103 protein-coding genes and 6 tRNA genes (2 of these 109 only partly in view) are annotated in these 113,236 nt (G+C 62.8%); 61 read left to right on the top strand and 48 right to left on the bottom strand.

Annotation, left to right across the window (positions count from 1 at the left end; translation table 11 throughout):
• Positions 1-1,747 carry the 5' portion of an ATP-binding protein gene (locus KO538_RS01085; protein ID WP_219327259.1) on the bottom strand. Its footprint begins 761 nt before the window's first position, so the window shows 1,747 of its 2,508 coding nt (coding positions 1-1,747); the start codon lies at positions 1,745-1,747; its stop codon lies beyond the left edge, outside the window.
• Positions 1,748-2,172: 425 nt separating this feature from the next.
• On the opposite strand from KO538_RS01085, the gene KO538_RS01080 reads away from it, so the two are divergent.
• From KO538_RS01080 to KO538_RS01065, 4 genes are all read left to right on the top strand, one after another.
• A tRNA-Arg gene (locus KO538_RS01080) sits at positions 2,173-2,249 on the top strand.
• 82 nt (positions 2,250-2,331) lie between these two features.
• Positions 2,332-2,408 (top strand) — tRNA-Arg (locus KO538_RS01075).
• Between the two features lie 78 nt (positions 2,409-2,486).
• A tRNA-Arg gene (locus KO538_RS01070) sits at positions 2,487-2,563 on the top strand.
• Between the two features lie 160 nt (positions 2,564-2,723).
• Positions 2,724-2,800 (top strand) — tRNA-Arg (locus tag KO538_RS01065).
• Positions 2,801-2,855: 55 nt separating this feature from the next.
• On the opposite strand, the gene KO538_RS01060 is transcribed toward KO538_RS01065, so the two are convergent.
• Positions 2,856-3,731 carry an AraC family transcriptional regulator gene (locus tag KO538_RS01060; protein WP_219327258.1) on the bottom strand — a complete coding sequence of 292 codons (876 nt, stop codon included), beginning with the start codon at positions 3,729-3,731 and terminating at the stop codon, positions 2,856-2,858.
• Positions 3,732-3,846: 115 nt separating this feature from the next.
• On the opposite strand from KO538_RS01060, the gene KO538_RS01055 reads away from it, so the two are divergent.
• Positions 3,847-4,818, top strand: coding sequence for a phytanoyl-CoA dioxygenase family protein (locus KO538_RS01055; RefSeq protein ID WP_219327257.1), 972 nt, complete (start codon positions 3,847-3,849; stop codon positions 4,816-4,818).
• Positions 4,819-4,900: 82 nt separating this feature from the next.
• Positions 4,901-6,046 carry an alpha-hydroxy acid oxidase gene (locus tag KO538_RS01050; protein ID WP_219327256.1) on the top strand — a complete coding sequence of 382 codons (1,146 nt, stop codon included), beginning with the start codon at positions 4,901-4,903 and terminating at the stop codon, positions 6,044-6,046.
• Between the two features lie 40 nt (positions 6,047-6,086).
• Here KO538_RS01050 and KO538_RS01045 read toward each other — a convergent pair whose 3' ends face one another.
• The 4 genes from KO538_RS01045 to KO538_RS01030 form a co-directional block, all read right to left on the bottom strand.
• Positions 6,087-6,791, bottom strand: a complete 705-nt coding sequence (locus KO538_RS01045; protein ID WP_139143480.1) for a hypothetical protein — start codon at positions 6,789-6,791, stop codon at positions 6,087-6,089.
• Positions 6,792-6,911: 120 nt separating this feature from the next.
• Complete coding sequence (locus KO538_RS01040) at positions 6,912-7,418, bottom strand: ATP-binding protein (RefSeq protein ID WP_219327255.1); 507 nt, start codon at positions 7,416-7,418, stop codon at positions 6,912-6,914.
• 253 nt (positions 7,419-7,671) lie between these two features.
• A complete protein-coding gene (locus tag KO538_RS01035; RefSeq protein ID WP_219327254.1) occupies positions 7,672-8,412 on the bottom strand; it encodes a CPBP family intramembrane glutamic endopeptidase in 741 nt (246 codons plus the stop codon).
• Between the two features lie 35 nt (positions 8,413-8,447).
• Positions 8,448-10,031, bottom strand: a complete 1,584-nt coding sequence (locus tag KO538_RS01030; protein WP_219327253.1) for a sensor domain-containing diguanylate cyclase — start codon at positions 10,029-10,031, stop codon at positions 8,448-8,450.
• A 139-nt stretch (positions 10,032-10,170) separates the two neighbouring features.
• Between KO538_RS01030 and KO538_RS01025 the strand changes: the two genes are divergently transcribed.
• From KO538_RS01025 to KO538_RS00995, 7 genes are all read left to right on the top strand, one after another.
• Positions 10,171-10,734, top strand: a complete 564-nt coding sequence (locus KO538_RS01025) for a GNAT family N-acetyltransferase (RefSeq protein WP_034751971.1) — start codon at positions 10,171-10,173, stop codon at positions 10,732-10,734.
• On the top strand, positions 10,731-11,078 hold the full coding sequence (locus KO538_RS01020) for an SMI1/KNR4 family protein (RefSeq protein ID WP_219327252.1): 348 nt from the start codon (positions 10,731-10,733) through the stop codon (positions 11,076-11,078). The genes KO538_RS01025 and KO538_RS01020 overlap by 4 nt, the downstream gene beginning before the upstream one ends.
• A gap of 15 nt (positions 11,079-11,093) precedes the next feature.
• Positions 11,094-11,633, top strand: a complete 540-nt coding sequence (locus tag KO538_RS01015) for a GNAT family N-acetyltransferase (protein WP_219327251.1) — start codon at positions 11,094-11,096, stop codon at positions 11,631-11,633.
• Positions 11,630-12,331, top strand: coding sequence for a response regulator transcription factor (locus KO538_RS01010; protein ID WP_219327250.1), 702 nt, complete (start codon positions 11,630-11,632; stop codon positions 12,329-12,331). The genes KO538_RS01015 and KO538_RS01010 overlap by 4 nt, the downstream gene beginning before the upstream one ends.
• The gene (locus tag KO538_RS01005; RefSeq protein ID WP_219327249.1) at positions 12,328-13,551 is read left to right on the top strand and encodes a HAMP domain-containing sensor histidine kinase; all 1,224 of its coding nucleotides are present in this window, start codon (positions 12,328-12,330) and stop codon (positions 13,549-13,551) included. Before KO538_RS01010 ends, KO538_RS01005 begins: the two co-directional genes overlap by 4 nt.
• A 72-nt stretch (positions 13,552-13,623) precedes the next feature.
• Positions 13,624-14,505, top strand: coding sequence for a PHB depolymerase family esterase (locus KO538_RS01000; RefSeq protein ID WP_219327248.1), 882 nt, complete (start codon positions 13,624-13,626; stop codon positions 14,503-14,505).
• 60 nt (positions 14,506-14,565) lie between these two features.
• Complete coding sequence (locus KO538_RS00995) at positions 14,566-15,069, top strand: DUF1993 domain-containing protein (protein ID WP_257620111.1); 504 nt, start codon at positions 14,566-14,568, stop codon at positions 15,067-15,069.
• A gap of 3 nt (positions 15,070-15,072) precedes the next feature.
• On the opposite strand, the gene KO538_RS00990 is transcribed toward KO538_RS00995, so the two are convergent.
• From KO538_RS00990 to KO538_RS00980, 3 genes are read right to left on the bottom strand one after another with little or no spacing between them, the layout of a single operon-like run.
• Entirely contained in the window at positions 15,073-15,528 is a 456-nt protein-coding gene (locus KO538_RS00990) for a hypothetical protein (RefSeq protein ID WP_219327247.1), read from the bottom strand.
• On the bottom strand, positions 15,525-16,496 hold the full coding sequence (locus KO538_RS00985; RefSeq protein WP_219327246.1) for a D-2-hydroxyacid dehydrogenase: 972 nt from the start codon (positions 16,494-16,496) through the stop codon (positions 15,525-15,527). Before KO538_RS00985 ends, KO538_RS00990 begins: the two co-directional genes overlap by 4 nt.
• Positions 16,493-17,455 (bottom strand): LysR family transcriptional regulator, encoded by a 963-nt coding sequence (locus tag KO538_RS00980; RefSeq protein WP_034751962.1) that lies wholly within the window; start codon positions 17,453-17,455, stop codon positions 16,493-16,495. Before KO538_RS00980 ends, KO538_RS00985 begins: the two co-directional genes overlap by 4 nt.
• A gap of 148 nt (positions 17,456-17,603) precedes the next feature.
• Between KO538_RS00980 and KO538_RS00975 the strand changes: the two genes are divergently transcribed.
• From KO538_RS00975 to KO538_RS00950, 6 genes are all read left to right on the top strand, one after another.
• Entirely contained in the window at positions 17,604-17,816 is a 213-nt protein-coding gene (locus KO538_RS00975; RefSeq protein WP_139143481.1) for a hypothetical protein, read from the top strand.
• Positions 17,813-18,673, top strand: a complete 861-nt coding sequence (locus tag KO538_RS00970; RefSeq protein ID WP_034751961.1) for an alpha/beta hydrolase — start codon at positions 17,813-17,815, stop codon at positions 18,671-18,673. The genes KO538_RS00975 and KO538_RS00970 overlap by 4 nt, the downstream gene beginning before the upstream one ends.
• 271 nt (positions 18,674-18,944) lie before the next feature.
• Positions 18,945-20,189, top strand: coding sequence for an efflux RND transporter periplasmic adaptor subunit (locus tag KO538_RS00965; protein ID WP_034751960.1), 1,245 nt, complete (start codon positions 18,945-18,947; stop codon positions 20,187-20,189).
• Between the two features lie 2 nt (positions 20,190-20,191).
• Positions 20,192-23,392: an efflux RND transporter permease subunit gene (locus KO538_RS00960; protein ID WP_166446693.1), complete on the top strand. Its 3,201-nt coding sequence runs from the start codon at positions 20,192-20,194 to the stop codon at positions 23,390-23,392.
• 44 nt (positions 23,393-23,436) lie between these two features.
• Entirely contained in the window at positions 23,437-24,882 is a 1,446-nt protein-coding gene (locus tag KO538_RS00955; RefSeq protein WP_128143326.1) for an efflux transporter outer membrane subunit, read from the top strand.
• Between the two features lie 247 nt (positions 24,883-25,129).
• Positions 25,130-25,687, top strand: a complete 558-nt coding sequence (locus KO538_RS00950; protein ID WP_034751957.1) for a fasciclin domain-containing protein — start codon at positions 25,130-25,132, stop codon at positions 25,685-25,687.
• Positions 25,688-25,753: 66 nt separating this feature from the next.
• Here the strand turns inward: KO538_RS00950 and KO538_RS00945 are convergent, their stop codons facing one another.
• The 6 genes from KO538_RS00945 to KO538_RS00920 all read right to left on the bottom strand — a co-directional run bounded on the left by KO538_RS00945 (position 25,754) and on the right by KO538_RS00920 (position 29,039).
• Positions 25,754-26,017, bottom strand: coding sequence for a hypothetical protein (locus KO538_RS00945; RefSeq protein WP_219327245.1), 264 nt, complete (start codon positions 26,015-26,017; stop codon positions 25,754-25,756).
• Between the two features lie 42 nt (positions 26,018-26,059).
• Entirely contained in the window at positions 26,060-26,410 is a 351-nt protein-coding gene (locus KO538_RS00940; protein WP_070304634.1) for a hypothetical protein, read from the bottom strand.
• 115 nt (positions 26,411-26,525) lie between these two features.
• Complete coding sequence (locus KO538_RS00935) at positions 26,526-27,539, bottom strand: serine hydrolase (protein ID WP_219327244.1); 1,014 nt, start codon at positions 27,537-27,539, stop codon at positions 26,526-26,528.
• A gap of 201 nt (positions 27,540-27,740) precedes the next feature.
• On the bottom strand, positions 27,741-28,082 hold the full coding sequence (locus tag KO538_RS00930; RefSeq protein WP_034751953.1) for a hypothetical protein: 342 nt from the start codon (positions 28,080-28,082) through the stop codon (positions 27,741-27,743).
• A gap of 39 nt (positions 28,083-28,121) precedes the next feature.
• Positions 28,122-28,493, bottom strand: coding sequence for a hypothetical protein (locus tag KO538_RS00925; RefSeq protein ID WP_219327243.1), 372 nt, complete (start codon positions 28,491-28,493; stop codon positions 28,122-28,124).
• Positions 28,494-28,715: 222 nt separating this feature from the next.
• Positions 28,716-29,039 (bottom strand): hypothetical protein, encoded by a 324-nt coding sequence (locus KO538_RS00920; protein WP_072453071.1) that lies wholly within the window; start codon positions 29,037-29,039, stop codon positions 28,716-28,718.
• 210 nt (positions 29,040-29,249) lie between these two features.
• Here KO538_RS00920 and ligD point away from each other — a divergent pair, with 210 nt between their 5' ends.
• Positions 29,250-31,739, top strand: a complete 2,490-nt coding sequence (gene ligD / locus KO538_RS00915) for a DNA ligase D (RefSeq protein ID WP_219327242.1) — start codon at positions 29,250-29,252, stop codon at positions 31,737-31,739.
• Here the strand turns inward: ligD and KO538_RS00910 are convergent.
• The 3 genes from KO538_RS00910 to KO538_RS00900 all read right to left on the bottom strand — a co-directional run bounded on the left by KO538_RS00910 (position 31,723) and on the right by KO538_RS00900 (position 36,021).
• A complete protein-coding gene (locus KO538_RS00910; RefSeq protein WP_219327241.1) occupies positions 31,723-34,035 on the bottom strand; it encodes a PAS domain S-box protein in 2,313 nt (770 codons plus the stop codon). The two genes, ligD and KO538_RS00910, sit on opposite strands and share 17 nt — an antisense overlap.
• Before the next feature lie 120 nt (positions 34,036-34,155).
• The gene (locus tag KO538_RS00905) at positions 34,156-35,031 is read right to left on the bottom strand and encodes a Ku protein (RefSeq protein WP_219327240.1); all 876 of its coding nucleotides are present in this window, start codon (positions 35,029-35,031) and stop codon (positions 34,156-34,158) included.
• Between the two features lie 3 nt (positions 35,032-35,034).
• Complete coding sequence (locus KO538_RS00900) at positions 35,035-36,021, bottom strand: SDR family oxidoreductase (RefSeq protein ID WP_219327239.1); 987 nt, start codon at positions 36,019-36,021, stop codon at positions 35,035-35,037.
• 126 nt (positions 36,022-36,147) lie between these two features.
• Here KO538_RS00900 and KO538_RS00895 point away from each other — a divergent pair, with 126 nt between their 5' ends.
• The 3 genes from KO538_RS00895 to KO538_RS00885 all read left to right on the top strand — a co-directional run bounded on the left by KO538_RS00895 (position 36,148) and on the right by KO538_RS00885 (position 38,810).
• Positions 36,148-36,717, top strand: coding sequence for a TetR/AcrR family transcriptional regulator (locus KO538_RS00895; protein WP_219327238.1), 570 nt, complete (start codon positions 36,148-36,150; stop codon positions 36,715-36,717).
• A gap of 66 nt (positions 36,718-36,783) precedes the next feature.
• On the top strand, positions 36,784-38,424 hold the full coding sequence (locus KO538_RS00890) for a SulP family inorganic anion transporter (protein ID WP_219327237.1): 1,641 nt from the start codon (positions 36,784-36,786) through the stop codon (positions 38,422-38,424).
• The gene (locus KO538_RS00885) at positions 38,421-38,810 is read left to right on the top strand and encodes an Imm1 family immunity protein (RefSeq protein WP_219327236.1); all 390 of its coding nucleotides are present in this window, start codon (positions 38,421-38,423) and stop codon (positions 38,808-38,810) included. Before KO538_RS00890 ends, KO538_RS00885 begins: the two co-directional genes overlap by 4 nt.
• A 130-nt stretch (positions 38,811-38,940) precedes the next feature.
• Here KO538_RS00885 and KO538_RS00880 read toward each other — a convergent pair whose 3' ends face one another.
• The 7 genes from KO538_RS00880 to tssF form a co-directional block, all read right to left on the bottom strand.
• Complete coding sequence (locus tag KO538_RS00880; RefSeq protein ID WP_219327235.1) at positions 38,941-39,420, bottom strand: GNAT family N-acetyltransferase; 480 nt, start codon at positions 39,418-39,420, stop codon at positions 38,941-38,943.
• 72 nt (positions 39,421-39,492) lie between these two features.
• On the bottom strand, positions 39,493-40,620 hold the full coding sequence (locus tag KO538_RS00875) for a T6SS immunity protein Tli4 family protein (protein WP_257620110.1): 1,128 nt from the start codon (positions 40,618-40,620) through the stop codon (positions 39,493-39,495).
• Positions 40,617-42,476: a triacylglycerol lipase gene (locus KO538_RS00870; RefSeq protein WP_219327234.1), complete on the bottom strand. Its 1,860-nt coding sequence runs from the start codon at positions 42,474-42,476 to the stop codon at positions 40,617-40,619. The genes KO538_RS00875 and KO538_RS00870 overlap by 4 nt, the downstream gene beginning before the upstream one ends.
• Positions 42,473-45,067: a type VI secretion system Vgr family protein gene (locus KO538_RS00865; protein ID WP_219327233.1), complete on the bottom strand. Its 2,595-nt coding sequence runs from the start codon at positions 45,065-45,067 to the stop codon at positions 42,473-42,475. Before KO538_RS00865 ends, KO538_RS00870 begins: the two co-directional genes overlap by 4 nt.
• A gap of 12 nt (positions 45,068-45,079) precedes the next feature.
• Positions 45,080-45,334 carry a PAAR domain-containing protein gene (locus KO538_RS00860; RefSeq protein ID WP_034751942.1) on the bottom strand — a complete coding sequence of 85 codons (255 nt, stop codon included), beginning with the start codon at positions 45,332-45,334 and terminating at the stop codon, positions 45,080-45,082.
• Positions 45,335-45,363: 29 nt separating this feature from the next.
• On the bottom strand, positions 45,364-46,389 hold the full coding sequence (gene tssG, locus KO538_RS00855; RefSeq protein WP_219327232.1) for a type VI secretion system baseplate subunit TssG: 1,026 nt from the start codon (positions 46,387-46,389) through the stop codon (positions 45,364-45,366).
• On the bottom strand, positions 46,353-48,158 hold the full coding sequence (gene tssF / locus KO538_RS00850; RefSeq protein WP_219327231.1) for a type VI secretion system baseplate subunit TssF: 1,806 nt from the start codon (positions 48,156-48,158) through the stop codon (positions 46,353-46,355). The genes tssG and tssF overlap by 37 nt, the downstream gene beginning before the upstream one ends.
• A 174-nt stretch (positions 48,159-48,332) precedes the next feature.
• Here tssF and tssK point away from each other — a divergent pair, with 174 nt between their 5' ends.
• The 12 genes from tssK to KO538_RS00790 all read left to right on the top strand — a co-directional run bounded on the left by tssK (position 48,333) and on the right by KO538_RS00790 (position 63,240).
• The gene (gene tssK / locus KO538_RS00845; protein WP_219327230.1) at positions 48,333-49,679 is read left to right on the top strand and encodes a type VI secretion system baseplate subunit TssK; all 1,347 of its coding nucleotides are present in this window, start codon (positions 48,333-48,335) and stop codon (positions 49,677-49,679) included.
• Between the two features lie 145 nt (positions 49,680-49,824).
• Entirely contained in the window at positions 49,825-52,875 is a 3,051-nt protein-coding gene (locus tag KO538_RS00840) for a PAS domain-containing hybrid sensor histidine kinase/response regulator (RefSeq protein ID WP_219327229.1), read from the top strand.
• Entirely contained in the window at positions 52,872-55,037 is a 2,166-nt protein-coding gene (locus KO538_RS00835) for a HAMP domain-containing sensor histidine kinase (RefSeq protein WP_219327228.1), read from the top strand. The genes KO538_RS00840 and KO538_RS00835 overlap by 4 nt, the downstream gene beginning before the upstream one ends.
• Positions 55,038-55,211: 174 nt before the next feature.
• Positions 55,212-57,428, top strand: a complete 2,217-nt coding sequence (locus KO538_RS00830; protein ID WP_128142686.1) for a GGDEF domain-containing response regulator — start codon at positions 55,212-55,214, stop codon at positions 57,426-57,428.
• A 130-nt stretch (positions 57,429-57,558) separates the two neighbouring features.
• Positions 57,559-58,425 carry an urease accessory protein UreD gene (locus KO538_RS00825; protein ID WP_219327227.1) on the top strand — a complete coding sequence of 289 codons (867 nt, stop codon included), beginning with the start codon at positions 57,559-57,561 and terminating at the stop codon, positions 58,423-58,425.
• 22 nt (positions 58,426-58,447) lie between these two features.
• The gene (locus KO538_RS00820) at positions 58,448-58,750 is read left to right on the top strand and encodes an urease subunit gamma (protein ID WP_034751936.1); all 303 of its coding nucleotides are present in this window, start codon (positions 58,448-58,450) and stop codon (positions 58,748-58,750) included.
• Between the two features lie 21 nt (positions 58,751-58,771).
• Positions 58,772-59,101 carry an urease subunit beta gene (locus KO538_RS00815; RefSeq protein ID WP_034751935.1) on the top strand — a complete coding sequence of 110 codons (330 nt, stop codon included), beginning with the start codon at positions 58,772-58,774 and terminating at the stop codon, positions 59,099-59,101.
• A 1-nt stretch (position 59,102) separates the two neighbouring features.
• Positions 59,103-60,803, top strand: coding sequence for an urease subunit alpha (gene ureC, locus KO538_RS00810; protein WP_219327226.1), 1,701 nt, complete (start codon positions 59,103-59,105; stop codon positions 60,801-60,803).
• A gap of 13 nt (positions 60,804-60,816) precedes the next feature.
• Positions 60,817-61,341, top strand: a complete 525-nt coding sequence (gene ureE, locus KO538_RS00805) for an urease accessory protein UreE (RefSeq protein WP_219327225.1) — start codon at positions 60,817-60,819, stop codon at positions 61,339-61,341.
• Positions 61,341-62,021 (top strand): urease accessory protein UreF, encoded by a 681-nt coding sequence (locus KO538_RS00800; RefSeq protein ID WP_219327224.1) that lies wholly within the window; start codon positions 61,341-61,343, stop codon positions 62,019-62,021. Before ureE ends, KO538_RS00800 begins: the two co-directional genes overlap by 1 nt.
• A 23-nt stretch (positions 62,022-62,044) precedes the next feature.
• A complete protein-coding gene (gene ureG, locus KO538_RS00795) occupies positions 62,045-62,683 on the top strand; it encodes an urease accessory protein UreG (RefSeq protein ID WP_219327223.1) in 639 nt (212 codons plus the stop codon).
• Positions 62,680-63,240 (top strand): HupE/UreJ family protein, encoded by a 561-nt coding sequence (locus tag KO538_RS00790; protein ID WP_257620109.1) that lies wholly within the window; start codon positions 62,680-62,682, stop codon positions 63,238-63,240. The genes ureG and KO538_RS00790 overlap by 4 nt, the downstream gene beginning before the upstream one ends.
• Here KO538_RS00790 and KO538_RS00785 read toward each other — a convergent pair.
• A complete protein-coding gene (locus KO538_RS00785) occupies positions 63,237-63,848 on the bottom strand; it encodes a 1-acyl-sn-glycerol-3-phosphate acyltransferase (protein WP_070304693.1) in 612 nt (203 codons plus the stop codon). The genes KO538_RS00790 and KO538_RS00785 overlap by 4 nt on opposite strands.
• Positions 63,849-64,098: 250 nt before the next feature.
• Between KO538_RS00785 and KO538_RS00780 the strand changes: the two genes are divergently transcribed.
• Positions 64,099-64,320, top strand: a complete 222-nt coding sequence (locus KO538_RS00780) for a hypothetical protein (RefSeq protein ID WP_034751929.1) — start codon at positions 64,099-64,101, stop codon at positions 64,318-64,320.
• Between the two features lie 117 nt (positions 64,321-64,437).
• On the opposite strand, the gene KO538_RS00775 is transcribed toward KO538_RS00780, so the two are convergent.
• From KO538_RS00775 to KO538_RS00755, 5 genes are all read right to left on the bottom strand, one after another.
• Complete coding sequence (locus KO538_RS00775) at positions 64,438-65,502, bottom strand: alkene reductase (RefSeq protein ID WP_219327222.1); 1,065 nt, start codon at positions 65,500-65,502, stop codon at positions 64,438-64,440.
• Positions 65,503-65,558: 56 nt separating this feature from the next.
• Complete coding sequence (locus tag KO538_RS00770; RefSeq protein ID WP_034751927.1) at positions 65,559-65,855, bottom strand: helix-turn-helix transcriptional regulator; 297 nt, start codon at positions 65,853-65,855, stop codon at positions 65,559-65,561.
• A gap of 139 nt (positions 65,856-65,994) precedes the next feature.
• Entirely contained in the window at positions 65,995-67,167 is a 1,173-nt protein-coding gene (locus KO538_RS00765) for a helix-turn-helix transcriptional regulator (protein WP_034751926.1), read from the bottom strand.
• A gap of 72 nt (positions 67,168-67,239) precedes the next feature.
• A complete protein-coding gene (locus tag KO538_RS00760; RefSeq protein ID WP_139248212.1) occupies positions 67,240-67,821 on the bottom strand; it encodes a hypothetical protein in 582 nt (193 codons plus the stop codon).
• 164 nt (positions 67,822-67,985) lie between these two features.
• Positions 67,986-68,345, bottom strand: coding sequence for a DUF1304 domain-containing protein (locus KO538_RS00755; protein WP_034751924.1), 360 nt, complete (start codon positions 68,343-68,345; stop codon positions 67,986-67,988).
• Positions 68,346-68,557: 212 nt separating this feature from the next.
• Here KO538_RS00755 and sugE point away from each other — a divergent pair, with 212 nt between their 5' ends.
• Entirely contained in the window at positions 68,558-68,878 is a 321-nt protein-coding gene (gene sugE / locus KO538_RS00750; RefSeq protein ID WP_046684095.1) for a quaternary ammonium compound efflux SMR transporter SugE, read from the top strand.
• 23 nt (positions 68,879-68,901) lie between these two features.
• Complete coding sequence (locus tag KO538_RS00745; RefSeq protein ID WP_219327706.1) at positions 68,902-69,231, top strand: SMR family transporter; 330 nt, start codon at positions 68,902-68,904, stop codon at positions 69,229-69,231.
• A gap of 161 nt (positions 69,232-69,392) precedes the next feature.
• Here the strand turns inward: KO538_RS00745 and KO538_RS00740 are convergent, their stop codons facing one another.
• The gene (locus KO538_RS00740) at positions 69,393-70,355 is read right to left on the bottom strand and encodes a succinylglutamate desuccinylase/aspartoacylase family protein (protein ID WP_080698569.1); all 963 of its coding nucleotides are present in this window, start codon (positions 70,353-70,355) and stop codon (positions 69,393-69,395) included.
• A gap of 139 nt (positions 70,356-70,494) precedes the next feature.
• On the opposite strand from KO538_RS00740, the gene KO538_RS00735 reads away from it, so the two are divergent.
• Complete coding sequence (locus KO538_RS00735; RefSeq protein WP_219327221.1) at positions 70,495-71,604, top strand: acyltransferase; 1,110 nt, start codon at positions 70,495-70,497, stop codon at positions 71,602-71,604.
• A 1-nt stretch (position 71,605) separates the two neighbouring features.
• On the opposite strand, the gene KO538_RS00730 is transcribed toward KO538_RS00735, so the two are convergent.
• Positions 71,606-72,070: a hypothetical protein gene (locus KO538_RS00730; protein ID WP_034751919.1), complete on the bottom strand. Its 465-nt coding sequence runs from the start codon at positions 72,068-72,070 to the stop codon at positions 71,606-71,608.
• A gap of 136 nt (positions 72,071-72,206) precedes the next feature.
• Between KO538_RS00730 and KO538_RS00725 the strand changes: the two genes are divergently transcribed.
• The 12 genes from KO538_RS00725 to KO538_RS00670 all read left to right on the top strand — a co-directional run bounded on the left by KO538_RS00725 (position 72,207) and on the right by KO538_RS00670 (position 82,931).
• Positions 72,207-72,283: transfer RNA gene (locus KO538_RS00725), tRNA-Val, on the top strand.
• A 63-nt stretch (positions 72,284-72,346) separates the two neighbouring features.
• Positions 72,347-72,423 (top strand) — tRNA-Val (locus KO538_RS00720).
• Positions 72,424-72,636: 213 nt separating this feature from the next.
• A complete protein-coding gene (gene thrS / locus KO538_RS00715; RefSeq protein WP_034751987.1) occupies positions 72,637-74,544 on the top strand; it encodes a threonine--tRNA ligase in 1,908 nt (635 codons plus the stop codon).
• A gap of 12 nt (positions 74,545-74,556) precedes the next feature.
• The gene (gene infC / locus KO538_RS00710) at positions 74,557-75,117 is read left to right on the top strand and encodes a translation initiation factor IF-3 (RefSeq protein ID WP_205711303.1); all 561 of its coding nucleotides are present in this window, start codon (positions 74,557-74,559) and stop codon (positions 75,115-75,117) included.
• 227 nt (positions 75,118-75,344) lie between these two features.
• Positions 75,345-75,542 (top strand): 50S ribosomal protein L35, encoded by a 198-nt coding sequence (rpmI, locus tag KO538_RS00705; RefSeq protein ID WP_038493025.1) that lies wholly within the window; start codon positions 75,345-75,347, stop codon positions 75,540-75,542.
• A 26-nt stretch (positions 75,543-75,568) separates the two neighbouring features.
• On the top strand, positions 75,569-75,928 hold the full coding sequence (gene rplT, locus KO538_RS00700) for a 50S ribosomal protein L20 (protein WP_010399214.1): 360 nt from the start codon (positions 75,569-75,571) through the stop codon (positions 75,926-75,928).
• A 145-nt stretch (positions 75,929-76,073) separates the two neighbouring features.
• Positions 76,074-77,090: a phenylalanine--tRNA ligase subunit alpha gene (gene pheS / locus KO538_RS00695; protein ID WP_034751917.1), complete on the top strand. Its 1,017-nt coding sequence runs from the start codon at positions 76,074-76,076 to the stop codon at positions 77,088-77,090.
• Positions 77,091-77,168: 78 nt separating this feature from the next.
• The gene (gene pheT, locus KO538_RS00690; RefSeq protein ID WP_219327220.1) at positions 77,169-79,595 is read left to right on the top strand and encodes a phenylalanine--tRNA ligase subunit beta; all 2,427 of its coding nucleotides are present in this window, start codon (positions 77,169-77,171) and stop codon (positions 79,593-79,595) included.
• Positions 79,596-79,765: 170 nt separating this feature from the next.
• Complete coding sequence (locus KO538_RS00685) at positions 79,766-80,113, top strand: integration host factor subunit alpha (protein ID WP_010399205.1); 348 nt, start codon at positions 79,766-79,768, stop codon at positions 80,111-80,113.
• A gap of 10 nt (positions 80,114-80,123) precedes the next feature.
• On the top strand, positions 80,124-80,528 hold the full coding sequence (locus KO538_RS00680; RefSeq protein WP_219327219.1) for a MerR family transcriptional regulator: 405 nt from the start codon (positions 80,124-80,126) through the stop codon (positions 80,526-80,528).
• Positions 80,529-80,738: 210 nt separating this feature from the next.
• On the top strand, positions 80,739-81,371 hold the full coding sequence (locus KO538_RS00675) for a response regulator transcription factor (RefSeq protein ID WP_010399201.1): 633 nt from the start codon (positions 80,739-80,741) through the stop codon (positions 81,369-81,371).
• Between the two features lie 144 nt (positions 81,372-81,515).
• Positions 81,516-82,931, top strand: coding sequence for a CHASE3 domain-containing protein (locus tag KO538_RS00670; RefSeq protein ID WP_034751914.1), 1,416 nt, complete (start codon positions 81,516-81,518; stop codon positions 82,929-82,931).
• Positions 82,932-82,995: 64 nt separating this feature from the next.
• On the opposite strand, the gene KO538_RS00665 is transcribed toward KO538_RS00670, so the two are convergent.
• The gene (locus KO538_RS00665) at positions 82,996-83,805 is read right to left on the bottom strand and encodes a Crp/Fnr family transcriptional regulator (protein ID WP_034751913.1); all 810 of its coding nucleotides are present in this window, start codon (positions 83,803-83,805) and stop codon (positions 82,996-82,998) included.
• A gap of 225 nt (positions 83,806-84,030) precedes the next feature.
• Complete coding sequence (locus tag KO538_RS00660) at positions 84,031-86,088, bottom strand: methyl-accepting chemotaxis protein (protein WP_072453151.1); 2,058 nt, start codon at positions 86,086-86,088, stop codon at positions 84,031-84,033.
• Between the two features lie 186 nt (positions 86,089-86,274).
• Between KO538_RS00660 and KO538_RS00655 the strand changes: the two genes are divergently transcribed.
• Positions 86,275-87,951 carry a peptide chain release factor 3 gene (locus KO538_RS00655; RefSeq protein ID WP_072454090.1) on the top strand — a complete coding sequence of 559 codons (1,677 nt, stop codon included), beginning with the start codon at positions 86,275-86,277 and terminating at the stop codon, positions 87,949-87,951.
• Positions 87,952-88,087: 136 nt separating this feature from the next.
• On the opposite strand, the gene KO538_RS00650 is transcribed toward KO538_RS00655, so the two are convergent.
• On the bottom strand, positions 88,088-89,980 hold the full coding sequence (locus KO538_RS00650) for a bifunctional diguanylate cyclase/phosphodiesterase (protein ID WP_072453153.1): 1,893 nt from the start codon (positions 89,978-89,980) through the stop codon (positions 88,088-88,090).
• A 588-nt stretch (positions 89,981-90,568) separates the two neighbouring features.
• Between KO538_RS00650 and rnk the strand changes: the two genes are divergently transcribed.
• Complete coding sequence (gene rnk / locus KO538_RS00645; protein WP_162835757.1) at positions 90,569-90,976, top strand: nucleoside diphosphate kinase regulator; 408 nt, start codon at positions 90,569-90,571, stop codon at positions 90,974-90,976.
• 60 nt (positions 90,977-91,036) lie between these two features.
• Here the strand turns inward: rnk and KO538_RS00640 are convergent, their stop codons facing one another.
• The 3 genes from KO538_RS00640 to KO538_RS00630 all read right to left on the bottom strand — a co-directional run bounded on the left by KO538_RS00640 (position 91,037) and on the right by KO538_RS00630 (position 93,294).
• Positions 91,037-92,065, bottom strand: coding sequence for a transporter (locus KO538_RS00640; protein WP_175560449.1), 1,029 nt, complete (start codon positions 92,063-92,065; stop codon positions 91,037-91,039).
• Between the two features lie 107 nt (positions 92,066-92,172).
• On the bottom strand, positions 92,173-92,868 hold the full coding sequence (locus tag KO538_RS29610) for a YXWGXW repeat-containing protein (protein ID WP_219327218.1): 696 nt from the start codon (positions 92,866-92,868) through the stop codon (positions 92,173-92,175).
• Between the two features lie 189 nt (positions 92,869-93,057).
• Entirely contained in the window at positions 93,058-93,294 is a 237-nt protein-coding gene (locus KO538_RS00630; protein ID WP_034751908.1) for a hypothetical protein, read from the bottom strand.
• A gap of 343 nt (positions 93,295-93,637) precedes the next feature.
• On the opposite strand from KO538_RS00630, the gene KO538_RS00625 reads away from it, so the two are divergent.
• From KO538_RS00625 to KO538_RS00605, 5 genes are all read left to right on the top strand, one after another.
• Complete coding sequence (locus KO538_RS00625) at positions 93,638-95,956, top strand: hypothetical protein (protein WP_219327217.1); 2,319 nt, start codon at positions 93,638-93,640, stop codon at positions 95,954-95,956.
• A 19-nt stretch (positions 95,957-95,975) separates the two neighbouring features.
• Complete coding sequence (locus KO538_RS00620; protein ID WP_219327216.1) at positions 95,976-98,288, top strand: SUMF1/EgtB/PvdO family nonheme iron enzyme; 2,313 nt, start codon at positions 95,976-95,978, stop codon at positions 98,286-98,288.
• 62 nt (positions 98,289-98,350) lie between these two features.
• A complete protein-coding gene (locus KO538_RS00615; protein ID WP_034751905.1) occupies positions 98,351-99,070 on the top strand; it encodes an SIMPL domain-containing protein in 720 nt (239 codons plus the stop codon).
• Between the two features lie 78 nt (positions 99,071-99,148).
• Positions 99,149-99,547, top strand: coding sequence for an OsmC family protein (locus KO538_RS00610; protein ID WP_034751904.1), 399 nt, complete (start codon positions 99,149-99,151; stop codon positions 99,545-99,547).
• Positions 99,544-100,431 (top strand): pirin family protein, encoded by an 888-nt coding sequence (locus KO538_RS00605; protein ID WP_219327215.1) that lies wholly within the window; start codon positions 99,544-99,546, stop codon positions 100,429-100,431. The genes KO538_RS00610 and KO538_RS00605 overlap by 4 nt, the downstream gene beginning before the upstream one ends.
• Before the next feature lie 9 nt (positions 100,432-100,440).
• Here the strand turns inward: KO538_RS00605 and KO538_RS00600 are convergent, their stop codons facing one another.
• The 6 genes from KO538_RS00600 to KO538_RS00575 all read right to left on the bottom strand — a co-directional run bounded on the left by KO538_RS00600 (position 100,441) and on the right by KO538_RS00575 (position 108,325).
• Complete coding sequence (locus KO538_RS00600; RefSeq protein WP_219327214.1) at positions 100,441-102,921, bottom strand: TonB-dependent receptor; 2,481 nt, start codon at positions 102,919-102,921, stop codon at positions 100,441-100,443.
• A 139-nt stretch (positions 102,922-103,060) separates the two neighbouring features.
• Entirely contained in the window at positions 103,061-104,023 is a 963-nt protein-coding gene (locus KO538_RS00595; protein ID WP_219327213.1) for a FecR domain-containing protein, read from the bottom strand.
• Positions 104,023-104,541 (bottom strand): sigma-70 family RNA polymerase sigma factor, encoded by a 519-nt coding sequence (locus KO538_RS00590; protein ID WP_374106820.1) that lies wholly within the window; start codon positions 104,539-104,541, stop codon positions 104,023-104,025. Before KO538_RS00590 ends, KO538_RS00595 begins: the two co-directional genes overlap by 1 nt.
• 115 nt (positions 104,542-104,656) lie before the next feature.
• Positions 104,657-105,250 carry a metal-dependent hydrolase gene (locus KO538_RS00585; protein WP_070304740.1) on the bottom strand — a complete coding sequence of 198 codons (594 nt, stop codon included), beginning with the start codon at positions 105,248-105,250 and terminating at the stop codon, positions 104,657-104,659.
• A gap of 389 nt (positions 105,251-105,639) precedes the next feature.
• Complete coding sequence (locus KO538_RS00580; RefSeq protein ID WP_257620108.1) at positions 105,640-107,259, bottom strand: FHA domain-containing protein; 1,620 nt, start codon at positions 107,257-107,259, stop codon at positions 105,640-105,642.
• A 217-nt stretch (positions 107,260-107,476) separates the two neighbouring features.
• Entirely contained in the window at positions 107,477-108,325 is an 849-nt protein-coding gene (locus KO538_RS00575; RefSeq protein ID WP_219327211.1) for a class I SAM-dependent methyltransferase, read from the bottom strand.
• Between the two features lie 148 nt (positions 108,326-108,473).
• On the opposite strand from KO538_RS00575, the gene KO538_RS00570 reads away from it, so the two are divergent.
• Positions 108,474-108,893 (top strand): DUF2177 family protein, encoded by a 420-nt coding sequence (locus KO538_RS00570; protein WP_219327210.1) that lies wholly within the window; start codon positions 108,474-108,476, stop codon positions 108,891-108,893.
• Here the strand turns inward: KO538_RS00570 and KO538_RS00565 are convergent.
• From KO538_RS00565 to KO538_RS00555, 3 genes are all read right to left on the bottom strand, one after another.
• Positions 108,874-109,824, bottom strand: a complete 951-nt coding sequence (locus KO538_RS00565; protein ID WP_219327209.1) for a PP2C family serine/threonine-protein phosphatase — start codon at positions 109,822-109,824, stop codon at positions 108,874-108,876. The genes KO538_RS00570 and KO538_RS00565 overlap by 20 nt on opposite strands.
• Positions 109,825-109,972: 148 nt before the next feature.
• Positions 109,973-110,419, bottom strand: coding sequence for a glycine zipper 2TM domain-containing protein (locus KO538_RS00560; protein WP_034751896.1), 447 nt, complete (start codon positions 110,417-110,419; stop codon positions 109,973-109,975).
• A 120-nt stretch (positions 110,420-110,539) separates the two neighbouring features.
• Complete coding sequence (locus tag KO538_RS00555) at positions 110,540-111,070, bottom strand: GNAT family N-acetyltransferase (protein ID WP_070304745.1); 531 nt, start codon at positions 111,068-111,070, stop codon at positions 110,540-110,542.
• A 175-nt stretch (positions 111,071-111,245) separates the two neighbouring features.
• Here KO538_RS00555 and KO538_RS00550 point away from each other — a divergent pair, with 175 nt between their 5' ends.
• Positions 111,246-112,694 carry a M20/M25/M40 family metallo-hydrolase gene (locus KO538_RS00550; RefSeq protein WP_219327208.1) on the top strand — a complete coding sequence of 483 codons (1,449 nt, stop codon included), beginning with the start codon at positions 111,246-111,248 and terminating at the stop codon, positions 112,692-112,694.
• A 6-nt stretch (positions 112,695-112,700) separates the two neighbouring features.
• On the top strand, positions 112,701-113,236 hold the 5' portion of the coding sequence (locus KO538_RS00545; protein WP_219327207.1) for a LysR family transcriptional regulator. It continues 370 nt past the right edge of the window; only the first 536 of its 906 coding nucleotides appear in the window; the start codon lies at positions 112,701-112,703; the stop codon falls past the right edge of the window.

Genomic DNA, 113,236 nt, shown 5'->3' with positions numbered 1-113,236 from the left:
TCAGGGCATTCGACAGCAGGTTCCAGATCACTTGCTGGATACGGCTGGGGTCGCCCGTGATGGTGCCCGCATCGCTGGCGATGTTGCTGTGGATGGCGATGTGCTTGGCGTCGGCCGCCGGGCGCAGGGTTTCGATGGCCGAGGCGATGATGCTGGCGGGTACGATGGTTTGCAGGTCCAGCAGCACCTTGTCTGAGGTGATGCGGCTCATGTCGAGCAAGTCTTCGATCAGTTGCGCCTGCGCGCGCGCATTGCGTTCGATGCTTTGCAGGCCCCGGTGCAGGTCGGCCTGGTCGCGCGTGCCGCGCCGCAGCACCTGGGCCCAGCCCAGGATGGCCGACAGCGGCGTGCGCAGTTCGTGCGACAGGGTGGTGAGGAAATCGTCTTTCAGCTGGTTCGTGCGCTCGGCGTCGGCGCGCGCCTCGCGTTCGCTGTCTAGCAGCACCTTGCGCTCTTCGGCGGCGCGCGTGGCGGCCGCGTACAGGCGCGTATTGTCGAGCGCGACGGCGGCCTGGGCCGCGATGGCCGACACGATGCGTTCGCTGCGCGCGCTGAACATGCCCGCTTGCGGATGGCCGAGCAGCAAGCGCCCCAGCAACAGGCCCGAGCGCGAACTGACGGGCAGGCTCAGGCAGCTGCGCAGCGGCGGCGCGCCGCCGGCGCTGGCGTCGGGCGCGGCCAGCAAGTCGTTCTGGCGCATGGCCGCTCCCTGGCGCAGTTCCGTGGCGATGGCATCGGCCTCGCGCAGGCTGATGCCGTTGACGGCGCGTGCCGATGGCAGGGGGGCGACGCTGTCGTGGACCTCGCCCGCATCGTCATAATAAAAGGCGCCGAAGCGCGCGCCGCTGATGCGCGTGGCCGCATCGACGGTTTCCTGCAGCAGGGCCGGCAAATCGAGGGTGCTGGCCAGGGCCGCGCCCGTATTGTTGAGCAACTCGAGCACGCGCGTTTCATCGCGCAAGGCTTCCTGCGCGCGCTTGACCTGGTCGACGTCGGTGCTCGTGCCAAACCAGCGCAGCAGCTGGCCTCCCTGGTCGCGCACGGGATTGGCGCGCGTCAGGAACCAGCGGTACTGGCCGTCGGCGCCACGGATGGGGAACTCCATTTCGAAGGGCGTGCCATCGCGCAAGGCGGCCTTCCACGCTTGCAGCATGGGCGGCAGGTGCTGCGCGTCATAGGCGATGCTCCAGCCGTCGCCCGCCATCTGCTCGGCAGTGGTACCCGTGTAGTCGTGCCAGCGCTGGTTGTACCAGGCAATGGTGCCGTCGAAGCTGGCGATCCAGGCCAGTTGCGGGATGGAATTGGCCAGCGCGCGCAAGTCTTCCTCGCTGTGGCGCAAGGTTTCCTCGGTCGCCTTGCGCTGGCTGATGTCCTGGATATACGTGGTCAAGCCGTCGCTGGAAGGGAAGATGCGCACGTCCAGCCAGCGCCCCAGCGGCGGATACAGCAGTTCGAAACTGCTGCTGTGCTGCTGCGCCATGGCGCGCCGGTACTGCGTTTCCAGTTCCGTACCCAGCAGGTCGGGGCAGGCTTGCCACAGGTTCTTGCCCGTCAGGCTCGCGCCGGGCGCGTGCTGCGGCGCCAGCATGGCGGCGCCGCGCGTATTGAGGTAGCGGATGGTCCAGTCGCGGTCGAGCAGGCAAAAGCCGTCGGTAATACTTTCCAGTAAGTTGGACAGGCGCTCGTCGGAGAGGCTCAGCGGCGCTGATGGGGGAAGCAGGTCTTGCTCGCGGTCATGCTTGGCCATCGGAAATCCTGCAACAGTGAGTCTGCCGCACGGGCACTTGCCCCGCCGGGCCGCCGCTAAGCTCAGTTAAATAGGTCATGATGCTCAATGCCCGCCGTCATGCATTAGGGGAGGCACAAACGCCCCTGTCTGGCTGGTATTGTAGCCCCAAGCGGCGCGCCGCCACCGCACGCTTGCGCGCCACCTGCAGATAGCACTGGACAGGCTGGAAAGCAGTCCCTATAATCCCGCTTCTTTCGAGACAGCAACTTCTCGATTCGCTGGGCGCCACTGTGAAAGCAGAAGTGTCCACCGATAAAAAGGCGTGCGCTTTTTGGCAGTGAAAAGGTAGTCGATCATGCGGGGCGGTATTCTGCAAAATCAGCTAAGCGATTGAAAAATCGAACTTTTCAAAGCGAAATGAATACGCTATAATGTTTGCCTGCGCGGCTGTAGCTCAGCTGGATAGAGTACTTGGCTACGAACCAAGGGGTCGTGGGTTCAATTCCTGCCAGCCGCACCAGAATACTGAAAATCAGACTTTGCCTGGTTTTGTTGTAACAAGTTTCACCTCCATGTTGTTGATGGAATGTTGTAGAAGTTTTGCGGCTGTAGCTCAGCTGGATAGAGTACTTGGCTACGAACCAAGGGGTCGTGGGTTCAATTCCTGCCAGCCGCACCAGTATTGCCAAGACGGAGTTCGCTTCGTTTTGATGAAAGTTTCAAGCTTCGCGCCGTCCGGCGAAGTGTGTCAGAGTTTGCGGCTGTAGCTCAGCTGGATAGAGTACTTGGCTACGAACCAAGGGGTCGTGGGTTCAATTCCTGCCAGCCGCACCAGTATCAGCAGTAGTGAAAAAACCCGGAAAGTTCGCTTTCCGGGTTTTTTTTCGTCATCACGGCGCCTTCGCAGCGACCATGCTGGCGGCCTGGGCAATTGTGAAATATCCGCACGGCGCCCTTTGCCATTCTGCAAAGCCCTGCTATAATCTTGTCTTAGGCGGCTGTAGCTCAGCTGGATAGAGTACTTGGCTACGAACCAAGGGGTCGTGGGTTCAATTCCTGCCAGCCGCACCAGAATATTGGGGGTCAGATTGTAAAATCTGATCCCCTTTTTCGTTTCCGAACGGATTTACGCCAAGTCTTTGGCGCCGCGCCGGTATTGCAGGCGAAACGTGCGCGGCGTGACGTGCTTGGCGGCGCGGAACTGGCGGTTGAAATGCGCGAGGTTGCGGTAGCCCGCCTCTTGCGCGATGACGGCAATGGCGAGATTGCTTTCGATCAGCTGTTGGCAGGCGCGCCCTATGCGCAGTCGCGCCAGATACTCGCCCGGCGTGCAATGCGCGTGGCGCTTGAAGCAGCGGTGAAACGCGCCCAGCGACAGGGCGGCCCGCTGTGCCAAGGTTTCCAGTGCGATCTCTTCCCGGAAATGCGCGTGCATGAAGTCAAACACGATGGCCATGCGCTTTTGCTGCCCATCGGCATGCATCGGCGCCTGTGCTGTCGAGGCCAGCGGCCGCGCGGCGCCATCGCCCGCCAGCTCCAGCAGCACGTCGAGCAGCAGCGGCAGGCGCTGCGGCACAGGCAGGGCATTCAGTTGCAGCAGTTGATGGGCGCAGCGCGCGCTCGTGTCCGCTGAAAAATGCAGGGCCGGGCCGGCGCGGGCAGCCAGCTGCCGCACGCCGTGCAACTCCGGAAAACAGGCCGCCAGCTGCTCCACCCACTCGAGCGAAAACCACACGACGACGGCCAGCATCGGTTGCGCGCTGTCGATGCGCTCGCTGGCCGACCACGTGTGCGGCAGATTCGGCCCCAGCAGCACCAGGTCGCCCGGTTCGAAGTCGCCCAGATGGTCGCCGATGTAGCGCTGCCCCCGCGCATTCACGGTCAGGGTCAGCTCGAATTGCGGGTGGTAATGCCAGATGAAGGGAATGGCATCGAGTTCGCGCCACAGCAAGCCCCAGGAGTGGCCCGTCGGGATCGTGACTTGTTCGAATAAAGGCGTCATCGTGACGTTTATTAGCTATGGATGATCAGGATAGTATCAGTATTGGTCGCTCCGCACGCATTTCCCTCTAATCTTCCGTCGCACAATCTGTCTCACACCAACACAGGAGACAGCGATGCAAGACCAGGTTCAGTATGTAAACCCGCAGTACGGCGAAGACCGTCCCGGCAACCCGTCCGTGGCCTACACGGAACAAACCCAGTTGCGCGACATCCAGAAACAGCTGCCGCTGCGCGTGCTGTCCGACAGCGACTTCTTGCACTGGCAAACCTACGGCTACGTCATCGTCAAGGATGCCGTATCGCCCGAGCAGGTGCGCCGTACAACGGACTTCCTGTGGGAATTCCAGGGACTCGATGAGAACGATCCGGCCACCTGGAACCGGGACCAGTTGCGCGACCACGCGATGAAGGAACTCAACGGTTCCGGCATGGTCGAGGCGTATCACAACCAGACCCTGTGGGACAACCGCCAGACCCAGCGCGTCTATGACGCCTTTGTCGACATCTGGGACCGCGAAGACCTGTGGGTGACCATCGACCGCGCCAACCTGAACACGCCGAACAATGGCAAGCGCAAGTTTGGCGGCTTCATCCACTGGGATGCCGACACCACGCTCGACCCGCTGCCCGTCAACGTGCAAGGCGTGCTGGCCCTGTCCGATACGTCGCCCGAGAGCGGCGGTTTTCAATGCTATCCGGAATTGTTCAACAACTTGCTGGCGTGGCGCAAGACGGTGCCGGCGGATCGCAATCCATGGCAGCCGGACCTGGCGACGGTGCCGTATCCGATGGAATTCATCGCCATGAAAAAAGGCGAGTTGCTGATCTTTAACAGCCTGCTGGCGCACGGCATCCGCCCGAACACGTCGACGGACCAGGTGCGCCTGGCCCAATACATTTCCTTTACGCCGGCCCAGGAAGACAATCAGTCCTTGCGCGACTGGCGCGTGCAAAGCTGGCGCGAGCGCAGCGCGCCGCAGGGCTATGCGTTTCCCGGCGACCCCGAGGAAAAGGAAAAGCTGCGTTATCCGCAAGCGCGCCTGACGGAGTTGGGCGAGAAAATCCTCGGCGCACGCGCTTGGTAAGTGTGGCGGCATTGCCTGCCGGATAGACAATTGCAGGCAAATGCACGATCATGGCTTGACTTGCCATCGACCGAGGAAACGCATGAGTATCATCACCAGCATCGAAGACTTGCGCGTGCTGGCCCAGAAACGGGTGCCGCGCATGTTTTACGACTACGCCGATTCCGGCTCCTGGACGGAGTCGACGTACCGCGCCAACAACAGCGATTTCGCCAAGATCAAATTCCGCCAGCGCGTGGCCGTCAACCTGGAGAACCGCAGCCTGGCCTCGACCATGGTGGGCCAGCACGTATCGATGCCGGTGGCCCTGTCGCCCACGGGCTTGACGGGCATGCAGCATGCCGATGGCGAAATCCTCGCGGCCCAGGCGGCCGAGCGCTTCGGCGTGCCGTTTACCCTGTCGACCATGAGCATCTGCTCGATCGAGGACGTGGCGGCGAACACGACAAAGCCGTTCTGGTTCCAGCTGTATGTGATGAAGGACCGCGAATTCATCAACCGCCTGATCGACCGCGCCAAGGCGGCCAACTGCGGCGCGCTCGTATTGACCCTGGACTTGCAGGTGCTGGGCCAGCGCCACAAGGACTTGCGCAACGGCCTGTCGGCGCCACCGAAGCTGACGATTCCGAACATCCTCAACATGGCCACCAAGCCGCGCTGGGTGGCGGGCATGCTGGGCACGAAGCGGCGCGGTTTTGGCAACATCGTCGGCCACGCCACGTCCGTGTCCGACATGTCGTCGCTGTCGGCATGGACGCAGCAGCAGTTCGACCTGAGCCTGTCGTGGGCGGACGTGGAATGGATCAAGCAGCGCTGGGGCGGCAAACTGATCATCAAGGGCATCATGGACCCCGAAGACGCGCGCCTGGCCGTCGAAAGCGGCGCCGACGCGCTGATCGTCTCGAACCACGGCGGTCGCCAGCTCGATGGCGCGCAATCGTCGATCGAAGCCTTGCCCGCCATCGTCGACGCCGTCGGCAGCCAGATCGAAGTGCACATGGACGGCGGCATCCGCTCGGGCCAGGACGTGATCAAGGCCGTGGCCCTGGGCGCGAAAGGCGTGTACATCGGCCGCCCGTTTTTATACGGCCTGGGCGCCATGGGCGGGCCGGGCGTGACCAAATGCCTGGACATCATCCGCAACGAGCTGGACCTGACGATGGCCTTTTGCGGCTTGCGCGACTTGCAGCAGGTGGATAAAAAGATCCTGCTGCCGGGCACGTTTTAAGGCCAGTGGGGCGGCAATTGCCTGGCCGTGCTGTCACGTATCAGCGCCGGATGGAGGCCAGTCTGCCATTTGTGAAAAGCAAGGAACGCCTGCTTTCGTATAGCCACTCTTCGTGCGCGCCGGCCGCATCGGATTTTTTGTGCATGCTGACAGGTTTTCCCCAGCCGGAGGCGCGTACCTGCTTCGCGCTCATGCCAATGTTGACGTCGCCTTTTGCTCGCAGGGCGGTCTCGAAGATAATTTCCAGGATGCCTTCTTTGGCCTCTGCTATCTCGATATCTTTGGGCGGCGAGGTGAAAAGATACTCGACAAAATCCAACCGCGAGCGTTTGGCCGGATCGTAGACATTGCGAAATAGCGTCAGCGGTCCCGGCCTGGACTCGAATAGATAGAAGGAGAGTTCCAGCGCCGCGTCCTTGTCATCTTCGAAGACGATCCGCGCATAGTGCCGGAAGTCTTTATCTACATAGCTATGCACGGTGAAACTCGTCGTTTCCGTGACGACAAACTTTTTTCCAGCGGGATTCCCGTCCTCGTCCAATTCCTGGAACTCATAGCGCGAGATGGCTTGTGGATTGGGAACGATCCAATACCTGGTCTGTTTCAAGGACTCAAGCATCAATTTGGCCGCTGCCTCGTTCTTTGTCCGCGCGGCATCGACCGGCGCATATTGCGCCTGTGCGGATCCAGCCAGCAAGGCAAGCAGAATGGCCAGGCCGCTGCCGGCGAACTTCATTATTTTCACGGAGTGCTGTCCTGTTTCTTATTGTGAGACCTGCAGAGTATCAGCCGAAACGAAGACATGTCAAAAAAAGCATCCTGGTCGAAAGTACACAAGCTCTTGCCGACAGCCAGCCAGGAAACATTAACGGCTTGTTTGAACGATGTAAAAACCTTCCGAAGCATCGGGCGGCACGAAGTGGCGCGTGATGGCGTCAAAATCAGCGTCGCTGGTGGAAAACGGGTGCAACCCGCTTTCATTGCGCTGGCGCAAGCGCGCCTTGCATTCTTCGTCCGGCACGTCCAGATAGTGCAGCACGTGCGCCACGTCCGCCTGCTGGAACAGCTCGCGCATCCAGGCGCGGCTGGCCGGCGTATTGGCGGGGAAATCGAGCACGACGGACACGCCCGCCTGCAGCATCTGAAGGGCCAAAGGAGCGATGGCCGCACGCAGCCGCGTAGCGCACGCCACGTAATCGGCCAAGCTGGCGATCTGGCCCGGATACAGCTGCGCCAGCAGGCTGTCTTCGCTGATGCGCACGGTCTGTGGCGCGCTGGCCAGCCGGGTTGTCAGAGTGGATTTTCCGGACGCGATCTTGCCGCAGACGAGGTGCAGGGTGGGGGAAGCGGGGGTGCTGGAAGTTGGGGGCATGGTCGCTCGCTAAAAAAGAAATGAAACCTGCGAGACGGTTTGACCAGTGACTGCACATCAAAGCCGCCTCTCAGGCGGCTTTGGCAATCACACTGCTGCTAAGCCACCATCGTTGGAATGGCGGCAATAATCGATGGCAGGGGAGGGAGTGGCGATTGCATGGGGCAACGATGCCATGCGATGGGCCGCGCTGTCAAGCCTCCCTTATGCGCGGCCATTTTCTTGGTCCATGGATGGAAAGCTTGTCGCGACATTATGGCTGCGGTTGCGATATGGCCGCGCGCTGGCTGGGCCGCAGCAGGTAGACGCCATACAGGCACAAGGGCAGCACGGCCAGCAGGGCGATATACGGCAGGATGGACGCGCCGTCTTCGGCCGGGTTCGGCAAGGTGGCCGTCACCAGTGCGTAATCCCATATCCCATGCACGAGTACCATCGGCCATATCGAACGGGTGCGCAGGCGGATGGCCGCATAGCCGACACCCTGCAAGGTGGCGGCCACAGCTTGCCACAAGGCGCCGCTGACGTCGCCCGTGGCCAGGCCGTTGGCCGTATGGGCCAGGCCGAACAGCGCCGAAGAAATCAGGACGGCCGGCCAGACGGCGTAGCGGTCCAGCATGCCCTGCAGCAAGATGGCGCGGAACATCAGTTCTTCCGAGATGGCCACCAGCGCCGCATTGCACGCGACGATCAGCAGCACGCGCGGCTGCGGCCAGCCGCCGGCCCAGGCCAGCAACAGCATCAGCAGCGCATACAGCAGGGGTGGGCAGACGAGCCACAGCGTTTTCCACGGCTGCGGCGCGCACAAGCCCGCTTCGCGGCGCTGTCGCGACGCCAGCAGCAGCGCCAGCGCGAACAGTGCGGCCAGCGCCCACGACAGGCCGATACGGCCGGTGACGGCTGCGCCCGGCAAGGCGTAGCCGGCGGCTTCCAGCCAGCGGCCGCCCATGCTCAAGCCCAGCCAGACGGCCAGTGCGATGAGGGACAGCGGCATGGTGAGAGCGATTCTTTTCCCGGACATAAGCGGCCTCATGCTGCTGCTACGCCGCCGCTGACGCGGTTGCGGCCCGTGTTTTTCGACTGGTACAGCAAGGCGTCGGCCTCGCGTATCAGCTCGCTGCTGTCCGTGGGGCGGTCTTGGCCAGGCTGGACCGTGGCCGCGCCCAGGCTGACGGTCACGACTGCGTTCGCGCTGGCCGCGTGGGGAATCTGCAAGCCTTCCACGGCCGCCCGGATGGCTTCGCCGACTTCCAGTGCGCCAGCCGCGCCCGTGCCGGGCATGATCACTGCGAACTCTTCACCTCCGTAACGGGCCGCCAGGTCTTCGGCCCGGCCGACGCTGCGCGCCACGGCGCCAGCAACTGCCTGCAGGCACTCGTCGCCTGCCACGTGGCCATACTGGTCGTTGAATTTCTTGAAGAAATCCACGTCCAGCATGATCAGCGACACTTCATGCCCGCTGCGCTGGGCGCGCTTGAGTTCATGCGCCAAGGTCTCGTCGAAACAGCGGCGGTTGGCCAGCCCCGTCAAGCCATCCTGCGCCGCCCGCGCCGCCAGGTCCGCATTGGCGTGCTGCAACTCCGTCGTGGCCACGCGCAGGCTGGCTTCGATACGGTCGCGTACGGCAATCTGCCGCATCAGCTTGCGGAACAGGTAGATCAGCGCCGCGCCTGCCGCCAGCGACGCCAGCACGATTTGCATGCTCAAGCGCTGCCATTCGGCGAAAATATCTTCCTCCGATAGTCCCGCCGCCACGATGACGGGAAAGCGCTGCAGGTGGCGATAGCTGTACAGCCGTTCGATTTCGTCCACCTTCGCCGTCATCATGGCCGTGCCGACAGGCCCTTTTTCGCGGTAGGCGCGCAGGACTGCACCCGACGAAATATCCATGCCGATGACGCCGGGCTGGAATGGCCGGCGGTAGATCAAGGTGCCGTCGTCGAGGGCAAAGAAGGCCGTGCCCGTATTGCCAAGGTTGAGGCTATCGTAGATGCGTTCGAAGGAGGCGAGCCCCAGGGTGACCAGCACCACGCCCGCAAAGGAACCGTCCGCCAATTCCACCCGGCGCGACACGGGCAACACCCATTGCCCGCTGGATTTGCTGCGCACGGGCGCGCTGATGCGGCTACCCAGTTGCGCATGCGTCTTGTGATAAGTAAAGTAGTCGCGGTCCGCATTGTTGCCGTCCTGCCCGGCGCCGGACGAGCTGGCCAGCCAGTCTCCGCGGCTGTCAAAAATGAAGACGCCGGCAATTTCCACGATATTCTTCGACAGCTGCTGCAGATGCGATTGCAGCCGCTCGCCGGTCGCGTCATTATTGCCTTCGTTGCGGATGTGCTCGACGATATCTTCGAGCATCACATCGGCGACTTCCAGTTCCATGTACGCTTGGGTCGCCAGGGTGCGCGCCATGTGTTCCGTCGTCGCCCTCGCTTCGTGCAAGCGCACTTCGCGCGAAGACCAGACGATCCAGATGGTCATGCCAAGCAGCATGGCGCACATGCAAAAGAAGGCGATGCTGGCCCAGATGATGACCGGCCGCTTGTGCTTGCTCAAGACCTCGGGCTGCGCCGGCATGGCGTCGGTATGTGCTGCTTCTTTTGTTGCGTGCATAGGCGGATCATGAAGTTGCATCTATGATATGGTGAAACATTGCCATACTACATTAAAAAGCAAGATCACAAAGTTGCCACATCGTTATAGTTGCATGGAATAATAAGCATTGCCCCTTTGAACCTTTGATTGGAGTCGCATGGCCTACACGAAAACCATCACCACTGAACGCCTGATCCTGCGCAAGCCGCAACCATCAGATGAAGCGGATTTCTTCGCCATGCATGCCGATCCCGAAGTGATGCGCTATTTCAGCGAGCCGCCATGGCAGGATGCCAGCATCGCCGCGCGCAAGCTTGCCGAGGACATCGCCGCTTTCGAGAGCGAGGAATTCTTCCGCTTCGCCGTCACGCTGAAGGCGACGGGCGAATATATGGGTAGCTGCAGCCTGTTTTCCGAACACCGCCAGAACCGCCGTGCCGAAATCGGCTATGCGCTGGCGCGCCCGCATTGGGGCAAGGGCTATATGCAGGAAGCCTTGTCGGCGCTGCTGGAATACGCGTTCATCGAGCGCGACCTGAACCGCCTGGAAGCCGATATCGATCCGCTCAATACGGCTTCGGCCAGCGCCCTGGAACGCCAGGGTTTCAGCAAGGAAGGTTTCTTGCCCGAACGCTGGATCGTCGGCGGCCACGTCAGCGATACGGCCCTGTACGGCTTGCTGCGGCGTACGTGGGAGGCACGGCGCAAAGGCGCCGCGTGAGCCAGCAGGAAACCGAAGCGCTCGAGAGCTGGCTGGGCCGCGCCTTGCCGGCGTACTACCTGCGCTTTCTCCAGGACTGGCAGGAAGGTCTCCGTGGCGAACAGGTATTGCTGTATGGCGCAGAAAGTTTGGTGGAGCGTAACGAAACATATGACACGCAGCAATCCTGCCCAGGCTACATCACCATCGGCGACGACAGCGGCGGGCGCGCCGTCATGCTGGCCCTCGATGATGGCGACCGCGCCGTGTACCTGGTCGGGCATGGATCGATGCAGCGCGACGATTTCGAACTGGCTGCCGATGATTTCATGTCCTGGCTGGCCGCTGATTGCCCGCTGGATTGAGGAGGATGCCAAGCAATGAAAGCTGCCGATTTACCCGTTTCAGCCCATCCACTGGTGACGTTGCGCCAGCTGGAACGTAGCGACGCGCCCGCCTGGTATGTGTATCTGGCCGATCCTGTTGTCGTGGAACACACGAGCTGGGACTTGCGTTGCGCCGACGATCTGCAGGCCAATTTCGATGATTACGCCTCGGCCCAGCCAGCGTCGTCCATCCGCCTGGCCATCGTGCTGCGCGAGGGCGGCCAGCTGGTGGGCACGATCGGCTTCAATGCGATTTCCCCGCAGCACCGCACGGCCGAAATCGCCTACGATCTGTCTCCTGCCGTATGGGGGCAGGGCGTGGCCACGTCCATCGCCGCGTCGGTCATGGACTGGGGCTTCCAGCGCCTGGGCTTCCTGCGCATCCAGGCAACTGTGCTGGAGAGCAATGAACGTTCGATCCGCGTACTCGAGCGCTGCGGTTTCGAGCGCGAAGGCTATCTGCGCTGCTACCGGCAAATTCGCGGTAGGTCCGGCAATTTCTGGCTGTATGCGCGCATTGCCCACACTCCATGAATCGCTTGCCCCTGAGCATACTGCTGGTGGAAGACCACCTGGCCATCGCGCGCCAGGTGCTCGACTTCCTCGACGGCCTGGGCTGGCAGACCGACCATGCGGGCACGGGTGCGCTGGCCGTGCAATTGGCCACGCGCAACAACTATGACGTGGTGCTGCTGGACCTGAACCTGCCCGACATCGATGGCTTGCAAGTGTGCCGCGCCATCAAGGCGGGGGCACCCAGCAATGTGCCGATCTTGATGCTGACGGCGCGCGATGCGTATGAAGACAAAGCACGCGGCTTTCGCGACGGCGCCGACGATTACCTGAGCAAACCGTTCGACTTGCGCGAAGTGGCCTTGCGCTGCGAAGCGCTGGCGCGCCGGCACCAGCTGCATGTGCACCAGGAAATGCGCGTGGGCCCCTTTACCTTGCAGACGCGCGAAGGGCGCGCCCGGCTCGGTGACGTGGCGCTGCCGCTGACGCAGACGGGTTTTAAAATCCTGCTGCTGCTGTGCCGCGAGCATCCGCACGCCGTGTCACGTTCGGCCTTGCTGCAGCATCTGTGGGGCAGCCAGCCGCCCGATAGCGATGCGCTCAAATCGCATATTTACGCGCTGCGCAAGCAGCTGGAGCTGGCCGGCGGCGCGGGCATGCTGGTGACCATACCGCAGCTGGGCTACCGCCTTGCCTTCGGTTCCGCGGCGTCATCATGAGCAAATCGATCCGGCAGCGCCTGTTCGCGGCCCTGGCCGGTTTCACCGTGTTGCTGTGCCTGTGCTACACGGGCCTGGCGCTGGTGATCGCCTACGTGACGGAAGACATGCTGGTGCAGCGCCTGCTCGAGCGCGAAGCGGTGGTGGTCAGCCAGCATTTGCGCCAGCACGGTGAGCTTACGCCGTCTGGTAGCGACCTCATCAAGACATACGCCAGCTACCATGATTTGCCTCAAGTGGTGCGCGAGCAAGTGCTGCCGTCAGCCCCGCGCGGGGAAGTGTTTACCACGACGGGCCAGCATTACCACGTGCTGGCGCTGGACCTCGTCGCCGCTGGCCAGCCGCAGCGCAGCTATCTGCTGGCCGACGTGGCGCCCGTGCTGGTGGTGCAGCGCCTGGCGCAAGAGGTGGGCGGTGTCGTGCTGGGCGTGGCGCTGGCGCTGATCGCGCTGGCCTTGCTGCTGGCGTACTGGCTGGCGCGGCGCCTCGTGCTGCCCCTGCAGCGCCTGGCCCGGGAAGCGCGCCAGCTGGCGCCCGGCAGCGCCGTCCATTTCAGCGAGCGTGACCGCACCGACGAGATCGGTTTCCTGGCGCGCCGCCTGGAAACCACGTTTGCCGAACTACAGGCGGTGTTGCAGCGCGAACAGGCCTTCACCCGCGACGTCAGCCATGAGCTGCGTACGCCGCTGACCTTGATGCACAACACCTTGGCGCTGGCCGAGGCGCAGCCCCTGGGCGGGCAAGAGCAGGCGCAGCTGCGGCAATCGACGGACGAGATGCGCGCCAGCATCGACGTGCTGTTCGCGCTGGCGCGGGCCGAGCAACTGCCGGGCGAGGTGGTGGAGTTGCGCGGCTGTATGGAACAATGCCTGCTGCGCCTGCTCGACGAACATCCGTGGGACGCCAGCCTGCTGACCCTGGACTTGCCCGAGCGGCTGGACGTGGCGGGCAACGGGCAGCTGGTCATGTTGCTCATCAATAATTGCCTGGCGAATGCGCTGTTTCATGGCGGCCCCGATTGCCGCATCAGCATTGCGTTTGCGCAAGGCCACCTGAACATTGTCAATACCGTGCAGGCGGGGCAGCCACGGCGCGTCCACGGTTTCGCGCATGGCCAGAACCTGCTGCTGCGCCTGGCGCAAGCGATGCGCTGGGACATTGCTTTCCACCCCGGCGCGACGCAGTACCGTGTCGCCATCGTTCCCACCCAAGTGCAATAAACTCAGCGGATTTCACCGCGATTTCACCTGCTCCTGCTTATGCTGGCTGCTCTTTGACTTGAAGGGAAGCCCATGAAAATCGCCATCAGCCTGTTGATCCTGTCCTGCGTGTGCACATCCGCGCCGGCCCAGGTGAGCAGCCTCGTCTACAAGGAAGACAAGCGCCGCTACATCGTCTACACGCCGCCGTCTTACCAAAGCGCGCCGCAGCAAGCCTTTCCCGTCGTCTTCAATTTCCATGGCGGCGGCATGAGCATGGCGGAACAAATGCTGTACACGCAAATGAACAAGACGGCCGAGCGGCACCAATTCATCGTCGTGTATCCGCAAGGCATCAAGCAGGACTGGAACGTGGGCTTCGGCATGGATTACCTGGCGGGCACGGATGACGTCGGTTTCACGCAAGCCATGCTGAGTAAACTCAGGCAGGATTACCGCATCGATGACAAACGGATCTATGCGACGGGCCTGTCGCGCGGCGGTTTCTTTGCCCTGCGCCTGGCGGCCGAGCTGCCGCAGCAGTTCGCCGCAGTCGCCTCGGTGGGCGCGCCCATGCCGGAACCCGTGGTGCGGCACCATCAACAGCGCGGAAAGGTCGGCATGCTGTTGATACAGGGGACGGCTGACAAGGTCGTGCTGTACGAAGGCAAGGCCGCCGGCTACCTGTCGGCGCAGGGCACCTTCGATTACTGGCGCAAGCACAACGGCATCGATGGCGCCCCGCCGCAGCCGCGCCTGATTTCTGGCCCGGCTGGCGATACGACGCAAGTAAGCTGGCTGGAGCAGGGTGGCGATGACGGCGGCGCCAGCGCTGCCTTGCTCACCGTCAAGGACGGCGGCCACACGTGGCCGGGCGCCGATGCCTTCAATATCGGCCTGCCCATCGGCAAGACCACGCGCGCCATCGACGCGAATGACGTCATCTGGGAATTTTTCAGCAAGCACCGGCGTTAAGGTGACGGGGACGCGGTTGCCTGTGGCACACTCTTGTCATATTGAATCCTGCACAAGGAAATGATGAACAGCCACCCCGTCACCGTATTTTGCCGCTCCTTGGCGCAGCTTTCCGCCATGCTCGACAAGACCGGCACCGCGCCGTCGATGCTGGCGGCGCGTTTGCACCCGGACATGCTGCCGTTTGCCCAGCAAGTGCGCGCGGCCGTGAGCTTTTCCTTGCGCGGCTGCTGCCCGCTGGCAGGGCTGGACGTGGCCGATTTCAGCGCCGCCACCAGCCTGCAAGAGCAGATCGCGCAGACCACGCGCTACCTCAAGGACATTCCTGCCGAACGTTTTGACGGGCCGCCCGAACGCATCTGCCGCGACCGCGCCGGCTTTGCCGACATCACGCTGCCGGCCGGCGAATATTTGAACTTGTATATCCTGCCGAATTTCTACTTTCACTTCAGCATGGCGTATGCGATTGCCCGCAGCCAGGGAGCCAGCATCGGCAAGGGCGATTTCGACGGCTATCACGCGTATGCGCCGGGATTTTCCTTCGAGACGCCGGTGGCATCGTAAGAACTACAGTCCCGCTTCCTTCCAGGAGGAAAACCCCAGCCGCTTCAACAGCCGGCCCGACAGCCCGCAACTCCAGCAGCTGATCTGGATTTGCCGGTGCCGTGCCGGGTTCGCATGCCAGGCTTGCTCCGCATAATCGAGCAGGGCGTCGCTGAGCGGGGAGGCGTCGGCTGTCGCAGGCAGGCGGTTCATCAGTTCGAACACGCCGTGTGGGGCCTCTTTGATCTGCAGCAAACCGGCCAGCAGGGCGCGCAGCACGTCGCTGCCGATGGACCTGCTGGCTTGGGTAAAGCGCTGCCGCCAGCACAGGCTGCGCGCCTGCCACAGGGCCAGCAGTGCGGGCACGTCGGCCACCCGCAGTTGCCCGATCAGCTCGTCCGCTTCGTGAAACAGGTCGAGGCGCTCGTATTCCTCGTCGTCGCCGCACAGCAGTTCATCGAGTTCGTGCAATACGCTCATGCCACCACGTTTGTGGGCGTGCCCCGTTCGAACGCCTCCACGTTGCCGATCAGGATGTCCGCCAGCTTTTGCATGGCTTCGCCACTGGCCCAGGCCGTGTGCGGCGTGAGGATGAAGTTGGGCAGGCGTAAATTCAACAGCGGATTGCCGGGCAGCGGCGGCTCCTTCGATAACACGTCGAAGCCGGCGCCGGCGATCACGCCGTTTTTCAATGCTTCAGCCAGCGCCGCTTCATCGACAAGGCCGCCACGCGCCGTGTTGATCAACAGCGACGTCGGCTGCATGCGCGCCAGTTCTTGCGCGCCGATGATGTTGCGCGTCTTGTCCGTCAAAGGCAGGTGCAGGCTGAGCACGTCGGACGTGGCCAGCAAGTCATCGAAGCTCACTTGCGTCACGCCGTCCTCATCGATGGGGGAGCGGTTGTGGACTTGCACCTGCATGCCGAAGGCGCGCCCCAGCTGCGCCACGGACTTGCCCAGCGCGCCGTAGCCGAGCAAACCCAAACGGCTGCCGGCCAGGTCGCGGATCGGGTGGCCGAACAGGCAGAAGCGGTCCGATGCCTGCCACAGGCCCGCTTCCACGTCGGCGCGGTAGGCAAGCAGCTGGCGGCGCAGGGCCAGCATCAGGGCCAAGGTGTGTTCGGGTACGGTGGCGCGCGCATAGTCGCGGATATTCGCCACGACGATGCCCCGCTCGCGGCAGGCGGCCAGGTCGACAATATCCGTGCCGGTGGCGGCCACAGCGATCATCTGGAGCTTGGGCAGCTGCGCCAGCTCGGCTGCGCGCAGCGGCACTTTGTTCGTGATGGCGATGCTGGCGCCTTGCAGGCGGGATACGGTCTGCTCGCTGCCCTTGGTATGCGGATACTCTTCCCAGCTGTGCGCGAAGGCGGGCGGGCGCACGGTGGCGATCAGGCTGTCGCGGTCGAGGAAGACGATGCGGTGGGGCGATGTGCTTGCTGCGGTCATGGCTGGGCCTCGGTCAGGGTGGCGCGCGGGCTCGGGCTGGCGTTCTTGCCCTTGAGCTGCGTGGCCGGGTGGTTGGTAAACATGTCGGCGACCCATTCGACAAACACGCGCACCTTGGCGGACAGATGGCGGTTGGGCGGATAGATCACGTGGATGGGCAGCGGGTCGGATTCCCACTCACTGAGCAATTCCACCATTTTGCCCTGTTCTATCAGCGGCGCAAGCATGAAATGCGTCATTTGCACGATGCCCAGGCCCGCCAGGCCTGCGGCCGAGTAGGCATTCGAATCGTTCAGGGCGATATGGCTGGGCATGGCGATCTGGATGCGTTCGCCGGCACGCGTGAAATCCCAGTCAAACGTTTTGCCCGTCTTGGCGGAGAAAAAATTCACGCCGCGGTGCCGGGGCAAGTCGTTCGGATGCAGCGGCGTGCCGTGGTGCGCCAGGTAGCCGGGCGAGGCGCATGTCATGAAGTGCAGCACGCCGACCCGGCGCGCGATCAGGTTCAGGTCGCCCAGTTCGCCGCCGCGCACGGCGCAGTCGACGCCTTCCTCGATCAGGTCGACGGGACGGTCGCTGCAACCGAGTTCCAGCGAAATGTCCGGGTAGCGGGCAAAAAAATCGGGCAGGGCAGGGATGATCAGTTCGCTCGCCAGGGCCGTGGGCGCATCCACGCGCAGCCGCCCGCTGGGACTCAATCGCGTGCGCGACAGCGATTCTTCGGCCTCGCGCACGTCGGACAGGATGCGCACGCAGCGTTCGTAATAGGCGGCCCCGTCGGACGTGATGCTGACGTGGCGCGTCGTGCGGTTGAGCAACTTGACCGACAGGCTCGCTTCCAGCGACTGGATCAGGGTCGACACGGTGGCTTTCGGCAGCTGCATGTTTTCCGCCGCGCGCGTAAAGCCGCCCGCATCGACGACTTGGATGAAAACTTCCATTGCTTGCAGCTTGTTCACTTGAATTCCTGTCACTTTATCCGTGATTATTCAGAATCCTGAACAATCAATTCGTCATTGCACTCTTTATCAGATTGTAGATCAAGTCTATAGTTGTTGTACTGCAGCATAAATGTGATGCCGCAGGCAGGACAACAGGAGAAACATCATGGCTTATCGGAATGGACACTTTGCAGTACCCGCCTTGGTTGCGGTTGCGCTCGCTCTGGCCGCGATGGTATCGACGGATGCGTATTCACTGGCGGCGCAAAGCGAAGCCAGTGCTTACAGCGCCCTGACCCATGAAGTGGGCGGCATCGCCCTGTTGTGCCTGAACGACACGGTACTCGATGCTGCGGTGCAGCCGGTGGTGGCGCAATGAGCGTTGCCGGCACCGTGGCCGAACTGGCTCCTGGCCAGGCGCTGAAGATACGCGACATCCAGGTGCAGGGCGCGCAGGATGCGCTCGCCGCGCGCGTCTACACGGCCGGCGTGCCGGGTGCCAAGCAGTCGAGCCTGATCGTCTTCTTCCATGGCGGCGGCTTTGTTGACGGCGACCTGGACGACGCGGACGACTTCCTGCGCTGCCTCGTGCTGAGCAACCCCGACCACGTGGTGCTGGCCGCGAACTATACGTTGGCGAAGGTGCGGCCTTTCCCCGCCGCCGTGGAAGACGCGCATGCCGTGCTGCTGTGGGCAAAAAAGAACAAGTCCAAGCTGGGCTGGACGGGCAAGCAGATGGTGGTGTCGGGCATCGAAGCGGGCGCCAATCTGGCTGCCGTGTGCGCCATGATGTCGCGCGACCGGGGCGGACCGCCCCTCGCGGGCCAGGTGCTGATCATGCCGATGCTCGACCCCGGCCTGTCGACCTGCTCGATGCGTAACTTGCCGACGTGCCCAGACCTGGCGGAAGTGGCTGACCAATGCGCCGCCGCCTACCGGGGCTACCTGCCGAATGCCGCTGACCGTACCCATCCGTATGCGTCGCCATTGCAGTCGAGCCGCCTGAAGAACCTGCCGCCGGCGCTCATCCTGTCCGGCGAAGATGACCCATTGCGCGATGAGGCTGAACAATACGGCAGCAAGCTGATCGCCTGCGGCATCAAGACCACGGTGCGGCGCATGCCCGCCGCGCCGCTGCAGGATGCAGGCGCGCGTAATGAGTGCGCTTGCAAGGTGCATGCCTTGAACGAGATTGCCAGCTTTGTCGCCGGACTGGGGCAGGAGCCCGAGTCATGACGCCGCCATCTGATGCACCGCAAAAAAACTTACACTAATCAGTTTACTTTTTGAGTTTCGGTTGTTACACTACGGAGTGTAGTTCCCATCTTGCCTGAGTTGTGCGCTCGCACAGCCAGCTTTGTCGTCCCCGTCCGCTTTTAAACAGCTGGCGGCCTGTTTACCTTTGATCGAGCGCCGTCGGGCGCCATGGCACCACCATTCACTTTTTCAGTTGGGTTGCTTCCTGCCGCCCATACCATTAGAAATTTTCATAAAACAGGGAAATAAAATGAAAAACGTTCAACAATTTTCCACTCTGCTGAAGCCCCTGGCTGCCTCGCTCGCGCTGGCGGGACTGGTGGCCGTGAGCCTGGCCGGCTGCGATTCGGCCAATAGCAAGGTGCCCGACGCGCCAGCGGCCGGCGGCCCGCCCATCTCGGCCGCCGCCGTCGTTGAAAAACAGATCACGGAAACGCAGGAATTCTCGGGCCGCCTGGAAGCGATCGAGCGCGTGGAAATCCGCTCGAGAGTCAGCGGTTTCATCACGGCCGTCAATTTCAAGCCGGGCAGCGAAGTGAAAAAGGGCGATGTGCTGTTCGTCATCGATCCGCGCCCATTCCAGGCCGAAGTGTCGCGCGCCGAAGGCACTGCCGCCTCGGCCCGCGCCAAGGCGGAACTGGCCAAGCTGGAATTGTCGCGCGCTGAAAAGCTGCTGGCCGAAAAAGCCATCGCCCAGCGCGAATTCGATGAAAAAGCGTCGGGCCTGAAAGAGCTGGACGCGAATGTCCGTTCGGCGCAAGCCGCGTATGAAGCGGCGAAACTGAACCTGTCGTACACGCAGGTGCAGGCGCCGATCAGCGGCCGCGTCAGCAAGGCGGAAATCACCGTCGGCAACCTGATCGACGCTTCCGCCATCCTCACCTCGGTGGTGTCGACGGACCGCATCTACGCCAGCTTCGACGGCGATGAAGATACCTACCTGCGCGTGGCCGGCACGGCGCAAAAGGGCACGCCCGTCACCGTCAAGGTCGGCCTAGCCAACGAAACGGGCTTCCCGCATGAAGGTAAGCTGGAATTCGTCGACAACCAGCTCGATCCGGCCACGGGCAGCGTGCGCATGCGCGCCACCTTCGCCAACGCCGAGCGCCAGCTGGTGCCTGGCCTGTTCGCGCGCATCCAGCTCGACGGCGGCAACGGCCCGCAGGCGCAAAGCACGGCCCTGTTGATCAGCGACCGCGCCGTCGGCACGGATCAAAGCCGCAAATACGTCTACGTGGTGGGTGCCGACAACAAGGCCGAATACCGCGCCGTCAAGCTGGGCCCGACTTCGGACGGCTTGCGCGTGGTGCGCGAAGGCTTGAAGGCGGGCGAGAAAATCGTCGTCAACGGCTTGCAGCGCGTGCGCCCGGGCGCCCCGGTGACGCCGCAGATAGTGGCCATGGATTTCGATCCGACCGCGCCTGCCGCTCCTGCAAAACCTGAAGCAAAAGATGCCAAGATCGCCGCGAAAGCAGCATCGACTTCCAAGGAATAAACATGAACTTTTCCCGCTTTTTCATCGACAAGCCGATTTTCGCGGCGGTGCTGTCGATCGTCATATTCGTGGCCGGGCTGCTGTCGATTTTCGGCCTGCCCATCTCCGAATATCCTGACGTCGTGCCGCCATCCGTGGTGGTGCGCGCGCAGTACCCGGGCGCCAACCCGAAAGTGATCGCCGAAACCGTGGCCGCGCCGCTCGAAGAGCAGATCAACGGCGTCGAGAACATGCTCTACATGTCCTCGCAAAACACGTCCGATGGCGCGATGATGCTGACCGTGACCTTCAAGATCGGCACCAACGTCGAGCAGGCCGAAACGCAGGTGCAGAACCGCGTGCAGCGCGCCTTGCCGCGCCTGCCCGAGGAAGTGCGCCAGATCGGCGTGACGACCGTCAAGTCCTCGCCCAACCTGACCATGGTGGTGCACCTGGTTTCGCCGAACAAGCGCTATGACGATATGTATCTGCGTAACTACGCGGTGCTGAACGTCAAGGACCAACTGGCCCGCTTGCCCGGCATGGGCGACATCCAGATCTTCGGCGCCGGCGACTATGCCATGCGCATCTGGCTCGACCCGCAAAAGGTGGCGGCGCGCGGCATGACGGCCAATGACGTCGTCGACGCGATCCGCGAGCAGAACGTGCAGGTGGCCGCCGGTGTGATCGGCGCCTCGCCAGCGAAGAACTCGGACTTCCAGCTGACCGTCAATACCCAGGGCCGTCTGCAGACGCCCGAGGAATTTGGCGCCATCATCGTGCGCACGAATGCCGATGGCGCCGTGACGCACCTGAAGGACGTGGCGCGCGTGGAAATGGGCGCCAACAGCTACTCGCTGCGTTCGCTGCTGAACAATAATCCGGCCGTCGGCATGGGTATTTTCGAAGCGCCGAACGCCAACGCGCTGCAACTGTCTTCCGACGTGCGCTCCAAGATGGACGAACTGAAAAAAGACTTCCCGCAAGGCGTGGAATACCGGATCGAGTACGACCCGACGCAGTTCGTGCGTTCGTCCATCGAAGCCGTGATCCATACCCTGCTCGAAGCGATTGCCCTGGTGGTGCTGGTGGTGATCATCTTCCTGCAAACCTGGCGCGCATCGATCATTCCGCTGCTGGCCGTTCCCGTCTCCATCGTCGGCACCTTTGCCGTGATGCTGGGCTTTGGCTTCTCGATCAACACCCTGTCGCTGTTCGGCCTCGTGCTGGCCATCGGTATCGTCGTCGATGACGCCATCGTGGTGGTGGAAAACGTCGAGCGCAATATCGAGGAAGGCTTGTCGCCGCGCGACGCCACCATCCAGGCCATGAAAGAGGTCAGCGGTCCTATCGTTGCCATCGCCCTGGTGCTGTGCGCCGTGTTCGTGCCGATCGCCTTCGTGCCTGGTCTGTCGGGCGAGTTCTACCGCCAGTTCGCGCTGACCATCGCCATTTCGACCGTGATCTCCGCTTTCAGCTCGCTGACCCTGGCGCCAGCCCTGTCGGCCGCGCTGCTTAAACCGCACGATGCGCCGAAAGACGCGCTGACGCGCGGCATGGACATGGTCTTCGGCCGCTTCTTCGCCTGGTTCAACCGCTTCTTCGGCCGCGCTTCGCACCGCTATGAAGCTGGCGTAAAAGGCGTGTTGGGCCGCAAGAGCGCTTCGCTGGGTGTGTATGCGCTGCTGGTCGTTGCCGCCATCTTCACCTTCAAGTCCGTGCCGGCCGGCTTCGTGCCAGCGCAGGACAAGCAATACCTGGTGGGCTTTGCGCAATTGCCTGACGCCGCGTCGCTTGACCGCACGGAAGATGTCGTGCGCCGCATGTCCGACGTCATCAAGTCGGTGCCTGGCGTCGAATCGACCATCGCCTTCCCCGGCCTGTCGATCAACGACTTTACCAATGCGCCGAACGCCGGTATCGTCTTCGCCACCCTGAAACCGTTCGACGAGCGTACCAGCAAGGAATTGTCGGGCGGCGCCATCGCGGCCGAGATCAACAAGCGTCTGGGCGGTATCCAGGACGCCTTCATCATGGTCTTCCCGCCACCGCCGGTCAACGGCCTCGGTACCATCGGCGGCTTCAAGATGATGATCGAAGACCGCGGCAACCTCGGTTACGACGCGCTGTACAACGCCACCCAGGCGCTGGCCGCGAAAGCGTACCAGACGCCGGAACTGGCGGGCGTATTCTCGGGCTATCAGATCAACGTGCCGCAGCTGTTCGCCGACGTCGACCGCGTGAAAGCCAAGCAGATGGGCGTGCAGCTGCAAACGATTTACCAGACCTTGCAGATCAACCTCGGTTCGCTGTACGTGAATGACTTCAATCAGTTTGGCCGTACCTACCAGGTGCGCGTGCAGGCCGATGCGGCGTTCCGTTCGCATGCGCAGGATATCGCGCAGCTGAAGGTACGCAACGACAAGGGCGAGATGATCCCGCTGTCGTCGCTGATGCGCGTCAAGGACAGCTATGGCCCGGACCGCGTGCAGCGCTACAACGCGTATGCCGCAGCCGACTTCAATGGCGGCGCAGCCCCTGGCGTATCGAGCGGCCAGGCGCAAGCCGCGCTGGAACGCATCGCCAAGGAAGTGCTGCCGCAGGGGATTTCGTATGAATGGACGGAGCTGACCTACCAGGACATCTTGTCCGGCAATACGATGATCTATGTGTTCCCGCTGTGCGTGCTGCTGGTGTTCCTCGTGCTGGCCGCCCAGTACGAAAGCTGGACCCTGCCGCTGGCCGTGATCCTGATCGTGCCGATGTCGATCCTGTGTGCTTTGCTGGGCGTGAAACTGACCGGCGGCGACAACAACGTGTTTACCCAGATCGCGCTGTTCGTGCTGGTGGGGCTGGCGTCGAAGAATGCGATTCTGATCGTGGAATTTGCCCGCGAACTGGAAGAGCATGGCCGTACCGTCGTGCAAGCGGCGCTGGAAGCGTGCCGTCTGCGTCTGCGTCCGATCCTGATGACGTCGATCGCCTTCATCATGGGTGTGGTGCCCCTGGTGTTCTCGAACGGCGCCGGTTCGGAAATGCGCCATGCCATGGGTGTGGCGGTCTTCGCCGGCATGCTGGGCGTGACCTTCTTCGGCCTGTTCCTGACGCCTGTGTTCTATGTATTGCTGCGCACCCTGGCGCAGCGTTTTGAGAAAAAACCAGCCGCCGCTGCCGCCAAGCCTGTCGCCGCGCCAGCGCTGGACCTGGAAGGAGATATATATTGAAAACCAAGGAAATCATCTGGCGCGTCAAGCCCGTGCTGACCGCCATGGCCGCCGCAGTCCTGCTGGCCGCCTGCGCGGCGCCGGAGTTCAAGCAGCCACAGATCGAGACGCCGGCCGCGTTCAAGGAAGCGCAAACCTTGCCCGCCGTGCAGACGGCGGCCGACGGCACGCGCTGGAAGCAGGGCGTGCCGGCCGAGCGCCAGGCGCGCGGCGAGTGGTGGCTGGCGTTCAATGATCCGGCTTTGACTGGTCTGATCAACGAAGCGACGCAAGCGAATGCCAACCTGGCCATCGCCGCCGCCCGCGTCAAGCAGGCGAGGGCGATTGCCGGCATCGCCGAAGCGGACCGCATCCCGCAAGTAGGCGTGAACGTGGGCGGCCAGCGCAACCGCGCTTCCGCCGTGTCGCTCGGCTTGCCGAACGGCGCGCCGGTGGCGGCCACGAATGTCTACCAGGCCAATCTGACGGCCAGCTACGAAGTCGATCTGTTCGGCCGCGTGGCGTCCAACGTCAGCGCCTCGCGCAGCGATGCGCTGGCCGTGGAAGCGACTTACCGCTCGGTGCTGCTGTCCTTGCAGGCCGACGTGGCGCAGACCTACTTCCAGCTGCGCGCCACGGACGCCGAACTGGCGACCCTGGAACAGACGGTGCGCCTGCGCGAGGAAAGCGTGCATGTGAACCAGCGCCGCTATGACCTGGGCGACATCGGCGAGTTCGACCTGTCGCGTGCCCGCACGGAGCTGTCAACCGTGCGCGCCGAAGCCATCGGCCTGCAGCGCCAGCGCGCCACCAGCGAACATGCGCTGGCCGTCCTGCTGGGCAAACCGGCCGCCAGCTTCACGGCGACCGTCAACCCGCTGCAGGATAGCGGCTTCCTGCCCGTGATCCCGGCCGGCATGCCATCGTCCCTGCTGGAGCGCCGTCCCGACATCGCGTCGGCGCAGCGCACCATGGAAGCGTCGAATGCGCGCATCGGCGTGGCGAAATCGGCCATGTTCCCGGCCTTGACCCTGAACGCTTCCGGCGGCGGCGCGTCCGATACCTTCTCGGACATCTTCAAGTGGAGCAGCCGCTCCTGGCTGCTGGGCGCCCTGATGTCGATGCCGATCATCGACGGTGGCCGTAATAAAGCTGCCGTGAGCCGCAGCGAAGCGCAGCTGGAAGAGTCGGTGGCGACGTATCGCCAGAGCGTGCTGGTGGCCTTCGCCGAGGTGGAAGACAACCTGGCCGGCTTGCGCATCCTGTCGGGCCAGACGCAGCAGATCGACGAAGCCGTCGTCTCGGCGCGCCGCTCGGCCGACCTGGCGCAAAAGCTGTACGACGCTGGCCGTTCCAGCTACCTGGACCTGCTCGACGCGCAGCGCAACCTGGCGGCCATCGAGCGCAACGCCGTGCAATTGCGCGGCAACCGCGCCGTCACCACGGTGGCGCTGATCCGCTCCCTGGGCGGCGGCTGGGGCGAGACGGAGCCGCAGGTCGCGGCCAACTAGTTTCCGGTCCGCGGCAACAAGCCTGCCGAAAACGGCGTCGTGCTTTGCACGGCGCCGTTTTTTTATGGCTTGCGCAGGCCGGCTTGGCCCGTAGCGCGGTAGGTCGGCTTAGCGCATAGCGCGTAAGCCGACACCACCCGCGTCCTCAATCAATGCCAGACTAAAATAATAAATTGAATCCAATCCCCGACCCACCACGTAAATACTCCTGCAATCACGCAAACGCAGTCATCCAGGAGATACCATCATGCGCACCTTCGTTCCCGCAGCACTGTTCATCACTTCCATGCTGGCCGCCAGCGCCCCGTTTGCCGCCGACATGACGACCATGGTCGGTGGCCAGAGCATGTATCCGTCCAAGGACATCGTCGACAACGCCGTCAATTCGGCCGACCACACGACGCTGGTCGCCGCCGTCAAGGCGGCCGGCCTGGTCGATACCCTGAAAGGCAAGGGCCCATTCACCGTGTTCGCGCCGACGAATGCGGCCTTCGGCAAGCTGCCGGCCGGCACCGTCGAGACCCTGGTGAAACCGGAAAACAAGGCGACCCTGACGAAAATCCTCACCTATCACGTGGTGCCCGGCAAATACGACTTCAAAGCGCTGGCCAAGGAAATCAAGATGCATGACGGTAAAGCCACCTTGCCCACGGCCAGCGGCGGCAAGCTGATGTTCGCCATGAACGGCATGCACAACATCGTGGTGACGGACGAGGGCGGCAACAGCGCCAACATCAGCACCTACGACGTGTACCAGTCGAATGGCGTGATCAATGTGATTGACTCGGTGCTGATGCCTAAATAGGCGGGCGAAAAACGGACGAAAAAAAAGACAGGGAAAACCCTGTCTTTTTCATTCGTGCCGCCGTGATTACTTGGCTGGCGCTGCTGGCGTTGCCGGCACCGCTGGTTCCGCAGGTGCTGCCTTGTCGGCTGGCGCGGCTTTCTTCGCCTTGTGATGCTTGGCTTTCTTGTGCGCCGCTGGCTTGACGGCGGCTGCCGGTGTTTCGGCCTTGACTGCTGGCGTGGCTGCGACTGCTGGCGTCGCTGGCGTGGCGGCAGGAGCGGCTGGCGCCTGGGCGAAAGCGGCGGTGGCGAACAGGCTGGCGATCAGGGTGGCGATAACTTTTTTCATGATGAAATCCTTGGTATGTGTGGTCAGTAAAGAGGGTCGGAATTACTTGGCTGCTGCTGGTGCCGCTTCGGCGGTGGCCGATGCCAGCTTTTCGTCAGCCTTGGCCTTGGTTTTCTTGGCCTTGTGATGTGCCTTGGCTTTCGTGGTGGCCGCTTCCGCTTTGGCGCTGGCCACTTCCGTTTTTGCGGCGACGACTGCTTTCGCTTCTTTGGCATCCGCTTTGACGACGGCTTGCGCTTCCTTGGCGTCCGCTTTCACGACAGCCTTGGTGTGGGCCGCTTCCACTTTGGCCGGAACCGAGGCTGCAGGAGCGGCTGCAGGTGCTGCCGGGGTTTGGGCGAAGGCTGCGGTTGCGAACAGGCCGGCGATCAGGGTAGCAATTACTTTTTTCATGGTGCAGTCCTCAGTGGTGGTTTGTCTGGTATGTCTGTTGGTGCCGGGATGATTCCCGTGTCACTGAGCATAAAACGCGCCCCGGATCGCTGCCGTTGACGGTCATTACAAACGCTTACATCTGCGTGGCATCCGCCTTCAGGATGGCCTTCAGGATGTCTTCCGAACGGCGCTGTCCATAGGGCTTGCCATACGCGCCGGACGCGATGCTGACCACCATGCCGCGCGCGGGTATCACGTAGATCTTGTTGCCGCCATTGCCCGAGGCGAAATGCACGTCGATCTTTTGGCCTCCGATGTCCTGCGTCTTCGCGTACCAGAAATAGCCGTAGCTGTCGGCATAGCGGTCGCCGGCGCCGATGGCCACGCGCGGCGCCAGCGCTGCGTGCAGCCAGGCCGTATCGATCACCCTCTTGCCGTCAACTGCGCCGTCGTCGAGCACCATCTGGCCGATTTTTGCCGTGTCGCGTGCGCGCAGCGACAGATTGCCCTGGCCCTTCGGATGGTTGGCCACGTCGCGGCCCCAGCGCCAGCGCGTGATGCCCAGCGGCGCGAACAGCGCCTTGGCGGCGACATCTTCCAGGTCGGCGCCGCTGGCGCTTTCCACCACTCTGCCCGCGATATACGCGCCCAGCGAGTTATAGCGGTACACGCTGCCCGGCGCCGTTGCAGACGGCACGCCGCGCACGAAGGCGGCAGGGTCGGGCGCCGCATCGAGCTTGTCTTCATTGCCTGGCGACTGCTCGTCTTCATCGAAGGCGGCCAGGCCCGAACGCATGGTCAGCAGGTCGTCGATGAGCACCTTGCCTGCCGGGCTGCCAGCCACTTCATGCCAGTAATCTCCCACCGTCTTTGTCGTCGCCAGCTGGCCGCGCGCCACGGCCGCACCCACCAGCAGTGCGGTGATGCTCTTGCCGGCCGAGCGGATGTCGTGCAGGGTGTCGGCCGTCTCGCCGTTGTAATAGCGTTCGGCGAGGATGGCGCCATTGCGCAGCACGACGACGGCGCGCAAGTCGCCATGGCTGTCATGGTCCTGGGCGAGCAGGACTTGCTCGAGGGCGGTGGGGGCGTTTTGCGCATTGGCGGCGCAAGGCAGGGACAGGGCGGTAATCAGCAGCAGGTGGCGCATGGAATAGGCTTCGCGGCGATGGTCGGAGTGCCAGTGTCCACCATCTGCGCCGCTTTGTCGTGCGCAAGCTGCTTTGTTCGCTGAAGTTTGCATGAAGGCGCGCCATGCAAAAAGGACAGCCGAAGCTGTCCCAGGGAATGCGGGCGAAGTGCCCACGCAAGCGCAGACCCGGCGGATGCGCTTGCGTGGCGTCGTTTGCGCTTACTTCGCTGGCGCTGCCGGTGCTGCCGGAACGGTTTCCGCCGCTTTCGCCGCATCCGCTTTTACTTTGGCTTTGTTCGCCTTGTGATGGGCCTTGGCCTTGGTGACTTTGGCGTCGGCCTTGGCGCTGGCCACGTCTGCTTTTGCATCGGCGACGACGGCCGCTTCTTTTGCATCGGCTTTCACGACGGCCTTGGTTTCCTTGGCTTCAGCCTTGACCACGGCTTTCGTGTGGGCAGCTTCCGCCTTGGCCGGAGCCGAGGCTGCCGGAGCGGCAGGGGTTTGAGCGAAGGCTGCGGTAGCGAACAGGCCGGCGATGAGGGTGGCGATAACTTTTTTCATTGTATTTTCCTGGCGAGTGATAAGCGATTGTGTGGGGAATTACTTGGCTGATGCAGGTGCGGCTGGTGCTGCTTCGGCGGTGGCCGATGCCAGCTTTTCGTCAGCCTTGGCCTTGGTTTTCTTGGCCTTGTGGTGTGCCTTGGCTTTCGTGGTAGCCGCTTCCGCTTTGGCGCTGGCCACGTCCGTTTTTGCGGCGACGACTGCTTTCGCTTCTTTGGCATCCGCTTTGACGATGGCTTGCGCTTCCTTGGCTTCCGCTTTCACGACGGCCTTGGTGTGGGCTGCTTCCACTTTGGCAGGAACCGAGGCTGCAGGAGCGGCTGCAGGTGCTGCCGGGGTTTGGGCGAAGGCTGCAGTTGCGAACAGGCCGGCGATCAGGGTAGCGCTCAGGTTGAAAATGCGTTTTTTCATGGTGCAGTCCTCAGTGGTGGTTTGTCTGGTATGTCTGTTGGTGCCGGGATGATTCCCGTGTCACTGAGCATAAAACGCGGCCCGGAAGGTTACCGTTGACCTTGTTTACACTTTCTTACAATCTGACGATTTAAGCGACGTTAATTGAAGAAGGCGGCGTAAAAAAGCAAAAAGACAGCCGAAGCTGTCTTTTTGCATGGCGCATGAAACGCGCTGTATGGATTATTTGGCTGCTGCCGCGGTCGCTTCAGTTTTGGCTTCGTCAGCCTTGGCCTTGGCTTTTTTCGCTTTGTGATGGGCTTTTTCCTTGGTGACTTTGGCGTCGGCCTTGGCGCTGGCAACATCGGCTTTCGCATCGGCGACGACGGCCGCTTCCTTGGCATCGGCTTTGACTACGGCCTTGGTTTCCTTGGCTTCCGCTTTTGCCACTTCCTTGGTGTGCTTGGCTTCGGCCTTGGCAGGCGCGGCTGGCGTTTGAGCAAAGGCTGCGGTAGCGAACAAGCCGGCGATCAGAGTAGCGGTCAAGTTGAAAATGCGTTTTTTCATGGTGCAGTTCCTCAAGAAGTGGGGTTGTAGTTCAGGAGATCAGTCCCCTGTCACTGAGGCAAAAACGCGCCGTGCGGCAATACCGTTGACACGTTTTTTTCTAATTACAAACACTTACATTTGCCGCGGCAGGCACTCTGTTAGCTGGCGTACCGCGCCATGACCTGCAGCGGACTAGACTCGAAGCCATCATCACCGCATGGGGCCGCCATGAAAGCCGCCTTGAAAACGTATCAAGCCAAACGCAATTTCGCCGTCACGCCCGAGCCTGCAGGAGGCGACGAGGCTGCAAACGACGTGCTCACCTTCGTCATCCAGAAGCACTGGGCCAGCCGTTTGCACTATGACTTTCGGCTGGAACTCGACGGCACGATGAAAAGCTGGGCCGTGCCGAAAGGCCCCAGCTATGACCCGCGCGACAAGCGTATGGCCGTGCAGGTGGAAGACCATCCGATTGCGTATGCCAGCTTTGAAGGCACGATCCCCGAGAAACAATATGGCGCGGGCAAGGTCATCATCTGGGATAAAGGGACGTGGCAGCCCCAGCCAGCCACGCCCGATGCGCGCAAGGCGCTGGCGGCCGGCGAACTGAAATTCACCTTGCATGGCCACAAGATGCATGGCAAGTGGGTGCTGGTGCGCATGAAAGGCCGGGGAGACAAACGCAGCGAAAAGCAGCCTGCCTGGCTGCTGATCAAGGAAAAAGACGACTATGCGCGGCCGGCACAGGAATTTTCTGTCGTGGACGAGTTCCCCGACAGCGTCAGGAACAAGGCCATGCCCAAGCGCAAGGTGGCTGCCGCGCCGCCGGCTGCCGAGTTGCCCGCCACCCTGTCGCCCCAGCTGGCCACCCTCGTCGATGCACCGCCGCCGGATGCGCAAGACTGGATTTTCGAGGTGAAATTCGACGGCTACCGCATCCTCGCGCGTTGCGATGGCGATCATATTGCGTTAATCACGCGCAATGGCAATGACTGGACAGCAAAACTGCCGAAGTTGCGGCAGGCGCTGGAACAGTTGAGCTTGCCGCCCGGCTGGTATGACGGTGAAATCGTCGTCAACGATACCAGCGGGCACCCGGATTTTGGCGCCTTGCAGCGCGCGTTCGACGCGGAAACGACCAGCGAGATCGTGTACTACCTGTTCGACGTGCCGTACTTCGATGGCCACGATCTGCGGGGCCAGCCCGTCGAGGCGCGCAGGGCGCTGCTGCAAGGGCTGCTGCAGAGCTTGCCCGCGTCGCCCCTGGTGCGCTTCAGCGACGCGCTCGATGCCGCCCCGCAGCGGCTGCTGGACCACGCCTGCCGCCTGGGACTGGAAGGGGTGGTCGGCAAGCGGCGCGGATCGCCCTACGTCACGCGCCGCTCGGGCGACTGGATCAAGCTCAAATGCGGCTTGCGCCAGGAATTCGTCATCGGCGGCTATACGGCGCCGCAGGGCGCGCGCGAAGGGATCGGTTCGCTGTTGCTGGGCGTGCATGATGAGCAGGGCAAGCTGCGCTATGCAGGCAATGTGGGCAGCGGCTTTGACGATGCCAGCCTGCGCGACTTGCGGCGCCGGCTCGATGCGCTGGCTATCGAGACGAGTCCGTTTGAAGGCAAGGCGGGCGGCGTGCGCCAGCCCATCTGGGTCCGGCCGCAATTGGTGGCCGAAGTGAGTTTTGCGCAATGGACCAGTGGCGGCGCCGTGCGCCATGCCGTGTTTCACGGCTTGCGTGAAGATAAAAAGCCGGCCGCCATCGTGCGCGAGCTGGCGCGGCGAATCGAGAAGGAGAAGACAATGGAGAGCAAATCCATGCCGGACTGTGCCTTACCGGCCAGTTTCAAGGTCAGTCATGCGGATCGCGTGATCGACAGCGACAGCGGCGCCAGGAAGATCGACCTGGTGTGCTATTACGCGCTGGTGGGCAAGCTGATGCTCGTACACCTGCGCGGGCGCCCCGTGTCGCTGGTGCGTGCACCCGCTGGCGTCGGAGGCGAGCTATTTTTTCAGAAACATGTTGACACTTCGACAATGCCAGGCATCAAACAGCTCGATGCACGGCTGGATCCGGAACACCCGCCCATGCTGGAAGTGGCCAGCTTGCAAGGGCTGTTGTCCGCGGCGCAGTGGAATGTGGTGGAATTTCACACGCAAAACGCGCTGGCCAGCGCCTACGACACGCCGAACCGGCTGGTGTTCGACCTGGACCCGGGCAAGGGTGTGGCCTGGCCCGCCATTCGCGAAGCGGCCATGCTGCTGCGCGCCTTCTTGACGGAACTGGGCTTGCCCGCCTGGCTGAAAACCAGCGGCGGCAAGGGCTTGCACGTGGTCGTGCCGATCCGGCCCAAGCACGACTGGGACACGGTAAAAGCGTTTTCGCAAGCCATCGTGGCGCACATGGCGCGGCACATCCCGGAGCGGTTTGTCGTCAAGAGCGGTCCCGCGAATCGCGTCGGCAAGATTTTCATTGATTATTTGCGCAACGGCCGGGGCGCCACCACCGTGTGCGCGTGGTCGGCCCGCACGCGCTCGGGGCTGGGCATTTCCGTGCCGCTGGCCTGGGAGGAACTCGACGAGCTGGAGGCGGGCGACCAGTGGAACGTGGGCAATGTGCACAGCCGTCTCGGCGTGGGCAATACCCCGTGGGACGGCTATGCGCGCAGCGCGAAAGGCCTCGACGCGGCCATGAAAAAGCTGGCTTTTACGCCTCCGGCTTGAGCGGCAGAGTGGCGCGCGCCAGTTGCAGGGCTTCCTCGATGGCAGCGTTGAGCTGGGGAATCTCGACGGGTTTGGTCAGGTAGCGGAAAAAGCCCGAGGCCAGGCCATGCCGGATGTCGCCCTTCATGGCGTTGGCCGTCAGGGCGATGACGGGGATGTGCGCCGTGCGCGCATCGTTGCGCAGGATGCGCTGCGCCTGGTTGCCATTCATGCCGGGCAGATTGATATCCATCAGGATGACGTCGGGATGGCGTTCCAGCGCCAGCGCGATGCCCTGGCGCGCGTCGGTGGCCGAGATCATGCGCAGGTGGGGCAGGAAGCTGACGATGTCTTCCACCAGGCGCAGGCTGGCCGGATTGTCTTCCACGTACAGCAGCAGCGCCTGGCCGCCGTCATCGTCCCCGCTGTCGCCGGCGGGCTCGGGCAGATATTCCGTGTCCGGCTGCCGGCTGGCGGGCGGCGCGGCCGTGGTGCCCAGTTCGATCCAGAATACGCTGCCCACGCCAATGCAGCTGTGCACGCCCATGTTGCCGCCCATCAGTTCGACCAGGCGCTTGGTGACGACCAAGCCGATACCCGTGCCTTCCTCGCTGCCCGCCTCCTGTCCCAGGCGGTTAAACGGCTGGAACAGTTCCGCCACCTGCGCCTCGTCCAGGCCCTTGCCCGTGTCGCGGATGGCGATGCGCACGTGCTGCGCATCGGGCTGCGAAATTTCCAGCTCCACCTTGCCGTCCGGGCGGTTGTACTTGATGGCGTTCGACAGCAGATTCAGCAGCACTTGCTTGAGGCGCGTATGGTCGGCCCGGACCGTCAGCGGCTCGCAAGCGGGAAAAACCAGGTGGATATGACGCTGCTGCGCCTGCTCTTCCACCATCACGCGCACTTCCTCGATCAGCGCGGGCAGCGTCACCGCTTCCATCGACAGGCTCAGGCTGCCCGATTCGATCTTTGCCAGGTCGAGGATTTCATTGATCAGAGTGAGCAGGTGGCGCCCCGAGGTGACGATGTTCTGCACGAAGGCGCGCTTTTGCAGCACGGTGGCGGGCAAGGATTCGTTGGCCAGCAGCTGGGCAAAGCCGAGGATGGCGTTCAGCGGCGTGCGCAGTTCATGCGACATGCTGGTGAGAAAGCGGTCTTTCGCCTGGCTGGCCCGCTCGAGTTCTATTTTTTGTTCGTTGAGCGTGCGCTCGATGCGCTTGCGCTCGGTGATGTCGCGGATGGCCGACGAGACCAGCACGCCTTCGTCCGTTTCCAGCGGCGACAGGCTGATTTCGACGGGAAACTCGGTGCCATCGCGGCGCAAGCCGTACAGTTCCAGGCCCGCGCCCATGGAGCGGGCGCGCGGCGCGGTGGAAAACGACTGGCGGTGGCGCGGGTGATCGTGTGCATAGCGGGCTGGGATCAGTACTTCCACGTTGCGCCCCAGCAGCTCCGCGCGCGAGTAGCCGAACAGGCGTTCCGTCTGCGAATTGACGAGCACGATTTCGCCATCGCCGTTGACGATGACGATGGCGTCCGGCGCCGATTCGAGCAGGCCGCGGAACTTCTGCTCGGCCCGGCGGCGGTCGCTGACGTCGCGGATGGCGCTGATGACGAAGGTGCCGATCTCCGTCTGGATCGGCGACAGGCTGATTTCGACGGGGAACTCGATGTTGTCCTTGCGCAAGCCCAGCAATTCCAGGTCGGCGCCCATGGTGCGCGTGCGCGGCTGGTCGAAATAGCGCGAGCGGTGCGCCACGTGCGAATGGCGCAGGCGTTGCGGCAGCAGGCTATCGATTTGCCTGCCGTTCAATTCGCCTTCCGCGTAGCCGAACAGGCGTTGCGCCTGCTGGTTGGCCAGCACGATGGCGCCCGTGGCATTGACCATGATGACGCTGTCCGGCGTCGATTCGAACAGCACGCGGTAGCGCACGTCGACGAACTGGGCGTCGCGCGCCGCCTTCAGCAAGGTCGTGTCCTTCATGGTGGAAATCAGGTAGCGGGGGGCGTCCACCCCGGCCTGTGCGGTCTGGCACGCGACATCGACGTAGATGAGCTCGCCATCCTTGCGCCGCCGCAGCGATTCGCGGTCGTAGCTGCCGTGCACGGTCAGCTGCTCGTCGATCAGCGGGGACGCTTCGGCCTGTCCGGGCAAGGAAATCAGTTCCCACAGCGTGCGGCCCAGCGCTTCGTCGCTGGCATAGCCGAAAATGCGCTGCGCCCCGGCCGTCCAGCGCACGACGGCATGCTCTTCGTTCGTGATGACAACGCCGCCAGGGGCGCCATTGAGGATAAGCTGATCTAACTCGGCATCCATTTTTTCCCGCACGCATGACAGGGCTTGCCGGGTGGCAGGCCTGTGCATAACGTAGCGAGAAGCTTGATCAAAGTCAATGCATTTATATTATTGAGGACTCTCCCGGGCCGCATGGGTGGTTCAGGCTGCCTTGCGCCTCGATGGTGCCGGTTTGCGGGCAGTGGACGAGGCCGCGCGCTTGCGGGCCGGTGCGGCGGGCGCTTTCTTGCCCAGGCTTTGCTGCAGCAGGGCGACCAGGTCGATGACGTTGCTGCCTTGCTCTTCTTCCGGCTCGGGCGCGGGCGGCGTGATGGTCTTGGTCTGTCTGGCCTTGATTTTCTTCTTCACCAGCGCCAGCACGTCTTCGCGGTAGCTGTCGTGGTATTGCCCGGGTTCCCACTCGTCGCTCATGCCTTCGACCAGCGACAGGGCCATTTTGAGCTCCTTGTCGGAAATACCTGCCGCCCTCATGGTGTTGGGCGGCAAGTCCAGGTCATCCGTGGGGCGGATTTCATCGGCATAGCGCAGGGTGTTGAGCACGATGGCGTCACCCACGCACACGAGCGCGCACAAATGCTGCTTCGTGCGCATGACCACGCTGGCGATGGCTACCTTGTTGGCCTTGCGCAAGGTTTCGCGCAGCAGCGCATAGACTTTCTCGCCGCCCTTGGCGGGCAGCAAATAATACGGGTGCTCGTAAAAGGTCAGCGGCACCTCGGCCGCATCGACAAAGGTGTCTATGTCGATGGTTTGCGTGGCCTTCACATTGGCTTGCCGTAAATCTTCCTCGGACAGCACCACGTACTCATCCGTCTTGTATTCATAGCCCTTGATGATGTCGTCCCACTCGACTTCCTTGCCCGTCTTCTTGTTGTAGCGCTTGTAGCCGATGGGCGCGAAGTCGCGCCGGTCCAGCATGGACAAGTCCAGTTCATGGTCGAGACTGGCGGAAATCATCTCGACGGGGATGTGCACGAGGCCGAAACTGATGGCGCCTTTCCACAGTGCGCGCGCCATCGCTTATTCCCCCACGCTGCCGGTGATGGGCAGGACGATGCCGCTGATGTAGCTGGAACAGGCGGGCGAGGCCAGGAAGACGTAGGCGGGCGACAGTTCTTCCGGCTGGGCCGGGCGGCGCATGTCCGTGTCCTGGCCGAATTTCTGGATGTCTTCGGGCGACTTGTCGGCCGGATTGAGCGGCGTCCAGACGGGGCCGGGCGCGATGGCGTTGACGCGGATGCCCTTGTCGAGCAGGTTGCCGGCCAGCGCCATGGTGAACGCATGGATGGCGCCCTTGGTGGTGGAATAGTCGAGCAAGTGCTTCGAGCCTTGCAAGCCCGTCACGGAGCCCGTGTTGATGATGGAGGCGCCCCGCTGCAAATGCGGCAGCACGGCCTTGGCCATGTGGAAGTAACCGTAGACATTGGTTTTCATGGTGAGGTCGAAGCGTTCCTCGCTCAGGTCGAGCAGCGACTCGGCATGTTCCTGAAAGGCGGCGTTGTTCACCAGCACGTCGATATGCGTGAACTTGGCCAACACCTGGCTGACGGCCTCCTGGCAAAAGCCCTGGTCGCGCACGTCGCCGGGAATCAGGAGGCAGCTCTGGCCTTCCGCTTCCACATAGCGCTTCGTTTCGTGGGCGTCCGCGTGTTCGTTCAGGTAAATGATGGCGACATCGGCCCCTTCGCGCGCGTACAGCACGGCCACGGCGCGGCCGATGCCCGAATCGCCGCCCGTGATGACGGCCACCATGCCGGCCAGCTTGCCGCTGCCGCAGTAGTCTGGCGCCAGGAAGCGCGGTTGCAACTGCATCTCGCCTTCGATGCCCGGCTTGTCCAGGTGCTGGGCGGGCAGGGGCGGGGCAGGCTGGCTGCGGTGGCCCGTCTGCACGGGCTGCTTGCTTTCCTGGCCGGATTTGGCGGCATCGTGCTGCTGATCGTGCTGATCCTGCTCCTGTTGGATGCTGCGCTGCAAATTGCCGGCGGACTGGTCCTTGTTCTCGTTCATGCTGGCCTCCTTGTAAACGAAGGTCCAGTATCGGCGCGGCACCCGCATCAAACGGTGCGCTCGCTAACAGAGTGGCGAAAACGGGCGTAAAGTTATATGATGATTGACATAAATATGGGAGGCAGCATGAAAGTAAGCAGGGAGCAGGCGGTGCTGAACCGCGAGCGCATCGTGGAGGTGGCGGCCAGATTGTTCCGCGAAAAAGGCTATGACGGCATCGGCGTGGCCGACCTGATGAAGAACGCGGGCCTCACGCATGGCGGTTTCTACGGCCATTTCGCGTCCAAGGAAGACTTGATGATCGAGGCGTGCCAGCATGCCCTGGAGAAATCGCTGGAAGGCTGGCGGGCGAAGGCCGCCAGCGACCCGGAGCGGGCGCTGCCGGCGATTATCGACAACTACCTGACCACTCGGCACCGCGACCAGCCCGGCGGCGGTTGCCCGGCGGCGGCCATGGGCGTCGATGCGGCGCGCATGTCGCCCGGCGCGCGTCCCGTGTTTACGAAGGCGACGCAGCAGCAGTTCGCGCTGCTGGAAGGCTTGCTGCCCGACGGCGCACCGGAAGAGCGGCGCCAGCAGGCGATCGCCACGTTCGCCGCCATGGTGGGCGCCATGGTGCTGGCGCGCTGCGTCGATGACGAGGTGTTATCGGCGGAAATCCTCGACGCCGTGAAGGCGCAATTGCTGCAAGAGTAAGTACGTCCCCCTGTCAGCCGGCCTCGTCGCATGATAGGCTTCGGTTTTCAGATTTTGGGATCATCCATGCTGCTCTGGCTCAGGCAATACCGGCGTCCTCTGTTGGCCGGAGACATCACTGCCGGTATCGTTGTCGCCATGATGATGGTGCCGCAAGGCATGGCTTACGCGCTGGTGGCGGGCTTGCCGCCCGTGGTGGGCATCTACGCCAGCATCCTGCCGCCCGCGCTGTACGCCTTGTTCGGCAGCAGCATGACGCAATCGGTGGGCCCGATGGCCATCGTTTCCCTGATGACGGCCGCCGCCCTGGCGCCGCTGGCCGATCCCGGCTCCTCCCTGTATATCGTGCTGGCCGCCCAGCTGGCCTTCATCAGCGGCCTCGTCCTGCTGCTGTGCGGCGTGCTGCGCCTGGGCTTCATGGCCAGTTTCCTGTCGCGCCCCGTGATCAGCGGCTTCAGCAATGGCGCCGCGATCCTGATCATCTGGGGGCAGATCACACCGCTCCTGGGCGCCACCTGGCCCCACTGGCACACGCCCAGCCTCGTGCTCGGGCTGTCCGGCCTGCTGTTCCTGTGGCTGGCCAAGCGCTATCTGTCGCGGCTGCTGCAACGCTGCGGCCTGAACAAGGTGGCGGCCGATGTAGGTGCGCGCCTGGCGCCGATGGTGCTGGTGCTGGCCGGCATCGCGTTGGTGTCTTATTGCGGCCTGGAAGCGATGGGCGTGCAGACGACGGGCCATGTGCCCAGCGGCTTGCCGGGCCTGAACCTGGCCACCTCGAGCGCCCATTGGCGCACCTTGCTGTCGCCAGCGCTCTTGATCGCCTTCATCATCTTTTTGATGAGCATGTCCGCCGCCCAGACCCTGGCGCAAAAACGCGGTGAAAAGCTGCATACGAACCGCGAACTGCTGGGCCTGGGCGCGGCCAACGTGGCCAGCGCGCTGTCGGGCGGCTTCCCCGTCACGGGCTCGATTTCGCGCTCGGCCGTCAATTTCCAGGCAGGCGCCAACACGCCGCTGGCCAGCATCATCACGGCGGGATTGCTGGCGCTGGCGCTGGTGGCGCCCACGGGCTGGCTGGCCCTGCTGCCGCTGCCGGTGCTGGCGGCCACCATCATCTTTGCCGTCAGCAGCCTGCTGGACTGGGATACCTTGAAACTGTCGTGGCGCTACGACCGCAGCGATGCGCTGGCCCTGCTGGCGACGACGGCCGGCGTGCTGGTGCTGGGTGTGGAAGCGGGCGTGGTGATCGGCGTGCTGCTGTCGATGGGTACCTTGATCTGGCGCGCCAGCCGCCCGCACATTGCCGTGCTGGGCCGTATCCCGAATAGCGAGCACTTCCGCAACGTGGAGCGCTATGAAGCGCAAACCCTGCCGGACGTCTTGCTGCTGCGCATCGATGCGGGCCTGTTCTTCGGCAATGTGGAAGCCGTCACGGAGCGCGTGGAAGACGAGTTGCGGAGCCACCCGACGGCGCGCCACCTGGTGCTGGTGCTGTCGGCAGTCAACCAGATCGACAGCACGGCCTTGCTGGGCTTGATCGAACTCAACAGCGCGCTGGCCAAGCGCCGCATCAGCCTGAACCTGGCCGAAGTGAAGGGCCCCGTGATGGACCGCCTGCGCCAGAGCAGCCTGTTAAAGGACCTCAGCGGCAAGCTGTATCTGAGCACGGCCCTGGCCATGGATGACCTGAGCGGGGAAAAAGCATGACGATGGAACTGAATCTGCATGGCGAGCCGCGCGTGGTCGATAGCATCCCTATTCTGGAACAGGCGCTGCTGGAAGCGCGCACCCTGGCCCAGTGCGAACTGTGGCTGACCATGGCCGAAGATGCCGAGCAAGGCCCGGCCCTGTGCATGCTGCGCAATGGCGGCAATGCCTGGCTGATGTATCTGTCGGGACAGGACGACCTGAGTTTTCACTCCTTGGGAGACGAAGAGGAAACGGGCGAATGCAGCTATCTGCTGTCGAACGGGCAGGTGGATGAGTATCCGGAAGCGTGGTGCGTGGATGTAGAGCAGTGCCAGCGCGCTTTCATCGCCTTCTTCAAGACAGGCGGTGCGCGGCCGGCTGGCATCGCGTGGGAAGCGGATTGAGATGCCGCAAATATCAATAATCAGAAAGAACGCCTCGGCGCCTGGTACGACGGCTCGTCCATCTGCCTGATCGCGAAACTGCGGCAATGCCTGGCCGAGTCTGAAGCCGCTGCGCCAGACGACTGGCTGTTCAGGCCACCACCAGCTGCTTTTCCATCGCCACGCTGGCCAGGCTGATGCCGCTCGGATGCGCATATGCTTCCTCGCGCAAGGAGATAAATCCTGCGGCCTGGTAAAACGGCACGGCGTTCAGCGACGCGGACAGGTGCAGGCGCGCAATGCCTCGTTCGCGCGCCAGTTGCTCCAGCGCCGCCAGCAGCCGCTTGCCGATACCGAGTCCCGCGCGCGAAGGATCGACAAACACGGCATCGACTTCGTGTCTATCTACGTCCAGCATGGCATAGCCGGCAATGGCCTCGCCCTGCATCGCCACGATGCCGCCACCGGCAGCCAGCATGGCCGCATAAGCTGGCGGCACGAGCGAAGCCGTCCACACAGTAATTTGCTCCGGCGCATAATGCGTCGCGCAACTGACGCGCACGGCCACCGTGCGCAGGGCCCACAGGGCGTCGATATCAAGGGGCAGGGCGGGGCGCAGGGTGATGGGCATGGAAGCTTCCGGGGCAAAAGGATCATGCTAGCGCAATGGCTTGCATCACGCCAGCATGAGCTTATTCAGCTGTCACTGCGCTGGCTTGTCCGGATCGATGTAGTACGAACCCGGCGGCGCACCCGGCACTTTCACCCGGAACTTTAGGCCGGACAACAGCTTGTCCCACAATGCAATCGCTTCCTCGTCAGTCAGCGACGATGCTTCGGCTGCGCCGACCATGTTGTGGGCGACTTTGGTGTACATGGATGCTTCCAGCACCGATGGATAGGCGATATCGCGCGGCGTACCCACCAGTGTCCATTCAAAATCATGCACGCCATCGGTACGCCGTATCAACGATTCCTCACCATGCCAGTGCTGCACGTCACGCTTGCCTTCGCGTAGCAGCGTGCGAGCAGGATAATTCTTGCCTTGTTGATCTTTCGCCTGCTGGATGCGGGCAAGTAATGATAATTCCCCACGTACTTTTGCATCATATTCAGCAGGAGGATAGTCGCCGTAAGCGTCCTTATTTGAAGTAATGGAAAATGTCACATCCGGGAAACTAGGAAAATATAAGCCGGCATCTGCCATCTCTTGATCATTATAATTTTTGTCGCTCATGAAGCCACCTCCTAAGCAATGGCCGGGTTCTGCAGGGATTTCATTTTTTCCGCGCAGACGTAAACTATTTGCCCGTGCTAACTGTATAGCAGTCGCACTTGTAATCGTTCCACCTTTTGGAATCGATCCGCTAAGGATAAATGTAATATCTTCTTTGTTGACATACGTTCTGAAAAAAACATCGCCATCTTCTTTGGAGAATTTATTTTCAAAGTAGTGGAATTGCCAGCTGTTTTCTAAGGGGCCTTTTCCGTTGTATATAATTTCAGAGGATGAATCATTGGTCTTTATTTTTCTTATATCCTCAGCTATTTTTTCATCTTTTGCGATGATTCCTCCTTTTATGATATCAATTCTTGAAGGGGCTGATGTGTTGCCATGTATCAATTCTGCCTCTTGTGGGACTTTAATCGCATAACGTCCGAAACATACAATTTTTGTTTTTATAAAGAGCACGTCAAGACGTTTGCTAATTTTTAAGTTGTCAGACATATTGCTTTCCTTATTTGTATTTTTTTGTGAACATGCTGAAATAAATGTCATTATAACAAGTGCGATTATTGAAAATTTCCCACTGTTGGTTTTATTATTCATGATTTAATCCAATTTGCTTTTTTTGCAATTTGTACGATGGAATACAGCATGGATGCCAGTACATTCGGGTCGGCGTAACTATTTTGGTGTTCATAGCTGGTCGCTTCCGTCGTGCCGTGTACGAATAATGTACCCGTGATGTGTTGGGCAGAACGATCTGATGGTACGGTTCCATCTCCGCGTGCATTAGCTGGCTGTAGCTTTAACTTCAAGAATTTTCCACCAGCTTGGACAAGGAGTTGGCCCTTGCTATCATCTTCAAGTAATTTCCATTTTTCTGGTAGCGGCTCGAATTTATTCCAGGGATCATTAGAGCCACTGTGAAGGCCCTCAATTAATTTAAATACGACATCTCCATAACTTAAAAAATTTCTCGAGGCACAATAGCTTGCATAAGTGTTTGGATGAAACGTTTTTTCTATGGATGATAGAAATTCTGTAGCTAATTTTAATCGACGCATTACCATTTCAAGGCCGCCACCTTTATCGTGCGGAATGCGTGCCGGATTTACCCAATTTGGATTGATTAGTCGCCACCATGCACTGGCTGGCTGAAGGTAAATGCTTTCCAATGCAGTAGTTTTATCGCGAGGCCAGCTCCATAAAATTTTATCCTGTGCATCTACGATTTTCAGCCAATTCTGGCCATATGCCGGACCAGGCATCATTTCCAGTGGCGCCGGTGCATTTGCTAGAATGGCGGTGGCATGCATACCGTCGATGCCTAGAACGCGGGCCTCTATTTCGGCTATGGAGCCTTCCCTTTCCTGAAAACCAAAACGCATGCGTTTATATGCCCCTGCGGCTCCAATGGTTGGCATCACGTTGTGATAAATTCCGAGAATTTTTACATCCTTATCGTCAAGCATATTTCCATAGCAGGGGTGTATCAACGCCCTGGCCAGCAAACCACCCATGCTGTGTGTGACTAGAATGACTTCACTACATTTGAATCCGCGTTTTTTGTAGCCGTCGACAAGGCCTCGTAGTCTCTCTGCAATGATGATGGCAGATACGCCATTGCTATTGATAAAGTTATAACCCATTGCGTGCACTGGATACCAACAAGGTGAAATTTTCTTTAAGTCATTGACATTAATGGCCTTGCCAGATGACGCGCCAAAAGTTGTTGGGTCTTGCATTAGCATGGCACCAAGGCCACTTGTCCTGCGCCAGAACGGATGTGCTTCTCCGTTGGAAATCATATTGTTTAGATGCTGTTCTGTGGTGCGCAACATGGTTCCGTATGCACCGTCGAAAAGCACCTCACTCCACCCGCGCCAGCGTGCTATTTGCGCGGGACTTTGGCGAGCGCGTGCTTGAGCTTGCAAAGGTCCCGTTGTTGGAGGTATTCCGTAGGATCCAATTAAGGGTGGGATGGGGGTAATGCTGTCGGGAACATTTTGATGTCGTGCATCTGCAGCCTTGGTTTCCACGCCATCCGGATCGAAGCGGTTGTTGCTCTCCGTATAGTGGTAGTACTCGACTTCTGTTTCAGTGGGGTCAAACACCAATTGACGCTGCCGTGGCGACGCATCTTTGAACCAGCCACCCAAGCCATTACCTGTGAGTACAGCGGTCTTGCCTCCCGCGCCCATCATATCGTCTGGCCGCCAGGCCCGATTGTCTGGACGGCGCAATTCTTCCTGGCGAACCTTGCTCATCCTTAGATTGCTGCCCATCACGCCTGGTAAGAAAATGACTGGAATTACTTTGCCTGGTGGTAGGGTGACGTCATGTCGCGCGGTATCTTTTGTTTCCGTCATCAAGACGGCGAGTTCCGCCCAGCCTCCCACGCCTTGACTAAACTTCTCAGGATGATTGCCGCGGTTATTCAAGTCATCACATTTGCTCATGGCAGTTCTCCCTTATAGCGAATGATGTAGCTATCCATGCCGGTGGATTTTTGTAATTGCGTGGAACCGTCTTCCGTGCTTTTGCCGGCCATGTTGCCGTCATCGCGCAGGATTTCAAAAGCAATGCCAACGGCCGGCGTATCGTCGGCATTCACTAGCAAGACCTCCTGATCAAAACTGCTGTGTGGCCTTTCATTAAATTCCTGCGACACGCTCTTCGGCGCCAAGGTTTCCAGGTTGCCGTTGAAGAGCACGGGGGAAGAGGTGAAGAACTGCACCTTGTCGCTGATTTCCAGCATGTGGTTGGCGCCGTGCAGGCGTACGCCTTTCTTACCCTTGATGTTGACCCAGTCCGCTTCGCTGATCAGCGACAGGACTTTCTGGGCGAGGATTTCCACCTCGTCGCTGTGGGCCTGGATGGACACTTTGCCGCTGGCGGCGATCAGTTTCATGCCGGCCTTGTGCACGAACAGGCTGAAGGTCTTGGCGATGCTGGCAAACATGCTGTCACCGCTGGCAAGTGAAATATGCTTGCTGCTGGTGAGCGCCACATGCTCGCTGGCGGCCAGGTGCATGGACTGGGCCGTGCTCAGCTCGATGCCGGCCGGACTGGTCAGCAGCAAATGCGGTTCGGACAGCTCCGGGAAATCGCCGCCGGCACCCTTGATGGCGGCGTTTTGCCGCTGGATGGATTCAGCGACGGCGCCCTGTTGTGCTGCGCTGTCTTGCGCACCCGCGTCGATGGCCATGCCGGCCAAGCCTTGCTGCAGTTGGCGTGCTTGTGCAAGGCGGGCCTGCGTTTCGTCGAGCTGCTTGACGGAGCCGGCGCCTGCCGGCGTTTCGGTGGTGATCAGCATGCCTTTGGCTGCGCGCAGGGCGCCCCAGGCGTTGCTGGCCAATTCAAAACCGACGCCGCGCGCTTCCTTGCGGCCGGCGTTGTCGTCGATGCGGGTGATGCTGCCCAATGAAAGACGGCTATCCTGGTGCTCGCTGCGCAGCTGCGCCTGAATCGCGCCCTTGGTATCGTCGAGCACGAGATGGTTGGCGCTGCGGGCGCCCAGTTCGCGGCTGCGCAAGCCGGACAGGGCGCGTTGCTGCGGCAGCTGCCACGGCGGCGGATTGGCGCTGTTGTAGACCACGCCGATGACGATGGGATGGTCGATATTGCCGTCCTGGAATTGCACGACGACTTCCTGGCCCACGCGCGGCAAGGCGATTTGTCCCATTTGCGGTCCCGCCATCGGCATCATGACCCGTATCCATGGCGAGCTGCGCTCATCGAATTCACCGAGGCGGTCCCAGTGAAATTGCAGGCGGATGCGCCCCAGTGCATCGGTATGGATTTCCTCCCCGGCCGGTCCGACGACCAGCGCCGTCCGTACACCGGCAACGGTGCATGGCGTGCTGTTGTAGCTGCGGCCCGGGCGCCAACGGATGTCCCGGCGCACGCACAGCATATTGTTGACATAGTGGGAGGGTGCGTTCGGACCGACCTGATAATTATTGCTGGCGCTATGCTCGACTGACAGGATCAGGTACTCGCGTTCGGCAATACTGTCCGGGCGTTCCTCGCCAGGCTGGCAGCGCTTTTCCTCGGCGCTGAAATGTCCATCGAGCCGGAAACAAAGACCGGGCTGCGCGCCACGGTGATTGCCTGCCGCCTCGAAATACTGGCGCAAATGGTCGCTTTCCTCCATGCGGCGTTGTGCCAGAGCTTCCCCGGCATCGACATCCTTATAGCCATAGGCGCCCGTGTTTTCATATAGTTCGTGGGCAAATACATCACCCTGCCGATTCAGCGAGTAGCCGCTGGCAAGGCGCGGTTGCGGATTTTTATAGTCGAAACTGGCCAAGGTCAGTTGCCCGGAGCCGATCCGGCGCACGGCTTGCCACTGTTGCAGGCCGTCGTCTTCCATGGAGCCCGACTCTGAGTGAAAACGCATGGCGCCGTCGCCGGCCGCCGTGGCGATCATGTCAGCCAGGGTGGTGTTGTCCGCGAGCCATAGCGTATGGCCATCTGCGCGGTGCTCGTACCAGTAATGCCAGCCCAGCGCCTCCCAGCGCCGGTGCAGGTGGTTGTAGTCGGTTTCATTGTGCTGGTTGGCGCAGGTGATCTGCGGATCGTCGCCATGGATGCTGGTTTTCCAGTCGCGCTGCTCGTAGTGGGCAAACGTCGTTTCGGTCAGCTGCATTACGCTTTGGCCATGAAAGGACACATTGTCCTGGCGCAGCCTGGCGAAGGCCAGCCATGGTTGCAGCACCATCCGGTACCACGCAAAGCCGCCATCGGCGCGCAGCAGGCAAAACTCGCCCACATAGCCGTTAAAGTAGCGCAGCGTACCATCGTCGCGCACCATGGAAATGGTCGCCATGCGGCCCATCATGGCCTTGAGCGCAATATGCGCATCATCGGACAGTAATTCGGCCTCGAAACGGAAGTCACGCGACACTTCCTCCCTGGCGGTCAGCGAATTGACCAGCAGGATGGCGCCGGCAGGCCCATCTTCATGGGGAAAGTCGATCTTCAACAGGCGCCGTTCTTGCGCGGCGAGGTCGAAGGCCGACAGTGCCGCCTGGATGTTTGCATGCATGGCCTGCCTCCGTTACAGGGATGTGATCAGGTGGGCGCCACAGGCGGTGACGTCGCCGTCATAGGCGTACGGCTTGCCCATGTGTTTTGCGCCGGCGCCATCGGGCGTGATGGGGAAATTGCCCTTGCACTTGGGGCAAAAGGTGCTGTCATCGGCCAGCGCCGCCGTCTTTCCCATCACGGTGCTGCCCGATGATGCGCTGGTGACCTTGCCGCCGTGATCGGTTGCGTCTCCGAGCCGGATGACGCCGCGTCCCGCATGTTTCATGCTTGCCTCGCTTTCCAGTGATGGGCTGCTCAGGTCAGTTGCAGCAGATAACGCACTTCGGCGCCGCGTACCTTGCCTGGTGTTGTCTGCAAGAACGTCGTCCAGCCAAGCAGCCGTCTTTCTGACGGGTTGGAGCTCAGGAGCAGGGGAGTAATGCATGGCGGACTCAATATCAGCCGCACTTCATATTGCAAGTCTGGTACGCCAAACAGCGCCAGCATCTTTGCCAGTGCCGCCGCGCCTGTACTGCGCGGCAGGAAGCGTTGCAGGCCGACGGGATCCAGCGGGCCGATATGCAGGCAGACGCGCATGTCCTGACGCCAAAGCCGCAGGCCAAGCGTTGCGCCGCGTGCCAGGGTAAAGTTGACACTGCCCAGCAGGCTGCGCCGGTTCTTTTCCAGATAGTCCCAGCCACCGACAAATTGCTGCACGGTTACGGGTACGCCGCAGTACTCGGCCAGCACGGGGCCAATCGCCTGCGCGGAGACGGGGCGGCAGCGCAGCAGACCCGCGTACCAGGCCGCGACATCCTGCGTCACGGCATCAGCTTCGCCGCTCGACGGCAGCGCACCGCGCCGCACGCCGGCCAGTGCCGTCAGCAAAGGCAGTTGTACATCCCTTGCCTGGGTCTGGAGCGTGGATTCCAGCCGATACTTTTCCCATGCCTGGTAATACAGCGTGAGCATGCGGTGTGAAAAGATATCGAGGAAGGCCGAGACGCCAGCATCTTTGCTCGACAAGCGGTAGGCGGCGATGCGTTCCGAGTGGTGCAAGGGCAGGGTGCCGCCGACGCCCAGAAAACGCATGAACGTCGGCGTCAGGGTCAGTTGTTCATTGTCGTCGAGCGAGAGCTGTTCGATTTCACTGGCGGGGAAACTCAGCGACAAGCTGTTCTTGAAGCGCAACACCTGGCCAAAGGCTTGCGCATGGGACACGTTCTGCTCGCGTAGCCAGCACAGCAGAATACGCACCGCCTGCACGAACTGGTAGCGGTATGGTTCGGCCAGCAAGTGTTGTACTACACCAGATTCTGCAGTCCGCTTCTTGGTTTGCATCGGATCAGCTCCTCTCCGCTTTGCAGTGACAGCACCACCAGTTCGATGAAACTGTTGATTTGCACATACAGCCCAAGAAAGTGATCGATCACCTGCACAAACAGGTGCATGCCGCTGCCGACGAACGCTTCCTCGTCCAGCGTGAGGCGAATCTCCACGCCATGCGCCAGCGAGGTGCCGCGCTTGTGCCGCAGCCATGTCGTGGTCGGCGAGTGCGCGAGCGCGACGATGCCGCCGATCTGGCGTTGCGAGCTTGCCGATTGAGACAGGTCATACAGTGTCAGCATTTCACGCAGTGCCGGCAGGCCTTCCTGAACCAGCGCGTGATGATTCAGCGTCAGGTGCGAAATCAGCCGCCAGTGCAGGCCCGCGCCAGGTGAAAAGCATCGCGGCTGGCTGGGGCGTCGCAGCATGTGCAGTGCAGGTCCGCCGCAGCACGGTTGCAAGTCTCCTTGCGGCTGGCCGTATTTGAGCGACAGCGGAAGGTCGCGGTTACTGCATGTCAGCGACAGCGACAAGCTGGCTTTTTCGTTGATCAAGGGGTTGAAGCCGCTATCGACCAGCGTGATTTTCTTTTCGTGGCCAGGACTTTTCATGGCCAAAGCCATGTCGTGGCGCACGATCCAGTAATGGCCTTGTTGCGCCGCGCCCTCGCCATGGCGCAGGCTGTACAGCGGGCGAAATTCGGTCAGCGTGCTTTCGCCTCCCCGTTGGCGCAGCAAACGCACGGCATCGACAGTGACGACTTCGTAACCATGGGCATGGGTAGCATGGGCCAGCACGGAATAGTCGGTTTTTTGCCGGGTGATGGCGATCGGCACGCCTTCCTGGCGGAAGAGGTTGATCGCCGGACTGCAGCCCAGCCTTAAGTTGTCGCTGGAAATACTGGACAACATGCGCGCCGCAGCGGAATCGGGTCGCAAACCGGCCATGCACAGATGCAGGGTAAAGCGCTGGCAACCAGGCGGCAGGGTGGCGCTCAGCGCCGCGATATCGATGTCGAAGAAATTGAATTTTTCCGGATATGCAAAATACTCGCTCAGGATGCGGTAGGCCGGTTGCGAACGGGCACCGAAAGGTATCAAGGCATCCGTGTCGGCGAAGCCGACGGGCGCCAGGGGGACGGCGGGCAAGGCCATCCACTGCACCGCGTCGATGGACACAAAAGCGCAGACTGCATGCATGAACAGGGCATCGCGCAAGGCGGCGGAAAAAGAAGCTTCGCCATCGATGAAAACGCGCAGTGACGCGGGCGCTGCGTCGAGATGCCGGATGCCGATGTTCAGTGAGGAACTGGCTGATGCTGGCAGGCGTACGCCTGGCGGCGGCTTGATCATCGCATCGAAAACCGCGCTTTCCAGTACCGATGCTCCGGTCGTCATGTCGTAGACCGTCTTGAAGCGGCAGCGCACGCCACGCACAGGCATTGCGTCCATTTCACTGCCGGCCGGCAGGTGCATTACACCCGCTCCAGCCTCTGGGACAGACTGATGGACGATGGTGGACGATGGGAAGGGGCGCAGATAATGTGGAAACAGGGCTTCGAACAGGGCTTCGGTAAATTGCGGGTAGTCGTCATCGAGCCGTTTCGAGATGCGTGCCGCCAGCATGGCCACCGATTCGATCAAGTGTTCGACGTGCGGATCCTCGCAAGACTCGCCGGACATGTGCAATTTGCCGGCGATTCTCGGATAGCGCTCGGAGAACTCACGGCAATGCCGCCTTAGCATCACCAGCTCGCGTTCGAAATACGGCAGCAAGTCCTCCATCTCTCTTTTCCTGTGTCTTCGCGGCGGAATAGCCAGTATCCGAGCGTTTGCTCCAAGGTAAATTGCGTTTGCGCAATAATTGAACAGGGTTGCTGCGCAACATCAAGGACTTTCAAACTGGCAACATCAGACTGGCAAGGCAGCATGATTCCAACAGCCAACATGGAGAACGCCATGACATTGCCATCCAAATTACTGTGGTCCGAGGGGCTGGCCATCGGCCCCCAGCAATTCCAGCAGCTGGATCGCTACCATGAAGCGCGCTTGCAGCGTCTGGCTTCACTCATCAATCCACATCTATGGGGTGTGCACGGCGTCAGCTGGAATGTGGATGCACTGGCCAACAATAGCCTGCGGGCGGACGCCATGTCGCTCGTCTTTCAGGATGGAGAATTCTTTGAGGCGCCGCTTGGCGATGTATTGCCCAGTGCGGTTGACCTGTCCAAGCTGCCTTCCAGTGAACATAGTTTCACTTTTTACGCCGCGTTGCCGACGCTGCAGGCACACGGCGGCAATGTGAGTTCTGCCGGCGCGCGCTATGTCCAGGCGGATATCGAAACCCCGGATCTGTACAGCGAGGCAGTCAGCATCGATGTGGCTTACCTGAAGAAGCGCGTGTATCTGCTGTCGCAACTGGACCCGCTCCATGATTATCTTGCCATCCCGGTGATCCGTTTGTACCGCGCTGGCAATGGCAGCTTTGAAATCGATGCCTCCTTCATTCCACCTGGTCTGACCATCTGCGCCGAGTCTTCGCTGCAGAAAATGCTCGATTCGCTGATCGACCGCATGGGCGCGAAAATCGAGGCGCTGTACAGTCGCCACCGTCAACCCGGTAACAATACGGTTGAATTTCATGGCGGGGATGTTTCCTCATTCTGGATGCTCAATACATTGAGCACGGCCAGCGCCACGCTCAGCCATTGCGCCAGTTACCGGCGCCACCATCCCGTGTATTTGTTTGAAAAATTGATGGCATTGGCCGGCGGCTTGATGACGTTCTCGAAAAAGTACACGCTGAGCGACTTGCCGGCGTATTGTCACGATGACGCGGCTCCCGGTTTCGGCAAGCTCGATGGCATCATTCGCGACTTGATCGATACGGTGCTCCTGTCGCGTTACTTCCCGATTGCACTGTCCAACGACACGCAACAAAACACCCACTATCACGGTTTGCTCGATGCCAAGCGGATTGACCGTCAGACTGAACTCTGCCTTGCGGTCAACGCCGATATGCCGGCGCTGGAACTGGTTGCCACGGTGCCGTTGCAGTTCAAAATATCGTCTCCGGACAATATCGAACTATTGCTTGGCAGGGCACTTCCGGGTGCCGACTTGCGTCATATGGCCCAGGTTCCTGCTGAAGTGCCAGTGCGGCCCAATACCTATTACTTTTCGATCGATAACAAGGGCAGCATTTATGACAGCATGATCAAGGCCCAGGCGATTGCGATTTATGTGCCGTCTGGCATAAAAGGGCTGAAGCTGGAATTGTTCGGCATCAGCGGTACCGCCGCGTAACGATGGTTGTTTTGACAAAAGATTGCCCTAAGCAATAGACTTGCCCCGGCAGTTGACGTTATCATGTTTTTGTAAGTGTCGGTCGCTGAACAGTCAGCGCAATGGTGAAACATGGTGACAGCGAGAGTGAGCATGGGCATGGCGAATGATGCGTGATGTGCCTGGCGGCGGGATGGGCAAGGCGGCGGTGCGCCGCTGCGGCCGCGCATTGCTGCTGGCGTTGTGTGTTGCCGCGGCCCCTGCGGCCGTGCCGGCCGCGCCGCCGCACCAGGGGCAGCGCGTGCTGGTCCTCAACGCCTACGATTACGGCCGCGCTGGCGTGGAATCGTACACGCGCACTTACGTGGCCGCCATGGCCGCAGCGGGCCTGGCCAGCGAAGACATCATGGTCGAGCACCTGAACCTCAATACCCAGGGCGACCCGGCGCTGCGCAACGAGATGCGTGATTTGTTGCTTTTAAGATACACCCAGATGATGGGGCGCAAGGCTGACCTGATCGTTGCCATGCAGCAGCCGGCGCTCGATTTTTTGCTGTCGGACCTGGCGCCGCTGGCGCGCGGCGTGCCCGTGCTGGCGATTAACACCTCGGGCAAGGCCTTGCCGGTAGGCAGCCCGCTGGCCATCTGGCAGCAAAAGGCGAACGTCGATTTTCCCGGCACCCTGGCGCAAGCGATGGCGCTGTTCCCTGAAACCAAAACCATCGTCATGGCCGTCGGTGCCAGCGAGGCCGACCAGGCCTTGAAGCGCAGCATGCAGCAGGCGGCGCAGGCGTGGCAGGGTATCGTTTTCATGGAGTATCTCGACGGCCTGACCCTGGCGCAGATGCGCGCGAAGGTGGCGCGCCTGCCCGCCGATACGCTGCTGGTGACGGGCAATGTCAACCGCGACGTGGACGGCGCCATCGCCACGCCCGTGCAGTTTGCCGGGGAACTGGCGCGGCTGGCGAACGTGCCCGCCTTCGGCATGTACAACACAAACGTGGGCAAGGGCATCCTCGGCGGCTCCATCCTGCACATCGAAGGGGCCGCGCAGCAGGTGGCGCGGATGTCGCTGGCCGTGTTGGCCGGCAAGGCGCCAGCCGCACCGGGTGCCTTGCTGCCGCCGGTCCGTCCCGTGCCCATGTATGACTGGGAGCAGCTGCAGCGCTGGGATGCCGACATCAGCCGGCTGCCGCCGAACACCCTGTTCTTCAACCGTCCGCCGCAGCTGTGGCACGAGCACCGCGCGGCCGTGCTGTCGGCTGGCGCCGTGTTTCTCGCCATGGCGTGCATGCTGAGCGCCTTGCTGCTGCAGCGCCGCCGTTTGCGCCGCGCCGAGGGCGATGCGCGCGAAAGCGAGCAGCGCTTCCGCATCCTCGTCGAGCATGCGCCCGAAGCCATCGTCGTGTATGACCTGGACCTGGACCGTTTTATCGACGCCAACAGCAGTGCGCAGCGCATGCTGGGCATGTCGCGCGAAGCGCTGCTGGCGCGCGGGCCGTTCGACCTGTACACGGGCGAGCAGCCCGATGGTCTGCCGCTGGGACTGATGATGGAAGAGCATCTGCGCCGCGCCATGCTCGGTGAACCCATCCTGGTCGAGCGCAATGTGCGGCGCGCCGACGGCAGCATCTTCCCTTGCGAAGTGCGGCTGGTGCGCTTGCCGATGGAAGGGCGGCGCCTGGTGCGCAGCGGTATCGTCGACATTTCCGAGCGCAAGCAAAGCGAGCAGGAACTGCTCGGCTACCGCGACCACCTGGAGGAACTGGTGCAGCAGCGTACGGCCGCCCTGTCGGTGGCCGTCACCGAGGCCGAATCGGCGAACCGCGCTAAAAGCGTCTTCCTCGCCAACATGAGCCACGAGTTGCGCACGCCCTTGAATTCCGTGATCGGCTTTTCGCAGATGATGGCCGATTCGAGCAGCATGTTCGAGGAAGAAAAGCATAACCTGGCCATTATCAACCGCGCCGGCCACCATTTGCTCACCTTGATCAACGACATCCTGGAATTGTCGAAAATCGAGGCGGGCCGCATGCAGCTGCAGGCGGGGCCCGTGGATTTGAATGGCTTGCTCGACGAAGTGCTCGAGATGGTGCGCATGCGTTCGAGCGACCAGGGCATCGCGCTGCGGCTCGAACGTGCTGGCGTGCCGCCGCTGGTGCGCCTCGATGGCGCCAAGCTGCGCCAGGTGCTGCTCAATTTGCTGTCGAACGCGCTCAAGTTCATCAAGCAGGGCAGCGTGACCCTGTCGCTGGCCTGCCAGGCGGAGGACGATGGGCAAGTGGCGCTGGCCTTTGCCGTGCGCGATACGGGCAGCGGCATCGCGGAAGAAGACCTGGAGCGCATCTTTGAACCGTTCGTGCAGGCCGACAGCGCCGTGGCGCAGGCCGGCACGGGACTGGGGCTGACCATTTCGCGCGAATTCGTGCGCCTGATGGGCGGCGAGTTGCGCGTCGAATCGACCCTGGGGGCCGGCTCCATGTTCCATTTCGACTTGCGCGCACCCCGCGTACAGTGCCCGGCCGTCGCGCCGCTGGCGCCGGGCCGCGTGGCGCGCTTGCCGGCGGCCCAGCGCGGGCGCACGGTGCTGCTGGTCGACGATGACGACAACTGCCGCAAGCTGCTGACCGGCTTGCTGGAGCCGCTGGGCTTCCAGCTGCAGGAAGCGGCGGGCGGCGTGCAGGCGCAAGCCATGCTGGCGGCGCAGCGCTACGACATCGTGCTCAGCGACTGGCGCATGCCTGACATGGATGGCCTGGCGCTGACGCGCTGGCTGGGCGCGCAGCCAGCGCTGGTGCAGCCGCGCCTGGTGATTATGACCGCCTCCGCCTTCGAGGAAGAAAAGCAGGAAGCGCTGGCGGCTGGCGCCGACGGCTTCCTGCGCAAGCCGATCGAGCAGGAACACCTGTTCGCCATGCTGGAGCAGCAGCTGGGCGTGCGCTTCCAGCGCACCGGCGCCGTGCCGCCACGCGTGCCGGTCGCGCCATTTGACCTGCAGCAGTCGCTGGGCCAGCTGGGCGCGGACGAACGCCAGGCGCTGCTCGCATCCGTGCAAGCCCTCGATTTGCGGCGCAGTGCCATCGTGCTGGCCGGCGTGGCGACCGGCCTGCCGCAGCTGGCCGCGCACATCGCCGCCATGCTGGAACAGCATCAATACCAGCCACTGTGCGCCTTGCTGGCGCAGCTGGCCAGCGAGCCGCAGGGCGAAGACGCATGACGCTTCACCCATCCAAGGGCGCGCGCCTGGGCGGCGTGTCCATCGTGCTGGCCGTCAGCGTGGCGCTGACCTTTGTCGTCACCGCGCTGCTGCTGGTGTTTGCCGTGCTGTTTTACCAGTCCGAACGCGAGCAGCGCTGGCAGCAGCTGCAGCGCAGCCTGTCCGTCAGCGCGGACCAGCTGGCCGTGGCCATCGAACTGCCCTTGTGGAATCTCGATGAAAAGCAGATGCAGGCCATCATGCGCAGCATGCTGGGCAAGCGCGACCTGGTGGCCAGCTCGCTGACGCCGGGCATCGGCAAGGAAGCGCTGGTCCTGCGCCGCACCGCGGACGGCGCCATCGGCAGCTTTTCCTCGCTGTCCGCGGAGCCGGACTGGCTGGTGCAGCGGCGTCCCGTGACGATGGGCGGGCAAGTCATCGGCAGCGTTGCCGTGTATGCGACGCCTGCTTTGCTGCACGCGCAGCTGCGGCAGCGCGCGCTGGGCATCGGCGCCATGATCGTGGCGCTCGACGTGATCCTCGTGGCCAGCATCTGGCTGCTCATGTGGTGTTTGATGCTCAAGCCCCTGAAGGCGATCGGCCAGTATGCGGCCGGCATCCAGGCGGGGCAGGGTGAAGCGTTCGGCACGCCGCCGAAAGCGTGGTTCCTGGGCGAGCTGCGCACGCTGTACCGTTCCATCCGCGACATGGTGGCGCTGCTCGACAGCCGCTACCGCGCCTTGCAGCGCAGCGAGGAACGCGTGCAGATGGCCACCGGCGCGGCCAGCATCGGCATCTGGGACTGGAACGTGATCAACGGCGCCTTGCAGTGGGACGAGCAGATGTACGCGCAGTTCAGGGCAGATGCGGACAGCGGCACGGCGCCGGCGGCGATCTGGCGCGCGGCGTTGATGCCCGACGACGTGCCGGCCGCCAAGGAGGCCCTGCGCGCCGCGCTGGGCGCCGGCCAGGCGTTCACGCACGAATACCGCATCCTGTGGCCCGATGGCGCCATCCGCTACATCAAGGTCGACGCCGTGATCTTCCGTGACGGGCAGGGCCAGCCCATGCGCCTGGTGGGGTCGAACTACGACATCACGGCGCACCGCGAGGCCGAACTGGAACTGCTGCGCCACCGCCATCACCTGGAAGAACTGGTGGCCGAGCGCACGAGCGCCCTGTCGGTGGCCGTCAGCCAGGCGCAGGCGGCGAACCGCGCCAAGAGCACCTTCCTGGCGAACATGAGCCATGAACTTCGCACGCCCTTGAATTCCGTGATCGGCTTTTCGCGCCTGATGGCCGCCTCGCCCAATATGCACGACGATGAAAAGCGCAACCTGGCCATCATCCACCGCTCCGGCAATCATTTGCTCACCCTGATCAATGAAATCCTAGAACTGTCGAAGGGCGAGGCGGGGCGCCTGCAGGCGCAGACGGCCGTGGTGGCGCTGGCGCCCCTGTTGCAGGAAGTGATGGACATGCTGGGCATGCGCGCCGAGCAGCAGGGGCTGGCTTTGCGCCTCGATTGCGCGGGCCTGCCGGAGGCCGTGCTGCTCGACGCGACGCGCTTGCGCCAGGTGCTGCTGAACCTGATGTCGAACGCCGTCAAGTTTGCCGGCGGCGGCGAAGTCACCCTGCGCGTGCGCGGCGAGCGGCGCGATGGCGATCAATGGATGCTGTCGTTCGCCGTCAGCGACACGGGTATCGGCATCGCCCCGGAAGACCAGCAGCGCATTTTCGAGCCCTTCGTGCAGGCCGACAGCGCGGGACCGAAAGATGGCACGGGCCTGGGCCTGGCCATCTCGCGCGAATTCGTGCAGCTGATGAAAGGCGAACTGACGGTGGAATCGACGCCGGGGCAGGGCGCCGTCTTCAGCTTCAGCATTCCCGCGCAGGCGGCCGAGGCGCCGCTGCAGGTGCCCTTGCCGCAGCCGGTGTCGCCGGCGCCCGAGGCGCGGCCGGCACTGCGGGCGCAAGATTTGCTGCTGTTGACCGGGGAAGAGCGCGCCGCCTTGCTGGTGGCGCTGCGCGAATTGAACCTGGCCAGGGTGGCGCAGCTGCTGGCGGCCCTGCCCGCGGCGGCGGCGCCCTTGCTGGCGCCGCTGCAGGCCATGCTTGACCAGCATCAGTACCGCCAGCTGTGCGACTTGCTGGAGAATGAAGGCGTGCTGGCGCACGCTTGAAAGTGTGGGCTGACAACATCGGATTCGCTGAAAAGAACGACTAAGTACCGTCGATGGATGGTGCTAAATTGCAATAAAGATTATGATGATAGTACGTAGTTCATCGCAAAGAAATGTCTTGTCCAGCGTGGCAACCGACCGCCGCGCCTCATCCAAAGCTGAGAGAACTGCTACATGCACCGCGATTTTTCGGAAGTGAACTCGAAGGGCGAAGTACTGATCGTTGAAGATACGCCGGCTTCGCTGAAGCTGTTGAGCGATTTGCTGGGCGGCGCCGGCTATGCCGTGCGCCAGGCGCCGAACGGTGAGCTGGCTCTGTGGACGGCTCAGGCGCGCCCGCCTGAGCTGATCCTGCTCGACGTGCGCATGCCCGGCCTCGACGGCTTTGAAGTGTGCCGCCGCCTGAAGGAGATACCGTCCCTGTGCCAGGTGCCGGTGATCTTCCTGTCGGCCCAGTACGATACGGACGACAAGGTGCGCGGCTTTGCGCTGGGCGCCGTCGATTTCATCGCTAAACCCTTCCAGGCCGAGGAAATCCTCGCCCGCACCGACGCCCACGTGCGCCTGGCGCGGGCGCAGCTGCAACTGGCGCAGGAGCGCGCCAACCTGGAACGGCGGGTGGCCGAACGCACGGCCGAACTGGAGCAAGTGGCCAGCACACTGGCGCGCGAAGTGCAGATCCGCCGCGCGAATGAAGAATTGCTGCGCCTGTCGGGCCAGGTCTTCGAAGCGACCCAGGACGCCATCTTGATCACCGATGCGGCCGGCGTCATCGTCACGGCCAATCCCGCCTTTACGCGCATCACCGGCTACGCGGCGCAGGAAGTGGTGGGTACGGACATCATGCGCCTGCACGCCGAATACACGGGCGAAGCGGTGCTGCTGGCCCTGCGCCAGGGCTTGCGCAGCAGCGGCTGCTGGTCGGGCGAGGTGCAAACGCGGCGCAAGAGCGGCGATACCTATCCCTGCCTGCTCAGCGTCTCCACCGTGCACGGACCCGATGGCGCCGTCGTCAACTATATCGGCGTATTCCTCGACATCAGCGAACGCAAGGCCGAGCAGCATCTGATCGATTTCCTTTCCTACCACGATGCGCTGACCGGTTTGCCGAACCGCGTGCTGCTGCGCGAGCGCTTCGAGCAGGCGCGTGCGAACGCCGTGCGCGACAGCCAGCAGGTGGTGCTGATGTGCCTCGACCTGGACCGTTTCAAGAATATCAACGATTCGCACGGCCAGGCCGTCGGCGACAAGGCGCTGCAAGTGGTGGCGCGTTTCCTGTCCGGCTGCGTGCGCGAAGGCGACACGGTGGTGCGCCAGGGCGGCGACGAATTCCAGATCCTGCTGCAGGACGATGCCCTGCTGGGGCGTACCCTGGGGCTGGCGCAAACGATCCTGGCCGGCTTGCGCGAAGAACTCAGCGTCGATGGCGAACGCCTGGCGCTGACGACCAGCATCGGCATCGCCATGTGTCCGGCCGACGGCGACAGCCTCGATGACGTGCTGCGCCACGCCGACACGGCCCTGGTGCGCGCCAAGGAAATGGGGCGCGACCATTACGCCTTCTTCACGGAGCGCATGGGCAGCGATATCCGCGCCCGCCTGGCGATGCAGCAGCAGCTGCGCGGCGCCATCTGCCGCGATGAATTCGAAGTGCACTACCAGCCGCAGATGTGCTTGCGCACGGGTGCCTTGCTGGGCGCGGAAGCCCTGCTGCGCTGGGATAACCCGGTGCTGGGCAAGGTGCCGCCCGGCCTGTTCATCGCACTGGCAGAGGAATACGGCTCGATCACGGCCATCGGCGAATGGGTGCTCGAAAGCGTGTGTGCGCAAATCCGCGCCTGGCACGACGCTGGCCTGGGCAGCATCAAGGTGGCCGTCAACCTGTCCGGCAAACAGTTCGCACAGGACCGCACGGTGCCGTTCGTCGAGGCGGCCTTGCGCAAATACGGTATCGCGCCCGCCTGCCTCGGCATCGAGATCACGGAAAGCACGGTGATGGGCGACCCGGACAAGGCCGTGGCGGCCCTCACGCGCCTGAAGGATATCGGCGTGGGCATTTCGCTCGACGATTTCGGCACCGGCTATTCCAGCCTCGGCTACCTGAAACGCTTTCCCATCGACGTGCTGAAGATCGACAAATCCTTCGTCGACGACGTCACCACCAGCAGCAGCGACGCGGCTATCGCCCGTTCCGTCATCTCGCTGGCGCACAACCTCGACATGCGCGTCATCGCCGAAGGCGTGGAAACGCGCGAACAGGTCGACTTCCTGACGGAACACGGCTGCGATGAAATGCAGGGCTATTTTTTCAGCCGCCCCCTGGCCGCGGAAGCCTTCACGGCCTTGCTGCGCGAACGGCGCACCCTGGCCGTAACAGTGGCCGTGGCCTGAGCGCCGCGGTGCGGCAGATGCACCATGCCGGTGCGCCCGCCGCAGCGCGGTGCACGATTCTCACTTTTCCTTCCCCTGACGCTGGCACATATCCTGCTTAGGTAATCGCTTATTTACGCGATTGCCCCGCATGCCAGACAGCACCCGACCAGTCACGCCTTTACCAGCCAGCGCGCACAGCGCCTGGCAGGCGCAGCTGCGCCTGGGCTTTGCCTTGCACGATGGCGTCAGCCGCCTCGTCGAGCGCACGCATAGCGGCCCCCTTCGCGTGCAAAAGCCCCTGTACCCGGAAGGCGGCGCCGTCTGCCACGCCATCATCATCCATCCGCCCGGCGGCGTCGTGGGCGGCGACCAGCTGGCAGTCGACGCCACGGTGGGCGAGGGCGCGCACGCCTTGCTCACGTCGCCGGGCGCGGCCAAATGGTACCGCGCCAATGGCCATGTCTCGGGCCAGCACATCGTGCTGCGCGCCGGTAGCGGCGCGGCCATCGAGTGGCTGCCACAGGAAAGCATTTTCTTCGACCAGGCGTGCGTGCGCCTGCGCCACGAAGTGGAACTGGCGCCGGAAGCCCGCTACATCGGCTGCGACATCGTCTGCCTGGGCCGCAGCGCCTCGGGCGAAGTTTTCAATACGGGCAGCATCAGCCAGCAGGTGCAGATTCGCCGTGGCGGCAAGCTGCTGTGGTGGGAACAGGGTGTGCTGGCTGGCGGCGGCGCGCTGATGGCCAGCCCACTGGGCTTGGCGGGCCACACTGTGTGCGCCACCCTGATCGCCGTCGGCGCCCCCGTTCCTGCCGCCGTGCTGGCGGCCGTGCGCGGGATCGCCGTGCCGGCCGGCGCCGCGTTTGGCGCCACGCACATGAAATCGCTGGTGGTGGTGCGCCTGCTGTGCGGCGACAGCGAGGCGGCGCGCCGCGTCATGCTGGCCGCCTGGCAGCTGCTGCGCCCCGCCATGCTGGGACGCGATGCCGTCGTACCCCGCATCTGGAACACTTAATCAGGAAAGAACAAGGAAAACCATGGACCTGACTCCCCGCGAAAAAGACAAGCTGCTCATTTTTACGGCCGCGCTGCTGGCTGAACGGCGCCTGGCGCGCGGCTTGAAATTGAATTATCCGGAAGCGGTGGCACTGATCAGCGCCGCCATCATGGAAGGCGCGCGCGATGGCAAGTCGGTGGCGCAGCTGATGTCGGACGGTACCAAGATCCTCTCGCGCGCCGACGTCATGGACGGCATCGCCGAGATGATCCCCGACATCCAGGTGGAAGCGACCTTCCCCGATGGCAGCAAGCTGGTGACCGTGCACCACCCGATACCGTAGTTTTTTGAGAAGGAGCCCCTCATGACCCCAGGCGAATACCAATTGGAAGAAGGCGAAATCAGCTTGAATGCCGGGCGCGCCACGGCCACCGTGGTGGTGGCCAACCGGGGCGACCGGCCGATACAGGTCGGCTCGCACTTCCACTTTTTTGAAGTCAACCCGGCGCTGGCTTTCGAGCGCTGGCGCGCCTACGGCATGCGCCTGAACATCACGGCCGGCACGGCCGTGCGCTTCGAGCCGGGCCAGCAGCGCACGGTGGAACTGGTGGCGCTGGCGGGCGAGCGCAAGGTCTATGGCTTCAATGGCGAAGTGATGGGCGAACTGCAAGACACACCACCGGGAAAGGATTGAGATGGCCAGCATTCCCCGCAGCGCGTATGCCGAGATGTTCGGCCCCACCAAGGGCGACCGCATCCGCCTGGCCGACACGGAACTGTTCATCGAGATCGAGCATGACTATGCGATCTACGGCGAAGAGGTGAAATTCGGCGGCGGCAAGGTGATCCGCGACGGCATGGGCCAGTCGCAGCGCTGCGCGGCCGAGGTGATGGATACCGTCATCACGAATGCCGTCATCCTCGACCACTGGGGCATCGTCAAAGCCGACATCGGCTTGAAGAACGGCCTGATCTTCGGCATCGGCAAGGCGGGCAATCCGGACATCCAGCCTGGCGTGACCCTGGCCATCGGCGGCGCCACCGAGATCATCGCCGGCGAAGGCATGATCATCACGGCCGGCGGCGTCGACACGCACATCCACTTCATCTGCCCGCAGCAGATCGAAGAAGCGCTGATGAGCGGCGTGACCACCATGCTGGGCGGCGGCACGGGACCGGCCGTGGGCACGGCCGCCACCACCTGCACGCCGGGACCGTGGCATTTGCACGCGATGCTGGCGGCGGCCGATGCCTTCCCCATGAACCTGGGCTTCATGGGCAAAGGCAACGTCAGCTTGCCGCTGCCGCTGGAAGAGCAGGTGCGCGCGGGCGCCATCGGCCTGAAACTGCACGAAGACTGGGGCAGCACGCCGGCCGCCATCGACAACTGCCTGTCCGTCGCGGACCGCATGGATATCCAGGTGGCGCTGCACAGCGATACCCTCAACGAGGGCGGTTTTCTCGAGCACACGCTGGCCGCCTTCAAGGACCGCACCATCCACACGTTCCACACGGAAGGGGCGGGCGGCGGCCATGCGCCAGACATCATCGCCGCCGTGGGCCAGTCCAACGTGCTGCCCTCGTCGACCAACCCGACGCGCCCATTCACCGTCAACACGCTCGACGAGCACCTGGACATGCTGATGGTGTGCCACCACCTGGATCCGGCCATTGCCGAAGACGTGGCGTTTGCCGAGTCGCGCATCCGCCGCGAAACCATCGCTGCCGAAGACATCCTGCACGACATCGGCGCCATCTCGATGATGTCGTCCGACTCGCAAGCGATGGGGAGAGTGGGCGAGGTGATCATGCGCACCTGGCAGACGGCGCACAAGATGAAGGTGCAGCGGGGTGCGCTGGCGCCCGACACGGCGCGCAGCGACAACTTCCGCGCCAAGCGCTACATCGCCAAGTACACGATCAATCCGGCCATCACGCACGGGATTGCGCACGTGGTGGGCTCCATCGAGGCGGGCAAGATCGCCGACATCGTGCTGTGGAAGCCGGCTTTTTTCGGCGTCAAGCCGTCGATGATTCTGAAGGGCGGCATGATCGCGGCTGCGCAGATGGGCGACCCGAACGCGTCGATCCCCACGCCGCAGCCCGTGCACTACCGCATGATGTTCGGCGCCTTCGGCGGGGGCCTGAAAAAGTCGTTTACCTTTGTCTCGCAGGCAGCCTACGACCTCGATATCGGGCATCAGCTGAAACTGAACAAATCCGTCATCGCCGTGAAGAACATGCGCGGCTTGCGCAAGCACGACATGATCCACAACAGCGCCACGCCGCACATGGAAGTGGACCCGGAAACCTACGCCGTGCGCGCCGACGGCCAGCTGCTCGTGTGCGAAGCGGCCGCCGTGCTGCCGATGGCGCAGCGCTATTTTCTATTTTAAGCAGGAGACAAGCATGCTGACTTTGCATACCAAACTGGGACCTGGCGATGAACGTACGCCGTTTGCCCAACTTGTGTTGCCCTACGACCAGCGCGAAAAATGCCGGCTGCGCGCCGTGCTGTCGAATGGCGACGACGTGGCCGTGTTCACCGTGCGCGGCACGGTGCTGCGCGACGGCGAACGCATGACGGGGCCGGAAGGGCAGGTGGTGCGGATCGTTGCCGCGCGCGAGCCGACCTATCTGGTGCAATGCGCCGATGCGCACACCCTACTGCGTTGCGCTTTCCACCTGGGGAACCGCCATACGCAGGCGCAGGTGGGCGACGGCTTTTTGCGCATCCGCAAGGACGTCGTATTGAAGGAGATGCTCGAAGGCTTACAGGCGATGGTGACGGAAGAAAGCGCACCGTTCGAGCCCGAGGCGGGCGCATACGGCGGCGGCCATGGCCACCACGACGGCCACGGCCAGCACTTGCTGGCGCCCGTGCCGCTGCGGCAGAAAATCCACCGTCCCGGCGATGTGCCAGGCGCTGCGTGATGCAGGCATCGGCCCTGCTGCATTTGCTGCAGTTCGCCAGCCCGGCCTTGCCGATCGGCGCCTACAGCTATTCGCAGGGGCTGGAAGCGGCGCTGGAGTCAAGCCTGGTGCACGACGCGGTCACGGCGCGCGAATGGATCGCCGAGCATCTGGCGCAGGTGGTGGCGCGCTGGGAAGCGCCTTTGTGCTGGCGGCTGATGCAGGCGTTCGAGGCGCAGGATTTGCGCGCCGTGCAGCGCTGGAGCGAGCGTTTCATCGCGTCGCGCGACACGGCGGAATTTCGCGCCGAAACCATCCAGATGGGCTATTCCTTGACCAAGCTGCTGGCCGAACTGGGCGTGGCCGACGGCGTCCTGATCGACATGCTGCAGGGCCAGCCGGAAGTGGCCTTGCCGACAGCGTATGCCTGCGCCGTGGCGGCACTGGCGATTCCCCCCGAAGAGGCGCTGCTGGCCATGCTGTTCGCCTGGGCGGAAAACCAGGTGCTCGTTTGCGTGAAATCCGTGCCGCTGGGGCAGGTGGCAGGGCAGCGCCTGCTGCTGTCGCTGCGCCCGGACTTGGAAGCGGCGGCCCTGACGGCGCAAACCTTGCCAGACGACGAGATGGGCAACTGGGCGCCCGGCCTGTCGCTGCTGTCGATGCGCCACGAAGTGCAGTACAGCCGCCTGTACCGTTCCTGAACACTACAACGAGAGACCATACTATGACATCGATCACTTCCAATCCGCTGCGCGTGGGCATCGGCGGGCCCGTCGGCTCGGGCAAGACGGCCCTGTGCGAAATGCTGTGCAAGGGCATGCGCGAGCGCTACGACATGGCCGTCATCACGAATGACATCTACACCAAGGAAGACATGGAAATCCTGCTGCGCGCCGATGCCTTGCCGGCCGAGCGCCTGATGGGGGTGGAGACGGGCGGCTGCCCGCACACGGCCATCCGCGAGGATGCGTCCATCAACCTGGAAGCGATCGCGCGCATGCAGGCGGATTTTCCCAACCTCGATTTGATCCTCGTCGAATCGGGCGGAGACAATTTGGCCGCCACTTTCAGCCCGGAATTGTCGGACCTGACGATTTACGTGATCGACGTGGCGGGCGGTGAAAAAATCCCGCGCAAGGGCGGGCCCGGCATCACGCGTTCTGATTTGCTGATCATCAACAAGACGGACCTGGCACCGTATGTGGGCGCCAATCTCGACATCATGGCGCAGGACGCCCAGCGCATGCGCGGCGCGCGCCCCTTCGTATTTACCAACCTGCGCAGCGGCGACGGCGTGCAGGTGGTCATCGATTTTATCCGCGAGCAAGGTTTGCTCGATCAACCAGGCAAGGAGCTGCAATGACTGCAAGACTGATGAAGAAAACGGCCGCCGTGGCTGCCCTGTGCCTGCTGGCCGTGCCCGCCATGGCGCATCCCGGCCATGGCGAGAGCGTGGGATTCCTGGCCGGGTTCGCCCATCCGTTCACGGGCATCGACCATTTGCTGGCCATGCTGGGCGTGGGCATCTGGGGCGGCCAGCAGCGCCGCGGCCTGGCCCAGCCCGCGACGTTTCTCGGCATGATGCTGCTTGGCGCGCTGGCCGGCATGGCGGGCTTGACGGTACCCGGGCTGGAAACGGGCATCGCCGCCACGGTGGCGCTGGTAGGGCTGGCTATCGCGCTGGCGCTGGCCTTGCCGAACTGGCTGGGCATGGGACTGGTGGGCCTGTTTGCGCTGGCGCATGGCAATGCGCATGGCCAGGAATTGCCGGCCGCCTCGGCCGCCTGCGGCTTCATGCTGGCCTCGGCCATCCTGCTGTGGGCCGGACGTTTCACCGGCCAGGTGCTGGCCGAGCGCATGCTGCGGGTGGCCGGCGTGGCCTTGACGGCCGCCGGCGTGGTGCTGATGGGAGTTGCTTAGGCGCCGGGGCGGCGTTCCGACAGCACGATGGGCGCCGCCTTTTCAGGATGCAAGCCCTGGTGGTCCGCATACACGGCGGCAATCGCAGCCATGTCGGCATCCTTGTCGCCCGTCAGATATAAATGGTCGACGACACCCAGCACCTTGTTCGGGTAGTCGATGTAGACCAGCAGCAAGGGCACCTTGGCTGCGACGGCCAGGTGATAAAAGCCGCTTTTCCAGTTGGGGCGGTAGCTGCGCGTCGCTTCCGGCGTGATGGCCAGCCAGTACCAGTCGGCCGCCAGCATGCGTTCGGCCTGACGCTGTATCGTGCCGCTGGTGGTGCTGCGGTCGACGGGTTCGCCGCCCAGGTAGCGCAGCACCTTGCCCATGGGGCCGCGGAACAGCGAATCCTTGGCCAGCCAGCGGAACGGCAGCGACAGCGCCCATTTGCCGAACAGGCCGACGATGAAATCCCAGTTGGACGTGTGCGGGTAGACGACGGCGATGCCGCGCGGCCCCGGCAAGGGGCGAAAGCGCATGCGCCAGCCAAACAGGTGCAGCACGCGCAGCGCGCAGCGCTGGTGCCAGGTCGGCAAGTCGCCCGCTTGTACAAATAAATCGTCCATTGATACCCTTCAGTGACACTGTTCTTAATGGGATGGCGCTGGTGGCCATTTTCCTTGAAGCAAAAATTCTGCGCAGGCATTCTATACGGGGCTGGCGGTGGCGACAAGCAGCCGAGGCCGCTATTCATGCGGTGCCGCGGCCGTTGCTGCCCCTATTTTAACGATGCTTTGTCACGGTGTCGGGCACTAAATGCGCACAATGTGGTCAAAACTTGATGCAAGGTTGATCCACCCGATAGGGAGCCATGGCATGAAAAACAATATCGATGATGGACATGGGCAGCAAGTCCGAACGGACAAAGTGATGGCCGAGCTCGTCGAGCGGGGCGTGGCGTTTCATCATGCGCTGGGGCGAACGGTGGCGACGGCCTATTTGCGCGAGCACGCGGTGCCGGCCGAGGTGATACGCCGTGTCTTCAGCAGCGTGCAGGCGCGCCGTCCGGCAAGGCCAGCTCGGCGCCGATGGCGCTGAAGGGCAGAAAAAACGGCGGGCGCCGCGATCGTCACGCAGTCCTTTGCGTTCGTATCGTTGCGCCCGCCGCCGGGGGGAGCCGCTAGTTGCTGCTCAGGGTGCCGCTCAGGGCGCCGTTCAGCCGTGGGCCGCCAGCGCCGGGTAGTCCGTGTAGCCGGCCGCGTCCGGCGCGTACAGGGTTGCCGGGTTCAGCGGGTTCAATGGCGCGTCGCTGTGCAGGCGGATGGGCAGGTCGGGGTTGGCGATGAACCACAGGCCAAAGGCGACGGCATCGGCTTCGCCCTTGGCCAGCAGGGCTTCGGCCGCCGCCTTGTCCATTTTTTCGTTGGCAATGTACACGCCGCCGAATTCCTGTTTCAGGTACGGGCCCAGGCGGTCGTCGCCAAGCGCTTCGCGCGCGCAGATGAAGGCGATGCCGCGCTTGCCCAGTTCGCGTGCCACGTAGCCGAAAGTGGCGTGCGGGTCGGAATCGCCCATGTCGTGCGCATCGCGGCGCGGCGCCAGGTGCATGCCGACCTTGTCCGCGCCCCATACCTCGATACACGCGTCCGTCACTTCCAGCATCAACCGGGCACGGTTTTCTATCGACCCGCCATAGTTGTCGGTGCGCAAGTTGGTGCTGTCTTGCAGGAACTGGTCGAGCAGATAACCATTGGCGCCATGGATTTCCACGCCGTCGAAGCCCGCTTTTTTCGCATTTTCCGCGCCAAGGCGGTAGGCCGCGACGATGCCGGGAATCTCTTCCGCATCGAGTGCGCGCGGCGTGACGAATTCCTGTTGCGGGCGTACCAGGCTTACATGGCCGGCTGGCTTGACGGCGCTGGGCGCCACGGGCAGGTCGCCGTCGAGGAAGAGTGGTGCGGAAATGCGGCCCACGTGCCACAGTTGCAGCACGATCAGGCCGCCCGCGTCATGCACGGCCTTGGTGATGTGTTTCCAGCCTTCCACCTGTTCCTCGGACCAGATGCCCGGGGTGTCGGCGTAGCCCACGCCCTGCGGCGTGACGGCCGTCGCTTCCGAGATGATCATGCCGGCCGAAGCGCGCTGCGTGTAGTACTCGGCCATCAGGGCGTTGGGCACGCGGCCCGGATTGCCAGCGCGCGAACGCGTCAGCGGCGCCATGATGATGCGGTTTTTCAGTTGCAGGCTGCCAATGGTGATGGGATCGAATAAAGTTGCCATGATGGTTGTCTTTCCTGTCGAGAGTGCCGCGTGCGGCGATGTGGATGGGGTTGCTGTTACAAACCTTGCTGCATGTGATCGAGAAAGGCCTGGATGGTCGCTTCATTGCGGCTGAAGAAACTCCATTGGCCCACCTTGGTGGCCGAAATCAGGCCCGCCTTCTGCAAGCTGGCCAGGTGTGCCGACACCGTCGATTGCGACAGGTTCAGGCGCCGGTCGATCAGGCCGGCGCACACGCCCAGGTGCAGCGGGTGATCCTGCTCCTGGAAATACTGTTCCGGCTCCTTCAGCCATTGCAGGATCTGCCGCCGCACGGGATTGGCCAGCGCCTTGTGGATGGCGTCGATATCCATATTGTTTCTCCTGAACATACAATTCGCTTTTCAGCGATGTATATATCGTGTTTGTTCAATCCTAATATCGCTGTTTTACGATATGACTATCTTACGATATAAATGAAAAGCGTGCTGGCGGCACGCATTTTTGACGGATTCAGGCGGGAAGGGGATTGCGTTGCAGCACGGCCGGACCTGTCAGCACGATGCGCACCAGGTCCACCTGGCGCTGGGCGCCGGCCTTGGCGGTGGCGCTTTTGATCTGCGTGCGCGCCGTGTGGATGGAAATGCGCTGGCGTTCGGCGTATTCCTGCAGAGAATAGCCGTTGACGAGCGCTTCCGTCAGGCGCGCCTCGGCCACCGTCATGCCATAGAAATTGCGCAAGGTGGCGGCCAGCGAGGTGATCAGGTCGCTGCTGTCGCTGAGGAAAACGGCGATGGCGCTGGCCGAACCGAATGGGCTGTGCCAGGAGGGCAGGGGCGTGACGCGCAGGCGCAACTGTTCGCCCGTCAGTCCGTTCAGATTGAGCACGCCGCCGGGGCCGCCTGCCGCCGTCGTGCCCGTTTGCGCGGCCTCGTGCAGCAGGCGCCGCAGCGCGCCGTTGTCCGCTTCGCGCGGGCAATACAGGGGCGCGCCTTCGCGCAGCTGCAGCAGCCGCGTCGAAGCTGTCATGGCCAGCGCCCGCTCATTGGCGTACAGCAATTGCGACGTGGCGTCGAGCAGCAGCACGCCAAACGGTAGCAATTCCAGTACCTGGGTGGAACTCTGGGACAGCACTTCCAGCCGGCGCAGCTTGCGCTGCAGGGCAAAGGCCGTTTGCAGGTGCGGCATCAGGTTGCGCATCAGCGCCAGCTCGCCCGCGTCGTAGGCACCCGCCCGTTCGCGGCGCACCACGGTGACGTTGGTGGAGCGTTCGGCGCGCAATTCGACGATGGCCGCCGCCGTATAAAAGATGTCTTGCGGGCGCAGCCAGTCCGTCCAGTATTCGGTTTTCTTCAGGCAATGGTCGGGAAACAGCATGGAGCCGGTGACGACGGCGCCTTCACGGTGCAGGGAGGCGTCTTCCAGCCAGACGTTGCGCGCACCGTAATAGCTGGCAAAGCTGGCCATGGCGTCCGATTCGAAGCCATACGTGGCGGCCAGACCGCTGCCCGGCAGCTGGACATCGACTGAGCGGTTGCTGAAATCATTGGCCCAGATCAAGCCTGCGTGCGACTGCAACTGTTGCGCCAGGGCGGCCAGGAATTGCGACCAGGCACCATGTTGTGTGGCCGCTTCGTAGATCAGGGTAATCAGTGCCTGGCTGGCGACGGCGAGCGATGGCGTCATTGGCGATCCTCATGGCGGCAAGCGGTGGGCAAGACAGACAAGGGCGGCCTTTGCTTCGGCCGCCCGGCTTTCTTAACGCGATTCCAGCCAGCTTTTGCCGCCGGACGTGCACGTGCTGAGGCTGGCGTACTGGCTCACATAGTTATAGCCGCCGCCACAGCCGCCTTCGCCCGATTTGACGGGGCCGTAGCAAGCGCCTTCATAGCTGAGCTTACCATTGACGGTGGTACTTTTGACACAGAAATTGTAGTTGCTTGCCGTGGTGTTGTTGGGCAAGGTGGTGCCATTGTTTTGCCCGCAGCCCAGTTCCTTGCTCACGCTGCGCGCGTAGTCGACCATTTTCTGGTACGTGCCGCTGTAGTAGGCATCGGCCTTGGCTTTTTCTCCCAGCTTGCAGGCGGCGATCACGCTGTCGTAGCCGGAATCGGCCTGCGCATAGTTGCCCGATACCTGGATGCCGCAGGCGCTGGCCTGCTTGCGTTCCGCGTCGCTGATCAGATTGCTGTACTGGCAGTTTGCCGAGGTGCCGCTGGTGCCGCCGGCGCTGGTGGAACCGCTGCCCGAGCTGGTGTCGTCGCTGCCACCGCCACCGCAGGCGGACAGCATGAGGCAGCCGAGTAAAGTGACGGCAAAGGTGGTTGGATGTGCTTGCATGATTTCCCCTGTGGACTGTGACGTGCCACCATGTATCTGGTGGTATCTTTTTTATTGCTACAAGGAATTGTATCGGGCATGTTTTTTGGAAACATCACCCATATGGGGTATGCGCAGGCAGCACGGAGCGGGGAAGGGCGGCCGGCTGGCCGCCCCGGCAGGCATCAGGCGAAGTGGAACAGCAGCAAGGCGATGACGGCAGGCACCGTTTGCAGGTAGAGGATGCGCGTCATGACGGTGGCCGCGCCCCACACGCCGGCCACGGCGATGCACGCCAGGCCGAACACGGTGAATGCATAAGCGATGGCCGCGTCAGGGTGAAAAAAGCCCAGTGCCAGCGCGGCGACGAGAAAGCCGTTGTAGCAGCCCTGGTTCGACATGGCGGGACGCACGATCTCCGCCTTTTCCTTGGACAGGCCAAACACCTTGCGTCCGCGCGCATCGAACAGCACGGTTTCCAGCAGCACGATATACACGTGCAGCAACAGGATGAGAGCGGTAAGGATTTGGGCCAGTAGCAGCATTGTTGTTCCCGAAAGTGAATGGATGCGGCAATTATGCTGCCAAGTGCATGTTTTTTGGCAACTTTCGATTAGAGCAGCCGCACTAGCGATAGTGTGCTTGGGGCAAGATTTTTCACCCAATGGTATACTTTTCCCTTTGCTCCTGTGGGGACGACCCCGCTCGATGTGGGGGCTGTATGGCGGGGACGACCCTGCCGCCTCGGGAGAAAAGTATGGCGTGGATCATTCTGGTATTGGCGGGTTTGCTGGAAATTGGCTGGGCCATCGGCCTCAAATACAGTGCCGGCTTTACGCGCCTCGTGCCCTCCGTGCTGACGGCGGTTTCCATGGTGGGCAGCGTGGTGATGCTGGGCCTGGCCTTGCGCACCTTGCCGCTGGGCACGGCCTACGCCATCTGGACGGGCATCGGCACCGTTGGCACGGCCATCTTCGGCATCATGGTGCTGGGCGAGCCGGCCAGCGCCGCGCGCATCGCCTGCATCGCCCTGATCGTGTCGGGCATCCTGGGCTTGAAACTGCTCAGCCCACAATAAAGGATGCCAGCATGAGTCTCGCCATGACCTATTTCTACCTGGCCATCGCCATCATCGCCGAAGTGATCGCCACCAGCGCCTTGAAGGCGTCCGAGGGCTTCAGCCGCTTGTGGCCCAGTGTCATCACGGTGGTTGGCTACAGCATCGCCTTCTGGTGCTTGTCCCTGACCTTGAAGGTCATTCCTACCGGTATCGTGTATGCGATCTGGTCGGGCGTGGGCATCGTGCTCATTTCCGCCGTCGGCTGGTTCTGGTTCGAGCAGAGCCTCGATACGCCAGCCTTGACCGGCCTGGGGCTGATCATTGCCGGCGTGCTCGTGATTAACTTGTTTTCCAAGTCCGTCGGGCACTAGGAGCCTATCCCAGTAGATGAATACATCCCCTGCTGGCGCCCCTCAGAAGCGGGGACTGCGTTGATCGTCGTCGCGTGGCTCGCCACGCGTCCTCCTCACGCCTTGTCCGCGCTCCTGATGAACTACCAGCAGATGACGCTCCCTACTGGAATAGGCTCTAATCAAAAACTGCTGGCAACCCGCGCCAGGTAATACCACTCGGCATTGGCTTGCGCGTTGACGTCCGGGAACAGGATGTAGGCGTCGAACTCGGCCGTCACGGGCGTGCCGTCCGCGCGCACGCCGATCTGCTCGCCCTGTTTCACCTTGTCAAAGCTGGACCAGGTCTTGATGAAGCGGTCGCCCGCATCGCGCTTGTCGTGCACGACGACCATGTTCAGCGCTTCCATGTCGGCATCGGCGATCGGTTCGGGCTGCGGCGCGTCGATGAAGCCGAGGAAGGCGAGCGTGTTCATGATGGCGCGGTAGGCAACGTCCGGCGCGGCCGGGTCCGCGTGCTGGCCGCATTCCAGGGTCAGCGCATAACCGCCCGTCGAGCGCATGTATTCCGTCGTGCCCACGCCGTAGCGCAAGACCATGCCCACCTGGTCGCTGCTGCCCAGGCGGCGCTGCACGCCGGCGCCATACGTTTGCAGCCAGCCATCGACGAAGCGGCGCACGCCCAGGCGGCGCGCCAGCGCGCGTTCCTTGTCTTCGTGCTTGAACGGTTGCAGCGGGCCATCGTTGTTGCGCGGACCCACCATGACGAAGGGCTGGCTGTCGGCATTAAACGAGTGCAAGTCCAGCAGCACGTCGTGCTGGCCCAGCAGCGGGCACAGCCAGTTGGCGATGCGGTCTTCGAAATCCTGTGGATTGTCATTCGGGAACAGGTTGCGGTTCAGGTTGCGGTCGCCGCTGCGCACGCCCTTGGCGTAAGCGAGCGGGTTGGTGATGGGCACGAAAGTGACGCTGCCGGCCACGATGGAGAGGGCGCCGCTGTCGAGTTCAGCCATCACGCGGTGGATGCCCTTGGTGCCGCAGGTTTCATTGCCGTGTACGGCGCCGGTGACGATCAGGCGCGGGCCGCTGCCCTGGCCCGTGTAGTTGATGGACTTGAAGTGGAGTGCGCTGCTCATGCTGGACATATCCTATGCTGTTGCGGGAAGGGAAAGCGGGGTCGGCATATTTTAGCGGGATTCGCCACAGGCTCCCGTAAAAATGTGCGCATCGCCGGGCCCGGCATGGCATGATCGGCGCCACCGTTGTTTTTCCTTGCCGAGATCCATGTCTTCTTCATCTTCTTCGCGCCTGTCTGGCCTCGATACCTTGCGCGCGCTGGCCATCGTGCTCGTCTTCATGAATCATTATTTGCTGTTCGTCAGCGAGGGCGGGGCGTTCGGTTTCTGGGGCGAAATCGGCTGGGTGGGCGTGGACCTGTTCTTTGCCCTCAGCGGCTACCTGATCGGCAACCAGATTTTTGCGGCCTTGCGCAGCGAGCACGGCTTTTCCTTGCCGCGTTTCTATGCGCGGCGCTTCCTGCGCACCTTGCCCAGTTTCTACGCCGTGCTGGCCCTGTATTACTTGTGGCCCGCGTTTCGCGGCGATAGCGCGTTATTGCCGCTGTGGAAATTCCTGACCTTTACGCAGAATATCAATCTGACGCCGGGTACGGCGTTTTCGCATGCGTGGTCGCTGTGCGTGGAAGAGCAGTTCTACGTGCTGCTGCCGGCCGTGGCGCTGTTGATCGCCGCCTGCCGCAAGTCCCTGCTGTGGGCCTGGCTGGCCGTGGCCGCCAGCTTTATCGTCGGCATGCTGGTGCGCGCCTATTTGTGGGAAGAGTATGTGCAAGTGCCGCGCGGCGGCCTTGGCTATTACAAGTATATCTATTACGCGTCGTGGTGCCGCTTCGACGAGCTGGTGGCGGGCGTGGCGCTGGCGCTGCTGAAGAATTACCATCCGGCCGCCTGGGCACGCCTGACATCCCATGGCAACCGCAGCTTGCTGGCCGGAATTGTCGGCACGGCGCTGATGTTTTATGTGTTCCTGAACGATCACTATGGCTACTGGGTGACGGTGTTCGGTTATCCGGCCCTGGCCGCCAGTTTTACCCTGCTGCTGATCGCGGCGCTCAGTCCAGCCAGCGCACTCTATCGACTGCGCTTGCCGGGCGCGGCCAGCCTGGCCCTGTGGTCGTATGCGATTTACTTGCTGCACAAGCAGCTGTGCATTTTATTGCGGCCCTATTTGCAAGACGTTGGCCATGGCGCCGATAGCCTCACAGCGATACTGGTCAGTATTGCTGTCAGCATCGCCACGGGCTGGCTTTTATATGCATTGGTGGAAACGCCGTTCATGCGCTTGCGGGCGCGCTACGTTCCCGCCACCCACGCCTGATTTACATATCGATGACGTCGAGCCCGCGCGGCGTGCCCACCAGCAATTCCAGGATTGCATGCACGCGCAGATTCGTGTCCTCGTGTTCCGTGTTGAAGATCAGGTTGCGCAGGCCGGGCACGGCTTCCGTGATGTGGTCGCTGGCGTAGGCGTTGATCAATAACAAGACCAGGTCCGTGGCGCCCGCGCCGGGCTGACGCCGCAACCGGTCGTGGATCACGTTCAGCAGCGCACGCTGCATGCGCGGCGTGGGATTGGTGATGTAAGCGAAGACGCTCGGCGTGTTGGCGATGGCCGCGCAGATGCGCCGCTCGATCTCGTCGGGCTTCACGTCGGAGGCGATATCGAAATACGCGGCGTCCCAGCGCGTACGCGCGTACGGATGATGGGGCGGGAAGGAGTCGGCCGTTTCAAAACCGCAAATGCGGCTCAGGGTTTTCAGCCAAGTTAGTATGGTGGAATTCATGCCCCGATTCTAGCGGCATTCAAGGCGCTGCGGGCCCCCTCTATATAAAGGAGGCTGACGCCCGGAGAATGATTAAAGTTTCCTGTAAAACAGCCCTTGTCATTCTGGGAAAGCCTCTCTATAATGCTGGTCTTCGGGGCGGTTAGTTCAGCTGGTTAGAATACTTGGTCGACATCCAAGGGGTCGGGGATTCGAATTCCTCACCGCCCACCAGAATTTAGCAGTAGATGGTTTTAAAGGCGATTGCTGATGCAGTAATCGATAAAAAAGTTTTACGGGCGGTTAGTTCAGCTGGTTAGAATACTTGGTCGACATCCAAGGGGTCGGGGATTCGAATTCCTCACCGCCCACCAGAATGCAGTTAGAGAGAAAGGGTAAACCGGTTATGACACCGCGAACTACTACCAAGCTTTGGGAGTGACGCTAGTCGAACGGGTTTCCTTTGTCTCAAGAAAGTGAAAAACGCGGCTAGTCCGCGTTTTTTTGCGTCCGCGTTTTCCTTTCAGTTTTTCAGTCCACACCACATTGCAGTTTTACCTGGCGCCAGCGCCGATATGGAGATCAATATGCTTACAATCCGACTTCCCGATGGTTCCGCCCGTCAATTCGACGGCCCGGTCACCGTGGCCCAGGTTGCGGCCAATATTGGTACCGGCCTGGCCAAGGCTGCCTTGGCCGGCAAGGTCGATGGCAAGCTGGTCGATACTTCCTATCTGATCGAGCAAGACGCGGAACTGGCGATCGTGACGGACAAGGACGCCGATGGCCTGGAAGTGATCCGCCACTCGACGGCCCACTTGCTGGCGTATGCCGTCAAGGAATTGTTCCCCGACGCGCAAGTGACCATCGGTCCCGTGATCGACAACGGTTTTTACTATGACTTCGCCTACAAGCGTCCGTTCACGCCCGAAGATCTGATCGCGATCGAAAAGAAAATGGCGGAACTGGCCAAGAAGGATGAGCAAGTCACGCGCAAGGTTGTCGCGCGCGATGAAGCCATCGAGTACTTCAAAGGCATCGGCGAAGCGTACAAGGCTGAACTGATCGGTTCGATCCCGGCCGACCAGGAAGTGTCGCTGTATTCCGAAGGCAAGTTCACGGACTTGTGCCGCGGCCCGCACGTGCCATCGACGGGCAAGCTGAAAGTGTTCAAGCTGATGAAGCTGGCCGGCGCCTACTGGCGCGGCGACTCGAAAAACGAGATGCTGCAGCGTATCTATGGCACGGCCTGGGCCAAGAAGGAAGATCAGGAACTGTATTTGCACAACCTGGAAGAGGCGGAAAAGCGCGATCACCGCAAATTGGGCAAGCAGCTCGATTTCTTCCATTTCCAGGAAGAAGCGCCGGGCCTGATCTTCTGGCATCCGAAAGGCTGGTCGATCTGGCAGCAAGTCGAGCAATACATGCGCAATGTGTACCAGGTCAACGGCTATCAGGAAGTCAAGGCGCCGCAAATTCTCGACCGTGGCTTGTGGGAAAAAACCGGTCACTGGGACAATTACCGTGAAAACATGTTCATCACGGAATCGGAAAACCGCGCCTATGCGCTGAAGCCGATGAATTGCCCTGGCCATATCCAGATTTTCAACAATGGCATGCGCAGCTACCGCGACCTGCCATTGCGCTACGGCGAATTCGGTCAATGCCACCGCAACGAACCGTCGGGCGCCTTGCACGGCATGATGCGCGTGCGCGGCTTTACGCAGGATGACGGCCACATCTTCTGCCTCGAAGAGCAGATCGCCGGCGAAGTGACGGCTTTCCACCAGCAGGCGATGGATGTGTACACGGCTTTCGGCTTCACGAATATCGATGTGAAACTGGCTTTGCGTCCTGATAACCGCATCGGCACGGAAGAGTCGTGGGATTTCGCCGAGGAATCCCTGCGTTCGGCCTTGCGCGCCTGCGGCGTGGAATGGACGGAATTGCCGGGCGAGGGCGCGTTCTACGGTCCGAAGATCGAATACCACCTGAAGGATAGCCTGGGCCGCGCATGGCAAGTGGGCACCGTGCAGATCGACCCGTCGATGCCGGGCCGCCTGGGTGCCGAATACGTGGCCGTGGACAATACGCGCCAGGTGCCGATCATGCTGCACCGCGCGATCGTCGGTTCGCTGGAACGTTTCATCGGTATCCTGATCGAACACTATGCGGGCGCCATGCCGTTGTGGCTGTCGCCGGTGCAGGTATCGGTGTTGAATATTTCCGACGCTCAAGCTGACTATGTACAGGAAGTTACAACAAAACTGCGCAAAGCGGGGCTGCGCGTACAGGCTGATTTGCGTAACGAGAAGATTACCTATAAAATACGTGAACATTCCGTACAAAAATTGCCTTATATCTTAGTGATTGGCGACAAAGAGCGGGATGCGAATACAGTGGCCGTGCGGGCGCGGGGCAATGTCGATCTGGGCGTGATGTCCGTCGATGCCCTGATAGAGCGACTCAAACATGAAGTCGACACCAAGGCCTGACGAGGAAACTCGCTGCACGACCGTCTTACAAGATTTTTAAAGGAAATTACAATAGCTACTGACAAGTCACATCGCATCAATGGCGAAATCACTGCCCCTGAAATGCGTTTAAGCGGGGTCGATAACGAGCCACTCGGTATCGTAAGTTTGGCTGAAGCCTTCCGCCTGGCGGAAGAGGCAAACGTCGATCTGGTGGAAATTGCGCCTACCGCGCAGCCACCGGTGTGCCGTTTGATGGACTACGGCAAATTTAAGTATTCGGAGCAAAAGAAAGCTCACGAAGCCAAATTGAAGCAAAAGATCATCCTCGTGAAGGAAGTCAAATTCCGTCCGGGGACTGATGATGGTGACTACAATATCAAGTTGCGTAATCTCATCAAGTTCCTCGAAGATGGCGATAAAACCAAGATCACCTTGCGTTTCCGCGGTCGTGAGATGGCGCATCAGGATATTGGCTTCCGCATGCTGGAACGTCTGAAAGCCGATCTGGAGCCGTACGGCCAGGTCGAGCAGTTCCCGAAGATGGAAGGCCGCCAAATGATCATGGTTCTTTCGCCTAAGAAGAAGAAGTAAGATACAATAGCGTTTTACTGTGGATCGACGTGGTTTGTGCCTGCATGGGCGCGACACCAGATTCCAGGCAGAATTTGCGCGGCCCGGTCAGCAATGCCCGGGCCGCGTGAACTGTAGTGGACTCGCATCCGCTGCACAACATGTGAAAGCAGGCATCTAAGCGCAGCGTCGTGTTGCCACCTGCAATCCTGTTATAAATGGAGCTGTCCGTAAGAGGACAGATTGCTATGCCTAAAATGAAGACCAAAAGCTCCGCGAAAAAACGTTTTCGCGTGCGTCCAGGTGGAACAGTCAAGTCGGGTCACGCGTTCAAACGCCACATCCTGACCAAGAAAACCACCAAAAACAAACGTCAGTTGCGCGGTACCCGTAACATCAACGCATCGGATGTCACATCCGTCATGCGCATGATGCCGACTGCTTAATCTCACACTCAATTTAAGGAGTTACTATGCCTAGAGTAAAACGTGGGGTTACAGCTCGTGCCCGTCATAAGAAGATTCTTGTTCAAGCTAAAGGCTACCGTGGTCGCCGCAGCCGTGTATACCGTGTTGCCAAGCAAGCAGTTATGCGCGCTGGCCAATACGCTTACCGCGATCGCCGCAACAAGAAGCGCGTTTTCCGCCGCCTGTGGATCGCCCGTATCAACGCCGCTTCCCGTGAGCATGGCGTAACGTACAGCGTATTCATGAACGGCTTGAAAAAAGCAAATATCGAACTGGACCGTAAAGTCCTGGCCGATATGGCTGTGATGGACAAGCCAGCATTCGCTGCGATTGTCAACGCAGTTAAAGCAAAAATCGCTGCGTAAGCATCGGTTATTGCACAACGTCATCCGTAGGGTGACGTCATAAAGAGCGGGGCAGGGGTGTGAACCTTATGCCCCGTTTCCGTTTTTGATTGTTGGACTTTTGATAATCGAGTCCAGAATTGATGTCCAAAACAGGAAATGCCGCATGAACTCCCTAGAAGAACTCGTCGTCTCGGCCCAGGCTGACTTTATCGCCGCCGCAGACGCTGCCGCACTTGAAAACGCCAAAGCCCGCTACTTGGGCAAGACTGGCCAGATTACCGAAATGATGAAGGGCCTGGGCAAGCTGGACCCGGACGCGCGCAAGGCGCAGGGCGCCCTGATCAACGCCGTCAAAGTGCAGATCGAAGACGCGCTGACGGCGCGCCGTGATGCGCTGGCCGATGCCCAGATGCAAGGCCGTCTGAACGCCGAGGCGATCGACGTGACCCTGCCAGGCCGTGGCCGCATGCCAGGCGGCATCCATCCCGTGATGCGCACGTGGGAGCGTGTCGAGGAAATCTTCCGCTCCATCGGTTTCGACGTGGCCGACGGCCCTGAAATCGAAAACGACTGGACCAACTTCACGGCGCTGAACAGCCCGGAAAACCACCCAGCCCGTTCCATGCAAGACACGTTCTACATCGATGGCAACGATACCGATGGCAAGCCCTTGCTGCTGCGCACCCACACGAGCCCGATGCAGGTGCGCTATGCGCGCACGCATACGCCGCCGATCAAGGTCATCGCGCCGGGCCGCACCTACCGCGTCGACAGCGACGCCACCCATTCGCCGATGTTCCACCAGGTCGAAGGCCTGTGGATCGCCGAAGACATCAGCTTTGCCGACCTGAAGGGCGTGTACCTGAATTTCGTCAAGGCCTTCTTCGAGACGGACGACCTGCAGGTGCGCTTCCGTCCATCGTACTTCCCGTTCACGGAACCGTCGGCCGAGATCGACATCGCCTTTGGCTCCGGCCCGTTGAAGGGCCGCTGGCTGGAAGTGTCGGGCGCCGGCCAGGTGCATCCGACCGTGGTGAAGAACTTCGGCCTCGATCCCGAGAAATTCATCGGTTTCGCTTTCGGCTCCGGCCTGGAACGCTTGACGATGCTGCGTTACGGCATCAACGACCTGCGCCTGTTCTATGAAGGCGACTTGCGTTTCTTGAAGCAATTCAACTAAGCGTTGTTCCGTTTGATTCATGGCGCTTGAGCGCCTGTGCGCTCGCGCTGTGAGCTTTGACCCTTTGAAGGCTTGATTATGCAATTTTCCGAAAACTGGCTCCGTACCATGGTCGATCCGAAGATGACTTCGGACGAACTGGCCCATCTGCTGACCATGTCCGGTCTCGAAGTCGAAGACGTCGATCCTGTCGCGCCCCCGTTCTCGAACGTGGTGGTGGGCCTGGTCCTGGAGATGGAAAAACATCCGAACGCGGACCGCCTGAATGTATGCCAGGTCGATGTCGGCACGGGCACCATGCTCAACATCGTCTGCGGCGCGCCGAACGTGCGCCCGGGTTTGAAAGTCGTCTGCGCGATGGCCGGCGCCGTGCTGCCGCCTGGCGCCGATGGCAAGCCGTTTGAAATCAAGGTGGGCCAGCTGCGCGGCGTCGAGTCGCAAGGAATGCTGTGCTCCGCGCGCGAATTGAAATTGTCGGAAGAAAACGCCGGCTTGATGGAATTGCCGGACGACGCGCCGATCGGCCAGAATTTCCGCGATTACTTTGCGCTCAACGACTTGAAATTCACCATCAAGTTGACGCCGAACAAGGCGGACTGCCTGTCCGTGCTGGGCGTGGCGCGCGAAGTGTCGGCACTCACGGGCGTGCCCCTGAATGCGCCGCAGTTCCGCACCGTGCCTGTTTCCAGCGACGAAATCCTGCCCGTGAAAGTCAGTGCGCCGGACCTGTGCGGCCGTTTCACGGGCCGCGTCATCCGCGGCTTGAACGCCAAGGCAGCCACGCCGGACTGGATGAAGCAGCGCCTCGAGCGCAGCGGCCAGCGTCCGCTGTCGGCCCTGGTCGATATCTCGAACTATGTCATGCTGGAACTGGGCCGTCCCAGCCACGTGTTTGACCTGGCCAAGATCCACGGCAGCCTCGACGTGCGTTGGGGCAAGGCGGGCGAATCCGTCAAGCTGTTGAATGGCAACACCATCGCCGTCGACGAGTGGATCGGCGTCATTGCTGACGATAAAGAAATCGAATCCTTGGCCGGCATCATGGGCGGCGACGCCAGTTCCGTGTCGGATGATACGGATAGCATTTATCTGGAAGCGGCATTCTGGTGGCCGAACGCCATTCAAGGCCGCGCGCGCCGTTTGAATTTCTCGACCGATGCGGCGCACCGCTTCGAGCGCGGCGTCGATTTCGCCACCACCGTCGAGCACATCGAACGCATCACCGCGCTGATCGTGGAAATTTGCGGCACGCCAGCGACCACCGTCGGCCCCGTCGACGACCACGTGGTGAACTTGCCGCAACGCCCGCCCGTATCGATGCGCACGGCGCGCGCGCAAAAAGTCATCGGCGTGCCGCTCAACGATGAGCTGATCGCCGATATCTTCACGCGCCTGGCCCTGCCATACACCTTGGCGGACGGCGTGTTTTCCGTGACCTCGCCCAGCTACCGTTTCGACATCGAGATCGAGGAAGACCTGATCGAGGAAGTGGCGCGCGTGTACGGTTTTGAAAACATCCCGACCTTGCCGCCCGTGGCGGCGAACGTGATGCAGATTGCACCGGAAAATACCCGCTCGCTGTTTGCGGTACGTCATGAACTGGCCGACCTGGGTTTCCAGGAAGTGGTTAACATGAGCTTTGTCGATACGGCATGGGAGCGCGATTTCTCGGGCAACACGAACCCGATCAAATTGCAGAACCCGATCGCCAGCCAGATGAGCGTGATGCGCTCATCGCTGATCGGCAGCCTGATCGCCAATGTGCGCTACAACCTGAACCGCAAGACGAACCGCGTGCGCATCTTCGAAGTGGGCGCCATCTACCAGCGCGACGACAGCGTGGAAAACGGCCCGTTGTCGGTGGCCGGCTACGCCCAGCCGAAGCGCGTCGCGGCCATGGCCTACGGCGCGGTTGCCGACGAGCAGTGGGGCCAGGCCGCACGCACGGTCGATTTCTTCGACGTGAAGGCGGACCTGGAAGCGCTGTTCGCGCCGCTGGTCTTGCGTTTCACCAAGGCGGAACATCCGGCACTGCATCCGGGCCGTTCGGCCAACGTGGAGCTCGATGGCAAGGTCATCGGTTTCATCGGCGAATTGCACCCGCGCTGGATGCAAAAGTATGACTTGCCGCTGGCACCCGTGCTGTTCGAAGTCGACGCCGCTGCCTTGACGCAACGAGTCGTCCCCGCGTACCAGGAAATCTCGAAATTCCCTGGCGCCAGCCGCGACTTGGCCGTGGTCGTCAAGCAATCGGTGGCCGTGCAGGATCTGCTCGACAGCTTCCACGCGGCAGCGAAGGCGAGCCCGGCAGCGCGTATCGTGCAAGCCATTGTTTTATTTGATGAATATCGTGGAAAAGGTCTGGAAGCGGATGAAAAAAGCCTTGCTTTCCGGATTAGCTTGCAAGATACTCAAAACACCCTGCAAGACGATGTCGTCGATGGCCTGATGGCTGTCCTGATCGATGCGGCCAAGCAGGGCCACGACGCGAAACTGCGTTCGTAATTACCGGACTGGCCGTCGCCTTGCGTGACGGCCTTTCCGTCGTCAATCGTAGACGAGCTTGCCATGTGGCGAGCTCGGGCGCACAGAAAAGGCAGGGCAGGAAAATTAATAACAGCGACGTTGATTCCGCCGTACTGCAATCCGCACTGGCCGCCGATTTGCATCGGGCCATGCTGGTTGCCAAAGTGCGCCAGGAAGCGGAAAAAGATTTACCGACCTTGACCAAGGCGGAACTGGCCGAACTGTTGTTCGAGCAAGTGGGCCTGAACAAGCGCGAAGCGAAGGATATGGTCGAGACCTTTTTCGACGAAATCCGCAATGCGCTCGAGCGTGGCGAGGCCGTCAAGTTGTCCGGTTTCGGCAATTTCCAGTTGCGCGACAAGCCGCAGCGGCCAGGGCGCAATCCGAAGACGGGCGAAGAGATCCCCATCACGGCGCGCCGTGTCGTGACCTTCCATGCGAGCCAGAAGCTGAAAAGCATGGTCGAAGAGACCAGTCCGCTGGCACGTGCTGCCTGAGTGAGTGGCGATGAACGAGCGCATCAGTAAAACCGAGTTGATCGCCTTGCCGCCCATTCCGGCGAAACGCTATTTCACGATCGGCGAGGTGAGCGAGTTGTGCGGCGTCAAACCGCACGTACTGCGCTACTGGGAGCAGGAGTTTTCCCAGCTCAAGCCGGTCAAACGACGTGGCAACCGCCGTTATTATCAGCACCATGAGGTGCTGCTGATACGCCGCATCCGCGAATTGCTGTACGAGCAGGGCTTTACCATCAGCGGCGCGCGCAACAAGCTCGACAGCCGCGGCGCATCGCATGGCATCGCCGACGAGCTGCCAGTGCTGCCGGCCATGCCTGCTGTGCCGCAGGAAGTGCCGCTGGACCGCGTGTGGATACGCAATGAATTAATGGCGATTTTAAACTTGCTAAAATAAGATTTGTACCAATATAGGTGGGGTCGTCCGTTAGCGTTTGGCCAAGTTGACTATACTGCATGGATGCTCCGCCTTGGCGTTGACGCTACCGTACAGCGCACCATATTTTGAATATAATGTTAATGTTGCGTTTTTGTTAGTGACGCTGAACCGGAGCAGCGTTCAGGTTCCGGTAGTCTTTCCCAGGCCAGGAAAATTTAAGGGGAAACAATGATACGCGTTGCCATTTGTGATGATCACCAAATAGTACGAGCTGGATTCAAACAGATTTTTTCGTCTTCTGACGATTTCAGTGTGGTGGCGGAAGCCGGTACCGGGCGCGAAGCGCTCGATATCGCCCGCCGCGAAATTTGCGATGTATTGCTGCTCGATATAGCCATGCCCGATCAAAGCGGCATCGATACCTTGCGCACGATCCGCCAGGGCCAGCCGGAATTGCCCGTGCTGATACTCAGCGGCTATCCCGCGCAGCAGTACGCGTTGAACCTGTTCAAGATGGGCGCGAACGGCTATCTGAACAAGGAATGCGAAGCCGACGAGCTGATGACGGCCGTGCGCACCGTGTTCCAGGGGCGCCGCTATGTCAGCTCCACCGTGGGCGAATTGCTGGCGCAGTCGTTTGACCGCGATACGAATGCGGCCCTGCATACGGAATTGTCGGACCGCGAGTTCCAGGTCTTCCTGCGCCTGGCGCGTGGCGCCACCGTGTCCGATATCGGCGTGGCCTTATCGCTGAGCATCAAGACGGTGAGTACCTACCGTACGCGCATCATGGAAAAAATGGGCTTGCAATCTAACAGCGACTTGACCTATTACGCAATGAAAAACAATTTGCTTGACTAGCGCTGCGGTGCGATCATTGAAACATGATCGCTCAGCCAGCTAGCCAGCACGACTTGTGCAGTGCAGCAGTTTGTGGCGAGGACTATAATTGGCCGGCGCCGGCGCTCTTTCCCGCGCCGAACCTTGCTAAGGATGCACATCAGGATGTATTTCACCGCTGAACCGGCCCCGAATCACCGCCTGCCCCTGTACAAGACGATCCTGTGCGTGACGTGCGCCTTGTTGCTTGTACTTAATGGCTTCAGTCTTTATCACAACCTGCAGTCACTGAAGGGCACGAACGCCTTGCTCAGCCAGAGCGCCCGTGTGGCCGACCGCCTGCAGTATTTGAATGTGCTCGTGCTCGATGCGGAAAGCAGCTTGCGCGGCTATTTCATTTCCGGCTCCGAAACCTATCTGGGGCCGTCGAAGACCGCCACCACCGAAATCGAAAACGAATTCAACGAGCTGCAAACCTTGCTCGCGGGCAGTCCCACCCAGCTGAAAAACCTGGGCCAGCTGAAAAGCTTGATCCGGCGCAAGATGTCGATGTTGCAACAGTCAATCGACGTCTACAAGCAGGGCGGACTGGCTGAGATCGTCAACATTTCCCGCGTCACCGATGACCGCGCCACGATGGACGAGATCCGCCTGCAGGTGGTGATCATGACACGCGAGCAGAATGAAGCGCTGTCGACCGGCAGCGCCGCCTTTTATCATGAGTATCAGAAAGCCGTGCTGCTCGGCATTGGCATCAATGCCCTGGCCATTCTCGTGTTGATCATGTTTTACCAGCTGGTGCGGCGCAGCTTCCAGAACCGCGCGGCCGTCGAGTATGCATTGCAAAATGCTAACGACACCCTGGAATCGACGGTCAGCAAGCGTACCGAGCAGTTATCCGTGCTGTCGCGTCATTTGATCAGCGTCAATGAAGTGGAAAAAGCGCGGCTGGCGCGTGAGCTGCACGATGAGCTGGGCGCCAACTTGACGTCGATCAGCATGGACTTGGGCGCCGTCACGCAGCAACTAGCGCACACGCAGCCGGAACTGGCGACGCAATTGCGCCGTGCCAAGGCGACCTTGCTGGAAACGGTGGAGCTCAAGCGCCGCATCGTCGAGGATTTGCGCCCGAGTCTGCTGGACAACCTGGGCCTGTGCGCCGCCATCGAAAGCTATTGCGAGGATTTTGCGCGCATGAGCTCGGTTCGTTGCGAAACGGACGTGGCCATCAATATCGACAACCGCGAAGCTACCCTGACGATTGCCCTGTTCCGTATCGTGCAGGAATCGCTGACAAATATCATGAAATATGCGCGTGCCGGCATGGTCAGCGTGACCTTGAAACGCAACGAACACGGCCTGGTGCTGCGCGTGATCGACGACGGCATCGGCATCACGGAAGCTGCGCTGCAAAAACCGATGTCGCACGGCTTGCTGGGTATGCGCGAACGCGCTTTGCTGCTGGGCGGCACTCTCACCGTGCGCCAGGGACCGGAAGGCAAGGGGACATGCGTGGAAGCCGTGATTCCGCTGCCGCTGACGCCGGAGCCGGAAGACATCGACGCGGATATCGAAGCGTAATTTTCTTTGAGATAAAAAAATGGCCGGGCATGCAGCCCGGCCATTTTTTATTTATCTTGCAGGATCAGCAGCGGGAAACGTCGCGCAGCAAGCGGTCGTATTCCGTCTTGGCCACTTTGTAGCACTCGCCCGCATAGCATTCCAGGCCGGCGCGGTCCAGCACCGTGATATTGCCGCGGCGATAGTGGATCAAGCCTTCTTCCTGCAGCTTGCCGGCGGCGGCCGTGATGCTTTCGCGGCGCACGCCCAGCATGATCGAGATCAGCTCTTGCGTGACTTTCAATTCATTCGATGGCGAACGGTCCAGGCGGTCCAGCAGCCAGCGGCACAGCTTTTGTTCGATCGAGCTGTGGCGGCCGCCGACCGCGTTCTGTGCCATTTGCGCAAACAGGGCGTTGGTGTAGCGCATCAGCAACTGGGGCAGGGCGCCGCCTTGATTGAAGGCGTCGCGCAGGCTTTGCGTTTTCAGGCGGTAGCCGTAACCGGCGCTTTGCACGACAGCCGTGCACATGGCGCGCTCGCCGGCCAGCAGCGAGGCACCGGCCACGCCTTCATGGCCGACGACGGCGATTTCCGTCGTGGCGCCATCTTCCATTACATACAGCAGCGAAATGATGGCGGTGGTGGGGAAGTAGCTGTATTCCAGGTTGTTACCGTAGGCATACAATTCCTTGCCGAACGGCAGTTCCACCAGTTCCAGGTCTTCGAACAGCGATTCAAGCGCGGCGCGCGGCAGGGCGGCCAGCAATTCATTCTGTTGGGCACTGCTGAGGCTAACCCGCGACGCAAGCTTGATTTCCCGTCCGGCCGCCGGCATGGCGCGCGGCAGCAACTGGTTCTTCTGGACCGGGGTGCTAAGTTGAGTTTGGTTCATAGTATTCCTCACAGGCTTTTTACATCGGAGTGCGACTGCCGCGTTGCTGGTCAAAGAAGCTGCCGTGCTCATGTGATAACGGCGTTTTGTTCGACCGCGCGGTGCAGATCGCGATGTAGCTACTTTAAAAGCTTATGTAAGTGGCGAACATAAGATTAGCAGTCGCCACTTTGTAGTCTCATTTGAGGCGGAATTGTAGTCCTTGTCCTACGTGCACACTTTTGACTAGCTAGCCTTGCGCCGTTCTGCGCGATTTTGTGATATGACGCGCGGTTTATTGGCGCTCCACAGGCCGGCCGGACGCACGCTGGGCAAGCCGTCGCGCACGGCTGCGGCCGGCGCCTGGCGCGGGTTTGGCGCCTCGTGCTCGCCCAGGCGGAAGCGGCTGACGGCCTGCGTCAGTGCTTCGCCTTCCTGGTGCAGGCGCTGCGAACCGGCGCGCGCCTCGTCGACCAGGCCCGCGTTCTGGCGCGTCATGTCGTCGATTTGCGCCAGCGCCTGGTTGATGCGGGCGATCTCGCCATTCTGCTCGGCGCCGGCGCTGCTGATGCGTCCGATGACCACGGCCACCTGCTGCACGGCATCGACCACTTGCCGCATGGTGTTGCCGGCCGCATTGACGAGGTCGCCGCCCGCATCCACGGTGGCGACGGAATCGCCGATCAGGCGCTTGATTTCCAGCGCCGCCTCGTTCGAGCGCTGGGCCAGGCTGCGCACTTCGGAGGCGACGACGGCAAAGCCGCGTCCTTGCTCGCCGGCTCTAGCCGCTTCGACGGCCGCGTTCAGGGCCAGGATATTCGTCTGGAAGGCGATGCCGTTGATGACGCCGATGATGTCGACGATCTTGTGCGAGCTGGCCTTGATCGAGGCCATGGTGTCGACCACGGCGCCCACGGTCTGGCCGCCGCGCAGGGCCACGTCGGCCGCCGTCGCCACCAATGTGCGGCCCTGTCCTACATGTGCCTCGTTGCGGCCGACGGTGGCCGTCAGCTCGCGCATCGAGTCCACGGTGGCGCCCAGTGCATCGGCCTGCGTGGCCGTGTGGCCGGACAGGGCGGCGTTGCCCTGGGCGATATCGGCGCCGGCCGCCGCGATGACGGCCGCGCCGCCGCGGATTTCCTGCACCAGGGTGGCCAGGCCGTGCGTCATGGCGCCGAAGTCGCGCACCAGGTCGCCGATCTCGTCGTGCGCCTGCGAAGTGATGCGCTGTGACAGGTCGCCCGCCGCCGCCGCGCCGACGGCCACGCGCAATTGCGTCACGTCGCGCGCGAACGCGGCATAGAAGCCCGCGCACAGGTAGGCGGCGGCCAGCAGCACCAGCAGCATGGCCGCCAGGATCAGGGCGCGGCGCGCCTCGTCGCGGGCGATGCGTTGCGCCAGCAGGCTGTCCAGGGCGCCGGCGGAAGCGCCGGAGAGCGCCTGCAGGGCGTCGATCGCCTGCATGCCGGCCGCATGGAATTGCGCGCCCGACGTCTGGTCGTAGGAATTCGTCACTTCGTTTTTCGTGCGTTCGAGGAAAGCCAGCGCGGCTGGCACGGCTTTCAGGGCCGGCTGCACGCTGGCGCGCATTTCCGGCCGGGTGGCGAGGATTTCGTCGAAGCGGGCCGGCAGGCGTTCCAGTCCGTGGCGCGCGATCAGCGCGTTGGCGTTGACGAGCTGATCTTCATTCGCTTCGAACAGGCCCGTGTCGATGTAGGCGGCGCCGCGCCCGGCGATGTCCGACAGGCTTTCGGCCAGGTCGGGCAGGGTGGCGGTGAAGACGGCGCTCAGGTGGTTGGCGCCCGCGTCCGGGTCCAGGCTCAGGTGCGAACGGTCGGCCACCAGCTGGCCCAGTTTCGCCGCCTGGCGCAGCAGCGCCGTATGCGCTGCGTAGCTGTCGCGCGCCGCGAGACCGGCCTGGCGGCCCAGCAGGGCTTGCCACTGTTTCGTCAGCTCGGCCGCCTGCGGCAAGCCGGCGCCGGCCGGCAGACGCGCCAGGGCCGCCAGCGCGGCCGTGATGCGTGTGTTCAGGGCCGTGTTGTCCATGCCCGCCTTGCCGCTCAGACGCAAGTGTTCGAGGCCGCGCCGCTGCTGCAGCAGTCGTGTGCCTTCCTGCAGCTGGCGCACATAGGCCACGCCCCGCTGCGCATCCTGCGCCTGGGCCAGCGATTTGCCCAGCTCCGAGATCAGCAGGGTGGTCGCCAGCGCCAAAGGCAGCAGGAAGACCAGGCAGACAAGCATGAATTTGGGCAGCAGGCGCAAGCGCTGCATGAGTCGGATGGCGGGGGTGAGGAGGATTTTCATCGGGTTTCCAGGGTAGGGTGACAACATTTCTGCAGTGCAATGTTGCCTGCGGATTGTGACCCCTTGATGAAGTGCGCCCTGATGCGGTCATTTTTGCCGTTCGCCAGAGTGAAGCAGTTCACACGGAAGGCCGATCCTTCTGTAAAATCGAGGGTTTTTTGCGAGGGCCATATTATGGTCACCAATATGGCCAACGAGAACGACATCAACACCCCCGATTCCAGCGACAACGCGGACAGCGCAGCAGCGCCAGCGAGCAGCAAGGCGCCGGCCGTGATCGCGCGCGAAGTGCAGCGCCGCCGTACCTTCGGCATCATTTCCCACCCCGATGCCGGTAAAACCACCCTGACGGAAAAACTGCTGCTGTTCTCGGGCGCGATCCAGATGGCCGGTACCGTCAAGGCGCGTAAATCGGGCCGCCACGCGACGTCGGACTGGATGGAGATCGAGAAGCAGCGCGGCATTTCCGTCGCGTCCTCGGTGATGCAGTTCGAATTCCGCGACCACGTCGTCAACCTGCTCGACACCCCCGGCCACCAGGACTTCTCGGAAGATACCTACCGCGTGCTGACGGCGGTCGACTCGGCGCTGATGGTGATCGATGCGGCCAAGGGCGTGGAAGCGCAGACGATCAAGCTGCTGGCCGTGTGCCGCATGCGCAATACGCCGATCGTCACCTTCATGAACAAGATGGACCGCGAGACGCGCGATCCGCTGGACCTGCTCGACGAACTCGAATCCGTGCTGAAGATCCAGTGCGCGCCCGTCACCTGGCCTATCGGCATGGGCAAGAACTTCCGCGGCGTGTACCACCTGCTGAACGACGAGATCATGCTGTTCAAGGCCGGTGAAGAAAAGGCCGACGGCGCCTTCGAAATCATCAAGGGCATCGACAACCCGCGCCTGCAGGAGATGTTCCCGCTCGAGATGGACCAGCTGCGCATGGAAGTGGAACTGGTGCATGGCGCATCGAACCCGTTCAACCTGGAGGAATTCCTTTCCGGTGTGCAGACGCCCGTGTTCTTCGGTTCGGCCATCAACAACTTCGGCGTGCGCGAGATCCTGTCCGCGCTGGTCGACTGGGCGCCGGCGCCGCGCGAGCGCGATGCGACCGTGCGTTCGGTGGCCCCGTCCGAGCAGCCATTTACCGGTTTCGTCTTCAAGATCCAGGCGAACATGGACCCGGCCCACCGCGACCGCATCGCCTTCTTGCGTGTGTGCTCGGGACGTTTCGAGCGCGGCATGAAGGTCAAGCATTTGCGCCTGGGGCGCGAGATCAAGGTGTCGAACGTGGTGACCTTCATGGCATCGTCGCGCGAACAGGTGGAAGAGGCGTACGCGGGCGACATCATCGGCTTGCCGAACCACGGCAACATGCAGATCGGCGACAGTTTTTCCGAAGGCGAGATGCTGACCTTTACGGGCATCCCGTACTTCGCGCCGGACTTCTTCCGCTCCGTGCGCATCCGTAATCCGCTGAAGATCAAGCAGCTGCACAAGGGCTTGCAGCAGCTGGGCGAAGAAGGTGCGGTGCAAGTCTTCAAGCCGGTGCAGGGCGGCGAACTGGTGCTGGGCGCCGTCGGCGTGCTGCAGTTCGAAGTGGTGGCCAGCCGCTTGCTCAACGAGTATGGCGTCGATGCCGTGTTCGAAGGCACGAGCATCAGCAGCGCGCGCTGGGTCAGCTGCGACGACAAGCGCGTCCTGCAGGATTTCGAAAACGCGCTGGGCCACAACGTGGCCTACGATGCGGCCGGCAACATGGCCTACCTGGCCACGTCGGGCGTCAACCTGCGTTTGACGGAAGAGCGCTGGCCGAAGCTGAAATTCCACGCGACGCGCGAGCATTCGGCGAAATTGGCTTGATGTAGCGTAGTGGTGTCGGGTTACGCGCTTTGCGCTAACCCGACCTACGCCGACCTGCCTGTTCATGGTGTGCTGCTGTAGGTCGGATTAGCGCGGCAACGCCGCGCGTAATCCGACAACCATCGTTGGCACCAACTCAAGCCGGCAAGATCGTGCGCGTGCTCCAGTCGCGCCGCTCCAGCAGCAATGCCGTCAGCTGCGCCGCCGTCATCGGGCGCGCGAAGAAGAAGCCCTGCACGTTGTCGCAGCCCGCTGTTCGCAAAAACTCCACCTGCCGCAAGGTTTCCACCCCTTCGGCCACCACTTTCAGATGCAGGCTGTGCGCCATGGCGATGATGGCCGTGACGATGGCTTCGCCCTCGCCGGGCAGGTCGTGCACGAAGCTGCGGTCGATCTTCAATTGGTCGATCGGCAGGCGCTTCAGGTAGGACATCGACGAATAGCCGGTGCCGAAATCGTCGATCGACAGGTGGATGCCCGTCTCCTGCAGGCGCCGCATCAATTCCACGTTAGCGTGGATATTGTCCATCAAGACCCCTTCCGTGATTTCCAGCTCCAGCAAGCCATGCGGCAGCTGCGTTTCGTGCAGGATGGCGCGGATGTCGTCCATCAGGCCCGGATCGCGCGCCTGGCACGCCGACAGGTTGACGGCTACGTGCTCGAGCGAATCGAGCAGGCCCGCCTTGCACCAGAGGGCCGCCTGGCGGCAGGCGCTTTGCAGCACCCAGCGTCCCAGGTCGACGATGATGCCGCTTTCCTCGGCCACGGGGATGAATTCGGCGGGGCTCAGCTGGCCCATCTCGCGGCAATTCCAACGCACCAGCGCTTCCACGCCGACGATGCGCCCGCTGCGCAAGTCGATCTGCGGCTGGTAGTGCAGATACAGTTCCTCGTTTTGCAGCGCGCGGCGCAGGTTCGCTTCCATGCGCAGGCGGCGCTGGGCGCGCATTTCCATTTCGGCCTTGAACACTGCGTAGCGGTTCTTGCCCTGGTGCTTGGCGTGGTACATGGCCGTATCGGCATTGCGCGTCAGGGTGGCCACGTCCTGCGCGTCGAACGGATACAGGCTCACGCCGATGCTGGCGCTGACATACAGCTGGTGGCCTTCGAGGTCGAACGGCGCGGCCAGCACGGCGAGGATCTTGCGCGCCACGCTGGCCATTTCCGAGGCGTCGTCGGCCGGTTCGACGATGACGACGAATTCATCGCCGCCGATGCGGCAGATGATGTCGGTGCCGCGCAGGATGGCCACCAGGCGCTCGGCGACGAGCTTGAGCAGCTGGTCACCGCAGTGGTGGCCCAGCGTATCGTTGACCACCTTGAAGTTGTCCAGGTCCAGCAGCAGCAGGCCCACGCTGCTGTCCTGGCGGTCGGCGCGCGCCAGCGCGTAGGCCAGGGCGTCGTTGAATTCATGGCGGTTCGGCAACTGCGTGACGGAGTCGACGTGGGCCAGGTAGTGCAGATGGCTTTCCGCATGCTGGGCCGCGGTGCGCGTGCGGCGCACCATCAGGAACGTCAGGCCGAACGCGCACAGGCAGACGAGCACGGTGAAGGCGGCAAATTGCGCCAGGCTGGCATACAGCGGCGCCAGGCTGGCGCGCAGGTACAGCGCGCCGCCGCCGGGCAGGGTCTTCAATATCGCGGCGCTGCCATCCAGGTAATCGAGGTGCAGGCCGTTGCGCGGCGCCGCCGGCACGGCGTCGTTGCCGCTGCGCGCATAGCGGGCAAACGGCGTGCCATAGGGGCTGTAGAGCAGGGCTTGCCGGACATGCGGGGCGGCGGCGAGGGGAGCGAGCAGTTGTTGCGCTGCAAGACGATTGTCTTCGCGCATGGCCTGGGCGGCGGCGGGTGCCAGCATGTCGGCCTGGATGTGCAGGTTGCGCTGGAAGGATGCCTGAAGGGAAAACAATTGAAAGAGGGTCAACAGCAGGCTGGCCGTGGCCAGCATGGCCGCCGCGGCCAGCAAGTTCAGCCGGGCTATCCGGTCGCCGCGCAATTGCACGGACGGCAGTATCAATGGCGTCATCATGACGCTTCCTCCTGCCGGCCCCGCTTGCCGCCGCCCCGTGTGATCGCGCCTCGCCCTGCCATACTTTACGTTCCAGTCTGATGAAAACCGAAGTGAGCCGGAACTCTCAACGTGTTGCCAAGTGTTGCTAAGGCCGACATATTGTCATTTTGCAGCGTGAAAGTACAGGGCGTGCGGCAATTTATATCCATGCGGCACACCGGTGGCAGCAGGCAAGGCGACAAGACTGGCGGAAAGGAAGACGTGTCTTTCTAATAATAATTCATGCTGAATTTTAATCCTTTTTTTGCCCGCCGTTTTTTTTCTCTTAAAACAATGCTGATGGTAAACAAAATACCAGCAAGAATAACTTCAATGCACCCGGCCATCGCGGCACGGATAAACTTTTTGACTATATCAGCCATTGCAAGTCATTGATTTTTATAAATTTTAATGAAGAATGCGCGAACGCTATGGCCTTGCTCCGCGAGTTCGTCCATAATCCGCTGATGATGGACGTCCTGATGCTGTTTGTTTTGTCTGCCGCGGCCAAGTAAGCAGCCGCCAGTAAAGCCGGACGTCGCCCTGATGATCAATAGTGAGGATATCTTGGAAAAAAAACCAAAAATTATTTTGTCGTCACAAGACCTGGAACGACTGGAAGCGTTGTTGTATGCCTTGGGTAATAACTTATCGCCGGACAAGGCCGCCTTGCTCGATGAGCTGGGCCGCGCCGAGGTGCTCGAGCCGCAAGAGATTCCACCGACCGTCGTGACGATGAATTCCACCGTGCGCTTCACGGTGGAAAACAAGGAGGAATTCTGCCTGACGCTCGTGTATCCGAAGGACGTGGAAGGCCAGGCCGATCGCATTTCCGTACTGGCGCCCGTCGGCAGCGCGCTGCTGGGCCTGTCCGTGGGCGACAGCATCGCCTGGCCCATGCCGGGCGGCGTAGTCAAAGTCAAGATCGAGGAAATCGTTTACCAGCCTGAACGGGCCGGCGAATATCACCGCTAAGCGCGGCAAGCAGTGACGGCGGACGGCGCCTGCCGTTCGCCTGCCAGGCCGTGCCGGGACTTAACTGTTTCGCTGCACGCGCACCACCAGCCATCCCGCCACGACCGTGAACGTGACGATGATGGCGACGATGATCCAGAAGCCCTGCGGGTGCTGGGCCAGCGGAATACCCCCCACATTCATGCCCAGCATGCCGGCGATGATATTGATCGGCAAGGCCAGCACGGTGACGATGGTCAGCACGAACAGGCTGCGGCTGTTTTCCTCGTTGACGCTGGCGGCGATCTCTTCCTGCAGCAGCTTGATGCGTTCCTGGAGCGAAGACATATCGCTGAGCACCACCGAAAACTCCTCCGTCGACTGGCGCAGTTCCAGGCTGTCGAGCTCCGACACCCACGATGGCGGGCGTTGCAGCAGGCGGAACAGGGCTGCCGGTTCCGGCGCCAGCAGCCGCTGCAGCCGCACCAGCACGCGCCGCATGGCGCCAAGGTCTTCGCGTTTCGGCACCAGGCGCCCCGCCAGCAAGTGATCCTCGATATCGTCGACCCGCGCCACGGCGTCGCGTACGATGTTGACCAGTACGTCCGCCTGGTCGCGCAGCAGATGGATCAGCAATTCCACCGACGAGCGTATCGGCTCGTGATTCTTGATGACGGCCTGGCGCAGGCGCTCGATCGACTGCAGCGGTGCGCGGCGCGCCGTGATGACGAGGTTTTGCGCCACGCTGGCCCACATGGTGGAAATGTCGGACGCTTCGAACGAGAAGTTGTGCACCACATCGTTGACCACGGCGATCAGGGTGTTTTCCGCCTGTTCGATGCGCGTGGAACGGGAACCCTGGTGCAGGGTTTCATAGAATTCATCGGCCAGCTGCGTGTGCGTCATCAGCCATTTTTCGCTGGCCGCATGCGACAAATTGAAATGCAGCCAGACGAATTCCTGCGCCGGGCGCGCCGCGCCATCGGCCAGCCAGGCCAGTGCCGCCGTCGAGTCGAGCGCCAGTGGCTGCCCGTCGCGGCCAAACAGGAAGCCCCAGACCAGGCCCGAGGTGTCCGAGCCGTAGGTAAAACCGGCAGTTTCCATCGCCATCGTGAATCTTTCTCGTGCAGTGTGATTGATCGTCGCGCGATGTTAATACACGGATGTGTCGGGAAAATGACAAGGCCACCGCGATGGGTGGCCCTGGTGTCCGCTGCTTAATAGCGGCGCGGATTATCGGGCCTGCGGTCGTCGCGGTTTGGGACCCCGTCGCCATCGCGGTCGTGGCGGTTGCCATTGTCGCGGTCATAGCGGTTGGGGATGCCATCGCGGTCGCGGTCGCCGTTCGGACCGCGCGACCAGCGGCCTTGCTCCATCTGCCAGCGGCCGTCGCGCTGGTTCCAGGCGGGCGGCGCATACACGTAGCCGCGGCGTTCGGCGATCCATACGCCTGGGGTCCAGGCGTAGCGCTGGCCGCGCCATTCCCAGTGGCCGGGTGCCCAGACGTAGCCGTGGCGGGCGCGCGGGATGGCTTCGCGGCGCGGTGGCGGCGGGGCGATGCGGATGTCGTCATAGCGCACGGGCTGCACCTGCGCGGCGACCCAGCCGCCACGGTCCAGGCGCCAGCGGTTGTTCTCCTGTATCCAGGCGGCGCGGCGGTACTGGTTGCCGCCCCGTTCGCGCAGCCATTCGCCGCCGGTCCAGACGTGGCGCTGGCCATCCCAGTTCCAGTAGCCAGGCGCCCAGACATAGCCGGCGCGCGGCGCTGGCGCGCTTTCAAACCGTGGCGGAGGCGGGGCGTCGCCGATGACAATGCTGACGCCGAGCTGATTCTGTGCCATCGCTTGCGCAGGCAGGAAGGCCGCGGTGCTGATGGCAAGCATGGCTGCTGCGTAGAGTGTGATGGGTTTCATGATGTGCTCCATTTCGGTGATTGCTTGAAATGGACTATAGGCGCTTGCAGGCGGGCAGATCGCCTTTGATTCAACTTATTACAATTGACACAATGCTGGGTGTCCGTGTATCCGTGGCAGATACAAATGGCGGCCTGGCGCGGCGCTATTCAAACTGGCGCCAGGCGGCGTGGTGTCAGCATAGTTGGCTCACAGGGTGCTGGCGGTGGCGTTGCCCAGCAAGGCTTGCCGTTCTTCGATCAGCGAGATTTTCTTTTCCTGTTCCGTCAGGCGCTTGGCGCTGACCACCACGACGGGGATGGCGTTCGCTTGCGCAGCAGCGGCGGTTTGCGCGGCCTGTGGCTGGTTGAAGCTGGCATAGCTGGCGCCGCAGGCGATGGCGACGGCGACGGTAAAGATGGCTTCCATGTTTTTCAGGGTTTTCATGATCGTTCCTTTCGGGTGGCGGGTGGGTATGCATGCACTGTAGCCATGCGCGGGCCGGCGCGCCATGCGCATGCGACCAGCCGTGGTTTTGGCGGGATGGCCTGCAAAAAAACGGCGCTGAAATGCCTGCGCGCGGCGCGGACAGGCGACGGCTTGAATTGAGGCCTAATTAGCCCTGTATCCGCGCATATGAATGCAATTGCCCTATGGCATTATCTGATGCTGCGCACGGCCGTGCCCATGCTGTGCCCATGCCGTGCGCGGCAAGTGAGGCCCGGCTATCCTGCTAGAATCGGCATGGCAGCCGTGTTGCGCACACCATTATTCTCATCAGGAGTCACACATGTTCCAATTGTTTGGTTTTGGCGGCGCCCGCTGCCCGCGCTGCGAGCACAAGAACGGCGCCGCCGCCGGCTATTGCGCGCAATGCGGCTTGTCGCTGGGCGCCCCCGACAGCGACGCGGTGCTGCATGCCAATCAATGGCATCTAGCTGATGGGCAACTGGCCCTGTTCTTCGGCGTGCGCGAACTATCCTCGCTGTTCGGCAGCGCGGCGCGCCGCCTGCAGGTGCCGGCCGAGTCGCGCGCCTGGATCGTGCAATCGGACGCTTTCACCTTGATACCGGCTGGCGATTACGACAGCGCCGCCTTCTTTGCGCGCCTGCCCGCGCTGTTGCCGGCGCGTCCGGCCGAGGTGCTGATCGCGCGCGCCGACGCCATCAGCCTCGAATTCGACCTGCCGGGCCTGGCCAGCACGGAGCTGCTGAACGTCGCCGCGTCCTTGCGTGTCGACATCGCGCTGGGCCAGCCCGACGCGTTCGCGCGCCAGTTCATGCGCGCGCCGGGCGCCGTCACGCGCGCCCACCTGCACGCCTTGCTGCTGCCGTCCGTGCGGCAGATCGCGCTGGAATTCATCGGTAGCCGCGCGCTGCGCGAGATGGACGCGAATGCCGACTTGCGGCCCGAATTGAACGAGCGCCTGCAATCGGCGCTGACGCAGCGCCTGGCGCCCAGCGGCCTGGCCGTGTCGCGCGTGGAAACGCTGAGCCTGCGGCACGACAAGCGCGCGGGCGACGCAGGCTCCGGCATCGGCACCCTGTGGCTGGGCGGCTTGCCGGCGCAGGAACTCGAGCAGCACAGCCTGGAGCGCATGAAGCAGCTCGACCAGCTGTATGACGAGGAAGAGTGGCAGCGCATCCGCCGCGAGGAACTGGCGGCGCGCCACGCGCACCGCCGCGCCGAGCTACAGCAGGATGCGACGGTGGAAAAGGCGGAACTGAACCACCAGGAAGCGGAGCGCCTGCAAGCGCTGCGCGGGCGTCAGATCGACCTGTATGGCCGCATCCTGGAAGCGAAATCGCGGCGCCAGGCGCTCGACCATGGCGCCGCCCTGGCGCTGGGCGAGCTGGAACAGGAACTGGCGCAGAAGGGCGCGCAGCGCGCCGATGAAGCGGCCAACTGGGAACACGTGCGGGCGCTGGCGGCCATCAAGATGCGCAGCGAGCTGGAACTGTCGCAGCTGCACGGGCGCGAGCAGATCCAGCTGGCGCAGCAGCGCTTTACGCATCAGGTGCACCTGCAGTCGATCGCGCAGCAAGTGGAAAGCGCGCTGCTGATCGACGACGAGACGGGCCGCCGCACCCAGCTGGCGCGCCTGCGCCAGGCGGAAGCGGATGCGGCCCAGCGCGAGGCGCAGCTGGAGGCGGAGCAGCACCAGGCCGCGTGGCAGGGACTGATGCTGGCGAATGCGGCGCGCAAGCGCGAAGCGGAGCGCGTGCAGGAGTGGGAAGACCAGATGCAGCTGGCGCGCCAGCGCGAATTGCTGCGCGCCGAAGCGCACAAGGATGAAGCGGCCCAGGTGCAGGCGGCGGAAATCGCGGAAAAAGTCGCGGCGCTGCGGCGCGGCGGCGCGCGCGAAGATGCCATCGCGCAGCAGGAAAAGCTGCTGCGCACCATCGAGGCCGACGGCGTGCACGCGCGCCAGCTGCAGCAGCAAACGCAGCTGGCGCAGCTCGACGCGCTGGCCATCGAGGAACAGCGCCAGCAACTGCGCCAGCTGGAACAGGAAGCGCAATGGCAGCGCGACTTGCTGGCCATGGCGCAGCAGCGCGAAAGCGATTACGCGCGCTGGAAAGGTGAATATGAAGCCCTGCTGGCGCAACAGGCGCATGCGGCCGAACTGGCGCGCATCGACATCGACCGCATCGAGAAAATCGGTTCGCTGAGCGACACGGGCAAGGTGGCCATGGCCGCCGGGCAGAATGCGGCCGTGCTGGCGCAAGTGCTGAAAACGCAGCTGCAGGCAGGCATGAGCGCCGAGCAGATCCACGCGCTGGCCGCGCTGGCGGCGGCCGAGAACAGCGTCGCGCCGCTGGACGCCATGCGTATGGCGCAGGACAGCGTGGCGCAGGAGCGCAGCTACCTGGAAGGCCAGGCGGAACGCGAACGGCGCCAGCAGCTCGATTTGATCAACTTGCAGAACGCGGCGCACGCGCATGGCCTGTCGGCGCAGGCGCAGCTGGGCGTGGCCGTGGCGCAGGCGCTGCAGCCGGGCGCCGCCACCGCAGCAGCGCCGGTCCGCTGCAAGAACGGCCACGCGCAGCGCGCGGGCCATCCGGAAGATAAATTCTGCGCCGCCTGCGGCGTCGCCTTGCAGCCTTGATGGAAGCGTTTCACCCCAGATGATGCAAAAAGCACGAGACAAACTGCGGGAATTGCGCGCCCTCCACGACGACGGGCTGCTCAGCGAGCAGGAATTTGAACGCCGCAAGAACGCCATCCTCGACGCCGAGTACGCGCCGCCCGGCGCCGCGCCTGTGCCGGCGCCGCTGCCCGTACGCCAGGGCACGGAGCTGGGCTTCATGACGGGCCAGGAAATCGGCCCGCAAAACCGCCGCTACCGGCTCGAGCGGCTGATCGGCACGGGCGGCATGGGGCAGGTGTGGCAAGCGACCGACCTGGCCACGCACGCGGAGCTGGGCAGCAGCGAAATGGTGGCGCTGAAGATCTTGCCGCCGCAGCTGACGCAAAGCGCCACGCACGCCAAGCTGCTGATCGAGGAAGCGACGCAGGCGCGCAAGCTCGCGCATGAAAGCATCGTCCGCGTCTACGAGTGGGCGCAGGACCCGGCCACGGCCAGCTATTTCATCATCATGGAATGCCTCGATGGCGAAGACCTCGAGCACTATCTGGCGCGCGAGGGCGCGCTGCCCCTGTCCACCGTGCAGGAACTGCTGCAGCCGGTGGCCGACGCCCTGTTGTACGCGTGGGAAAAGCACAAGCTCGTGCACCGCGACATCAAGCCGGGCAATGTCTTCCTGACGGCGAAGGGAGACGTCAAGCTGCTCGACTATGGCATCGCTACGCGCGTGCGCAATGCGGACAGCAGCCTGGCGCTGGACATGCCGAATGCGGGTACGCACGGGTACCGGGCGCCCGAGGCCGGCGCCAACCAGCGCCAGCCCAGCCCGCGCCTCGACGTGTATGCGGTGGCCGTGATGATTTACCAGATGCTCGAAGGGCGCATGCCGTTCGACGACACGCGCAGCGCCAGCCATTTGCCGTCCGCGCCGCAAGCGCTCAACGCGCAGCAGTGGCAGGTGCTGCAGAACGGGTTTTCGCTGACGCCGGAACTGCGGCCCCAATCCGTGCAAGCCTTGCTGGAAAGCCTGGAGCGCGCGGCCGGGCCGTCGCCCGAAGAACTGGCGGAACAGGCGCGCCAGCAGCAGGCGCGCGCGGCGCAGCAGCAAAAGGCGGCGGCGCAGGCCGCCGAGCAGGCCCGCGAGACGGCGCTCAAGGAGGCGCGGTTGCGACAGGAAGAACTGGACCAGCGCCGCAAGGCCGAGATCCAGGCGGCCGCGCTGGAAAAGCAGCGGCAAGATAAACTGCGCCGCGAGCAGGAGGCGCAGCGCCATTTCGAAGCGGAAGAGGCACGCAAGCTGCGCAAGGAAGCGCTGCGCGGCCAGTTGCGCGCGCGCCGCGAAGCCGATGCGGCCACCGCCTTGCAGGAGCACCAGGAATTGCAGCGCAAGGCCATCGTCGCCAAGGCGGAAGCGGCTTACCGCGCCGAGCAGGAACGTGCGCGCAAGGAACAGGCCAGCCGCGCCGCCGCAGCAGCTGTCCCTGCGCCGGCATCCGCGCCGGCGCCGGAAGCCGAGCACGTGGAACCGGTGCCCAATGCGGAAGGCGTCTTGCGCGATGATTTCCTCGATGGTTCGGGACAGGGACCGGAACTGGTACTGATTCCCAGCGGCCGCTTCCAGATGGGCGCGCACGAAACGGAACACAAGGCCGCCATCCAGGCTGGCTCGCAGCAGACGTGGCTTGAGCGCGAAATGCCGCAGCACTGGGTCGGCATCGAGCGCCCGTTCGCGCTGGCGCGGCACCCCGTCAGCGTGGGCGAATGGCGCGCCTTCGTCAAGGCGACCGGCTGGGCTGGCGGTTCCGAGACGGACTGGGACAATCCCGGCTTCGTGCAGAACGACCAGCACCCGGTGGTGGGCGTGAGCTGGAATGATGCGCAGCTGTACCTGGCGTGGATGAGCGAGCGCACGGGCCGCCACTACCGCCTGCCCAGCGAAGCGGAATGGGAATACGCATGCCGCGCCGGCACGCGCACGGCCTTCAACGTGGGCGACACGATCAGCACCGAGCAAGCCAACTACGACGGCCTGTACGTGTACAACGGCGGCCCGCGCGGCGTGTACCGGGGCGGCACGACGCCGCTGGGCACTTTCGCGCCGAATTCCTGGGGCCTGTTCGACATGCATGGCAATGTGTGGGAATGGGTGCAGGACGTCGTGCACGATAATTACGAAGGCGCGCCCGTCGATGGCAGCGCGTGGGAAGAGGGCAGCGACAGCAGCCGGCGCATCCTGCGCGGCGGCTCGTGGCTGTACCACCCGCGCTATTTGCGTTCGGCCCTGCGCAACGGCTTTTCCACCGTGCTGTCGAACGATATCGTGGGCTTCAGGGTGGCGCGCACGCTCGATTGAGTTGTTGTTATATCGGCTATCTTGACGGATACTTCATGCACCTTAACCGTGCTGGAGTGTCCGTGTTCAAACGCCGCCTGCTGTCCATCGTGTTCGCCTGCCTGCCCATCTCCGTCCTGGCCGGCGATCTGCCTTCCTATCCCTTCATCCACGCGAAGGGCACGGCCTACAGCTTCGTCACGCCGGACCTGGGCGAGATCGATTTCGACGTCAGCGTTTTCGACCCGGCGCCGGACGTGGCCACGGCCCTCCTGCAGACGCGCATCACGGAAATCAAGGCGCTGCTGGTGGAGCAGGGTTTGCCGGAAGCGGCGGCCGGCATCGAGGTGCGCGACGTGCGCAAGGAAATCCGCAAGGGCGCGGAACAGGACCCGGCCAATCCGCAGTACCAGATCAAGGCGAGCGTGCATATCAACGTGGCCGATTTGTCGAAATGGCCCGCCGTCATGGGCCCGCTGCTGGCCATGCCCAACCTCGATGCGTTTGCCGTCACCTTCGGCGCCACGCAGCGCATCCGCCTGGAAGAGGAACTGGTGGGTGAGGCCGTCAAGGATGCGCAGCGCAAGGCCGACGCCATGGCGCGCGGCTTCGGCAAGCGCGTGGGCGCCGTGGCCGGCATCTCGTCGGACCAGCTGAAAAACCTGGGCAATGCGGTCGGCCTGGTGCCGTCCGACCGCTACCAGCGCGCCAACAGCCGCCAGCGGCAAAATCCCGACGACATGCTGATGGTCACCGTCCTCAAGATGGGGCAGACGGTCGATGCCGTGTTCCGTATCAAATGACCAGGTAGCAGGGCAGCGGGCTGCGCCAAGCGGCCAAACGGTGTAAATTGTGGCTTTCCAAACGCACCAAGGAACGACATGACCATCAAAGCCATCCGCGACCAGTCGCAACCCATGCGCCACATCGTGCACGTACGCGACCACATCATTTCCGCCGACGCCTCGGTGGAGGAGGGTGGCGGTGACGCCGGCCCTTCGCCGCACGACCTGTACGACGCGGCCCTGTCGGCCTGCAAGGCGCTCACCGTCGTCTGGTACGCCCGGCACAAGGGCATCCCGCTGGAGCACGTGGAAGTGTCGACCGAGCGCGATGCCAGCGAAGAGCGCAAGGGTGTGTACCGCCTGGCGGCCACCCTGCACCTGACGGGCGAGCTGACGGATGCGCAGCGTGAGGAATTGCTGGCCGTGGCCGGCAAATGCCCGATCCACAAGCTGATGACGGCCGTCACCACGGAAATCACGACGGTGCTGGCATGAGCGCGGCCATCCTGAAAAGCCACGAAAAGGACTTGGGCGGCGGCTTCGTCGTGCGGCGCTTGCTGCCGTCCGCGGCAAAGCAGGCCGTCGGTCCCTTCATCTTCTTCGACCATTTCGGCCCCATCGACGTGGCCCCCGACGCCAATCACGACGTGCGCCCCCATCCGCATATTGGCCTGGCCACCGTCACCTATCTGTTCGAAGGCGCGATCGACCACCGCGACAGCATCGGCTCGTACCAGCGCATCGAGCCGGGTGCCATCAACTGGATGACGGCCGGGCGCGGCATCGTGCATTCGGAACGCACGCCGCACGACCTGGCGGGCCAGCCGCACCGCACGCACGGCTTGCAGCTGTGGGCCGCGCTGCCCAAGGAGCATGAAGAAGATGAACCGAGTTTCACGCACACGCCGCAGGCCGACATTCCCGTCGTGCCGCTTGATGGCGCCGTGGTGAAGGTGTTGATCGGCACGGCCTTTGGCCAGACGTCGCCCGTGCGCACCTATATGCGGACGGTGTACCTCGACGTGGCGCTGCAGGCGGGGCGCGAGTTGCGCCTGGAAGGCTTGCCGCCGGAGGCTGCGATTTATCCGATCAGCGGGGACGTGCTGGTCGATGGCGTGGCACTGGTGCCGCACACCATGGCCTTGCTGGAAGCCGGGGCCGTGCCTGTGGTGACGGCAGGTAGTGGCCCGGTGCAGTTTGTCGTCATCGGCGGCGAGCCGCTGGACGGCCACCGTTTCCTGTTCTGGAATTTCGTCTCGTCGAGCAAAGAGCGATTGTCGCAGGCGGCCGACGACTGGACCGCCCAGCGCATGGGGAGCGTGCCGGGCGAGACGGAATTCATTCCGCTGCCGAAGGCGCCATTGCGTCCTCCGGCATAAGCGTTTCGTCTAGAACCGCGCGCGCAAGGTCAGTTGCGCCTTGCGCGGTTCGCCATAGAAATTGCCCCACGCAGGCGCGCCCACCGTCTGGTAGTAGCGCTTGTCGAGCAAGTTCGTCACGGACAGCGACGCCGTCCAGTTACGGTCGATCTGGTAGGCGCCGCGCGCGCTGAACAAGGCATACGCGCCTTGCGCCACCGTGACGTTCTGCGTCACGCGCGAGCTCTCCGTCTGGAAGTTCACGCCGCCGCCCACGCTCCACTTCTGCAAGGCGCCGGGCAGGCGGTAGTCGCTCCACGCGCGCAGCATGTGGCGTGGCGAGTAGGTGCTGGCGAACATCACCCCCGCATTCGACGTCTGTTCCAGGTACTTGAAGTTGTTGAGGGTGTAGCCGGCGAACAGCTGCCAGCCCGGCGCCACTTCGCCGCTGATTTCAGCGTCGAGGCCTTCGCTGCGCACCTTGCCCGCCGAGAAATAGCACTCCGTGCCGCTGGAGCAGGTGTTGACCAGGTCCAGCTCCGCGCGGTTGCGCTGCTCGATGCGGAACAGCGCCAGCGAGGTATTGACCTTGCCGTCGAACAGTTCACCCTTGACCCCCACTTCCAGGTTGCGCCCCTTGAGCGGGTCGAGCAGCGCGCCTTCGGCCGTGCGCTGGTTTTGTGGCTGGAAGATGTCGGACACGCTGGCGTAGCCGGACCAGCGCTTGTCGAACGCGTAGATCACGCCGCCATACGGCGTGATGACGCCGTTTTCGCGGTACGGATCGATATACACCTCGCCCGTGTCGCGGTACACGCTGCTCCATTTGTAGTTCGACACACGCGCGCCCGCCACCACGGTGAGCGGATCGCTGACGCTGAAGCGGGCCACGCCATAGGCGCCCGTCTGCGTCATTTTCGTCAAGCTGGGATCGCCGCGGTAGCTGTTCTCGCGGAACCAGGCATCGCTCGGTTCGGCCACGCCGTGATTGGGCCGCAGCGGGTTGTTCGGCTGCTGCAGCAAGGCCAGGCTGAAATCGCTGTCGCTTTCCAGGCGGTTCGTGTTGATGCCGGCGCTGAAGCCGTGGCGGCGGCCGAAAGCGTTGAATTTGCCGTCGAGCGACAGGTCGAGTCCCTTGTTGGTGCTGCCGTAGTCGAACACGCCGCCATACATCATCATGCCGGCCATGGTGGCGGGATTGATCGCGCCCTGGCTGAACATGTATTTCACGTCATGCCGCTCGCGCGTGTAGTTGGCGCTGGCCTTGAGCGACCAGTCGGCGTCGAAGCGGTGCTCGAATTCGGCGAAGACGGCCGTCTGCTTGCTATTCCAGCGGTTCCAGTCGGCGCCGAGGAAGGTTTCGCGCGGCAGTTTCGGGTCGCTGCCATCGCGGTAGCGGGCCATGCCGGAAAAGAACGGCGTCGAATGCAGTTTTTCGTAGCTGGCGCCCGTCGTCAGCTTGCTGCCCGGCGCCAGGTCGAATTCCAGCACGCCATACAGCACGTCCGTGCGGCTATCGGCCACGTCATAGAAATAATCGCGCTGCTCGTGCGCGGCCACGGCGCGGCCGCGGATGCTGCCCGATGCGTTCAGCGGACCGGTGACGTCGACTTCGCCGCGCACGTCGTTCCAGCGGCCTGCGCTCAGCGCCAGCTGCAGCTGCTTTTCCGCCAGCGGACGCTTGCGCACCATGTTGATGGCGGCGCCCGGCGAGCCCGTGCCCTGCAGCAGGCCGGTGGCGCCGCGCACGATTTCCACCCGGTCCAACACGGCCGTGTTGCTGGTAAAACTGTTCGCCTGCGGGTAGTACATGGCGCGGTTGACGCCATCGAACTGGTAAGTGTCGACCATGAAGCCGCGTGAATACACATAGCGCCCGCCCATGGGGCTGTCGTACATGGTGATGCCGGTGGTGTTGGCCAGCACGGCATCGATGGTGTTGAGATTCTGGTCGTCCATTTTCTGGCGCGTGACGACGCTGACGGATTGCGGAATTTCGCGCAGGGTTTGCACGCCCTTGCCGACGGTGACGGCGCGCGCCGCATACGAGTTGCTGTGCTCACTGACGGGGTCGCGCTCCATGCTGGCGCTGACCGTCACGGGCGCCATGGTCTTTTCCACGCCGGCCGCCGCTGCGGACGATGGCGCCGCCTGGCGCAGCACGTAGGCGCCGTTCGGCAGCTGCACGGCTTCCAGGCCGCTGCCGGCCAGCACCTGGACAAAGCCCTGGGCTACGCCAAAGCTGCCGCGTACGCCGGGCGAGCGCAGGCCGCGCGTCTGCGCCGGGTCGGTCGACAGGCTGACGCCGGCGGCCACGGCAAAATCGTTGAGGGCCGTGGCCAGCGGGCCGGCCGCAACAGCATAGGCTTGCGGGGCGGCGGTCGCGGCGGCCTGGCCTTGCGCCAGGGCGGGGGCGGCGACAAAGGCGGCGGGGGCGGCGCAAGCCATGGCGAGGACGGCCAGGCGGATGGCGTGCGCGGCGGGATGGAGGACGGGGGTGGTCAGCTGCATGCTCGGTCTTTCTGCTCTAAGGGATAAGAATTGGCGTGTGAATCGGCTACGTGAATTGGCTACCTAATTGGCTACTTAACTAGGAAGCCGAAGCAGCGCAGCGAAACACCAACCCCTGGCGCAAAAAAACTGAAAATAATTACACCGGCCGGGCCGCCACCGTGGCCCAGTAGCGCGTGAAGTACGTCACTTGCAGCCCGTGCGAGGCGCACAGGCTTTCCAGCACGGCGTCGATATCGTCGAGCCGGTAAGTGCCCGTGACGGGGCGCCGCGCCACGGACGCGTCGCACGCGAGGCGCCCGCGCCGGTAGCGCGCCAGCTCCTGCACCAGTTGCTGCAGGGGCCAGTCGGCGGCCACCAGCATGCCGCGCAGCCAGCTGTCCTGGTGCGCGGACATGGCCTGTACGTGCTCCGAGCCGCTTGCGCTGAAGCGCAGCTGCTGTCCCGCTTCGAGGCGGCGCACGGCGTCCGGGCGCGCCGCGCAGCGCACTTCCACTGCGTGTTCGTAGACGCTGACCGTGCTGCCATCGGCATCGCAGCGTACGCCGAAGCGCGTACCGAGCGCGCGGATCACGCCGTGCGGCGTGTCGACGAGGAAGGGACGGGCATCGGATGCGGTCGTGATCATGATTTCGCCATGGTGCAGGCGGATGCGGCGGTGCGTGGCGCCGTAAGCGACATCGAGCGCGCTATCTGTGTTCATTTCCATGCGCCCGCCATCGGCCAGGGTCACGTGGCGGCGCTGGCCCGGCACCGTGCGCAAGGACGCCGTCCACGCTTGCCATGGGGCGGATTGCAGGCCCGCCTGGCCCAGCGCGATGCCGCCGCCGGCCGCCACCAGCATGGCCAGCACTTTCGCGGCGGCGCGCCGGCGCTGCTGCGCCGCCTGCAGGGCAGGCATCGCCAGCGCTGCCGGTATCGCGCCCAGCTGACCGTCCATGCGCCGCAGCAGCTCCCAGGCCTGCTCATGTTCGGCACTGGCATCGCGCCATGCCTGCAGGGCGGCCGGGTCGGCGCCGCCGCACTGGAGTTCCACATGCCAGTGGGCGGCGGCGGCCAGGACCTTGCGGGCGATGGGAGTGGACGAGGATGCGCCGAACATCAGTTAGCCGCCAGCATCAGGCATTCCGTGTAGGCGCGCACCAGGTGCTTTTTCACGGTGGGTAGGGACACGCCGAGCCGCCGGCTGATGTCGACATAGCTGAGCTCCTCGATTTGCGCCAGCAGGAAGATGTCCCGCGTGCGCGCACCCAGGCGGTCGAGCAGGCGGTCGATGGCGAGCAGGGTTTCGATGATGATGGCATGCGTTTCGGCGCTGATCGATACCGGCTCGGTTTGCTGCGCCAGCGCTTCCAGGTAGGCCTGTTCCAGCGCCTGGCGCCGGTAGCGGTCGATCAGCAAGCCGCGCGCGATGGTCGCCAGGTAGCCACGCGGTTCGCGCAGCGGTGCCAGCGGTGTCAAATCGCGCTTGCCCAGCAGGCGCAAGAACGTGTCCTGCGCCAGGTCGGCCGCCTCGGCGCGGTTGCCCAGCTTGCCGCGCAGCCAGCCATACAGCCAGCCGTGATGCTCGCTGTACAGGGTGCTCAGGTGATTGGCGTGGATGGGACTGACGGTGCTCACTGCGTTCTCCAGGCAAGGGAAGAGCTGGGCTGACGGAACGCGGGGTGCCGGCTGGCTGGGCTGTTTGAGAATGATACTCATTATCACATTGCCATGCGGCCCCCGTCAATCGGCGTCAGCCACCGAGACGCCAGCGCTCCTGCCACTGTTGCAGATCCGCCCAGGCTTGCTGCAGGGCAGCGCCGGACCAGTGCAGCAGGCTGTCCAGCGCCAGCACGCTGCGCTGCCAGTGGATGCCGTCAAAAAACACGTGGTCGGCCACGATGGTGGCGGCCAGCCAGGCGGCGATGATGACGATGATGTCGTGGCGCCCGCTTTTCCACCAGCGCAGCGAGTGGCGGCGGAAAATCCACGGCACGCCCAGCGGATTGGGCCAGTCCGCCAGCAGATGCATGATGCCGCCGGCGGCAAAGCCGAACAGGGGCGGCGCCCACAGGTGGTGCGGCAATTGCAGATACGTGTAGACAAGCAGGGCGATCCAGGCCAGGCCCCAGTGCGTCCATGTGCGGTGCGTGATCCACAGCTTGTGCGTGCGCGCCCACCAGGCCACTTCCAGCCAGTCCGGCGCCGTGCCGCCCAGCGCTCCCATGACAAAGGCGAGCACGCTCAGCACTTGATAGGGACCACCGGCGCCAGCGTGCGCGACCAGGGCGGCAGCGATCACGCCGGCAGCCCAACCGGTCGCATGATGCGCTTTGTTGGAAGCCATAGAAAATGTAAAACGCCATGCGGGGTGTTGTGTGAAATGCAGGGGATATTAACTGGATGAATATACAGTATGCAAGGGCGTGGAGGGGTGCTATTTGCAGAATATCTGCTGATAATTTGTTAAATTGTGTGTCGGGATAGCTTGGCCAGCGGACTCTGCAATGCATGCCGTCCGGTCATTTGTGTTGTGCGACTGATAATGTAATTGGCGCAGGGCGCGCTATGCTGAAAGCAGTTTGACGTTTTGAAGAGGTGTCGCCATGAAAATCCCGCGCGAATTGCAGATTCCCGCCCTCGTGTTTTCGCTGGAAGCGGTGTTTATTATTGGCTTGTCGCTGATTTTCCTGGTGCTGGTACCGCGCTAGCGGTCAGGCGTCAGGAGGTGCGGTATCAGGCCGTTTGCATGGTTGTGCTGTCGCACAGCGCCGCGCCTTCGGTGCGGATGATCCAGCATTCCGGATACGGTTCGCTGGCGAAGCGGTTGTGCCGCGCGAAGCCGCTGAGCTTGTCGAGCGCGGTGGCGGGGGCCAGCGCCGTTTCCTTGCCACTGGCCGTGTCCAGGTGCCAGAAACCGCCGTTGCGGTGGAAGAGCACGGGCAGGCAGCTGGCTTGCGGCGTGGCAAGGTGGCTTGCCGGCGTGGGCTGGGTGTCGGGCAGCAGCAGGTAAAAACACTCGGCGCGGGCGCCGTGGTCGATGCGGTGCAGGATCACGCCGTGCGCGAGCAGGGCCGTGACGCTGAGTACGACGATGCCCTTGATGCTGGCAGACAATTCGATGCGCATGCCCAGGCGCAGGGGTACGGGCTTGTGCTTGCCGGGCCACACGCCGTCGAGCAGCAGGCCGTAGCGCGACACGTCTTCGATTTCAAAGCCTTGCTGGCTGCGCCGGATGATGGCGTGGCGGCCGGACAGGCGGCGCGTCAAGCCATTGTTGTCCTGGCCGTCGGGGCTGAAATGACTGAGCAGCACATCGGCTTCCGGGTCCACCAGCTCGAAACGCCCCAGCATGCATTCTTCCAGCGCGAACAGGCGGATCTGGCGCTGTTCGCCCGCTTCCGGCGCAGCATTGACGAGGCAAGCGGCCTGGCTCGGGTGCGGATGGCAGTGGCTGGCGGCGGGCAGGTCAACTTCGATCAACTCCTCGTCCCAGGCAATCGTGGTAAAGCCCATGTCGATCTTGCCTTGCGGCGCGGACAGATCCACGTGGGCGATGCCGGCATTGCGCGCCGTCACGTCGAGATTGCAGCCGTCGCCGCCCGTCACGCGGGCGATCGAGGCGTCGTCGGCCATCACGCGCACGTTCTTGTGCGTGCTGAGGAAGATCTGGTGGATTTCCGTCAGGGTGGCGTCGCGGCGCGGCACGAGGATGACAAACGTGCACACCCATTTCTGCGCCACGGCGCCATCGACATGGCTGTGGACTTCCACTTCGATCTGGTATTGCCCGTGTTCCTTGTTGCGTGAGGAAAACTCGACAAACACGGGACGCCAGTCGCCGCGCGTGGTGCGTACGAAATCATGCTGCACGTGGCCGCGCGGGATCAGGTCCGAGCGCAGGCGCAAGGTCAGCTGCGGTGCGCAGGCGGCGCTCATGCCGCGCAATTCCATTTTTAATGTTTGCCGTCCGCCTGCCGCGCGCGGATCGAAGCCGCTGATGTGCAGGTGGGCTTGCACGGGCTGGTAAGCTGGAGGGACCGTTGATGGCGCAACGGGCGCTGGCGTGAACACCGAGGTGGCGGCAGAGGCGGGTACAGAGCGGCTTACCGTTTGAATGGCGGCATCGCGGATAACGGCATCGCGGATAACGGCATCGCGAATATCAGAATCATGTGCAGGGGCGTGCGGATGCGCCGTTGCCGATGGCTCGGAACGGGCGCTGCGCAGTGCGGTCAACAGGTCGTAGCTGCTGGAGGCAGTCGTTGCTTGCGGGTGGTTGCCCGCGCAGACTGTTTCCCCAGGCAAGACCCAGAACGTACAGTGCGGGTGCTCCGGGTTGCTGCATTTTTTCATGACATTCTGACTCGAATCGAGCGGGGACATTCTGCCCTCTGTTATACATGAGAGCTTACGCGCTTTTGCGCCTGCTTGGCAACTTTCGCGACACCGGAATGCGCTCTTTTTGCCCAAATTCGTGCCCCTGGTCACACCTTGCCATCCATGCCATGGAAACTATTGCTTAAAAGAATATTTTATATCTTTCTGGATATGTTGTTTTGCTAACAATGTCTTAGCCGCGCCGTTTGCTGACGATGACTTCCAGATACTCGCCCGGCACCACCAGCGAGTGGGCGCCGGCCGTATTCAGGCGTTCAAGCATGGCGAGCAGTTCCTGTTCCAGCGCTTCGGCACCAGTTGCGTCGAGCGCGGCAAACGCCTTGTGGACGGGGCCGTAATAGTCGCGGAAGATTTGCAGCCAGTGTTGGGCGGAAGCGTAGCGGAAATTGAAGACCTTGCTTTGGCCGTGCACCTGCTCCGCCCCCTGGCCGAACAGGGCGCGCACATACGCCTCTTCGCCCCAGCGGGCCGGCGACACCATGCCTGCCGGGGGCGGCACATATTTGCCTATGGTTTTGAACAGTTGCCCGACAAAGCCGTCCGGCGTCCAGTTGGCCATGCCGATGCGTCCGCCGGGCCGCAGCACGCGCAGCATTTCGCTGGCCGCGCGCTGGTGGTCGGGCGCGAACATCACGCCAAAAGTCGACAGGGCCGCGTCGAAACTGGCATCGGCGAAGGGCAGGGCTTCGGCGTCAGCCACGCGGAAGGTCACGGCCAGCCCTTCCGCCTCGGCGCGTGCGCGGCCCTTGTCCAGCAGCGCCGGCACATAATCGGTGGACACGACACGGGCAAAGCGGCGCGCGGCCGCCAGGGTGGCGTTGCCATTGCCGGCGGCGATGTCGATGACGTCTTCGTGGGCGCGGATATCGGCGGCCTCGGCCAGCGATTCACCGACCGGCTGCAGGGTCACGCCGATGATGGCGAAGTCGCCGCTGGCCCAGCTCGCTTGCTGGCGCTGCTTGATGGCGGCGTAGTCGGGCGCGCTTGCGGCGGCCTGCGGTGTCGGGATGGTGTTGCTCATGGCGTGCTCCTGACGTTGGAGAGGTCTATCCTTCAGACCGCGCGCCATGGGCATGGTTCAATTCATACAGGCCGTCGTGAGCGTGGCGGTGTTTTGCATTATGCTGGCGCAACTGTTTCCCCACGCTGCCTGACGCCGAGAGATGACCATGCCTGCCCAACGCCCGCTCCAGCTTGCCATTGCCTATGGCGCCACCTTGTGCGTGTTCCTGGCCATCGACGCCCTGTGGCTGGCGGTGCTGATGAAGCCCGTGTACGCAGCGGCGCTGGGGCCGCTGCTGGCGGACACGCCCCGCTGGGCGCCGGCCGTGCTGTTTTACCTGCTGTACGTGGCGGGGCTCGTGGTGTTTGCCATCTTGCCCGGCTTGCGGGCGCGTCGCGGACGCACGGCGGCGGCGCTGGGCGCGCTGCTCGGGTTGCTTGCCTATGGCACCTATGATTTGAGCAACTATGCGACCTTGCGCGATTGGCCGCTGGCCTTAACGGCGATCGACATGGCGTGGGGCGCCGTGCTGTCGGCCGTGTCGGCAACTGCCGGCTACCTGGCCGCTAGCCGATCGGGGTGCTGAACTCCGCATCGAAGCGCAGCGCCAGCATGGTAATGTTGTCGCTGTGCAAGCCTTTTGGCGGCTGGTAGAGGAAGTCGTCGAACAGGGCGCTGACGGCCTGCGCCGCAGTCTTGCCGGCGCACAGGGCGGGCCAGCGGGCCGTGAGGGCGAGCGGATCCTCGCAGGCCCAGAAACCGTCGCTGGCCAGCAGATAGTGGGCGCCGGGGCGCACGCGCAGCACGCGGCGGTCGCCCAGGTGCGCGAGGAAGGGCGGCAAGGTGGCCGCGTCGAGGCCCATTAAAGGCTTGTCGAGCTGCAAGCTGTCGCTGATGGCGTTGCCTAAAATAAAGGCCTGCGAGATTTGCGGATGGTGTTCGCCATGCACGGCGGCCCGCCAGCGGGTCTCGTCGAGTGTGCCGCGCATGGCGTACACGGTGGCCGGCACGTGGTCGACGGTGAGGATGCTGGCAACCCCGTCGGCAATTTCATACAGGCGCGAATCGCCCACGTGATACAGCAGCGGCGCTTCGCCGGGCGGCACTTCCAGCAAGGTCAGGGTGGTGCCGGGCGGACGCGCCTGGGCTGGCTCGGTCCTGGCGAAGGTGTCTTGCAAGCGCGTGTGCAGCTGGTCGAGCCAGGCCGCCAGGCTGGCCGTGTCGAGGCAGGCGGGCATGGCCAGCAAGCCTTGCACGGCCGCTTCCGCCGCTTCGCGCCCATGCCCGTGGCCGCCCATGCCGTCGAGCACGGCGGCGCGCACATGGCCGCGCGGCCAGCCCGGCACCTGGCAGTGGAATGGCGCCTGCTGCGACAGGCAGACGGCGTGGCCGCTGGCATCGATCAGCAGGAAGTTGTCCTGGTTTTCGCGGCGCGGCAGGGGGCCCGCGCCCACGCTGGTGCCAGCGGCGGCATCGAGCCAGGGGCCGAAGTCGAGCCCGTCTTTGATTAAATGCATCGGTTGTTGCGGTCCACGCGGCCAGCAATGTTGATCATAGGACACAGCTTAGCCGAAATCATGCGGGAGCGATACCTTGCCTATTTCGCAAAAAAACCTGCGGCAGCAGGCTGGCGCAGGTTTTTCATGGTGCAGTGCAGGGCGGTGCTTAACGGCGATGGCCCCAGCCATGGCCATGACCGTGGCCACGGTCATAGTAGTCGCGGCGGCCATGGTCGCGGTAGTAGCCGCGGCCCGGTTGCACGTAGACAACAGCCGGCGGGCCATAGTAGCGCGGTGGCGGCGCGTAGTACACGGGCTGCGGCGCCGGGGCGTAGTACACCGGTTGCGGCGCAGGCGCGTAATAGGTTTCGCGGTAGCCGCCGCGATAGCCGCCACGGTCGTAATAACGGTCATTCGTGCTGATGCTGTTGCCGACGGCGGCGCCCAGCACGCCACCGACGATCGCGCCATTGCGCCCGCCGGTGCTGTTGCCAATGGCCGCTCCGACAACGGCGCCTGCAACGGTATTGAAGTCGCGGTCACCGGCGACTGCGGCCGAAGACACAGCCACTGCCGCTACCATTACCGCACCCAGGAGTTTCTTGTTCAACATGGCATTTCCTTCCATTCCGGCGAGATCACAATGATCTGCATGAAGTGGACTATATCTGCTGCCGCAAGCTTGTTCCACGTCTAATACAACTTATTACAATCCTACCCCGGCCGTAACAAGTCAGCGCCGGCGCGCCTGCCATTCGGGACGCAGCAGGCTGTACATTTTGACATCGCGCATCACGCCATTGATAAAGAAGGCCTGGCGTAGCAAGCCTTCCTGGGTAAAGCCGTTCTTTTGCGCGATGCGCTCGGAGCCGATGTTCAGCGGGTCCATCAGCAGCTCCAGCCGGTGATACGGATAGGCGCTGAACAGGTAATCGACCACCAGGCGCGTCGCTTCGCTCATGTAGCCTTGTCCGTCGCGCTGCCGGTCGAACAGGCGGTAGCCGATCTCGCGCGAGGACGGCGTGCGGCTCTTGAAGTGCGTGATCGTGCCGATGATGTGCTGTGAGTGATCTTCGATGAGGAACAATTCGCTGTCCTCGGTGACAAAGCCCGATTGCAGGAAGTCGCGCCGCATGGCCTCGGGCGACTTGAATTGCATGGAGAAAAACTCGCCGCGCGAGGGCAGGTCGTTGACGAGGGAAATATAGGTATTCAGGTCGGCGGCCTGCAAATGCCGGATGGTGCAGAGGGTTCCCTTGAGCATGTCGGTTTCCGGTAGCGATCACGAATCCTGATGGTAATCGACTCTGGGGGAAACAGGCAATCGATCCCGTAAAAGTTGCTGCAATGACAGAACAAATACGCTATCGTAGAAAGCCGCGCCTTGCCCATGACCAAGGCGTACCCGCTTCGACCTCGTTGACTGGAACTGACATCACATGCCTACCATCCTGACTGGCGCGCCACTGCGCCGTTCCGTTTTATCCATCGCCCTTGGCTGCATCGTCAGCGCCGGGGCCTTTGCCGCAGCGCCAGGCAATACCCCGCAAGCGCTGGCGCAGGTGCGCGACACGGCCTTGCAAAGCGACTGGGCGTATGCCCGCCTGGCCGACATGACGGATCTGATCGGCCCGCGCCTGTCCGGTTCCGCCGGCGCTGCCGCCGCCGTGCAGCAAGTGGCGAACACCATGCGCCAGCTGGGCGCCACCGTCACCCTGCAGCCCGTGAAAGTGCCGCACTGGGTACGCGGCGTGGAAACGGCGGAAATCGTCGATTATGCGGGCCGTCCGCAGGGCGTGTCGCAGCGCGTGGTGCTCACGGCCCTGGGCGGCTCGGGCGCGACGCCGGCCGCCGGCCTGACGGCTCCCCTCATCATCGTCAAGAGCCTGGAAGAACTCAAGGCACGCGCGCCGGAAGTGAAGGGCGCCATCGTGCTGATCGACACGCCGTTCGACCAGGAGATGGCCGAGCGGGGCCTGGCCGGCGTCACCTATGGCCAGGGTTCGCGCTCGCGCTTCCTCGGACCGAAGGCGGCGGCCAACCTGGGCGCGGCGGCTGCGCTCGTGCGCTCGGTCGGTGGCGCGAACTTCCGCATCCCGCACGCGGGTGCCACGGGACTGGACGACAACAAGCGCATTCCGGCCGCCGCCGTCACCGTGGAAGACGCCTTGCTGATCGGCCGCCTGGCCGCGCGCGGCCCCATGAAAATGCACCTGACCCTGACGCCGCAAAACCTGCCGGAAGCGGACAGCTATAACGTCATCGCCGACTGGCCGGGCACGGACAAGGCCGACGAAGTGGTGGTGGTGTCGGGCCACCTCGATTCCTGGGACCTGGCGACGGGCGCGCATGACGACGGCGCCGGCGTGGTGGCGGCCATGGGCGTGGTGGAAACCCTGAAAAAGCTCGACTACCGCCCGCGCCGCACCATCCGCGTGATCGCCTGGATGAACGAGGAGAACGGCGGGCGCGGCGGCCAGGCCTACTTCGAGGCCCACAAGCAGGCGCTCGGCAAACAATATGCGGCCATCGAGATGGATAGCGGGGCCGGCCGCCCGTTCGGCATCAAGGCCAGCGTGGGACCGAAAGCGGAAAAACTGTTTACGCCTTTGCTGGCGGCCCTGCAGCCGATGGGCGCACACGCGTTCACGCGCCGCGATGCACTGGGCACGGGCGACCTGCACCGCCTGGAAACGGGCGGCGTGCCCAGCTTCGAGCCGCTGGTCGACAGCCACAGCTACTTCCACTACCACCACACGCCGGCCGACACCCTGGACAAGGTCGACCCGGATAACCTGAAGCGCAACGTGGCGCTGATGTCGTCGCTGGCCTGGTTCCTGGCCAATATCGACGGCGAGATCGGCCGCGCGCCGGAGCAGGGCGAGTAAGCGCCAATGTCGCTACCCGACCTGAACCTGTTGATTACCCTCGATGTCCTGCTGGCCGAGGGTAGTGTCACGCGCGCGGCGCGGCGCTTGCGCCTGAGTCCATCGGCCATGAGCCGCGCCCTGGCGCGCCTGCGCGAGACGACGGGCGATCCGCTGCTGGTGCGCGCCGGCCGTGAACTGGTGCCCACGCCGCGCGCGCTGGAGCTGCGCGCAAGGGTGGGGCCCCTGTTGGGCGAGGTGCTGGCCGTGCTGGGGCCGGCGCAACAGCTGGACCCGCGCCAGCTGGCGCAAACATTCACGCTGCGTTCGAGCGACGGTTTCGTGGAAAATTTCGGCCCGGCGCTGCTCGCGCATATCGGCGCGCAGGCGCCTGGCGTGCGCCTGCGCTTCGTGCAAAAGCTCGACCGCGAAAGCGCGCAGCTGCGCGAGGGCAGCATCGACCTGGAAACGGGCGTGATCGGCAGTCTCACCAGCCCGGAAGTGCGCACGCGCAGGCTGTTCGGCGACCGTTTCGTGGGCGTGGTGCGCAGCGGCCATCCGCT

It is taken from the genome of Janthinobacterium sp. NKUCC08_JDC, from assembly GCF_019345575.1.
Lineage (GTDB): Bacteria > Pseudomonadota > Gammaproteobacteria > Burkholderiales > Burkholderiaceae_D > Janthinobacterium > Janthinobacterium aestuarii.
Note: the sequence above shows the minus strand (reverse complement) of the source record. Positions and strands in the feature narration are given on the sequence as shown.

What these genes read in the sequence shown, in the direction of transcription:
- KO538_RS00865 (WP_219327233.1), bottom strand. Translation starts at nt 45,067, where the DNA reads ATGCATGCAAACATCCAGGCGGCACTGTCGGCCTTCGACCTCGCCGCG.
- KO538_RS00990 (WP_219327247.1), bottom strand. Translation starts at nt 15,528, where the DNA reads ATGAGCGTATTGCACGAACTCGATGAACTGCTGTGCGGCGACGACGAG.
- KO538_RS00640 (WP_175560449.1), bottom strand. Translation starts at nt 92,065, where the DNA reads ATGGCGATGGAAACTGCCGGTTTTACCTACGGCTCGGACACCTCGGGC.
- tssF (WP_219327231.1), bottom strand. Translation starts at nt 48,158, where the DNA reads ATGGAGGACTTGCTGCCGTATTTCGAACGCGAGCTGGTGATGCTAAGG.
- KO538_RS00985 (WP_219327246.1), bottom strand. Translation starts at nt 16,496, where the DNA reads ATGACCGCAGCAAGCACATCGCCCCACCGCATCGTCTTCCTCGACCGC.
- KO538_RS00665 (WP_034751913.1), bottom strand. Translation starts at nt 83,805, where the DNA reads ATGAACCAAACTCAACTTAGCACCCCGGTCCAGAAGAACCAGTTGCTG.
- rplT (WP_010399214.1), top strand. Translation starts at nt 75,569, where the DNA reads ATGCCTAGAGTAAAACGTGGGGTTACAGCTCGTGCCCGTCATAAGAAG.
- KO538_RS00975 (WP_139143481.1), top strand. Translation starts at nt 17,604, where the DNA reads ATGGCTTATCGGAATGGACACTTTGCAGTACCCGCCTTGGTTGCGGTT.
- KO538_RS00905 (WP_219327240.1), bottom strand. Translation starts at nt 35,031, where the DNA reads ATGGCGCGCGCACTGTGGAAAGGCGCCATCAGTTTCGGCCTCGTGCAC.
- KO538_RS00860 (WP_034751942.1), bottom strand. Translation starts at nt 45,334, where the DNA reads ATGAAACATGCGGGACGCGGCGTCATCCGGCTCGGAGACGCAACCGAT.
- KO538_RS01055 (WP_219327257.1), top strand. Translation starts at nt 3,847, where the DNA reads ATGCAAGACCAGGTTCAGTATGTAAACCCGCAGTACGGCGAAGACCGT.
- KO538_RS00965 (WP_034751960.1), top strand. Translation starts at nt 18,945, where the DNA reads ATGAAAAACGTTCAACAATTTTCCACTCTGCTGAAGCCCCTGGCTGCC.
- KO538_RS01025 (WP_034751971.1), top strand. Translation starts at nt 10,171, where the DNA reads ATGGCCTACACGAAAACCATCACCACTGAACGCCTGATCCTGCGCAAG.
- KO538_RS00630 (WP_034751908.1), bottom strand. Translation starts at nt 93,294, where the DNA reads ATGAAAACCCTGAAAAACATGGAAGCCATCTTTACCGTCGCCGTCGCC.
- KO538_RS00870 (WP_219327234.1), bottom strand. Translation starts at nt 42,476, where the DNA reads ATGAGCAAATGTGATGACTTGAATAACCGCGGCAATCATCCTGAGAAG.
- KO538_RS00595 (WP_219327213.1), bottom strand. Translation starts at nt 104,023, where the DNA reads ATGTTCGGCGCATCCTCGTCCACTCCCATCGCCCGCAAGGTCCTGGCC.
- ureC (WP_219327226.1), top strand. Translation starts at nt 59,103, where the DNA reads ATGGCCAGCATTCCCCGCAGCGCGTATGCCGAGATGTTCGGCCCCACC.
- KO538_RS00790 (WP_257620109.1), top strand. Translation starts at nt 62,680, where the DNA reads ATGACTGCAAGACTGATGAAGAAAACGGCCGCCGTGGCTGCCCTGTGC.
- KO538_RS00910 (WP_219327241.1), bottom strand. Translation starts at nt 34,035, where the DNA reads ATGGATGCCGAGTTAGATCAGCTTATCCTCAATGGCGCCCCTGGCGGC.
- KO538_RS00780 (WP_034751929.1), top strand. Translation starts at nt 64,099, where the DNA reads ATGAAAAACAATATCGATGATGGACATGGGCAGCAAGTCCGAACGGAC.
- KO538_RS00655 (WP_072454090.1), top strand. Translation starts at nt 86,275, where the DNA reads ATGGCCAACGAGAACGACATCAACACCCCCGATTCCAGCGACAACGCG.
- KO538_RS01005 (WP_219327249.1), top strand. Translation starts at nt 12,328, where the DNA reads ATGAGCAAATCGATCCGGCAGCGCCTGTTCGCGGCCCTGGCCGGTTTC.
- KO538_RS00830 (WP_128142686.1), top strand. Translation starts at nt 55,212, where the DNA reads ATGCACCGCGATTTTTCGGAAGTGAACTCGAAGGGCGAAGTACTGATC.
- KO538_RS00840 (WP_219327229.1), top strand. Translation starts at nt 49,825, where the DNA reads ATGATGCGTGATGTGCCTGGCGGCGGGATGGGCAAGGCGGCGGTGCGC.
- KO538_RS01000 (WP_219327248.1), top strand. Translation starts at nt 13,624, where the DNA reads ATGAAAATCGCCATCAGCCTGTTGATCCTGTCCTGCGTGTGCACATCC.
- KO538_RS00765 (WP_034751926.1), bottom strand. Translation starts at nt 67,167, where the DNA reads ATGACGCCATCGCTCGCCGTCGCCAGCCAGGCACTGATTACCCTGATC.
- KO538_RS00930 (WP_034751953.1), bottom strand. Translation starts at nt 28,082, where the DNA reads ATGAAAAAAGTTATCGCCACCCTCATCGCCGGCCTGTTCGCTACCGCA.
- KO538_RS00610 (WP_034751904.1), top strand. Translation starts at nt 99,149, where the DNA reads ATGACCATCAAAGCCATCCGCGACCAGTCGCAACCCATGCGCCACATC.
- KO538_RS00885 (WP_219327236.1), top strand. Translation starts at nt 38,421, where the DNA reads ATGACGATGGAACTGAATCTGCATGGCGAGCCGCGCGTGGTCGATAGC.
- KO538_RS00570 (WP_219327210.1), top strand. Translation starts at nt 108,474, where the DNA reads ATGCCTGCCCAACGCCCGCTCCAGCTTGCCATTGCCTATGGCGCCACC.
- KO538_RS01060 (WP_219327258.1), bottom strand. Translation starts at nt 3,731, where the DNA reads ATGACGCCTTTATTCGAACAAGTCACGATCCCGACGGGCCACTCCTGG.
- KO538_RS00600 (WP_219327214.1), bottom strand. Translation starts at nt 102,921, where the DNA reads ATGCAGCTGACCACCCCCGTCCTCCATCCCGCCGCGCACGCCATCCGC.
- KO538_RS00935 (WP_219327244.1), bottom strand. Translation starts at nt 27,539, where the DNA reads ATGCGCCACCTGCTGCTGATTACCGCCCTGTCCCTGCCTTGCGCCGCC.
- ligD (WP_219327242.1), top strand. Translation starts at nt 29,250, where the DNA reads ATGAAAGCCGCCTTGAAAACGTATCAAGCCAAACGCAATTTCGCCGTC.
- KO538_RS00560 (WP_034751896.1), bottom strand. Translation starts at nt 110,419, where the DNA reads ATGTTGAACAAGAAACTCCTGGGTGCGGTAATGGTAGCGGCAGTGGCT.
- KO538_RS00920 (WP_072453071.1), bottom strand. Translation starts at nt 29,039, where the DNA reads ATGAAAAAACGCATTTTCAACTTGACCGCTACTCTGATCGCCGGCTTG.
- KO538_RS00650 (WP_072453153.1), bottom strand. Translation starts at nt 89,980, where the DNA reads ATGATGACGCCATTGATACTGCCGTCCGTGCAATTGCGCGGCGACCGG.
- KO538_RS00995 (WP_257620111.1), top strand. Translation starts at nt 14,566, where the DNA reads ATGATGAACAGCCACCCCGTCACCGTATTTTGCCGCTCCTTGGCGCAG.
- KO538_RS00740 (WP_080698569.1), bottom strand. Translation starts at nt 70,355, where the DNA reads ATGTCCAGCATGAGCAGCGCACTCCACTTCAAGTCCATCAACTACACG.
- KO538_RS00620 (WP_219327216.1), top strand. Translation starts at nt 95,976, where the DNA reads ATGATGCAAAAAGCACGAGACAAACTGCGGGAATTGCGCGCCCTCCAC.
- KO538_RS00575 (WP_219327211.1), bottom strand. Translation starts at nt 108,325, where the DNA reads ATGAGCAACACCATCCCGACACCGCAGGCCGCCGCAAGCGCGCCCGAC.
- KO538_RS00565 (WP_219327209.1), bottom strand. Translation starts at nt 109,824, where the DNA reads ATGCATTTAATCAAAGACGGGCTCGACTTCGGCCCCTGGCTCGATGCC.
- KO538_RS01030 (WP_219327253.1), bottom strand. Translation starts at nt 10,031, where the DNA reads ATGCACGCAACAAAAGAAGCAGCACATACCGACGCCATGCCGGCGCAG.
- KO538_RS00675 (WP_010399201.1), top strand. Translation starts at nt 80,739, where the DNA reads ATGATACGCGTTGCCATTTGTGATGATCACCAAATAGTACGAGCTGGA.
- KO538_RS00660 (WP_072453151.1), bottom strand. Translation starts at nt 86,088, where the DNA reads ATGAAAATCCTCCTCACCCCCGCCATCCGACTCATGCAGCGCTTGCGC.
- KO538_RS01035 (WP_219327254.1), bottom strand. Translation starts at nt 8,412, where the DNA reads ATGCCGCTGTCCCTCATCGCACTGGCCGTCTGGCTGGGCTTGAGCATG.
- KO538_RS00775 (WP_219327222.1), bottom strand. Translation starts at nt 65,502, where the DNA reads ATGGCAACTTTATTCGATCCCATCACCATTGGCAGCCTGCAACTGAAA.
- pheT (WP_219327220.1), top strand. Translation starts at nt 77,169, where the DNA reads ATGCAATTTTCCGAAAACTGGCTCCGTACCATGGTCGATCCGAAGATG.
- KO538_RS00960 (WP_166446693.1), top strand. Translation starts at nt 20,192, where the DNA reads ATGAACTTTTCCCGCTTTTTCATCGACAAGCCGATTTTCGCGGCGGTG.
- KO538_RS00940 (WP_070304634.1), bottom strand. Translation starts at nt 26,410, where the DNA reads ATGAAAAAAGTAATTGCTACCCTGATCGCCGGCCTGTTCGCAACCGCA.
- KO538_RS00895 (WP_219327238.1), top strand. Translation starts at nt 36,148, where the DNA reads ATGAAAGTAAGCAGGGAGCAGGCGGTGCTGAACCGCGAGCGCATCGTG.
- KO538_RS00820 (WP_034751936.1), top strand. Translation starts at nt 58,448, where the DNA reads ATGGACCTGACTCCCCGCGAAAAAGACAAGCTGCTCATTTTTACGGCC.
- KO538_RS00880 (WP_219327235.1), bottom strand. Translation starts at nt 39,420, where the DNA reads ATGCCCATCACCCTGCGCCCCGCCCTGCCCCTTGATATCGACGCCCTG.
- KO538_RS00890 (WP_219327237.1), top strand. Translation starts at nt 36,784, where the DNA reads ATGCTGCTCTGGCTCAGGCAATACCGGCGTCCTCTGTTGGCCGGAGAC.
- KO538_RS00685 (WP_010399205.1), top strand. Translation starts at nt 79,766, where the DNA reads ATGCTGGTTGCCAAAGTGCGCCAGGAAGCGGAAAAAGATTTACCGACC.
- KO538_RS00585 (WP_070304740.1), bottom strand. Translation starts at nt 105,250, where the DNA reads ATGGCTTCCAACAAAGCGCATCATGCGACCGGTTGGGCTGCCGGCGTG.
- KO538_RS01015 (WP_219327251.1), top strand. Translation starts at nt 11,094, where the DNA reads ATGAAAGCTGCCGATTTACCCGTTTCAGCCCATCCACTGGTGACGTTG.
- KO538_RS00875 (WP_257620110.1), bottom strand. Translation starts at nt 40,620, where the DNA reads ATGAATAATAAAACCAACAGTGGGAAATTTTCAATAATCGCACTTGTT.
- KO538_RS00955 (WP_128143326.1), top strand. Translation starts at nt 23,437, where the DNA reads ATGGCCGCCGCAGTCCTGCTGGCCGCCTGCGCGGCGCCGGAGTTCAAG.
- KO538_RS00770 (WP_034751927.1), bottom strand. Translation starts at nt 65,855, where the DNA reads ATGGATATCGACGCCATCCACAAGGCGCTGGCCAATCCCGTGCGGCGG.
- ureE (WP_219327225.1), top strand. Translation starts at nt 60,817, where the DNA reads ATGCTGACTTTGCATACCAAACTGGGACCTGGCGATGAACGTACGCCG.
- KO538_RS00925 (WP_219327243.1), bottom strand. Translation starts at nt 28,493, where the DNA reads ATGAAAAAACGCATTTTCAACCTGAGCGCTACCCTGATCGCCGGCCTG.
- rpmI (WP_038493025.1), top strand. Translation starts at nt 75,345, where the DNA reads ATGCCTAAAATGAAGACCAAAAGCTCCGCGAAAAAACGTTTTCGCGTG.
- KO538_RS00580 (WP_257620108.1), bottom strand. Translation starts at nt 107,259, where the DNA reads ATGAAAAAATGCAGCAACCCGGAGCACCCGCACTGTACGTTCTGGGTC.
- KO538_RS00605 (WP_219327215.1), top strand. Translation starts at nt 99,544, where the DNA reads ATGAGCGCGGCCATCCTGAAAAGCCACGAAAAGGACTTGGGCGGCGGC.
- KO538_RS00785 (WP_070304693.1), bottom strand. Translation starts at nt 63,848, where the DNA reads ATGGACGATTTATTTGTACAAGCGGGCGACTTGCCGACCTGGCACCAG.
- KO538_RS00550 (WP_219327208.1), top strand. Translation starts at nt 111,246, where the DNA reads ATGCCTACCATCCTGACTGGCGCGCCACTGCGCCGTTCCGTTTTATCC.
- KO538_RS00825 (WP_219327227.1), top strand. Translation starts at nt 57,559, where the DNA reads ATGCCAGACAGCACCCGACCAGTCACGCCTTTACCAGCCAGCGCGCAC.
- ureG (WP_219327223.1), top strand. Translation starts at nt 62,045, where the DNA reads ATGACATCGATCACTTCCAATCCGCTGCGCGTGGGCATCGGCGGGCCC.
- KO538_RS00970 (WP_034751961.1), top strand. Translation starts at nt 17,813, where the DNA reads ATGAGCGTTGCCGGCACCGTGGCCGAACTGGCTCCTGGCCAGGCGCTG.
- KO538_RS29610 (WP_219327218.1), bottom strand. Translation starts at nt 92,868, where the DNA reads ATGAAACCCATCACACTCTACGCAGCAGCCATGCTTGCCATCAGCACC.
- KO538_RS00950 (WP_034751957.1), top strand. Translation starts at nt 25,130, where the DNA reads ATGCGCACCTTCGTTCCCGCAGCACTGTTCATCACTTCCATGCTGGCC.
- thrS (WP_034751987.1), top strand. Translation starts at nt 72,637, where the DNA reads ATGCTTACAATCCGACTTCCCGATGGTTCCGCCCGTCAATTCGACGGC.
- KO538_RS00755 (WP_034751924.1), bottom strand. Translation starts at nt 68,345, where the DNA reads ATGCTGCTACTGGCCCAAATCCTTACCGCTCTCATCCTGTTGCTGCAC.
- KO538_RS00835 (WP_219327228.1), top strand. Translation starts at nt 52,872, where the DNA reads ATGACGCTTCACCCATCCAAGGGCGCGCGCCTGGGCGGCGTGTCCATC.
- tssG (WP_219327232.1), bottom strand. Translation starts at nt 46,389, where the DNA reads ATGCAAACCAAGAAGCGGACTGCAGAATCTGGTGTAGTACAACACTTG.
- KO538_RS00900 (WP_219327239.1), bottom strand. Translation starts at nt 36,021, where the DNA reads ATGAACGAGAACAAGGACCAGTCCGCCGGCAATTTGCAGCGCAGCATC.
- sugE (WP_046684095.1), top strand. Translation starts at nt 68,558, where the DNA reads ATGGCGTGGATCATTCTGGTATTGGCGGGTTTGCTGGAAATTGGCTGG.
- KO538_RS00945 (WP_219327245.1), bottom strand. Translation starts at nt 26,017, where the DNA reads ATGAAAAAAGTTATCGCCACCCTGATCGCCAGCCTGTTCGCCACCGCC.
- KO538_RS00730 (WP_034751919.1), bottom strand. Translation starts at nt 72,070, where the DNA reads ATGAATTCCACCATACTAACTTGGCTGAAAACCCTGAGCCGCATTTGC.
- KO538_RS00800 (WP_219327224.1), top strand. Translation starts at nt 61,341, where the DNA reads ATGCAGGCATCGGCCCTGCTGCATTTGCTGCAGTTCGCCAGCCCGGCC.
- KO538_RS01050 (WP_219327256.1), top strand. Translation starts at nt 4,901, where the DNA reads ATGAGTATCATCACCAGCATCGAAGACTTGCGCGTGCTGGCCCAGAAA.
- KO538_RS01040 (WP_219327255.1), bottom strand. Translation starts at nt 7,418, where the DNA reads ATGCCCCCAACTTCCAGCACCCCCGCTTCCCCCACCCTGCACCTCGTC.
- KO538_RS01010 (WP_219327250.1), top strand. Translation starts at nt 11,630, where the DNA reads ATGAATCGCTTGCCCCTGAGCATACTGCTGGTGGAAGACCACCTGGCC.
- KO538_RS00625 (WP_219327217.1), top strand. Translation starts at nt 93,638, where the DNA reads ATGTTCCAATTGTTTGGTTTTGGCGGCGCCCGCTGCCCGCGCTGCGAG.
- pheS (WP_034751917.1), top strand. Translation starts at nt 76,074, where the DNA reads ATGAACTCCCTAGAAGAACTCGTCGTCTCGGCCCAGGCTGACTTTATC.
- KO538_RS00680 (WP_219327219.1), top strand. Translation starts at nt 80,124, where the DNA reads ATGAACGAGCGCATCAGTAAAACCGAGTTGATCGCCTTGCCGCCCATT.
- KO538_RS00670 (WP_034751914.1), top strand. Translation starts at nt 81,516, where the DNA reads ATGTATTTCACCGCTGAACCGGCCCCGAATCACCGCCTGCCCCTGTAC.
- KO538_RS00745 (WP_219327706.1), top strand. Translation starts at nt 68,902, where the DNA reads ATGACCTATTTCTACCTGGCCATCGCCATCATCGCCGAAGTGATCGCC.
- KO538_RS00555 (WP_070304745.1), bottom strand. Translation starts at nt 111,070, where the DNA reads ATGCTCAAGGGAACCCTCTGCACCATCCGGCATTTGCAGGCCGCCGAC.
- KO538_RS00735 (WP_219327221.1), top strand. Translation starts at nt 70,495, where the DNA reads ATGTCTTCTTCATCTTCTTCGCGCCTGTCTGGCCTCGATACCTTGCGC.
- tssK (WP_219327230.1), top strand. Translation starts at nt 48,333, where the DNA reads ATGACATTGCCATCCAAATTACTGTGGTCCGAGGGGCTGGCCATCGGC.
- KO538_RS00815 (WP_034751935.1), top strand. Translation starts at nt 58,772, where the DNA reads ATGACCCCAGGCGAATACCAATTGGAAGAAGGCGAAATCAGCTTGAAT.
- KO538_RS00760 (WP_139248212.1), bottom strand. Translation starts at nt 67,821, where the DNA reads ATGCAAGCACATCCAACCACCTTTGCCGTCACTTTACTCGGCTGCCTC.